At 73.3% G+C, this 111339-nt stretch carries 102 protein-coding genes and 1 tRNA gene (2 of these 103 cut by a window edge); 41 read left to right on the top strand and 62 right to left on the bottom strand.

Annotation, left to right across the window (positions count from 1 at the left end; translation table 11 throughout):
- On the top strand, positions 1 to 318 hold the final stretch of the coding sequence (locus ACZ7LE_RS05680; protein ID WP_470402345.1) for an XdhC family protein. It extends 855 nt beyond the left edge of the window; 318 of the gene's 1173 nt are visible here — the last part of the coding sequence; its start codon lies off the left edge, out of view; the stop codon is at positions 316 to 318.
- A gap of 21 nt (positions 319 to 339) precedes the next feature.
- Here the strand turns inward: ACZ7LE_RS05680 and ACZ7LE_RS05675 are convergent, their stop codons facing one another.
- The gene (locus ACZ7LE_RS05675; RefSeq protein ID WP_470402344.1) at positions 340 to 693 is read right to left on the bottom strand and encodes a VOC family protein; all 354 of its coding nucleotides are present in this window, start codon (positions 691 to 693) and stop codon (positions 340 to 342) included.
- A gap of 73 nt (positions 694 to 766) precedes the next feature.
- On the opposite strand from ACZ7LE_RS05675, the gene ACZ7LE_RS05670 reads away from it, so the two are divergent.
- Entirely contained in the window at positions 767 to 1765 is a 999-nt protein-coding gene (locus tag ACZ7LE_RS05670) for a S66 family peptidase (RefSeq protein WP_470402343.1), read from the top strand.
- 104 nt (positions 1766 to 1869) lie between these two features.
- Complete coding sequence (locus ACZ7LE_RS05665; protein ID WP_470402342.1) at positions 1870 to 2289, top strand: Hsp20/alpha crystallin family protein; 420 nt, start codon at positions 1870 to 1872, stop codon at positions 2287 to 2289.
- Positions 2290 to 2392: 103 nt separating this feature from the next.
- Here ACZ7LE_RS05665 and ACZ7LE_RS05660 read toward each other — a convergent pair whose 3' ends face one another.
- The 5 genes from ACZ7LE_RS05660 to ACZ7LE_RS05640 are packed head-to-tail and all read right to left on the bottom strand — an operon-like array spanning position 2393 to position 8870.
- Positions 2393 to 3388, bottom strand: coding sequence for an ROK family protein (locus tag ACZ7LE_RS05660; RefSeq protein WP_470402341.1), 996 nt, complete (start codon positions 3386 to 3388; stop codon positions 2393 to 2395).
- Positions 3385 to 5193 carry a dipeptide ABC transporter ATP-binding protein gene (locus tag ACZ7LE_RS05655; protein WP_470402340.1) on the bottom strand — a complete coding sequence of 603 codons (1809 nt, stop codon included), beginning with the start codon at positions 5191 to 5193 and terminating at the stop codon, positions 3385 to 3387. Before ACZ7LE_RS05655 ends, ACZ7LE_RS05660 begins: the two co-directional genes overlap by 4 nt.
- Positions 5190 to 6026: an ABC transporter permease gene (locus tag ACZ7LE_RS05650; protein WP_470402339.1), complete on the bottom strand. Its 837-nt coding sequence runs from the start codon at positions 6024 to 6026 to the stop codon at positions 5190 to 5192. Before ACZ7LE_RS05650 ends, ACZ7LE_RS05655 begins: the two co-directional genes overlap by 4 nt.
- On the bottom strand, positions 6023 to 7060 hold the full coding sequence (locus ACZ7LE_RS05645) for an ABC transporter permease (protein ID WP_470402338.1): 1038 nt from the start codon (positions 7058 to 7060) through the stop codon (positions 6023 to 6025). The genes ACZ7LE_RS05650 and ACZ7LE_RS05645 overlap by 4 nt, the downstream gene beginning before the upstream one ends.
- A 1-nt stretch (position 7061) precedes the next feature.
- A complete protein-coding gene (locus tag ACZ7LE_RS05640; protein WP_470402337.1) occupies positions 7062 to 8870 on the bottom strand; it encodes a peptide ABC transporter substrate-binding protein in 1809 nt (602 codons plus the stop codon).
- Between the two features lie 253 nt (positions 8871 to 9123).
- On the opposite strand from ACZ7LE_RS05640, the gene ACZ7LE_RS05635 reads away from it, so the two are divergent.
- Together ACZ7LE_RS05635 and ACZ7LE_RS05630 are read left to right on the top strand one after the other, a co-directional pair.
- Complete coding sequence (locus ACZ7LE_RS05635; protein WP_470402336.1) at positions 9124 to 10347, top strand: ROK family transcriptional regulator; 1224 nt, start codon at positions 9124 to 9126, stop codon at positions 10345 to 10347.
- Positions 10344 to 11846: a M81 family metallopeptidase gene (locus ACZ7LE_RS05630; protein ID WP_470402335.1), complete on the top strand. Its 1503-nt coding sequence runs from the start codon at positions 10344 to 10346 to the stop codon at positions 11844 to 11846. Before ACZ7LE_RS05635 ends, ACZ7LE_RS05630 begins: the two co-directional genes overlap by 4 nt.
- A 94-nt stretch (positions 11847 to 11940) precedes the next feature.
- Here the strand turns inward: ACZ7LE_RS05630 and ACZ7LE_RS05625 are convergent, their stop codons facing one another.
- Positions 11941 to 12969 carry an ornithine cyclodeaminase gene (locus ACZ7LE_RS05625; protein ID WP_470402334.1) on the bottom strand — a complete coding sequence of 343 codons (1029 nt, stop codon included), beginning with the start codon at positions 12967 to 12969 and terminating at the stop codon, positions 11941 to 11943.
- On the bottom strand, positions 12966 to 13853 hold the full coding sequence (ddaH, locus tag ACZ7LE_RS05620) for a dimethylargininase (RefSeq protein ID WP_470402333.1): 888 nt from the start codon (positions 13851 to 13853) through the stop codon (positions 12966 to 12968). Before ddaH ends, ACZ7LE_RS05625 begins: the two co-directional genes overlap by 4 nt.
- A 102-nt stretch (positions 13854 to 13955) precedes the next feature.
- On the opposite strand from ddaH, the gene ACZ7LE_RS05615 reads away from it, so the two are divergent.
- The 3 genes from ACZ7LE_RS05615 (at position 13956) to ACZ7LE_RS05605 (ending at position 16370) form a co-directional block, all read left to right on the top strand.
- Positions 13956 to 14393 (top strand): Lrp/AsnC family transcriptional regulator, encoded by a 438-nt coding sequence (locus tag ACZ7LE_RS05615; protein ID WP_285102503.1) that lies wholly within the window; start codon positions 13956 to 13958, stop codon positions 14391 to 14393.
- 75 nt (positions 14394 to 14468) lie between these two features.
- Positions 14469 to 15113 carry a DedA family protein gene (locus tag ACZ7LE_RS05610; protein ID WP_470402332.1) on the top strand — a complete coding sequence of 215 codons (645 nt, stop codon included), beginning with the start codon at positions 14469 to 14471 and terminating at the stop codon, positions 15111 to 15113.
- Positions 15114 to 15185: 72 nt separating this feature from the next.
- Complete coding sequence (locus tag ACZ7LE_RS05605) at positions 15186 to 16370, top strand: MFS transporter (protein ID WP_470402331.1); 1185 nt, start codon at positions 15186 to 15188, stop codon at positions 16368 to 16370.
- Here ACZ7LE_RS05605 and ACZ7LE_RS05600 read toward each other — a convergent pair.
- Positions 16269 to 17216 (bottom strand): helix-turn-helix domain-containing protein, encoded by a 948-nt coding sequence (locus ACZ7LE_RS05600; RefSeq protein ID WP_470402330.1) that lies wholly within the window; start codon positions 17214 to 17216, stop codon positions 16269 to 16271. The genes ACZ7LE_RS05605 and ACZ7LE_RS05600 overlap by 102 nt on opposite strands.
- A gap of 157 nt (positions 17217 to 17373) precedes the next feature.
- Between ACZ7LE_RS05600 and ACZ7LE_RS05595 the strand changes: the two genes are divergently transcribed.
- On the top strand, positions 17374 to 17760 hold the full coding sequence (locus ACZ7LE_RS05595) for a DUF1304 domain-containing protein (protein ID WP_470402329.1): 387 nt from the start codon (positions 17374 to 17376) through the stop codon (positions 17758 to 17760).
- A 28-nt stretch (positions 17761 to 17788) separates the two neighbouring features.
- Here the strand turns inward: ACZ7LE_RS05595 and ACZ7LE_RS05590 are convergent, their stop codons facing one another.
- Positions 17789 to 18640 (bottom strand): helix-turn-helix transcriptional regulator, encoded by an 852-nt coding sequence (locus ACZ7LE_RS05590; RefSeq protein WP_470402328.1) that lies wholly within the window; start codon positions 18638 to 18640, stop codon positions 17789 to 17791.
- A gap of 86 nt (positions 18641 to 18726) precedes the next feature.
- On the opposite strand from ACZ7LE_RS05590, the gene ACZ7LE_RS05585 reads away from it, so the two are divergent.
- Positions 18727 to 19527 carry an SDR family NAD(P)-dependent oxidoreductase gene (locus ACZ7LE_RS05585; RefSeq protein ID WP_470402327.1) on the top strand — a complete coding sequence of 267 codons (801 nt, stop codon included), beginning with the start codon at positions 18727 to 18729 and terminating at the stop codon, positions 19525 to 19527.
- 8 nt (positions 19528 to 19535) lie between these two features.
- On the opposite strand, the gene ACZ7LE_RS05580 is transcribed toward ACZ7LE_RS05585, so the two are convergent.
- Together ACZ7LE_RS05580 and ACZ7LE_RS05575 are read right to left on the bottom strand one after the other, a co-directional pair.
- Complete coding sequence (locus tag ACZ7LE_RS05580; RefSeq protein ID WP_470402326.1) at positions 19536 to 20579, bottom strand: GlxA family transcriptional regulator; 1044 nt, start codon at positions 20577 to 20579, stop codon at positions 19536 to 19538.
- A complete protein-coding gene (locus tag ACZ7LE_RS05575; protein WP_470402325.1) occupies positions 20576 to 21181 on the bottom strand; it encodes a cysteine hydrolase family protein in 606 nt (201 codons plus the stop codon). Before ACZ7LE_RS05575 ends, ACZ7LE_RS05580 begins: the two co-directional genes overlap by 4 nt.
- Positions 21182 to 21529: 348 nt before the next feature.
- On the opposite strand from ACZ7LE_RS05575, the gene ACZ7LE_RS05570 reads away from it, so the two are divergent.
- Positions 21530 to 23236, top strand: a complete 1707-nt coding sequence (locus tag ACZ7LE_RS05570) for an HNH endonuclease signature motif containing protein (protein ID WP_470402324.1) — start codon at positions 21530 to 21532, stop codon at positions 23234 to 23236.
- Between the two features lie 251 nt (positions 23237 to 23487).
- On the opposite strand, the gene ACZ7LE_RS05565 is transcribed toward ACZ7LE_RS05570, so the two are convergent.
- Positions 23488 to 24330 (bottom strand): SDR family oxidoreductase, encoded by an 843-nt coding sequence (locus ACZ7LE_RS05565; RefSeq protein ID WP_470402323.1) that lies wholly within the window; start codon positions 24328 to 24330, stop codon positions 23488 to 23490.
- A 123-nt stretch (positions 24331 to 24453) separates the two neighbouring features.
- On the opposite strand from ACZ7LE_RS05565, the gene ACZ7LE_RS05560 reads away from it, so the two are divergent.
- The gene (locus tag ACZ7LE_RS05560) at positions 24454 to 25020 is read left to right on the top strand and encodes a winged helix-turn-helix transcriptional regulator (protein ID WP_470402322.1); all 567 of its coding nucleotides are present in this window, start codon (positions 24454 to 24456) and stop codon (positions 25018 to 25020) included.
- Here the strand turns inward: ACZ7LE_RS05560 and ACZ7LE_RS05555 are convergent.
- Positions 24986 to 25828 (bottom strand): alpha/beta fold hydrolase, encoded by an 843-nt coding sequence (locus tag ACZ7LE_RS05555; RefSeq protein WP_470402321.1) that lies wholly within the window; start codon positions 25826 to 25828, stop codon positions 24986 to 24988. The genes ACZ7LE_RS05560 and ACZ7LE_RS05555 overlap by 35 nt on opposite strands.
- A 117-nt stretch (positions 25829 to 25945) precedes the next feature.
- Here ACZ7LE_RS05555 and ACZ7LE_RS05550 point away from each other — a divergent pair, with 117 nt between their 5' ends.
- From ACZ7LE_RS05550 to ACZ7LE_RS05540, 3 genes are all read left to right on the top strand, one after another.
- Positions 25946 to 26530: a TetR/AcrR family transcriptional regulator gene (locus ACZ7LE_RS05550; protein WP_470402320.1), complete on the top strand. Its 585-nt coding sequence runs from the start codon at positions 25946 to 25948 to the stop codon at positions 26528 to 26530.
- Entirely contained in the window at positions 26527 to 27123 is a 597-nt protein-coding gene (locus ACZ7LE_RS05545; protein ID WP_470402319.1) for a DsbA family protein, read from the top strand. The genes ACZ7LE_RS05550 and ACZ7LE_RS05545 overlap by 4 nt, the downstream gene beginning before the upstream one ends.
- A 113-nt stretch (positions 27124 to 27236) precedes the next feature.
- Positions 27237 to 28103 carry a slipin family protein gene (locus ACZ7LE_RS05540; protein ID WP_470402318.1) on the top strand — a complete coding sequence of 289 codons (867 nt, stop codon included), beginning with the start codon at positions 27237 to 27239 and terminating at the stop codon, positions 28101 to 28103.
- A 5-nt stretch (positions 28104 to 28108) separates the two neighbouring features.
- Here the strand turns inward: ACZ7LE_RS05540 and nhaA are convergent, their stop codons facing one another.
- Both nhaA and ACZ7LE_RS05530 read right to left on the bottom strand, forming a co-directional pair.
- On the bottom strand, positions 28109 to 29509 hold the full coding sequence (gene nhaA, locus ACZ7LE_RS05535) for a Na+/H+ antiporter NhaA (protein WP_470402317.1): 1401 nt from the start codon (positions 29507 to 29509) through the stop codon (positions 28109 to 28111).
- A gap of 28 nt (positions 29510 to 29537) precedes the next feature.
- Positions 29538 to 30365, bottom strand: coding sequence for a helix-turn-helix transcriptional regulator (locus ACZ7LE_RS05530; protein WP_470402316.1), 828 nt, complete (start codon positions 30363 to 30365; stop codon positions 29538 to 29540).
- 101 nt (positions 30366 to 30466) lie between these two features.
- Between ACZ7LE_RS05530 and ACZ7LE_RS05525 the strand changes: the two genes are divergently transcribed.
- Positions 30467 to 31204, top strand: coding sequence for an SDR family oxidoreductase (locus ACZ7LE_RS05525; RefSeq protein WP_470402315.1), 738 nt, complete (start codon positions 30467 to 30469; stop codon positions 31202 to 31204).
- 15 nt (positions 31205 to 31219) lie between these two features.
- On the opposite strand, the gene ACZ7LE_RS05520 is transcribed toward ACZ7LE_RS05525, so the two are convergent.
- The 21 genes from ACZ7LE_RS05520 to ACZ7LE_RS05420 all read right to left on the bottom strand — a co-directional run bounded on the left by ACZ7LE_RS05520 (position 31220) and on the right by ACZ7LE_RS05420 (position 52138).
- The gene (locus ACZ7LE_RS05520; RefSeq protein ID WP_470402314.1) at positions 31220 to 32332 is read right to left on the bottom strand and encodes an FAD-dependent monooxygenase; all 1113 of its coding nucleotides are present in this window, start codon (positions 32330 to 32332) and stop codon (positions 31220 to 31222) included.
- Positions 32329 to 32937, bottom strand: coding sequence for a TetR/AcrR family transcriptional regulator (locus tag ACZ7LE_RS05515; protein WP_470402313.1), 609 nt, complete (start codon positions 32935 to 32937; stop codon positions 32329 to 32331). The genes ACZ7LE_RS05520 and ACZ7LE_RS05515 overlap by 4 nt, the downstream gene beginning before the upstream one ends.
- 51 nt (positions 32938 to 32988) lie before the next feature.
- Complete coding sequence (locus ACZ7LE_RS05510; protein ID WP_470402312.1) at positions 32989 to 34239, bottom strand: epoxide hydrolase family protein; 1251 nt, start codon at positions 34237 to 34239, stop codon at positions 32989 to 32991.
- Positions 34240 to 34277: 38 nt separating this feature from the next.
- Positions 34278 to 34748, bottom strand: coding sequence for a nuclear transport factor 2 family protein (locus ACZ7LE_RS05505; protein ID WP_470402311.1), 471 nt, complete (start codon positions 34746 to 34748; stop codon positions 34278 to 34280).
- Between the two features lie 23 nt (positions 34749 to 34771).
- Positions 34772 to 35188 carry a nuclear transport factor 2 family protein gene (locus ACZ7LE_RS05500; protein ID WP_470402310.1) on the bottom strand — a complete coding sequence of 139 codons (417 nt, stop codon included), beginning with the start codon at positions 35186 to 35188 and terminating at the stop codon, positions 34772 to 34774.
- Positions 35189 to 35411: 223 nt separating this feature from the next.
- Entirely contained in the window at positions 35412 to 37592 is a 2181-nt protein-coding gene (locus ACZ7LE_RS05495; RefSeq protein WP_470402309.1) for an RICIN domain-containing protein, read from the bottom strand.
- Between the two features lie 93 nt (positions 37593 to 37685).
- Positions 37686 to 38192 carry a hypothetical protein gene (locus ACZ7LE_RS05490; protein ID WP_470402308.1) on the bottom strand — a complete coding sequence of 169 codons (507 nt, stop codon included), beginning with the start codon at positions 38190 to 38192 and terminating at the stop codon, positions 37686 to 37688.
- A 43-nt stretch (positions 38193 to 38235) separates the two neighbouring features.
- Positions 38236 to 39369: an N-methyl-L-tryptophan oxidase gene (gene solA, locus ACZ7LE_RS05485; RefSeq protein WP_470402307.1), complete on the bottom strand. Its 1134-nt coding sequence runs from the start codon at positions 39367 to 39369 to the stop codon at positions 38236 to 38238.
- A gap of 65 nt (positions 39370 to 39434) precedes the next feature.
- The gene (locus ACZ7LE_RS05480) at positions 39435 to 40184 is read right to left on the bottom strand and encodes an SDR family NAD(P)-dependent oxidoreductase (protein ID WP_470402306.1); all 750 of its coding nucleotides are present in this window, start codon (positions 40182 to 40184) and stop codon (positions 39435 to 39437) included.
- A complete protein-coding gene (locus ACZ7LE_RS05475) occupies positions 40181 to 41095 on the bottom strand; it encodes a fumarylacetoacetate hydrolase family protein (protein ID WP_470402305.1) in 915 nt (304 codons plus the stop codon). The genes ACZ7LE_RS05480 and ACZ7LE_RS05475 overlap by 4 nt, the downstream gene beginning before the upstream one ends.
- Complete coding sequence (locus tag ACZ7LE_RS05470) at positions 41092 to 42015, bottom strand: amidohydrolase family protein (RefSeq protein WP_470402304.1); 924 nt, start codon at positions 42013 to 42015, stop codon at positions 41092 to 41094. The genes ACZ7LE_RS05475 and ACZ7LE_RS05470 overlap by 4 nt, the downstream gene beginning before the upstream one ends.
- A 42-nt stretch (positions 42016 to 42057) precedes the next feature.
- Positions 42058 to 42555, bottom strand: a complete 498-nt coding sequence (locus tag ACZ7LE_RS05465; protein ID WP_470402303.1) for an RbsD/FucU domain-containing protein — start codon at positions 42553 to 42555, stop codon at positions 42058 to 42060.
- Positions 42552 to 43553 (bottom strand): ribokinase, encoded by a 1002-nt coding sequence (locus ACZ7LE_RS05460; RefSeq protein WP_470402302.1) that lies wholly within the window; start codon positions 43551 to 43553, stop codon positions 42552 to 42554. The genes ACZ7LE_RS05465 and ACZ7LE_RS05460 overlap by 4 nt, the downstream gene beginning before the upstream one ends.
- Positions 43543 to 44247, bottom strand: a complete 705-nt coding sequence (deoC, locus tag ACZ7LE_RS05455; protein WP_470402301.1) for a deoxyribose-phosphate aldolase — start codon at positions 44245 to 44247, stop codon at positions 43543 to 43545. The genes ACZ7LE_RS05460 and deoC overlap by 11 nt, the downstream gene beginning before the upstream one ends.
- Before the next feature lie 94 nt (positions 44248 to 44341).
- Positions 44342 to 45184: a carbohydrate ABC transporter permease gene (locus ACZ7LE_RS05450; RefSeq protein ID WP_470402300.1), complete on the bottom strand. Its 843-nt coding sequence runs from the start codon at positions 45182 to 45184 to the stop codon at positions 44342 to 44344.
- Positions 45181 to 46095: a carbohydrate ABC transporter permease gene (locus ACZ7LE_RS05445; protein ID WP_470402299.1), complete on the bottom strand. Its 915-nt coding sequence runs from the start codon at positions 46093 to 46095 to the stop codon at positions 45181 to 45183. Before ACZ7LE_RS05445 ends, ACZ7LE_RS05450 begins: the two co-directional genes overlap by 4 nt.
- A gap of 1 nt (position 46096) precedes the next feature.
- Positions 46097 to 47374: an ABC transporter substrate-binding protein gene (locus ACZ7LE_RS05440; protein WP_470402298.1), complete on the bottom strand. Its 1278-nt coding sequence runs from the start codon at positions 47372 to 47374 to the stop codon at positions 46097 to 46099.
- 98 nt (positions 47375 to 47472) lie between these two features.
- Entirely contained in the window at positions 47473 to 48942 is a 1470-nt protein-coding gene (locus ACZ7LE_RS05435) for a hypothetical protein (protein ID WP_470402297.1), read from the bottom strand.
- Positions 48939 to 49952 carry an aldo/keto reductase gene (locus tag ACZ7LE_RS05430; RefSeq protein ID WP_470402296.1) on the bottom strand — a complete coding sequence of 338 codons (1014 nt, stop codon included), beginning with the start codon at positions 49950 to 49952 and terminating at the stop codon, positions 48939 to 48941. The genes ACZ7LE_RS05435 and ACZ7LE_RS05430 overlap by 4 nt, the downstream gene beginning before the upstream one ends.
- Positions 49945 to 50949: a hydroxyacid dehydrogenase gene (locus ACZ7LE_RS05425; protein WP_470402295.1), complete on the bottom strand. Its 1005-nt coding sequence runs from the start codon at positions 50947 to 50949 to the stop codon at positions 49945 to 49947. The genes ACZ7LE_RS05430 and ACZ7LE_RS05425 overlap by 8 nt, the downstream gene beginning before the upstream one ends.
- Before the next feature lie 46 nt (positions 50950 to 50995).
- On the bottom strand, positions 50996 to 52138 hold the full coding sequence (locus tag ACZ7LE_RS05420) for a mandelate racemase/muconate lactonizing enzyme family protein (protein ID WP_470402294.1): 1143 nt from the start codon (positions 52136 to 52138) through the stop codon (positions 50996 to 50998).
- 110 nt (positions 52139 to 52248) lie between these two features.
- Here ACZ7LE_RS05420 and ACZ7LE_RS05415 point away from each other — a divergent pair, with 110 nt between their 5' ends.
- Positions 52249 to 52986, top strand: a complete 738-nt coding sequence (locus ACZ7LE_RS05415) for a FadR/GntR family transcriptional regulator (RefSeq protein WP_470402293.1) — start codon at positions 52249 to 52251, stop codon at positions 52984 to 52986.
- An 85-nt stretch (positions 52987 to 53071) separates the two neighbouring features.
- Here ACZ7LE_RS05415 and ACZ7LE_RS05410 read toward each other — a convergent pair whose 3' ends face one another.
- The 7 genes from ACZ7LE_RS05410 to sigJ (ACZ7LE_RS05380) form a co-directional block, all read right to left on the bottom strand.
- Positions 53072 to 55717, bottom strand: a complete 2646-nt coding sequence (locus ACZ7LE_RS05410; protein WP_470402292.1) for a right-handed parallel beta-helix repeat-containing protein — start codon at positions 55715 to 55717, stop codon at positions 53072 to 53074.
- Between the two features lie 83 nt (positions 55718 to 55800).
- Positions 55801 to 58098, bottom strand: coding sequence for an MSCRAMM family protein (locus ACZ7LE_RS05405; protein WP_470402291.1), 2298 nt, complete (start codon positions 58096 to 58098; stop codon positions 55801 to 55803).
- Between the two features lie 72 nt (positions 58099 to 58170).
- On the bottom strand, positions 58171 to 59859 hold the full coding sequence (locus tag ACZ7LE_RS05400) for an NAD(P)/FAD-dependent oxidoreductase (RefSeq protein WP_470402290.1): 1689 nt from the start codon (positions 59857 to 59859) through the stop codon (positions 58171 to 58173).
- Between the two features lie 73 nt (positions 59860 to 59932).
- Positions 59933 to 62848 (bottom strand): M4 family metallopeptidase, encoded by a 2916-nt coding sequence (locus ACZ7LE_RS05395; protein WP_470402289.1) that lies wholly within the window; start codon positions 62846 to 62848, stop codon positions 59933 to 59935.
- 182 nt (positions 62849 to 63030) lie between these two features.
- A complete protein-coding gene (locus ACZ7LE_RS05390) occupies positions 63031 to 64104 on the bottom strand; it encodes a LuxR C-terminal-related transcriptional regulator (RefSeq protein ID WP_470402288.1) in 1074 nt (357 codons plus the stop codon).
- Between the two features lie 86 nt (positions 64105 to 64190).
- Complete coding sequence (locus tag ACZ7LE_RS05385) at positions 64191 to 65399, bottom strand: NAD(P)/FAD-dependent oxidoreductase (RefSeq protein WP_470402287.1); 1209 nt, start codon at positions 65397 to 65399, stop codon at positions 64191 to 64193.
- Between the two features lie 122 nt (positions 65400 to 65521).
- The gene (gene sigJ / locus ACZ7LE_RS05380; RefSeq protein WP_470402286.1) at positions 65522 to 66475 is read right to left on the bottom strand and encodes an RNA polymerase sigma factor SigJ; all 954 of its coding nucleotides are present in this window, start codon (positions 66473 to 66475) and stop codon (positions 65522 to 65524) included.
- 136 nt (positions 66476 to 66611) lie between these two features.
- Here sigJ (ACZ7LE_RS05380) and ACZ7LE_RS05375 point away from each other — a divergent pair, with 136 nt between their 5' ends.
- From ACZ7LE_RS05375 to ACZ7LE_RS05360, 4 genes are all read left to right on the top strand, one after another.
- Positions 66612 to 67205, top strand: coding sequence for a sulfite oxidase-like oxidoreductase (locus ACZ7LE_RS05375; RefSeq protein WP_470402285.1), 594 nt, complete (start codon positions 66612 to 66614; stop codon positions 67203 to 67205).
- The gene (locus ACZ7LE_RS05370) at positions 67202 to 67960 is read left to right on the top strand and encodes an FAD-binding oxidoreductase (protein WP_470402284.1); all 759 of its coding nucleotides are present in this window, start codon (positions 67202 to 67204) and stop codon (positions 67958 to 67960) included. Before ACZ7LE_RS05375 ends, ACZ7LE_RS05370 begins: the two co-directional genes overlap by 4 nt.
- Positions 67960 to 68217: a DUF6510 family protein gene (locus ACZ7LE_RS05365; protein WP_470402283.1), complete on the top strand. Its 258-nt coding sequence runs from the start codon at positions 67960 to 67962 to the stop codon at positions 68215 to 68217. Before ACZ7LE_RS05370 ends, ACZ7LE_RS05365 begins: the two co-directional genes overlap by 1 nt.
- 115 nt (positions 68218 to 68332) lie before the next feature.
- A complete protein-coding gene (locus ACZ7LE_RS05360; RefSeq protein WP_470402282.1) occupies positions 68333 to 68959 on the top strand; it encodes a hypothetical protein in 627 nt (208 codons plus the stop codon).
- An 18-nt stretch (positions 68960 to 68977) separates the two neighbouring features.
- Here ACZ7LE_RS05360 and ACZ7LE_RS05355 read toward each other — a convergent pair whose 3' ends face one another.
- The 5 genes from ACZ7LE_RS05355 to ACZ7LE_RS05335 form a co-directional block, all read right to left on the bottom strand.
- A complete protein-coding gene (locus tag ACZ7LE_RS05355) occupies positions 68978 to 69433 on the bottom strand; it encodes a YybH family protein (protein WP_470402281.1) in 456 nt (151 codons plus the stop codon).
- Between the two features lie 85 nt (positions 69434 to 69518).
- Positions 69519 to 71618: a phenylacetic acid degradation bifunctional protein PaaZ gene (gene paaZ, locus ACZ7LE_RS05350; RefSeq protein ID WP_470402280.1), complete on the bottom strand. Its 2100-nt coding sequence runs from the start codon at positions 71616 to 71618 to the stop codon at positions 69519 to 69521.
- Positions 71619 to 71655: 37 nt separating this feature from the next.
- Positions 71656 to 72507 (bottom strand): 3-hydroxyacyl-CoA dehydrogenase family protein, encoded by an 852-nt coding sequence (locus tag ACZ7LE_RS05345; RefSeq protein ID WP_470402279.1) that lies wholly within the window; start codon positions 72505 to 72507, stop codon positions 71656 to 71658.
- Positions 72504 to 73244 (bottom strand): enoyl-CoA hydratase/isomerase family protein, encoded by a 741-nt coding sequence (locus tag ACZ7LE_RS05340; RefSeq protein ID WP_470402278.1) that lies wholly within the window; start codon positions 73242 to 73244, stop codon positions 72504 to 72506. The genes ACZ7LE_RS05345 and ACZ7LE_RS05340 overlap by 4 nt, the downstream gene beginning before the upstream one ends.
- Before the next feature lie 110 nt (positions 73245 to 73354).
- Positions 73355 to 74035 carry a TetR family transcriptional regulator gene (locus tag ACZ7LE_RS05335; RefSeq protein WP_470402277.1) on the bottom strand — a complete coding sequence of 227 codons (681 nt, stop codon included), beginning with the start codon at positions 74033 to 74035 and terminating at the stop codon, positions 73355 to 73357.
- Positions 74036 to 74136: 101 nt separating this feature from the next.
- Here ACZ7LE_RS05335 and paaA point away from each other — a divergent pair, with 101 nt between their 5' ends.
- From paaA to ACZ7LE_RS05305, 6 genes are read left to right on the top strand one after another with little or no spacing between them, the layout of a single operon-like run.
- Entirely contained in the window at positions 74137 to 75126 is a 990-nt protein-coding gene (gene paaA, locus ACZ7LE_RS05330; RefSeq protein WP_470402276.1) for a 1,2-phenylacetyl-CoA epoxidase subunit PaaA, read from the top strand.
- Complete coding sequence (paaB, locus tag ACZ7LE_RS05325; RefSeq protein ID WP_285103358.1) at positions 75123 to 75422, top strand: 1,2-phenylacetyl-CoA epoxidase subunit PaaB; 300 nt, start codon at positions 75123 to 75125, stop codon at positions 75420 to 75422. The genes paaA and paaB overlap by 4 nt, the downstream gene beginning before the upstream one ends.
- 50 nt (positions 75423 to 75472) lie before the next feature.
- A complete protein-coding gene (paaC, locus tag ACZ7LE_RS05320; protein WP_470402275.1) occupies positions 75473 to 76300 on the top strand; it encodes a 1,2-phenylacetyl-CoA epoxidase subunit PaaC in 828 nt (275 codons plus the stop codon).
- On the top strand, positions 76300 to 76833 hold the full coding sequence (gene paaD, locus ACZ7LE_RS05315; RefSeq protein ID WP_470402274.1) for a 1,2-phenylacetyl-CoA epoxidase subunit PaaD: 534 nt from the start codon (positions 76300 to 76302) through the stop codon (positions 76831 to 76833). Before paaC ends, paaD begins: the two co-directional genes overlap by 1 nt.
- Positions 76833 to 77966 (top strand): 1,2-phenylacetyl-CoA epoxidase subunit PaaE, encoded by a 1134-nt coding sequence (paaE, locus tag ACZ7LE_RS05310; protein WP_470402273.1) that lies wholly within the window; start codon positions 76833 to 76835, stop codon positions 77964 to 77966. Before paaD ends, paaE begins: the two co-directional genes overlap by 1 nt.
- Positions 77963 to 78733, top strand: a complete 771-nt coding sequence (locus ACZ7LE_RS05305; protein WP_470402272.1) for an enoyl-CoA hydratase/isomerase family protein — start codon at positions 77963 to 77965, stop codon at positions 78731 to 78733. Before paaE ends, ACZ7LE_RS05305 begins: the two co-directional genes overlap by 4 nt.
- 11 nt (positions 78734 to 78744) lie before the next feature.
- Here ACZ7LE_RS05305 and ACZ7LE_RS05300 read toward each other — a convergent pair whose 3' ends face one another.
- Genes ACZ7LE_RS05300 through ACZ7LE_RS05290 form a run of 3 tightly spaced genes read right to left on the bottom strand, consistent with a single transcriptional unit; the run spans position 78745 to position 82228 of the window.
- The gene (locus ACZ7LE_RS05300) at positions 78745 to 80121 is read right to left on the bottom strand and encodes a dihydrolipoamide acetyltransferase family protein (RefSeq protein ID WP_470402271.1); all 1377 of its coding nucleotides are present in this window, start codon (positions 80119 to 80121) and stop codon (positions 78745 to 78747) included.
- Positions 80118 to 81122, bottom strand: coding sequence for an alpha-ketoacid dehydrogenase subunit beta (locus ACZ7LE_RS05295; RefSeq protein ID WP_470402270.1), 1005 nt, complete (start codon positions 81120 to 81122; stop codon positions 80118 to 80120). Before ACZ7LE_RS05295 ends, ACZ7LE_RS05300 begins: the two co-directional genes overlap by 4 nt.
- On the bottom strand, positions 81122 to 82228 hold the full coding sequence (locus ACZ7LE_RS05290) for a thiamine pyrophosphate-dependent dehydrogenase E1 component subunit alpha (protein WP_470402269.1): 1107 nt from the start codon (positions 82226 to 82228) through the stop codon (positions 81122 to 81124). The genes ACZ7LE_RS05295 and ACZ7LE_RS05290 overlap by 1 nt, the downstream gene beginning before the upstream one ends.
- A 119-nt stretch (positions 82229 to 82347) precedes the next feature.
- Between ACZ7LE_RS05290 and ACZ7LE_RS05285 the strand changes: the two genes are divergently transcribed.
- The 7 genes from ACZ7LE_RS05285 (at position 82348) to ACZ7LE_RS05255 (ending at position 88570) form a co-directional block, all read left to right on the top strand.
- Positions 82348 to 82827, top strand: coding sequence for an Lrp/AsnC family transcriptional regulator (locus ACZ7LE_RS05285; protein WP_470402268.1), 480 nt, complete (start codon positions 82348 to 82350; stop codon positions 82825 to 82827).
- 35 nt (positions 82828 to 82862) lie between these two features.
- Entirely contained in the window at positions 82863 to 83870 is a 1008-nt protein-coding gene (locus ACZ7LE_RS05280) for a LacI family DNA-binding transcriptional regulator (RefSeq protein WP_470402267.1), read from the top strand.
- A 136-nt stretch (positions 83871 to 84006) separates the two neighbouring features.
- Positions 84007 to 85173: a Gfo/Idh/MocA family protein gene (locus ACZ7LE_RS05275; protein ID WP_470402266.1), complete on the top strand. Its 1167-nt coding sequence runs from the start codon at positions 84007 to 84009 to the stop codon at positions 85171 to 85173.
- Positions 85173 to 86267, top strand: coding sequence for a Gfo/Idh/MocA family protein (locus tag ACZ7LE_RS05270; RefSeq protein ID WP_470402265.1), 1095 nt, complete (start codon positions 85173 to 85175; stop codon positions 86265 to 86267). The genes ACZ7LE_RS05275 and ACZ7LE_RS05270 overlap by 1 nt, the downstream gene beginning before the upstream one ends.
- A gap of 314 nt (positions 86268 to 86581) precedes the next feature.
- Entirely contained in the window at positions 86582 to 87472 is an 891-nt protein-coding gene (gene sigJ, locus ACZ7LE_RS05265; protein ID WP_470402264.1) for an RNA polymerase sigma factor SigJ, read from the top strand.
- A 105-nt stretch (positions 87473 to 87577) separates the two neighbouring features.
- Entirely contained in the window at positions 87578 to 88033 is a 456-nt protein-coding gene (locus tag ACZ7LE_RS05260) for a carboxymuconolactone decarboxylase family protein (RefSeq protein ID WP_470402263.1), read from the top strand.
- A 69-nt stretch (positions 88034 to 88102) separates the two neighbouring features.
- Positions 88103 to 88570 (top strand): hypothetical protein, encoded by a 468-nt coding sequence (locus ACZ7LE_RS05255; protein WP_470402262.1) that lies wholly within the window; start codon positions 88103 to 88105, stop codon positions 88568 to 88570.
- A gap of 188 nt (positions 88571 to 88758) precedes the next feature.
- On the opposite strand, the gene ACZ7LE_RS05250 is transcribed toward ACZ7LE_RS05255, so the two are convergent.
- Positions 88759 to 88832 (bottom strand) — tRNA-Met (locus tag ACZ7LE_RS05250).
- 111 nt (positions 88833 to 88943) lie between these two features.
- On the opposite strand from ACZ7LE_RS05250, the gene ACZ7LE_RS05245 reads away from it, so the two are divergent.
- A complete protein-coding gene (locus ACZ7LE_RS05245; protein ID WP_470402261.1) occupies positions 88944 to 89762 on the top strand; it encodes a nicotianamine synthase family protein in 819 nt (272 codons plus the stop codon).
- A 61-nt stretch (positions 89763 to 89823) separates the two neighbouring features.
- On the opposite strand, the gene ACZ7LE_RS05240 is transcribed toward ACZ7LE_RS05245, so the two are convergent.
- Together ACZ7LE_RS05240 and ACZ7LE_RS05235 are read right to left on the bottom strand one after the other, a co-directional pair.
- Complete coding sequence (locus tag ACZ7LE_RS05240) at positions 89824 to 92838, bottom strand: UPF0182 family membrane protein (RefSeq protein ID WP_470402260.1); 3015 nt, start codon at positions 92836 to 92838, stop codon at positions 89824 to 89826.
- 141 nt (positions 92839 to 92979) lie between these two features.
- Positions 92980 to 94080 carry a YlbL family protein gene (locus ACZ7LE_RS05235; RefSeq protein ID WP_470403277.1) on the bottom strand — a complete coding sequence of 367 codons (1101 nt, stop codon included), beginning with the start codon at positions 94078 to 94080 and terminating at the stop codon, positions 92980 to 92982.
- A gap of 139 nt (positions 94081 to 94219) precedes the next feature.
- Between ACZ7LE_RS05235 and ACZ7LE_RS05230 the strand changes: the two genes are divergently transcribed.
- On the top strand, positions 94220 to 94762 hold the full coding sequence (locus ACZ7LE_RS05230; RefSeq protein WP_470402259.1) for a SprT-like domain-containing protein: 543 nt from the start codon (positions 94220 to 94222) through the stop codon (positions 94760 to 94762).
- A 1-nt stretch (position 94763) separates the two neighbouring features.
- On the opposite strand, the gene ACZ7LE_RS05225 is transcribed toward ACZ7LE_RS05230, so the two are convergent.
- Entirely contained in the window at positions 94764 to 96182 is a 1419-nt protein-coding gene (locus ACZ7LE_RS05225; RefSeq protein ID WP_470402258.1) for a zinc-dependent metalloprotease, read from the bottom strand.
- A 150-nt stretch (positions 96183 to 96332) separates the two neighbouring features.
- Between ACZ7LE_RS05225 and ACZ7LE_RS05220 the strand changes: the two genes are divergently transcribed.
- On the top strand, positions 96333 to 97397 hold the full coding sequence (locus ACZ7LE_RS05220) for a ThiF family adenylyltransferase (protein ID WP_470402257.1): 1065 nt from the start codon (positions 96333 to 96335) through the stop codon (positions 97395 to 97397).
- A gap of 8 nt (positions 97398 to 97405) precedes the next feature.
- On the opposite strand, the gene ACZ7LE_RS05215 is transcribed toward ACZ7LE_RS05220, so the two are convergent.
- Positions 97406 to 97771: a WhiB family transcriptional regulator gene (locus tag ACZ7LE_RS05215; protein WP_285103255.1), complete on the bottom strand. Its 366-nt coding sequence runs from the start codon at positions 97769 to 97771 to the stop codon at positions 97406 to 97408.
- A 500-nt stretch (positions 97772 to 98271) separates the two neighbouring features.
- Positions 98272 to 100335 carry an ATP-dependent helicase gene (locus tag ACZ7LE_RS05210; RefSeq protein WP_470402256.1) on the bottom strand — a complete coding sequence of 688 codons (2064 nt, stop codon included), beginning with the start codon at positions 100333 to 100335 and terminating at the stop codon, positions 98272 to 98274.
- 40 nt (positions 100336 to 100375) lie between these two features.
- Here ACZ7LE_RS05210 and ACZ7LE_RS05205 point away from each other — a divergent pair, with 40 nt between their 5' ends.
- The gene (locus tag ACZ7LE_RS05205) at positions 100376 to 100651 is read left to right on the top strand and encodes a mycoredoxin (RefSeq protein WP_470402255.1); all 276 of its coding nucleotides are present in this window, start codon (positions 100376 to 100378) and stop codon (positions 100649 to 100651) included.
- 6 nt (positions 100652 to 100657) lie between these two features.
- On the opposite strand, the gene ACZ7LE_RS05200 is transcribed toward ACZ7LE_RS05205, so the two are convergent.
- Positions 100658 to 101575 carry a phosphotransferase gene (locus ACZ7LE_RS05200; RefSeq protein WP_470402254.1) on the bottom strand — a complete coding sequence of 306 codons (918 nt, stop codon included), beginning with the start codon at positions 101573 to 101575 and terminating at the stop codon, positions 100658 to 100660.
- A 114-nt stretch (positions 101576 to 101689) separates the two neighbouring features.
- Here ACZ7LE_RS05200 and nudC point away from each other — a divergent pair, with 114 nt between their 5' ends.
- A complete protein-coding gene (nudC, locus tag ACZ7LE_RS05195; protein WP_470402253.1) occupies positions 101690 to 102601 on the top strand; it encodes an NAD(+) diphosphatase in 912 nt (303 codons plus the stop codon).
- A 6-nt stretch (positions 102602 to 102607) separates the two neighbouring features.
- Here the strand turns inward: nudC and ACZ7LE_RS05190 are convergent, their stop codons facing one another.
- The 3 genes from ACZ7LE_RS05190 to ACZ7LE_RS05180 form a co-directional block, all read right to left on the bottom strand.
- Positions 102608 to 105997: a UvrD-helicase domain-containing protein gene (locus ACZ7LE_RS05190; RefSeq protein WP_470402252.1), complete on the bottom strand. Its 3390-nt coding sequence runs from the start codon at positions 105995 to 105997 to the stop codon at positions 102608 to 102610.
- The gene (locus tag ACZ7LE_RS05185; protein ID WP_470402251.1) at positions 105994 to 109293 is read right to left on the bottom strand and encodes an ATP-dependent helicase; all 3300 of its coding nucleotides are present in this window, start codon (positions 109291 to 109293) and stop codon (positions 105994 to 105996) included. Before ACZ7LE_RS05185 ends, ACZ7LE_RS05190 begins: the two co-directional genes overlap by 4 nt.
- A gap of 101 nt (positions 109294 to 109394) precedes the next feature.
- The gene (locus ACZ7LE_RS05180; RefSeq protein WP_470402250.1) at positions 109395 to 110267 is read right to left on the bottom strand and encodes a DUF3152 domain-containing protein; all 873 of its coding nucleotides are present in this window, start codon (positions 110265 to 110267) and stop codon (positions 109395 to 109397) included.
- 178 nt (positions 110268 to 110445) lie between these two features.
- Between ACZ7LE_RS05180 and ACZ7LE_RS05175 the strand changes: the two genes are divergently transcribed.
- Positions 110446 to 110667 carry a DUF3107 domain-containing protein gene (locus ACZ7LE_RS05175; RefSeq protein WP_397391968.1) on the top strand — a complete coding sequence of 74 codons (222 nt, stop codon included), beginning with the start codon at positions 110446 to 110448 and terminating at the stop codon, positions 110665 to 110667.
- 313 nt (positions 110668 to 110980) lie between these two features.
- On the top strand, positions 110981 to 111339 hold the 5' end (the start) of the coding sequence (locus ACZ7LE_RS05170; RefSeq protein ID WP_470402249.1) for a DEAD/DEAH box helicase. 1309 nt of this gene lie beyond the right edge of the window; only the first 359 of its 1668 coding nucleotides appear in the window; its start codon is at positions 110981 to 110983; its stop codon lies beyond the right edge, outside the window.

Below are 111339 nucleotides of genomic sequence, written 5' to 3'. Positions count from 1 at the left end.
CGCGACGCCGTCTGCGTGCTGACCCACGACGCCAAGTTCGACGTACCCCTGCTGCACACGGCGCTCACCGACCTGCCGGCCGGCACCTACGTGGGCGCCATGGGCTCCCGCCGGGCGCACGCCGAGCGGACCGCCCGCCTGGTCGAGGACGGCGTACCGCCCGCCGCTCTGGCCCGGTTGCACAGCCCGATCGGGCTGGACCTGGGTGCACGCACGCCCGACGAGACCGCCGTGTCGATCGTCGCCGAGCTGATCGCGGCCCGGTCCGGTGCCACGGCCCGTCCCCTGAGCGAGACGGACGGCCCGATCCACCGGTGAGGCCATGAAACCGGCATGGCCTCAGTCCGGGTGGTGCACCACGTTGATCACGTTGCCGTCCGGCGCCCGGACGAGGAACCGGCGCACGCCCCACGACTCCGTGGTCAGCGGGTGCACGATCTCGTACCCGCGCTGCCGCGCCTCGGCGTACGCGCCCTCGACGTCCGGCGTGTGGATCGAGACGGCCGCGTCCTCCGCCGCTGTCTCGTCACGCGTCACGAGCTGGACCACCGCACCGGTGTCCGGCGAGGTGTAGCGGGCCACCCAGCCCAGGTTGAACTCCTCGGTGCTCAGCCCGAGGTAGCCGGCGTAGAAGTCCTTCGCCGCGTCGAGGTCGGCCACCTGCAGGTTGGCCATGATCCGGGTTGCGCGCATCGTTCCTCCTGGTCGGGAACTGGTCGGGAAAATCCGGGGGCCGACAGCGACGGCGTCGTCCTAGGCTGCGGTCATGTCAGCGCACGCAACCATCGTCCCGCCCCGGCTCCGCTCCGGCGACACCGTCCGCGTCGTCGCCCCCGCCCGGTCGCGGTCCCTGATCATGGAGCACGACAACACCCGCTGGATCGACGAGCGGTTCGCCGCGATGGGACTCACGCTCACGTTCGGCGAGCACGTGGACGAGGACGACCAGTTCCGCAGCGCCTCGATCGAGCACCGCGTGGCCGACCTGCACGCCGCGTTCGCCGACCCGGCCGTCGCCGGCATCCTCACGGTCATCGGCGGGTTCAACAGCAACGAGCTGCTGCCCCACCTCGACTTCGACCTGATCGCCGCGCACCCCAAGGTGTTCTGCGGGTACTCCGACATCACCGCGCTGCAGAACGCGATCCTCGCCCGCACGGGCCTGGTCACCTACTCCGGCCCGCACTGGTCGAGCTGGGGCATGCGCGACCACTTCGAGCCCACGGGCGACTGGTTCCGCGCCGCGGTGACCGGCGACGCCCCGATCGTCGTCGAGCCGTCGGGGGCCTGGACCGACGACCTGTGGTTCCTCGACCAGGACAGCCGCACCCCCGTGGCGAACGAGGGCTGGTGGCGGCTGCGGCCGGGGCAGGCGTCGGGCCGGATCGTGGGCGGCAACCTCTGCACGCTCAACCTGCTCCAGGGCACCGCGAACATGCCGTCGCTCGACGGCGCACTGCTCTTCCTGGAGGACGACTTCGAGTCGAACACGGTCGCCTTCGCCCGCAACCTCACCTCCCTGCTCCAGCTGCCCGACGCCGGCGGCGTGGCCGGGCTGGTGATCGGCCGGTTCCAGGCCGCCACGGGCATGACGCGTGCGGCGCTCGACGAGATCGTCGCGCGCCAGCCCGCGCTGGCTGGCAAGCCGGTGCTGGCGGGGGTCGACTTCGGGCACACCAGCCCGCTGCTCACGATCCCGGTCGGCGGCTCGGCGGAGGTCACCGTCGGCGCGGACGAGGCGGCGCTGACGATCACCCGGCACTGATCCCGGTGCGGGAGGGGGGCGGCGTCCGCCGTCGGCGAACCCGGAAATTGAGTCGGGTCGACTCAGGTTGTACCCGTCATCAGACCCGTCCGGAGGAGGACATCATGACCACCGTTCTTACCCGTTCCCCGTTCGCCAGCACCTGGCTCCGCGAGCCGTGGAGCCAGCAGCTCGGCGTCTCCGAGGGCGTCGTGCCCGCGGCCGACGTCTACCGTGAGGGCGAGGACCTCGTCGCCCGCCTCGACCTGCCGGGCGTGAACCCGGCCGACGACATCACCGTCGAGGTCGAGGGCCGCAAGCTCGTCGTCCGCGGCGAGCGCAAGGACCAGCGCTCGGAGGAGTCCGAGGGCCGCCGCATCTCGGAGGTCCGCTTCGGCTCCTTCCGTCGTGTCGTCACCCTGCCGAAGGCCGTGGACGGCGACGCCGTGACCGCGTCCTACGACGCGGGCGTGCTGACGGTCACCGTGCCGGGCGTCTTCGCCGGCACCACGCCGCAGCGCATCGAGGTCACCACGGCCGCCTGATCCCCTCAGGCAGCCAGTCCGATGGCGCCCGACCGCACACCGCGGCCGGGCGCCGTCCGTGTTCATGGGGCAGGCAAGGAACCGAACTCATCTGCGCCGCCCGCTAGGAGCGGGCCAGGGCCGCTGCTCCCACGACCGTCGCGTCGCCGCCCAGGACCGCCCGGCGCACCTCGATACCGTGACCCGAGACGGGCGGCTCGTCGTCCAGGCGGGCCCGGATCGCGGGTTCCAGCAGGTCCCAGGCGCGAGCCAGCCCGCCGCCCACCACCACGTGCCCGACGTCGAGCAGCGCCGCGAGCACCAGCACCGCCGAGCCGACGGCGCGGCCGGCGTCGGCGAGCACCCGGAGCGCCGCCTCGTCGCCGGCCCGCGCGCGGGCCTCGATCTCCGCGGCCCCGACGAGGTCCGGGCCGACGCCGTCCGCGCCACGGCGCGCCGCACCGCCACCCACCGCACCACCACCCGCCGCGTCGACGCCGCCGGGGCTCGTCCCGCCGGGGCCTGCGCCACCCAGGAGCTCCGCGTACCGCCGCTCCACCGAGCGCCCGGACGCGAGCGTCTCCAGGTGCCCGCGCTGCCCACAGGTGCACCGTGCGTCACCGAACCCGGGCATGTGCCCGATCTCCCCGGCCGCGCCCGCGCCGCGGTACAGCGCGCCGTCCAGCCACAGCGCTCCCCCGACGCCGGTCCCGAGCGCGATCCCCGCGGCCGAGCGGACGCCGCGGACGGCGCCCCAGGTCGCCTCGCCCACGAGGAACGAGTCCACGTCGTTGGCGACCGTCACCGGCAGCCCGGTCCGGGCGGCGAGCCCGGAGCGCAGGTTCGTACCCACCCAGTCGACGAAGGAGTCGCTGGCCGCGAGCACCTCGCCCGTCACCGGGTCGACGACGCCGGCCGCGCCGACCCCGACCCCGACCGCGCTCCGCCCCGCCGTCGCGGACGCCCGCGCGACCAGCTCTGCCGCGACGTCAAGCATGGCCTGGCCGCCCGACGGCGTGGGCGCGGTCGCCGAGGCGAGCACCGCGCCGTCGGGCGTCACCAGGGCGGCGCGGATCTTGGTGCCGCCGATGTCGACGCCCGCCGTGGGCGCGTCCGTCACCGGTCCTCGCCCGCGCTCACGGCCGAGCCCGCGGCCGCACCCGGCACGGCCTCGGCCAGCCGCAGCCGCGCCGCGCGCCGTTCGCGCTGCGCCACCGGGTCCGGCGTCGGCACCGAGGCCAGCAGCTCGGCCGTGTACAGCTCACGGGGCGCGCTGAACACCTCCGCCGTCGGGCCGCTCTCCACGAGACGGCCCGAGCGCAGCACGGCCACGCGGTCGGTCAGCTCGTGCACCACGCCCAGGTCGTGGCTGATGAACAGGCAGCCGAACCCCAGCTCGGCGTGCAGGTCGCGCAGCACCTGCAGCACCTCGGCCTGGACGGACACGTCCAGCGCGCTCGTCGGCTCGTCGGCCACGAGCAGGCGGGGGCGCAGCGCGAGCGCGCGGGCCAGCCCGATGCGCTGCCGCTGCCCGCCGGAGAACTCGTGCGGGTAGCGCCGCTCGGCGCCCGCCGGCAGCCGGACGGCGTCCAGCAGCTCGCGCACCCGCGCCCGCTTCTCGGCCGGGGACAGGCGCCGCCCGTCCCGGCCGTGGATCGCCAGCGGCTCGGCGATCGACTCACCCACCAGCCGGCGCGGGTCGAGCGACCCGCCCGGGTCCTGGAACACCACGCCGACGTCGGCCAGCAGACGCCGGCGCGCCCGGCCGCGCGCCCGCGCCACCGACGTGCCGAGCAGGAGCACCTCGCCCTCGGACGGCGCGAGCAGACCCAGGCAGGCCCGGCCCGCCGTCGACTTGCCCGAGCCGGACTCGCCCACCAGGCCCAGCATCTCGCCCGCACGCACGGTCAGGTCGAGACGCTCGACAGCCCGCACGTGGCGGCCCTGCACCCGGTAGTCGAGGCTGACGCCGCGCAGGTCGAGCACGACCTCGCGGTCGCCGCCGGACGACCGATCGCCGGTCGAGCCGACAACGCCGGTCGAGCCGACCCCGCCGGTCGAGCCTGCCGAGACCTCCGACACCTCCGCACGAGGTCTCGACAAGCTCGGCCCGCGATCGCTCGCCGGCGGCGGCGCCGGCACCGCGTCCAGCAGCGCCCGCGTGTACGCGTGCGCGGGCGCCAGCAGCACCTGTTCCACCGGCCCGTGCTCCACGATCCGGCCGCCGCTCATCACGGCCACCTCGTCGGCGAGGTCGGCCACCACGCCCATGTTGTGCGTGACCAGCAGCAGCGCCGTGTCGTGCTGCGCCACCAGCTCACGCAGCAGGTCGAGGATCCCGGCCTGCACCGTCACGTCGAGCGCCGTGGTCGGCTCGTCCGCGACGATCAGCCGCGGCTCGCACGCCAGGGCGATCGCGATGACCACGCGCTGCCGCTGCCCGCCGGACAGCTCGTGCGGGTACTGCCCTGCCCGCCGCTCCGGTTCGGGGATGCCCACCGACCGCAGCAGGTCCACGGCCCGCTCGCGGGCGACGGCGCGCGGCACCCGCTCGTGGTTCAGCACCGCCTCGGCGACCTGGTCGCCCAGGGTCATGGTCGGGTTGAGCGCCGTCATCGGCTCCTGGAACACCATGGACGCCACGCGGCCGCGCAGGTCCACGAGCTGCTCCTCGGGGGTGGTGACGACGTCGCGCAGACCGTCGCCGTCGGCCAGCTCGACCGAGCCCGACACCCGCGCCGTCCCGGGCAGGAGCCCCAGCACGGACAACGAGGTGACGCTCTTGCCGGAGCCGGACTCGCCCACCAGCGCCACCACCCGGCCGCGGCGGACCTCCAGGTCGATGCCGCGCACTGCCTCCACCGCCCCGGAGTCGGTGGTGAAGGTGACGTTCAGGTCCGCGATGCGCAGGACGACGTCGCTCATGCGGTCCTCCCCTTCACGTCGACGACGTCCCGCAGCCCGTCGCCCACGAAGTTCAGGGCGCAGACCACGATCACGATCGCGAGGCCCGGCGGCAGGATGAGCCACCACGCGCCCTGGTAGATGTAGTTGATGCCGTCGTTGAGCATGGCGCCCCAGTCGGTCGTGGGCGGCTGGACGCCCATCCCGAGGAAGCTGATGTAGGCGACCAGCAGGATGGCGTCGGCCACCTGGAAGGTCGCGTTGACGACCACGGTGCCCACGGTGTTGGGGATGACGTGCGTCAGCACCGTGCGGCGGTGCGTGGCACCCATCGCGCGGGCCGCCACCACGTAGTCGCGCGTGCGGACCGACAGGGCCTCGGCCCGGATCAGCCGGGCCGGGACCAGCCAGGACACCAGCCCCAGCACCACGATCATCATGCCGACCGTCGGCCGCACGATCGTGGAGAGCACGAGCAGCAGGAAGATCGCCGGGATGGCGATGCCGGCGTCGACCACGCGCATCATGACGGCGTCCACGACGCCGCCCACGTACCCGGCCACGGCGCCCCAAAGGGTGCCGACCACCGTCGCGAGCGCCCCGGCCAGCACCCCGACCAGGAGCGACACCCGGCCGGCCACCATCAGCCGGCCCAGGTTGTCATAACCGAGCGCGTCGGTGCCGAGCGGGTGCCCGTCGACGCCGGGCGGCAGGTTGGCGGCGCCCAGGTCGGTCGCCACCTGCTCCGTGGGGTACACCAGCGGGCCGACGAGCACGAACAGCACCAGCACGGCGAGCGCGACGGCGCCCACGACGGCCAGCCGGTTCCTCGTGAAACGACGCAGCCCCGTCATCGCAGGCCGCCTCGGGTGCGCGGGTCCAGGAGGGCCTGGAGCAGGTCGGCCAGCAACGAGCCGACGACGGTGGCCACCGAGATGACGAGCACGCAGCCCAGCAGCACCGGGAAGTCGCTGCTCTGCGCGGCGCTCCAGAACAGCAGACCCATGCCGGGGTAGTTGAAGAGCTGCTCCACCACGAGCGCGCCGCCGAACATGACGGGCAGGTAGTAGCCGAGCATCGCGACGACGGGCGTCAGCGAGTTGCGCAGCACGTGCCGCAGCACGACGCCGCGGTAGGCGGTGCCCTTGGCGCGGGCGGTGCGCACGTAGTCCTCGCCGAGGTTGTCGAGGGTCGAGGAGCGCATGTAGCGGCTGAACGTCGCCACGATCGGTACCGCACCCGTGAGCACGGGCAGCACGAGCCCGGCCGGCTGGGCCAGCACCTCGGCGATCCCGGTGCCCTGGGGCGCCGCCGCGGGGAACAGCCCGGCGTTCTGGCTGAGCAGCAGGATGAGGAGCATCCCGAGGAAGAACGTCGGCGTCGAGTAGGCGACGATCGCCAGCGTGGACAGCCAGTAGTCGACGGCGCGGTTGCGGCGCACGGCCTGGTAGACGCCGGCCGGCACGGCGACCAGCACCGCGACGACGAGCGAGAGCCCGGTCAGCAGCAGCGTCTTGGGCAGCCGCAGCGCGATGGCGTCGGAGACCGACTGGTTGAGCAGGTACGACTCGCCGAGGTCGCCCGTCAGCGAGCGCCCCAGGAACGACAGATACTGCAGCACCACGGGCTGGTCCAGGCCGTTGGCGGCCTCGAAGGCCGCGATCTGCTCGGGGGTGGCCTGCTGGCCGAGGACGCCGCGGGCGGGGCCGCCGGGCAGCGCGTGCAGCAGCGCGAACACGATGACGCTGACCACGAGGATCACGGCGAGCGCCTGGAGCACGCGCCGGATCAGGAAGCGGCCGAAGCCGCCGCGGGCTGCCCTGACGGGCGCGGGCGCGGCGGCTCCGGCTTCGACGGTCCCGCTCTGCGCGGGGACGGCTGTCGTCATGTCAGCCGGCCCAGCTCCAGCGCTGCGGGTGGAAGCTGGCGAGCGGGTCCTGCGTGGTGCCCTCCAGCCCGTCCTTGATCACGGAGACCTGGTAGACGGGGTTGGGCAGCCACATGACCGGCAGGTTCTCGGCGCCGAACTTCGAGTACTCCTGCATGACCGACGGGTCGGTGCTCTCGGTGGAGTCGTGCATGAGGGTGTCGAGCTCCTCGTCCGAGTAGGAGCCGAAGTTCGACGCGGCGCCCGTGCCGAACACCCGCTCGCCGCTCGGGTACCCGCCGAAGTACCAGCTCCCGGCGGTGCCGAAGAACGGCAGCTCCCAGTCGCAGTCCGCCTGGTCGGCGGTGCACGGGGCGATCGAGGACAGCACCGTGTTCAGCGGCGCGCTCTCGATGGTCACACCCACGCCGGCCTGCTCGAAGGTGGACTTGATCTCGGCGAACATGTTGTCGGTCTCGGCCGAGCCGCTCTGCGTCAGGATCGTGATCGCGAGCTGCTGCCCCTTCTCGACGTCCTTGCCGCACTCGTCGTCGCCGTCGCCCGGGCTGGTGCACTCCAGCACGCCGTCGGACCCCGCGGTCCAGCCGTGGTCGGCCAGCAGCGCGGCCGCGGCCTCCGGGTCGAACGGGTACGGGTTGGTCTTCTGCTCCTCGGAGAGGAAGTCGCTCTCGGGGTTCTGCGGCACGGGGCCGTAGCCGGGCAGCGCGGCGCCCTTCCAGATGACGTCGGAGATCTGCTCCTGGTCCACCAGGTGCTGGAGCGCCTGGCGCACGTAGAGCTGGCGGTAGACCGGGCCGAGCTCGGGGTGGTTGAAGTTGTACGGCAGGTAGGTGATGGACCAGCCCGCCCACGGCTCGACGGCGTAGCCGAGCGACTCGTACTGCTCCGGCGCGTCCAGGCCGGTCGTGGGGATGTACCCGTAGTCGACGGCGCCGGAGCGCACCGCGTTCACCTCGGCGTCGGTCGAGGTGTACGGCAGCAGGTTGACGGTGTCGATCGAGGCGGCGTCGTCGCCGTCGTACTTCTCGTTCTTCGTCAGCTCGACCTGGCCACTGTCCGTGAACCCGGTCAGGGAGTACGGGCCGTTGATGGTCTGCCACAGCGGGTTGGACTCGTAGGTGCCCAGGTCCTCGCTCTGGGTGACGAGGTAGTCGAAGATCGCCTTCGCGCCGTCCTTCGTCTCGGCGAGCGCCGGGTCGGGCTCGTCCCCGTCGGCGGCCTTGGCCCAGGCGTGCGCGGGCAGCGGCACCACGAGCGTGAGCTGGGAGGCCTGCAGCCACTCCGGGTTGTAGACCTTGTCGAAGGTGAGCTCGACGGTCTTCTCGTCGGGCGTGGCCACCTCGGTGACGTTGTCGGGCATGCGCCCCTCGGAGTAGCTGGCCCAGACGTCCGTGTTGGCCTGGACGAGGTCGAACCAGAACTTCACGTCCGCCGAGGTGACGGGCTCGCCGTCGCTCCAGGTGCGGTCGTCGAGGGTGATCGTCACGGTGCGGGAGTCGTCGGAGAAGGTGATCTCGTCGGCGAGATCGGCGCTCGCCACGCGCCCCACCTCCCCCTCGGAGCCGTCGTAGGCCACCAGGGGCTCCCAGAGGGTGCGCATGATGGCGGAGTTGTGGGTCGCGAGCTTGCCCGCGATGCCCAGCGGCACGATCCAGTTGGGGGTCGCGTTGGCGGGCAGGGCGTAGTTCACGTCGGTACGGGCGGCGGACGCGTCCGCACCGGAGGACGTCGAGCATCCGGCGAGGAGGGCGACGGCGGCGGCCGCGCCGACGGCCAGCCGTGCGGCCCGTCCGGCATGCGTGGTGCGCATCTGGGTCTCCTTGGTCTGCGGGGCTGACGACGCCGGGGCCTGTGCGGCACGGGCACTTGTTTCGTCAGCCGAATAATGGAGCACCGTAGACGTACTAAGTTTCCCGGATCTATGCGAAAGCCGTAACAAGACTGTTAATTCGGCGCCGCAAAAAGGCCCGTCCGTCCGGAACAGCAGGAACGTGGTGCAGACTCTTGCCCAGCACTTGTTCCACCTATCGAAAAAAGTTCTGCACCACGTCTGGAGGAGGCCCGTGCCCCAGCCCACGCGTCCCCGGGCCGCCGCGCCGCGGCTCGAGCGGGAGATCCTCGTGCTCGTGTCCAGCGGCCGCGCCCGCTCGCGCAAGGAGATCGCCGAGTCGCTCGGCATCGCGCCGTCCACCGTCTCGCAGCGCGTGCAGGCGATGCTCGCCGCGGGCGCCCTGGAGGAGACGGGCGAGGGCGAGTCCAGCGGCGGACGGCGGCCGCGGGCGCTGCGCGTGCCCGGCAGCACCGGCTACCTCGGCGTGGTCGACGTGGGCGGCACGCACGCCCGGCTCGGCATCCTGCGGCACGGCGGCGAGCTGGCCACGACCACGGAGGTCGCCCTCGCGATCGCGGACGGACCCGAGCGGGTCCTGACGCAGGTCACGGCCGCGCTGCGCGAGCTGGCCGGCGCCGCGCCCGACGGCGGCCGCCTGCTCGGCGTCGGCATCTCCCTGCCGGGGCCCGTCGACGTCGCCCAGCGCGCCCTGGACAGCCCGTCGCGCATGCCCGGCTGGTCGGGGTTCGACGTCGGTTCCTGGCTGGAGGACGCGCTCGGCGTGCCCGCCGTGGTCGAGAACGACGCCAACGCGATGGCCGTCGGCGAGCACTTCGGGCACGCCCGCCGCACGCGGCACTCGGTCTCCGTCAAGGCCGGCAGCGCGATCGGGGCCGGGATCCTGGTCGACGACCGGCTCTACCGCGGGGCGGGCGGCGCGGCGGGCGACATCACGCACACCCGCATCCCCGCCGGCGGCGACACCCCGTGCACGTGCGGCAACCGCGGCTGCCTGGAGACGGTGGCCTCGGGCGCCGCGCTCGTGCGGCTGCTGAACGAGCAGGGGTACGACGTCGCCGCGACGGCCGACGTCCTCGCCCTGGTGCGCGACGCCGAACCCGTGGCGACCACGCTGACCCGGACCGCGGGCCGACACCTCGGTGCGGCGCTGTGCACGGTCGTCAACTTCTTCAACCCCGGCGCCGTGTACCTGGGCGGCGCGCTGTCCACGCTGGAGCCGTTCGTCTCGGCGATCCGCAGCCAGATCTACGAGGGCGCCCACCCGCTGATGACCCGCGACCTCGTGATCGCGCCGTCCGGGCTGGGCGCCGACGCGAACCTCGTCGGCGTGGGCCGCCTGCTGGAGGACGCGCTCGTCCCGCACGCCTTCGCCGTCACGCCGTCCCCCGTACCGTCCCCTGTCCCGTCCCCCACTGCGTCGGAAGGACCACGATGACCAATCCCCGCCCGCGGGTCGCGATCGCCGGCATGTCGATCGAGTCCAGCACGTTCTCCCCGCACCGCTCCGGGTGGGAGGCCTTCACCCTGCGCCGCGGCGACGAGCTCGTGCAGCACTACCCGTTCCTCGCCGACGGCGCGCCCCTGCGCGACGCCGCCGCGTGGACCGGCGTGCTGCACGCCCGGTCGCTGCCCGGCGGCGCCGTGCCCGCCGAGGTCTACGAGTCGGTGCGCGACGAGATCGTGGCGACGCTGCGCGACCAGCAGGCGCAGCACGGGCCGTACGACGGCCTGCTGCTCGACATCCACGGCGCCATGACGGTGGTGGGCCGGGACGACGCCGAGTCCGACCTCGCGGCGGCGGTGCGCGCCGTCGTCGGGCCCGGGACGCTGATCAGCACCACGATGGACCTGCACGGCAACGTGCCCCGCGAGCTGGCCCAGGCCAGCGACCTGATCACGTGCTACCGGATGGCCCCGCACGAGGACGCCTGGGAGACCCGCGAGCGGGCGGCCGCGAACCTGCTCGCGCGGCTGACGTCCGGCGGCGCGCCGAAGAAGGCGTGGCTGCAGGTCCCCGTGCTCCTGCCGGGCGAGAAGACCAGCACCCGTATCGAGCCGGCCGCCTCGATCTACGCCGACGTCGCGCGCGTGGCCGACCTGCCCGGCGTGCTCGACGCCGCGCTCTGGGTCGGGTACGCGTGGGCCGACGAGCCGAGCTGCCGGGCCGCCGTCGTCGTCACCGGTGACGACGAGGAGGTGATCGTGCGCGAGGCCGAGCAGCTCGCCCGGCAGTACTGGGACGCGCGCGACGACTTCGCGTTCGTCGCACCCGCCGCCCCGTACGAGCAGTGCGTCGCGACGGCGCTGGCGAGCACGGCCCGGCCGTACTTCCTCTCGGACTCGGGCGACAATCCGACCGCGGGCGGCGCGGGCGACGTCACCTGGACGCTTGCGCGGCTCCTCGCGGAGCCCGCGTTCGCGGCCGCGCCCGAGGAGGGCGGCCGCACCGCGATCTACGCCTCGCTGCCCGACGCCGCGGCCGCGCGCTCGGTGGCCGCGACGTTCGCGTCCCGCGGCGCGGGGGCGGAGGTCGACGTCGAGGCCGGCGCCCGGGTCGACGACGGCCCGCACGGGCCGGTCCGGCTGACCGGCGTGGTGGAGCACGTGAGTGAGGGCGACCCCGACGCCGGCATCGTCGCCGTCGTGCGCCTGGGCGGGCTGCGCGTGATCCTCACGGAGCGGCGCAAGCCGTACCACCTGGAGAGCGACTTCACGACGATCGGGCTGGACCCGCGCGGTACCGACGTCGTGGTGGTGAAGATCGGCTACCTGGAGCCCGAGCTGTACGACATGGCGGCCGACTGGATGCTCATGCTCACCCCGGGCGGCGTCGACCAGGACCTGCTCCGCCTGGGCCACCACCGCCTGACGACCCCGACCCACCCGTTCCACACCTTCGACGCCGAACCGGAGCTCCGCGCCGAGCTCCTCTGATCCGGCTGCTGGCCCTCCGCTGGTCGAGCTTGCCGAGACCTCACCCGGTCTCGACAAGCTCGACCAGCGATCGTGTAGCTCGACCAGCGGTTTCTCAGGCCTCCGCGACCAGGGAGTACAGGTCCTTCGGGTTCTCCGGCTCCGCGATGAGGTCCAGGTGCTGCAGCAGCTCCGGCGCGTTCGCCGTGACGTCCTCCAGCACGAACTTCAGCGCGGTCCAGTCCTCCACGGCGAAGCCGACAGAGTCCCACACGATCAGCTCGTCCTGGCTGGTGCGACCCTGTGCCGCGCCCGTGACGACCTGCCACAGCTCGGTCACCGGGAAGTCGGCAGCCTGGCGCTGGATCTCGCCCTCGATGCGGGTCTGCTCCGGCAGCTCGACGAACACGCCGGCCCGGGCGACGATCGCCGGGTCGAGCTCGGTCTTGCCCGGGCAGTCGCCGCCGATCGCGTTGATGAACACGCCGCCGGTCACGTCGGCGTCGTGCAGCACGGTCGCGTTCTGCTTGTCGGCGGTGCACGTCGTGATGACGTCGGCGCCGCGCACCGCGTCGGCGGCGTCGTCGGCCAGGACCACGTCGAAGCCGAGCGCCTTGGCGTGCTTCGCCAGCTTCTCCATCGCCTCGCGGTCGACGTCGAAGACGCGCAGCGTCTCGATGCCGAGCTCGGCGCGCATGCCGAGCGCCTGGAACTCGGCCTGCGAGCCGCAACCGATCAGGGCGAGCGTCCGCGAGTTCGCCGGCGCCAGGTAGCGGGCGGCCAGGGCCGACGTCGCGGCCGTACGCAGCGCCGTGAGCAGCGTCATCTCGGCGAGGAACGTCGGGTACCCGTTGCCGACGTCGGCCAGCATGCCGATCGCGGTGACCGTCTGGAAGCCGTTCGCGGGGTTGAGCGGGTGGCCGTTGACCAGCTTGAACCCGTAGGTCTCGGCGTCCGACGTGGGCATCAGCTCGATGACGCCCTCCGGGGAGTGCGACGCGATGCGCGGGCGCTTGTCGAGCTCAGGCCAGCGCGCGAAGTCGCGGTCCAGGGCGTCGGTCAGCGCGGCGATGGCTGCCTCGGGGCCGCGGCGGGCGACCCAGCGGGCGGTGGCGGCGACGTCGAGGTACGGGACGGTGGTCATCGGGTCTCCTCGGTGGTGGCGGGGCGCAGCTCGAGCGTGCAGCACTTGACCGAGCCGCCGCCCTTGAAGATCTCGGACAGGTCGATGCCCACGGGCACGAAGCCGCGCTCCTTCAGCGCGTCGGCGTAGTCGCGGGCGCGGTCGCTGAGGAACACGTTCAGCCCGTCGGACACGACGTTCAGGCCCAGGACGGCGGCGTCCTCGGCGCCGACCAGGATCGCGTCGGGGAACAGCGTGCGCAGCGTCTCCTGCGCGGCGGGGCTGAACGCCTCGGGGTGGTAGGCCACGACGGTCTCGCCCGAGACGGCGCCGTCGTCGAGCACGGAGAGCGCCGTGTCGAGGTGGTAGTAGCGCGGGTCCACGAGCTCCAGGGGGACCAGCTCCATGCCCTGCTCCGCGAGCTCCAGCCGCTCGGCCACCTCGGCGTGGCCGGCGGGCGTGGTGCGGAAGCCGGTGCCGGCGAGCAGCAGCCTGCCGATCGTCAGCAGGTCGCCCTCGCCCTCCATGATCTCGGTCGACTCGCCGAGGCGGCGGTAGCCCTCGGCGGCGGGCGTGCCGAACCAGCGGTCGTACGCGGGGCCCTCGGCGGCGCGCTCCGGGTAGGTGAAGCGGGCGGCGAGCGCCCGTCCGCCCACGACGATGCCGCCGTTGGCCGCGTAGACCATGTCGGGCAGGCCCGGCTCGGGCTCGATGACGTCGACCTTGTGACCGCGCGCCTCGTAGGCGTCACGCAGGGCCTCCCACTGGGCGAGGGCCTTGGCGGCGTCGACGGGAGAGGACGGGTCCATCCACGGGTTGATGGCGTAGACGACGTCGAAGTACGTGGGCGGGCACATGAGGTAGTGCCGCGGCGTGGCGGTCCGCTGCGCGGGGGTCTGCGTCATGGCGCGAGATTAAGGCCGCACCGATTCACAACAGCCGGGCATCCGTTGCGTATCCAGGCACGGATTCTTGCGCAATCGCAGCGAGTATTGAACGATTCGTTCATGGATGCCGTGAACCGGGCAATCGTCGGCGAGCTGCTGCGCGACGGGCGTGCCACGTACCAGGAGGTCGGCAGCGTGGTGGGCCTCTCGGCGCCCGCCGTGAAGCGCCGGGTCGACCTCATGCTCGCCCGCGGGGAGATCGCCGGCTTCACCGTGCGCGTGGACCCGCAGGCGATGGGCTGGATCCTGGAGGGCTACGTCGAGATCTTCTGCTCCGGGATTGTGTCACCCAAGGTGCTGGAGCGCGACTTCGCGCCCATCCCCGAGGTGGTGCGCGTCTCCACCGTGACCGGCGACGCCGACGCGATCGTGCACGTCATGGCCACCAGCATGGAGGAGATCGAGCGCACCGTGGAGCGCATCCGGACGGTCACCCACGTGGTCAAGACGCGCACGGCGCTGGTGATGTCCCGGGTGGTGGACCGGCCCGGGGCCTGACCTGACGGAGCACGGCCCGGGACGCCTTAGGCTGTCCTAACCAGCTTGTTCCCCCAGCCCCGGAGGACGCCCTCGATGGTCAGGACCGCGGTCTCGGACGACGTCGCCGGCTGGCTCGACGTGCTCGGGCCTCTCGCCTTCTACCTGGCCGTCTGGGGCCTGGTGTTCGTCGGCACGGCGTTCTTCGTCGGCGTCTTCATCCCGTTCCTCACCGGGGACGGGCTGCTGTTCGGCGCGGGGATCGTCGCCGGGAGCACCGACCGGATCGACATCTGGGTGCTCGCGATCGGCGTCGGCGTCGCCGCGGTGGCGGGCGACCAGGTCGCGTTCCTGCTGGGGCGCAGGTACGGGCGCCCGTACCTGAGCACGCGCAAGGGCCGCTGGGTGCAGGCGACCGTGGTGCGCACCGAGCGGTTCTACGAGCTGTTCGGCTGGTGGTCCGTGGTGATCGGCCGGTACATGCCCTGGGCGCGTGTGTTCGTGCCGGTCATCGCGGGTATCGGCGGCATGTCCTACCTGCGGTTCCTCACCGCGAACATCTTCGGCGCCGTGAGCTGGGGCGTGCTCATCACGGTGCTCGGCTACTACGCCGCGTCGGACCCGTCGGTGCGCCCCATCGCGTACGTGGTGGCGGGCGTGGTCATCGCCGCGTCGGTCGTCGCGGGCGTCCGGGCCTGGCGGCACGACCGCGCGGGCCGCCGCCCGGCCGAGGTCGAGTAGACCCGCCGTCCGGTCAACAGCACCCGCCGCACGATCAACCGGCGGGCGGCGCGGGCGGTCAGGGTTGTGCTCATGAGCACGAGCACAACCACCACCCCGCGGCGCGACGCCGTCGCGGCCCCGCCGTCCGGCAACCCGACCTGGACGCCCGTCGTGGCCCTCTCCTTCGGGATCGCGATGGTGGTCCTCAGCGAGTTCCTGCCGGCGAGCGTGCTGCCCGCGCTGGCGGCCGACGTCGGCGTGAGCGAGGGGACGGCCGGGCTGGCCGTGGCCGCCACGGCCGTCGCCGGGGCCTTCACCGCGCCGAGCATCGCGGTGCTGCTCCCCCGGGCCGACCGGCGCACCGTGCTGGTCGCGCTGCTCGTCGCCGCGGCGGTGTCGAACCTCGCGGTCGCCCTCGCACCGAGCTTCGCCGTGCTGCTGCTCGGCCGGCTCCTGCTCGGGATCGCGCTCGCCGGCTACTGGTCGTTCGCCTTCGGGGCCGGCACCCGAGCCGTGCCCGGCAGGGACCACGTGGTCTCGTCCGCGCTGGCGTTCGGCACCAGCATCGCGACGGTCGTCGGCATCCCGCTGGCCTCCGTGGTGGGTGACGCCGTCGGCTGGCGGACGACGTTCGGGGGCGTCGCCGTCCTCACCGCGCTCGGCGCCGTCGTGCTCGGCCTGAGCCTGCCCTCGGTGCCGCCGCACCCGACCGCGGGCCTGCGGATGCTCCGCGAGGCGCTGCGCAACGGGCGGCTCATGGCGGGCATCGGCTGCGTCGTGCTGGTGGCGTTCGCCAACTTCACCGCCTACCCGTACATCCGGATCGCCATCGAGCGGGTGGACCCCGCCGCCACCACGTGGATGCTGCTGGCCTGGGGCATCGGCGGCACGGTGGGCACCGTGCTCGCCGGGGTGCTCGCGCGGTGGCTGCGGCCGCTGGCCGCGGCGGCCCCGGTCGCGCTGGCCGTGGGCCTCGTGCTGACGGCGTTCGCCTCGTCGGTGCCGGTGCTGGCCGTCGCGGTGGTGCTGTGGGGCTTCTCGATCAGCATGGTGCCGGTGATCACCCAGCTCTGGGTCACCCGGGTGGAGCCGGAGCGGGCGGAGTCCGCGATGTCCCTGCAGGTCACCGCGTTCCAGATCGCCATCACCGCCGGGTCGTCGCTGGGCGGCGTGCTACTGGACGGGCACGGCGTCCGGCCGCTGATGCTGGTCGGGGCGGCCGCCGCGGTCGCGGCGGGGCTCGGCTGGGCTTTCCTGCGGGTACCCCGCACCTGACGGGCCGAGCGGGGCCGACGGGACCCAGGGCCGGGCCTGGCGGCGCGGGGCCGGGGGCCTGGTCCGCCACGCGAGCGGCGAGAGGCCGTGATCGGACGTGAACGCCCGGCTGAACGCCGCGACCGAGCCGTAGCCCACTTCGAACGCGACCCGCGTGACCGGCAGGCACTGGTCGATCAGGAGCGTGCGCGCCCGGTGCATCCGCACCTCCCGCAGCATCTGCATCGGACTGTGCCCCGTGGCACGGCGGAAGCGCTCGGTCAGCGCCGAGCGCGACAGGTGCACCAGCGCCGCCATCCGGTCGAGGGACCACTGCTCGCCGGGGCGGTCCGCGAGCGCCGTGACGACGTCGGCGACCTGGGCGTCGGCGGCGGCCACGGCACCGGGCGCGGTGGTCCCCGCGCCGACCCGCCCGCCGGCGCTCCCGTCGCTGCGGCCGGTGGCCGTCGCGGTCTCCTGCCACAGTGCCGTCATCGCCGCCCCGACCAGGCCCGCGTAGCTCGCGGCGAACGGGGCCGGGCTGGAGATCGCGTCGAGCGGGCAGGCGGTCACGAGGGCGACGACGCCGCGCTGGCGCTGGTCGAAACCGCGGACGACGAGCGGGCTGGGCAGCGCCGCGGACGGGACCGCGGGCCGCAGGTCGCCGTGCACCAGGTCGGTCTCGGCGTCCGCGACGAGCCGGTGCGCCGTCCGGGCGTCGACCAGCACCGCGTCGCCGGCCAGGACCCGGTGGCGGGCGCCGGCGGTCTCCAGCGTGGCCGCGCCGGTCAGCACGACGGCCCACAGGGAGCCCGGCCGGGTACGCACGTCACCCGCGGACAACCGCTCGCGCGTCAGCGCCGTCATCTCCCACTCCATACGAGACGGAGCCATCTGGACGCGCCGGCTATTCCCGGCGCTGTCCGGGCGGGGTGCTGACATACTTCCGATCACCCGGCCGCGCCCCGCGCCGGGACCCGAGCCGGGACCCGCACCGGGACCCAGGGAACGAAGGGCTCCACCCTTGCTGATCGCCGGACTTGTGCTCGCGGGCCTCGCAGCACTCATCCACGTCTACATCTTCTACCTGGAGTCCTTCGCCTGGACCGAGAAGCGCACCCTCGCGACGTTCGGGATGAGCGCCGAGGAGGCGGAGGTGACCAAGCCGCTCGCGCTGAACCAGGGCTACTACAACCTGTTCCTCGCGATCGTCACGGCGGTCGGCATCGTGCTGACGGCGGCGGGGTCGACGGCGGCGGGCAGCGCGCTCGTGCTGGCGGGTGCGGGCTCCATGGTGGCGGCGTCGCTGGTGCTGATCGTCTCGGACCCGAGCAAGGCGAGCGCGGCGCTCAAGCAGGGCGTGGTCCCGCTGCTGGGTGTGGTCGCGGTGGTCGTCGGCCTGCTGGTCTGACCCGGGCCCCCGGGCCGAGAGCGAGCGCTCAGGCCGTCACGTCCATCCGCTGCGTGCCGAGCACCGACAGCAGGCGGAGCGCCTCCTCGGACGACGACCCCGGGTCGGCCGTGTAGATCACCACGTGCTGGTCCCGGTCGGCGAGGTCGAGCGCGTCGCAGTTGACGGTGACCGGTCCGACGAGCGGGTGGTGGAACGTCTTGCGGAGCACCGGCGCTACCTGCACGTCTCCCGCGGCCCACAGCCGGGCGAACCGGTCGCTGCCGCTCAGGAGCTCCGCCAGCAGCGCGGCGAGCTCCGGGTCGTCGGGGTAGCGGGCCGTCACCGTGCGCAGCCGACGGGCCGAGGCCTGCTGGAACTCGTCCAGGTCCGAGACCCCGAACAGCCGTCGGCCGTCCGCGTCGACGGTCAGGAACGCCCGGCGCAGCAGGTTGCGCTCGCGCCGTGGCGTCGCCGAGAAGTCCTCCATGAGCGCCGCCGCGAGCGGGTTCCAGGCGAGCACCTCCTGCACGGCCGACGTCACGAACGCCGCCGAGAGGGGCAGCCGGTGCAGGAGGTCCAGGATGCTCTGCCGCACCTCGCGCGGCGGGCCGGGCGGCAGACCGGGCGCCACGTCCGCGAGGTCGTGCAGGTGGTCACGCTCGGCGTCGGACAGGCGCAGCGCCCGCACCAGCCCGGACAGCACCTCGCGCGACGGATGCGGGCCACGCGCCTGCTCGAGGCGCGTGTAGTACTCGGTCGAGATGAACGCGAGCTGGGCCACCTCCTCGCGGCGCAGTCCCGGCGTCCGACGCCGCTGCCCTGCGGGCAGCCCGACGTCGGCCGGCGAGATGCGCTCGCGCCTGGACCGCAGGAACGTCGCGAGCTCGGCTCTGTCCATACCCCGAGTATGGGCAGCCGGTGCGGGCGTAGCCAGGTACGCGCGCTGCCTGGATAGGCCTCCGGTGCCGGCGCAGGCTCGTCGGCATGAGCCAATCGACCACACCAGCAGTCACCACGACGACCGGGAGCGGGCTGCTCGCCGGCAAGATCGCCTTCATCACGGGTGCGGGCCGGGGTATCGGTGCCGCCGCGGCCCGCCTCTTCGCCCGAGAGGGCGCCGCGGTGTTCCTCACGGCGCGCACGGAGTCACAGCTGCGCGCCGTCGCCGACGAGGTCCGGGCCGCGGGCGGCACCGCTGACCACGCCGTCGCCGACCTGGCCGACGCCGGGAGCGTGCGCGCCGCCGTCGACCAGGCCGTGGAGCGGTACGGGCGGCTCGACGTCGCCTTCAACAACGGGGCCGCATTCACGGAGCCCGCGCCGCTGGACCAGGTCTCCGAGGCCGACTTCGACCACCTGTACGCGGTGAACCTCCGTGGGCCGTGGCTGTCGATGGTCGCCGAGATCGCGGCGATCAGGGCGACGGCCGGGACCGGCGCGATCGTCAACAACACGAGCGTCGGCAGCCTGCGCGCGAACCCTGTGCTGCCCGCGTACGGCGCCATGAAGCGGGGCGTGAACAGTCTCACCGAGTCGGCCGCGGTGACCTACGGGCCCGAGGGGATCCGGGTCAACGCCGTCTCCCCCGGCGGCACGCTGACCGAGATGATCCGCACCTGGGAGGAGTACACCCCCGGGCTCATGGAGCACCTCGCGCCCGGGATCCCGCTGCGGCGCGGGGCGCAGCCCGAGGAGATCGCCGAGGCCGCGGCCTGGCTGCTGAGCGATCGCGCGTCGTACGTCACGGGCGCCGTGCTCCAGGTCGACGGCGGCGCGGGGGCCTGACCCGCCGCTCAGCGGGGTTCGCGGAGGCGGCGCAGGGACCGGGGGTCCTCGAAGCCGACGGTGCGCGCGGCCGACTCCACGGTGGCGCCCTGCCCGATGAGGTGCTCGGCCCGCTCGCGCCGCAGCAGCTGCTGGTAGCGCAGCGGTGTCACCCCGGTGGCCCGGGTGAACGCCCTGGTCAGGGTGCGCTCGGCGACGCCGGCGTGCCCCGCGAGGGCGGTCAGAGGCAGGGTGCGCGTGAAGTGCGTGTCGATGTGGTCCTGGACGCGGTGCACCGTGTCGTCGACGTGCGACCGGTGCCGCAGCATCGCGCTGGCCTGCGGCTCCGTCCCATTGCGGCGCGCATACACGACCATCTCCCGGGCCACGCGGGCGGCCAGGGCCGGGCCGTGCCGCACGGCGAGCAGGTGCAGCGAGAGGTCGATGCCGCTGGCGATGCCCGCGGAGGTGACCACGCCGTCGTCCGTGGTGAACAGGACGTCGCGGACCACGTGCGCCCGCGGGTGCCGCGCTGCCAGCGCGTCCTGGACGGCGTGGTGCGTGGTGCAGCGGCGGCCGTCGAGCAGCCCGGCCTGGCCGAGGGCGTCGGAGCCCGCGCACACGCTCGCCACGGTGCCGCCCGCCGCGTGGTGCGCGCGGAGCCGCTCGCACGTCTCCGCGGTCAGGCGGGGCCAGGCCTGGGGGTTGTCGCCCACGCGCCAACCGGGCACGACGACGAGGTCGTCCGGGCCGAGCGCCGGCCACGCGGTGCCCGCGACCAGGGGGAGGCCCTGGGCGGAGGCGACCACGGCGGCGTCGGGCACCGGGGTGCCCTCGGTCCCGCTGCCGCCGGCCGGAGTGCCGGTGACGGCGGGCGCGCCGGTGACGGCGGGCGCGCCGGTGACGGCGGGCGCGCCGGTGACGGCGGGCGCGCCGGTGACGGCGGGCGCGCCGGTGACGTAGCGCAGGTCGTAGCAGTGGCCGAAGTCCCCGGCCGTGAAGAACGCCTGCGCGGGGCCCGCCAGGTCGAGCAGGTGGACCCCGGGCAGGAGCAGGAAGACGACGGTGGTCACGCCGTCGATGCTGCCACCTCGGTGTCCGGCGTGGCGCCTGTCCGGGCCTCGGACTGGGACTCGGACTGGGACTCGGACTCGAGCTCGGCGACGGTCGCGATACGGGCGAACCGGTCACGGAGCACGGTCTCGGTGCGCTCCAGGATGTCGGCGGCGGTGAACCGGCCCAACGGGTCGGTCGTGGTCGCGTCGCTGACGAACGTCACGTCGTAGCCGAGGTCGGAGGCGACGCGCGTGGTGGTCTCGACGCACTGCTCCGCCCGGATGCCGCAGATCCGCAGCTCGCGCACGCCGTGGGTGGTCAGGATCTGCTGGAGGTTGGTGGTGGTGAACGCGTTGTGCGAGGTCTTGTGCAGCAGCGGCTCGCCGGGCCGGGGCTCGCCCAACTCCTCGAACAGGCGGACGTGGCCGGTCGCGGGGTCGAACGGGTTGCCCGACCCGGGCTCGGTGTGCAGCACCCAGACGACGAGGTCGCCGGCCGCGCGGGCGAGGGCGACGAGGCGGTTGACGGGCTCCGCGACCCCGGGGTTGAGGGTTTCGGCCCACAGCGGGCGCACCCGGAAGGACTCCTGGACGTCGATGACGATCAGTGCTCTGCTCATGAACCCAGTCTGGTCCCTGCTGCGGCCCGCGCGTGAGGCTGGATCAGGTCGCGGGGCGGACGGATCCGGTCACCCGGGTGGGCTGCTCGGGTGCCGTCGCTCGGCGTTGTCCACAGATCTGGATCTGGAGATGCGACCGCATGATGTCGAACGTATATTCGATGCATTGACGTTTAGACCGAATGATTCGAAGCGGAAGGGGTGCGGATGGAGACAGCAGTCGCGGTCACCGCCGCCGTCGAGCGGGCCGTCCAGAACGCCTTCGCCACTCTGCCGGCGGCCCATCCGGGCGCGACGACGCCGTCTCGCACCCTCTGCTGGAGCGCGCAGCCCATGAACGGTGAGGGTGTGCTGCCGGCGGCGACCGTGACCTGGCGCGGTCACGGCCTCGTGACGCAGTCGACGACGAGCGGTCTGACCGGGCGGGCCGAGGAGGCCGAGCAGGCTGCACTGCCGGATCTGATCGGCCCGTCGGATCTGGCCGGCCCGCCGGTGGGTGCGGCGCTGGTCGCCGCCCTGGCACGGGTCGAGGTCGCGGACACCGACGACGCCGACCTGCTGGACGTCGCGGCCCGGTGGCAGGACATCATCTCCTGGGCCACCGCGATGCAGTCCCGCACCACCGGCGAGATCGCCCGCCGCCGCGGCTGGACCACCGAGCACAACGCCGCCGCCGCCGAGATCAGCGCCCGCCTGCACGTCCCACAGACCGAAGCAAACAAGCTGATGGCCCGCGGTGCCGGCCTGACCCAGCACCCCCAGGTCATGAACGCCCTCCACACCGGCACCATCGACACCGCCAAAGCCGACATCCTGCTGCACGCCGGCAACCCCCTCACCATCGCCGAACGCGACCAAGCCATCACCCGCTACCTCCCCCAAGCCCCCGACCACACCCGCCGCTGGCTGCGCGACAAAATGAACCAGCACGCCACCCACCTGCACGGCACCACCGAAGTCGCCCGGCACGCGATCACCCGCCGCGCCGTCTACCTCGACCCCGCCGACAACTCCATGGCCTGGATCACCGCCCACCTGCCCGCCACCGACGCGGCCGCCATCTGGGACGCCATCGAACAAGCCGCCCACACCCTGCGCCGCACCCCCGGCAACACCCGCACCCTCACCCAAGCCCGCGCCGACGCTCTCGTCGCCATCACCACCGGCCGCATCATCGTCCCACCCCGCCCCGAATGCGCACCCGACCCCGGTGCTGCACCGGGCACGAGCACCAACGACACGACCACAGGCACAGGCACAGGCACGGGCACGGGCACGCCTGCGCCGAGCTCGGCACCGGATCCCGCTCTGCCGCGCACCACCGCGCCCGCGACCGGCTGCACCTGCGGCGGCTGCCTGTGCGGCGGCACCAGCGTCCAGGTCATCACCACACGACCACAGATCAGAGTCACCGTCCCGGCCACCACGCTCCTCGACCTGGACAACACCCCCGGCCACCTGCACGGCTACGGCCCCATCCCCGCCGACACCGCCGCCCGCATCGCCACCGACGCCACCTGGCAACGCCTCATCACCGACCCGATCACCGGCATCCTGACCGACTACTCCACCACCACCTACCAACCCGGCAAGACCCTGCGCCAAGCCATCACCGCACGCGACCAGACCTGCCGCTTCCCCCACTGCGACCGACCAGCCCGCTGGACAGACCTCGACCACATCCACCCCTACGACCACCACCTCGACCACACCACCCAACCACCCGGCACCCCCGGACAAACCCGCGCCACCAACCTGCAACCCCTGTGCCGCGCCCACCACCTCGCCAAAACCCACCACGGCTGGAACATCACCCGCGACCCCCACACCGGAACCACAACCTGGACCGCACCCACCGGCCACACCTACACCCGACCCGCCACCCAGGTAGGCCACGTCAGCAACGACATCACCAGCCTCACCGACGACACCCGACACCTCCTCGGTCAGCACCCGACCACCGGCAAGGCCGCGAACTCCGCGCCCTCGCAGAAGCGCAGGGCCAGCCCGCCGCGCGACCCACGCACGCCCTTTCCGGTAGAACCGCCCTTCTGACGAGCCCCGGGTCAGGATCCGACCGAGGGAACCCGCACACGCCTCACCCGGGGCGACCCGAGGACCGCTCGCCGGTAGGACCGGCAAAAGGCACCGGCGAACTCGGCATACGGCCGGCCACCAGCGGAACGGGAGAACGGCCTCGCCGACCCGGCCGGGCAGACGGAGTCGCCGGCCCGCCCGACCGGCCGCGCCCGCCACCACCCCTGCCCCTGCACCGGCGCCCGCGCACTCACCGCGAGCGCCCCGGATCAGCCCCCGAACGCCGCCACGTTCCGACGTGCCCAGTCGGCGAACGTCCTTGCCGGCCGCCCCAGCACCGACTCGATGTCCGGGCTGACCGACTGCTCCTGCGGCGTCGGCTCGCCCAGGATCGCGAGCGTGCCGTCGACGACCGGCTCCGGGATGTACGCGAGCATCTCGGCACGCGCCTGCTCCCGGGTCTGCTCGGCGAAGGTCAGCGGAACACCCAGCGCCTCCGCGAGCGCCGCGGTCCGCGCGCGCGGCGAGACGGCAGCGGGACCCGTCAGCACGTAGGCGCGCCCCGCATGCCCGTCCTCCGCCAGGGCGGCGGCCGCGACCTCGGCGATGTCCAGGGGGTCGACGGCGGGCAGCGCGACGTCGCCGAAGGGTGCGTGGACGGTGCGCGCTGCCCGGACCGTCGGCACCCAGGCGAGCGCGTTGCTGGCGAAGTCGGCGGGCCGCAGGAGCGTCCACTCCAGGCCCGAACCCTGCACCCGCTTCTCCAGCTCGGCGAGCGGACCGTGCGAGACCGACCCCGCACGGGTGACAGCGCCCAGCGAGGACAGGAGGACGAGCCGCCGCACGCCGGCCTCGGCCGCGACGCCGATGATCCGCTCGGTATCGAGGTGGCCGCCCGAGCCCGGCACCAGCAGGAACAGGGCGTCCGCGCCGTCGACGGCGGCGCGCAGGCCCTCCGGTTCGGCCAGGTCGGCGCTCACCCCGCGGACCTGCGGGCTGTCGAGCGGGGCGGCCCCCGCGCGGGAGACGGCGGTGACGTCATGGCCCCGCCGGACGAGCTCGGCGACCAGCGGCCGGCCGATGTTCCCCGTGGCTCCGGTGACGACGATCATGGGTGCTCCTTGTCGGTACGACACGGCCCCGAAGAGGGGCCGGGCGGCCCGTGTGGCCGCCGCGCCGCCGACGTTACGAGCGTCAGTACAGTAGGTTCCCTCAGGAAAGTATTGGAGCCCACCATGCCGGACGCGACACCCGCCACGAAGCCCGGTACCAGCACCTGGTGCCCGCAGCCCGACGACGACCCGGCCACCGCGTGCCCCATCTCGCCGGTGGTCGACCTCGTGTTCAGCCGGTGGACGACGCCGATCCTGTGGGTGCTGCAGGCGCACGGGACCCAGCGCTTCGTCGAGCTGGAGCGCCGCATCGGGGTGACGCCGAAGGTGCTGACCCAGCGCCTGCGCCAGCTCGAACGCGACGGTCTGGTGCAACGCAGGATCTACGCGGAGGTCCCGCCGCGCGTCGAGTACGAGATCACGGAGCTCGGCAGCAGCCTGCAGCCCGTCTTCGCGGCGCTGGGCGAGTGGGGCGACGCGCACATGCCCGACGTCGAGCGCTCCCGCGCCACTTACGGGCCCGCTCCCCCGCTGAGCGGTGCCGACCCCGGGATCAGGGTGATCGGCAAAAGTCAGGTGATCGGCAGCACGAGCTACCGATCACCTGACCGCCTACCGATCACTTCGAGCCCCGGCGAGACGCCGGGGCCAGGACTCAGGCCCGCACGAACCGCAGCAGCACCTCGTTGACCTCGGCGGCGTGCGTCCAGAGCAGACCGTGCGGCGCGCCCTCGATCTCGACGTACTCCGCCTCCGGGAACGCGTCGTGGAACCGGCGGCCGGTCGCGTCGATCGGCAGGATGTTGTCCTTGGTCCCGTGCAGGATCAGGGACGGCTTGCCGGCGGCGCGGACGGCGGCGACGTCGGCCCGGAAGTCCTCGATCCAGGTCGGGACCACCGCGTACGCGGCGACCGGGGCGCTGCCCGTGGCCGTGTTCCAGCTCGCGGTGACGGCCTCCTGGCTGATCCGGGAGCCGAGGTTCTCATCCAGGTTGTAGAAGTCCTGGTAGAAGTTGGTGAACCAGGCGAAGCGGTCGGCCCGGGCCGCCTCGGCGATGCCGTCGAAGACGGACTGCGGGACGCCCTCGGGGTTGTCGTCGGCCGCGACGAGGAACGGCTCGAGCGAGGCCAGGAACGCGAGCTTGGCGATGCGCTCGTGGCCGTGGTTCTTGACGTAGCGGGCCAGCTCGCCGGTGCCCATCGAGAAGCCGACCAGGATGACGTCGCGCAGGTCGAGGGACGTCAGCACGGCGTCCAGGTCGGCGGCGAACGTGTCGTAGTCGTATCCGGCGCCGACCTTGCTGGACTTGCCGAACCCGCGCCGGTCATAGGTGATGACGCGGTAGCCGGCGGCGATCAGCTCACGCGACTGACGCTCCCAGCTGTTGCCGTCCAGCGGGTAGCCGTGGATGAGCACGACGGGCTGACCCGAGCCGTGGTCCTCGTAGTACAGCTCCGTGGAGGTGCTGTTCTCGGTGCCGACCGTGATGAAACCCATGATCCGTCTCCTTCTCGATCCCAGCGGAGAACGTTCGTTCTCCGCCCACGTCCGCTACAGTAGAGAACGAACGTTCTCCGCGCAACTCGTGCGGGACACAAGACGGGGTGAGATCGCATGATCGACGAGAAGACGGCGCGCGAGGACGTCGTCCGGGCAGCTGACGAGCTGTTCTACGCGCGCGGCGTCCAGGCCGTGGGCATGGACGCGGTGCGGACGGCGGCGGGAGTGTCCCTCAAGCGGATCTACTCGCTCTTCGCCTCGAAGGACGAGCTGATCGTCGCCGTCCTGCGCCACCGCACGCAGGTCTGGGACAGCGGGCTCGCCGCGGCGTCCGAGCCGGCCACGACGGCCCGCGAACGCATCCTGGCGATCTTCGACTTCCTCGACGCGTGGTTCCGCGAGCCCGACTTCCGCGGCTGCGCGTTCATCAACACCCACGGCGAGCTGGGCGCGTCGTCGGCGGCCGTCGCGGACGCCGTCCGCGAGCAGAAGCGCACCTTCCAGGAGTACGTCGCCCGGCTCGTGGCGGACGCCGGGGCGCCGCCCACGCTGGCCCCGCAGCTCGCCATCCTGGCCGAGGGGGCGCAGACGACGGCCGCCATCGCCGGCACCCCGGAGGCGGCGCACCACGCGCGGGCGGCCGCCGAGACCCTGCTGGACGCCGCGACCCGCCCTGCCGGTGAAAGGATGACGCCATGACCATCGACGAGTCCGACGGCAGCGCACGCGAGGCCGTGCCCCACGCCGCGCCGGTTGCCCCCCACGACGCCGACTTCGCGTTCCGCTGGGCCTACGGCAACCCGGAGGCGCCGTTCACGATCGTGGAGTTCGGCGACTTCGAGTGCCCGTACTGCGGCGCGGCCAAGCCCGTGCTGCACGAGCTCATCAAGAACTCGGACGGCCAGGTGCGCCTGGTCTGGCGCCACTTCCCGCTGTTCGAGCCGCACCCGTACGCGCTGACGGCGGCCCTGGCGGCGGAGGCCGCCGGCCACCAGGGCGCGTTCTGGCCGATGGCCGGCCTGCTCTTCAAGAACCAGGACAGCCTCGACGACGCGTCGATCGTCCGGTACGGCGACCAGCTCGGGCTGGACACCAGCACCCTGGTGGGAGACCCGGCGCAGAAGTTCGCCGACGCCGTCCGCACGGACTACCAGGACGGGATCGACTCCGGCGTGCACGGCACGCCCACCCTGTTCATCAACGACGAGCCCTACCTGGGCGACGTCACCGTGACGGACCTGCGCGACACGATGGGCCTGTCACGCAAGCGCACGTCCCGGTGGGGGCGGTAGGTGCTGTAGCGCACCCGCAGCACGGCGTCGTCGCCGGAGTATCGTGAGGAGTGGACGAGTCCAGGACACCTCCGCCTGGGACCGGTCCTGAACCTTCTTGAGAGGTAGGCGTCATGACGACGTCGGCCTGGATCCTGATCCTGATCGTTGCTCTCGTCCTGATCGGCCTCGCGATGGCCGTCAAGATCGTCAAGCAGTACGAGAAGGGTGTGCTCTTCCGGTTCGGCCGGCTCAAGGGCACCCGCGAGCCGGGCCTTCGGGTCATCGTCCCGGTGGTCGACGTGCTGCATCGGATCTCCCTGCGGATCGTCACGATGCCGATCCAGTCCCAGGGCATCATCACCAAGGACAACGTCAGCGTCGACGTGGCCGCCGTCGCCTACTTCCGGGTGGTCGACGCCGTGAAGTCCGTGATCGAGATCGAGAACGTCACCGCGGCCATCAACCAGATCGCCCAGACCACGCTGCGGAACGTCGTCGGGCAGCACGCGCTGGACGAGATCCTGGCGGAGACCGACCGGATCAACGACGCGATCCGCCTGATCCTCGATCGCACGACCACCGAGTGGGGCCTCCGGATCACACTGGTCGAGCTCAGGGACATCCAGCTGCCCGAGACCATGAAACGCGCCATGGCGCGTCAGGCCGAGGCCGAGCGGGAGAAGCGCGCGAAGATCATCAACGCCGAGGGCGAGCAGCTCGCCGCTTCGCGGCTGGGCGACGCCTCCGACATCATGATGGTGCATCCGCTGGCGTTGCAGCTGCGCAACCTGCAGACGCTGGTCGAGCTCGGCGTCGACAGGAACACCACGGTCGTGTTCCCGGCGCCGCTGATGAGCACCATCGGCGAGCTCGGCGCCTTCCTGGCCCGCGAAGAAGCGGCCGCAGCCGAGAAGGCACCGCCCGGCGGCGACGACACCACCACGGCGCAAGGGCAGGGCCAGGATCACGGGCACCACCCGAGGCCGACGGCGCCCTGAGGCCGTCAGGCCGGCGGGCGCCACGCCCCCTCGGGCAGCGGTGGCGGGCCCGAGGCCTCGTGGGGCGAGCAGAGCGGCAGCCGGTCGCCGAAGTACCGCAGGATCACGGCGCCGATGATGCCCGACAGGAGCGACCCCACGAGGATGCCGACCTTGGCCTCGTTGATCAGGGCCTCGTCGTCGAAGGCGAGCTCGCTGACGAACAGCGCGATGGTGAAGCCGATCCCGCACAGGAACGCGCCGCCGGCGAGATGCCCGTACCTGACCCGCCCCGGCAGGGTGCCCAGCCCGGTCACCAGCGCGATCATCGCGCCGAGGACCACACCGATCCCCTTGCCGAGCACCAGCCCGACGAGCACGCCGAGCGTGACGGGACTGGACATGGCGGCGTCGATGGACTCGCCGGAGAGCACCACGCCCGCGTTGGCCAGGCCGAACACCGGCACCACGACGTACGAGCTCAGCGGGTGCAGCGCGTCGAGCAGGCGGTCGCTGGTCGGCACGGCGGACTGCGCGGCGCGCACGGCGAGCCGGGACCGGGCAGGGTCCAGCTCCTCCATGAGCGCGCGGCCGTAGAAGCCGAAGTGCAGGCGCGCCTCGTCGTCGTTGCCGTGCCGCGCCGTCGGCACGGCGAGACCCACGACGACGCCCGCGAGCGTCGGGTGCAGCCCCGACTCCAGGACGACCACCCACAGGACGGCGCCCACGATCAGGTACGGCGCGATCTGCCAGATGCCGATCCAGCGCATCGCGAACAGCACGACGGCCAGGACGGCCGCGAGCACGAGCGCACCCATCATGAGCGCGTCGGAGTAGAAGATGCCGAGCAGCGCGATGGCGCCGATGTCGTCGAAGATCGCCAGCGTGAGCAGGAAGATGCGGAGCTGGTCCGGACAGCGCGGCCCCACCAGCGCCAGCACGCCGATGACGAACGCCGTGTCCGTGGACATCGGCAGGCCCCAGCCGGCGGCGTCCGGCCCGGACGGGTTGATCAGCAGGTAGATGCCGATCGGCACGGCCAGGCCGCCGATGGCGCCGAACAGCGGCACGGACGCGGCGCGGAAGCTGCGCAGCTCGCCGACCGTCAGCTCGCGGTTGACCTCGACGCCGACCACCAGGAAGAACACGGCCATGAGGAAGTCGTTGACCCAGTGGTGCAGCGAGAGGTGCAGCTCCCACGTGCCGACCGTGAGGTTGATCGGCGTGTCCCACATGGCCTCGTACGACCCGCCCGCGACGTTCGCCCAGACGAGCGCTACGGCCGACGCCGCCAGCAGGAGCGTCGCGCCCCCGCCCTCGGTCGCGAAGTAGCTGCGCAGTCCCGGGGAGAGGCGGGGATACGGGATGACGACCCGGGGCCGTGGTCCTGGGCGGGTAGGTACTCCCGTAGGGATCCGGTCTGCCACGGGTCAAGGATAGAAGACGGAGACGGCGTCAGCCGATCCCCCGCGTCGCCGCCAGCGTCCCCAGCAGCGCCAGCCCCTCCGCCGACGGCGACCCCGCGGGCGCGTGGTAGACCACCAGCTCCTGCCCCGGCGCGCCCCGCACCTCGAACACGTGCACCCGCAGCTCCAGCGGCCCCACCTCGGGGTGCCGGAACCGCTTCGTGTCCAGGCGCTTGCCTCGTGCGTCGTGCCGGTCCCAGAGCGCCACGAAGTCCGGGCTCTTCACGCGCAGCTCGTCCACCACGGCCCGGATCCGGGGATCGCCGGGCATGAGCCCGTCCGCGAGCCGGAGCCCCGCCACCGCGTTCTCCGCGACCAGGTGCCAGTCCGGGTACAGGGTGCGCGCGCCCGGGTCCAGGAACACGGTGCGCGTCAGGTTCCGCGAGAACGGGAAGCCGCCGAAGAGCGCCGCACCCAGCGGGTTGGCGGCCAGCACATCGTACGCCCGCCCGAGGACGAGCGCCGGGCTGGTGGGCCACGAGAGCATGAGCTCCAGCAGGGCGTCGTCCACCTCCTCCACGGGGGCGGGCGGCAGCGGGCGGGGGCTGAGGCCGGCGAGCCGGTACAGGTGCTGGCGGCCGTCGTCGTCCAGCCGCAGCACCTCCCCGAGCGAGTCGAGCACCTGCGGCGACGGGCTCACCTCGCGACCCTGCTCGAGCCGCACGTAGTAGTCCACGCTCACGCCGGTGAGCATGGCCACCTCCTCGCGGCGCAGCCCGACGACGCGGCGCCGGCCGTAGACGGGCAGCCCGAGCGCCTCCGGCGTCAGGCGGTCGCGGCGGCCGCGCAGGTAGTCGCCGAGCGGGGAGGAGGTCATGCCCCGACGGTACGCGCGCGCCGGGCCAGGTATCCAGGGTGCGTCGCACCCAGGAGGACGGCGTCCTTCCTGGCCGCCGGACGGCGCACCAGCCTGGAACCATGACAACGACAAGCACCCCCAAGGTCGTCCTCGTGACCGGCGCCAGCAGCGGCATCGGCGAGGCCACGGCCGTCCGCCTCGCCGCCGAGGGCCACGACGTCGTCCTCGGCGCCCGGCGCATCGACCGCCTGGACGCCGTCGCGCAGCAGATCCGGTCCGACGGCGGCCGGGCCGCCGCCCTCCGGCTCGACGTGACCGACGCCGACGCCGTGCGCACCGCGGTCGACGCCGTGGTCCAGGAGCACGGCCGGATCGACGTGATCGTGAACAACGCCGGGATCATGCCGCTGTCCCGGCTCGACGCCCTCCTGGTCCACGAGTGGGACCAGATGATCGACGTCAACGTGCGCGGCCTGCTGCACGGCATCGCCGCGGTGCTGCCGCACTTCCGGCGGCAGGGCGGCGGGCACGTCGTGACGGTCGCCTCGATCGGGGCGCACGAGGTGTACCCGACGTCGGCGGTGTACTCGGCCACGAAGTTCGCGGCCTGGGCGATCACCGAGGGGCTCCGCATGGAGTCCGACCCCGGCATCCGGGTCTCCACGATCACGCCGGGGACGGTCGAGAGCGAGCTCGCCGAGCACATCTCCGACCCGGACGCACGGACCTACATGACGTCGTTCCGCCGCAACCTGATCCCGGCGGACGCGATCGCCCGCGCCATCTCGTTCGCCCTGGACCAGCCCGCCGAGGTCGACGTGAACGAGATCATCGTGCGCCCGGCGGCCCAGCGATAGGGCCGCCCGAGCCCGTCAGGGCGCCGTGTGCAGGCCCCGGTAGTTCGCGTGGAACAACCGCCTCCCCGCCGCGCGCAGCAGCACGTCGCGCGCGGCGGGGTGCATGCCCCGGGTCTGGTCGCGCCGGCGGGTCTGCTGCTGGACCCGTTCCACGCGCGGTCGGCGGCGCTGCTCGTACTCCCGCAGGGCGTCGGGGACCGATGCGGCCGGGCCCAGGACGTCGGCCAGCACCAGGGCGTCCTCGAACGCCATGGCCGCGCCCTGTGCCATGTTCGGCGTCGTGGCGTGGGCCGCGTCGCCCACCAGCAGCACGGATCCCCGGGACCACGCGGGAAGCGACACCTCCTCGATCGGCCCGCTGTGCGCCACGGTGGCGGCGGCGACCAGGTCGGGAACGGGCGCCGCGAACCGGGAGACGAGCCCCGCCAGCCCGGCGTCGGCGTCGGCGGCCCCCACGTCCGCGTAGTGGTAGGCCAGGTCCGGGCCGACCGGGAAGGTCAGGAACGAGACCCCGCGGCCGAGCCGCACCGACCACACGGGCCCGGTGTCTCCCCGGGGGGCGAGCAGACGCCAGGCATGCAGCCCCGACGGCCGGAGCCCGGCGTCCCCGAACACCAGCCGGCGCACCGTCGAGTGCGCGCCGTCGGCCCCGACCACGAGGTCGTAGCGTCCGGTGGCGCCGTCGTCGAGCGTGACGTCCACGCCCGGCCCGTCCGGGACCACGGTGAGCGGGCTCGTCCCCCACCGGATCTTGACGTCCGGGACTCCGTCGAGCAGGGCCGCGTGGAGCGCGGCACGGTGGGTGGCGACCGTCGGCGCGATGCCCTGCCACAGGCTCTCCGTGCTCACCCGGTACAGCACCCGGCCGCGGTGGTCCGCGACCCGTTGCTCGTCGATGCGCACGGCCGAGTCCAGGACGGCGCCGTCGAGCCCGAGCAGGCGCAGCCCCCGCACCGCGTTCGCGGGCAGGAAGATGCCCGCGCCGCCCGTGGTCGGCGCGGGGCCACGCTCGACCACCTCGATCTCCGCGCCCCAGCCGCGCAGGGCGCGGACGACGGCGAGGCCGGCGACGCCGGCGCCGACGACGAGCACCCGCCCGCCGCCGGACGCCGGTCGGCGCGCGCTCACGCGGCGGCCTCCGGCGAGCCGAGCAGGGGCTCCAGCGTCGTGTCGAGCGTGGTCTCCAGATAGGAGAGCCGCCCGGTGGCCCGCAGCATCACCACACCGCCCTGGACGGCGGTGAGGATGCTGCGGGCCGTGTCGCGCACGGGCAGGTCGGACCGTGCCGTCCCGTGGACGATCAGCGCCTGGACACCGGCGATCAGCGCACCCTCCCAGCGGTCGTAGAGGTCGTTGAGGACGTGGCGCGCCTCGGGCGAGGAGCTGCCGAGCTCGGAGGTGAGCGCCCCCAGGGGGCACCGCTCGCCGAGCTCGGCGTAGTGCCGGAGCACCGCCTCCCGCCAGGCCCGCCAGCTCTCCGGCGTCGACAGGTCGTCGACGTGCGGGCGCTGCGCCGCCATGACCTGCTCCGCCTCGTAGGCCGTCACGGCCACGAGCAGGCCGGCCCGGCCGTCCGGGAAGTAGTGGAACAGCTGGCTCTTGCTCGTCGACGTCGCCTGCAGCACCTGGTCCAGGTTGGTCTCCGCGACGCCCTGCTCGCGCATCAGCAGCGCCGCGCCCGACACCAGCCGCAGCCGGGTCGCGGCGCCCCGGGCCGTCATCCGCATGGTCATCTCCTCAGGGTAGTGGTGACGGCACCGGAACTGGATGCCACGGTCCAGAGCTCAGCGGAGCGGGCGGAAGGTCGCGCGGATGTCCTCGACGACCGCCTCGGGGTTCTCCCACGGCGTGAAGTGCCCGCCGTGCTCGTGCGCGTTGAGATAGGTCGGGTTGTACCAGGGCTTCTCGGCGGGGTCGTCGAGGAACGCCTGGACCCGCTGCTCGGTGCTCACCCCGGGCGGGTTCTCGTTGCCGAGGAACGTGAGCCCGGTGGGCGCCTCGATGATCGGGGTGCGGTCGTGCGACGGCGTCCACGGGTACCGGTTGGCGTTGACGTACGAGCGGATCGAGCTGGTGATCGAGTTCGTGACCCACCAGATGGTCGCGTTCGTGATCAGGTGCTCCCGCGGGAACACGCTCTCGACGTCGCCGTTCGACTCGCTCCACTTGGTCCACCGGCGCAGGATCCAGGACAGCATCCCCACCGGTGAGTCCGCGAGGCCGTAGGCGAGGTTCTGGTTGTCGAGGATGTGCACGGCGACGTGCGACGCGTACCGGTCCTGGAAGGTCAGGATGCCGTCCCTGATCTCGTCGGACGCGCCGGGTGGCACCGTCGCGCCGCCGGTCAGGTCCCACGGCCGCTCACCCTGGAAGAGGTCCAGGTGGATGGCGTGGCCCAGCCAGATGCCGTACAGGTCCTTCGCGTACTTGTGGCCGAGCTGGCTCGTCACCAGGGCGCCGTAGTCCGCGCCCGCCGCGGCGTACCTCTCGTGGCCGAGGTGCTCGGTCATGAGCGTGTGCCAGAGCTCCGCCATCTTCCAGAAGTTCATGTCCGGGCGGCCGGCCGGCGTCGAGAAGCCGAAGCCCGCCAGCGACGGCACGATGACGTCGAACGCGTCGGCGGGGTCGCCACCGTGCGCTGCCGGGTCGGTCAGCGGCCCGATCACCTTGGACCACTCGCGGTAGCTCCACGGCCAGCCGTGGCTCATGATCAGCGGGATCGGCGCCGGCCCCACGCCGTCCTGCTGCACGAAGTGGATCGGCGTGCCGTCGACCGTGACCCGGTACTGGTTCGCCTCGTTCAGGGCGCGCTCGGCCGCCCGCCAGTCGTACTCGTCGAGCCAGTAGTCGACGAGCTCCTTCATGTAGGCCTGGCTGGTGCCGTAGTAGCCGTCGTTCTCGTCGATGTCGGCGGGCCAGCGGGTGTTGCGCAGGCGGTCCTTGAGGTCGTCGATCGCCTCCTGGGGGATCGCGACGGTGAAGCGGTGCTGCTCGAGGTCGGTCTTCTGGGCGCCGGTCTTCCGGGGGTCGGACATGGTGCTGCTCCTTCGGGGGTCGGGTACCGGCGAGCTCGTCATGCGAACTCCAGCCGGGTGCGGGTCTGGGTACGGGTGGCGATGCGCCACTCGCCGTCGACCCTGCGGTAGGTGACGTGGTAGTGGCCCCAACCGCGCATGGTGCGGAACGGCGGCAGGGTGTCGCCCGGGGCGGGCTCGGGGATCGCGCTGTCGCCCCGGAAGATCAGGTCGGACATCGCCCAGACCGCGGACGCGGTGTCGGCCGACTCGACGTCGATCTCGTGCGTGAACAGCTGGTGCAGGGGCTGCACGTCGCCGGAGTTGTGGGCGCCGAGCTGCTCCGCGATGTCCGCCGGACCCTCCATGTGGACGATCTCGTTGCCGTCCACGTCGAGCGAGCGGAACCAGCCGTCCTGCGTGAACAGCCCCGCGAGGTCCGCCCAGCGCTTGTGGTCGGCGTACCGGGCGTAGCGGGCCTCGACGCGGCGGATGTCCTCGATCGCGTTCAGGGTCTCCAGGTCTCTCATGGCTCTTCCCTTCCGTGTGCGGGTCAGAGGCCCAGGAGGCGCTTGGCCTCCAGCGGGTTGGTGTAGTCGCGCCAGGCGGCGATCTTCCCGTCACGGATCTCGTAGACCGCGAGGTTCTTGATCGGGGCCAGCGGCTTGCCGGCGAGGCCGAGACCGTGCACCTGCTCGGCGATCACGACGTCGCCGTCGACGGCCTGGTGGAGGGTCTCGAACCGGACCCCGGTGAACGTGCGGAACACGCCCGCCCACATCGCGACGAGGTCGGCACGGCCGTGCACCTCGGGGTCGCCGTAGTTCTCGAAGACGATGTCGTCGGCGAAGAACGACCCGAGCAGGGCGGCGTCCTTCTTCTCGAACGCGTCGACGAACGCACGCACGAGGGCGTCGTTGGACGCCTCGCGCTCGGTGGTGCTGGTGGCGGTACTGGTACTGGCGGACATGGGGCTTCTCTCCTCAGTTGGACTGTGCGGTCCACTGTGAGCCCCAAAAATTGGACCAGCAAGTCCAATCTTTGCGGTGGCCCCACGGACACCTTTGAGGCCCGGGTTTCTTCGCTTTGAGCCAGCTCAAAGCGAAGAAACCCGGGCCTCAAAGGTGATCGGGATCAGGACAATCGGGCTGATCAGGACGATCAGGCGGATCAGGCCAATCAGCCGGCGGAGGTCACGGCCCCGTCGTGAGGTACGTCACCTGGCGCGACGAGTTCACCGTCTCCCCCGTGTTGTTGATGACCCGCCGGATCGTGCCCACCCCGCCCAGCGACACGGTGACCATGTTGTGGAACCGCACGCCCGACCGGACCGGCACCTCGAAGGCCCGCGCGTTCGCCACCGCCGGGTTGACGTTGAAGAACGCGTAGCTGCCGAGCCCCCAGGCCTGATGGTCGGTCACGGCGTCGCCCACCTTGTAGGCGGCCCAGCCCTCGGTGGAGCCGTTCATGTACGCGGCCTGGTTCGGCGGGTCGTACGGCATCTCGTTCTGGTAGAAGTACGTGCGCCCGCGCTCGCCGTTCCAGATGGTCTGGTACTGCTGGTAGTGCTCGACGAACAGGCCGTACATCGTCACGTCGTCGCCGTTGACGATCAGGCCGTTGCGGCCGGTGTTGACGGTCCAGCCCACCGTGCCACTGTTGCCGTGGTCGGCGCGCCAGATCCAGGCGTGGTCGCCGATCACGTCGTCGCTGTTGACCTCCATGCTCACGACGGCCTTGCCGGCGACCGAGCCGCCCACCCGGATGAACACGTCGGACAGCACCGTCGGGTTGGCCGCGTGGTCGGCCGACGAGCCGGCCGGCCCCACCTGCAGCAGCACGTTCGAGCCGCCGGTCCCGGCGTCGAACATGATGCCGGCCAGCCGCACGCCGTCGACGTCGGCCACGCGCATGGCGTCGATGCCGCCCTGCGGCACGAAGGTGGCCAGGCCCAGCCCCAGCACCACCGTGTCCGCACGGTTGACCTGGAGCGTCTGGTTGATCGGGTAGGTGCCCGGCGTGACCAGCAGGTGCTTGCCGGCGGCGAGCGCCGTGTTCATGCTGGCGGCGGAGTCGCCCGGCCGCACCACGTGGAAGTCGCTGATCGGCAGCGACCGCCCGGCGGGGTTGCCGCCGCCCCAGGTGGTACCGACCGACCCGGAGCGCACGGCCGGGACGAAGACCCGGTAGGAGCCGTTGTCGTCGACGTAGAGGTACGGCTTCTCGGCGACCTTCGGGGTCGTGGCGATGGTCGTGTAGGGCGGGTTCGGGAAGCTGTTCGACGGCGTCCCGGTGCTGCCCACGAACACCTGGTTCCAGTTGGACCCGGTCCAGCTCCCCATGGCGGAGTTCCGCGTGAGGAACTGCTGCTGGGTGCCGGAGTTGATCTGGCCGTCGATCTTCGAGTCGGCGATGAACCCGCCGGACGACCAGCCGCCGTCGGACAGGGCGAGGCCGCCCCGCAGGTGCATGCGGCGGTAGGGCGCCGCCTGGGACACGGACCAGCGGTCGTTGCCGTCGGCGGGCGTGACGGACAGCCCTTCGGCGGAGCGCCAGAAGTTCTGCGTGGCGTTCTGCGAGCCGTCCGGCCACCAGTCGGCCTCGACGTGCACGTGGCCGTTGATGTTCACGTCGTCGGGCACCAGGCCGAGGCCCGCGACCTGCGTGAAGAAGCCGACGTTGGCGTCGACGTCGTAGGAGCCGGGGTAGAACAGCAGCGCCTGGCGCTGGGGGCCGAACTGGTTGGTCTCCTGCGCGTCGAAGACGCTGTTGAGCTTGGCCTGGACCGTGGCGTCGGACATGGACGTGTCGAAGACGGCCACGTTCGGGCCGAGGTCCGGGTTGGCCGGGTCCGGCAGGACGGGGTCGGGGTTCGGCTGCGGCACGGAGCCTCCGTCGTGCGTCCACTTCTGGTTGGCGGCGCCGGTGCAGGTCCAGAGCTGCACCTTGGTCCCGTTCGCCGTCGCGCCGCCCGTGACGTCCAGGCACTTGTTCGCGGCCTGGTTGACCAGGTCGCCCGCCGCGGTCAGGGTCCACCGCTGGCTCGCGAGCGAGGAGTAGCAGTCCCAGAGGTGGACGACGGCGCCGTTCGCCGTCGAGCCGTCCGCGACGTCGAGGCACTTGCCGCGCCCGCGCACGGAGCCGTCGTCGGCGAAGGTCCAGGTCTGGTTGGCGTTGTTCGCCGTGCAGTCCCAGATCTGCGGCCGGTTGCCGTTCGCCGTGGACCCGTCGGTCACGTCGAGGCACCGGCCACTGCCCGAACCGACGACCGTGCCCGTGGAGGCGGCGACCGCCCCGGGGGACGCGACCACCCCCAGCAGGCCCGCGAGCAGGACGGCGCTCAGTGCGCCGACCACCTTCCGAACACGTGACATGGCAGCCTCCGGCAGGGTAGGGCGCCGCATCGTCGCGGCGGCCCCTCACCCTACCGATCCACTTACTAACCTGTCAGTAGGTAAAACCCCGTATCAGCGCCGCCGGGGCAAGGGCTTGGGCTCGGCCGGGTCCGCACCCTCCCCGCCCGCCGGGACCGCCGCGGCCGGGGCCATGGCGGCGGCCAGCTCGCTCTCGTCGGCCGTCGCGCGGCAGTAGACCCGCTTGCCGGTGCCCTCGCACAGCTCGTGCAGGCCCGCGGCGAAGGCGTGCAGGTCCTCGGGCTCGGCGCGGCGGAACCGCCGGGAGAGCGACCAGTGCCGGACGACGTCGTCGAGCGTGGTGGGTCGCACCATGCCGAACAACGTGACCAGGTGGTTGGACAGCCGGATCAGCAGCCGGGCGCCGTCCGGGCTCTCGGCGACGAGCTGGGCGCTGCGCAGGCCGTCGTCGCCGGTAGGGCCGCCGAGCAGCCGCTCCAGCTGGCCCAGCACGGAAGCGGGATCGACCACGTGGGATGCCACGGCTCCGTCGATCTCGCCGCCGTCGATCGTCAGGGCAGCCGTCTCGTCGTCCGGGGCTGCAAAATACTCGAACCTCATGCGCGCATCTTTCCGCATGTCAGGGGGTGCTCGGCGCCATTCTTCACGCGAAGCGGTCCGGGTTCATGAAGCCGACGTCGCCGTAGGTCTGCTCGCCGACCGCGATCTGGGCCAGCAGCTCGCCCACGCCCGCGACGTGCTTGAACCCGTGACCGCTGTCGCCGCCCGCCATGACCAGGCGCGGGTCGCCGCCCGGGCGCCCCACGAGGAACTGCTCGTCCGGCGAGTTCGTGATCATGCACGGGATCGCCTTGACCGGCACCGGGTCGACCTGCGGGAACGCCGCCGCCACGGTCTCGGCCAGGCGGTCGACGTCGGTGCGCGGGTGGATGTACCGGTCGAGTTCGTCGGGGTCGGTGTCGTCGTGCCCGTGGTCGCTCAGCCCGATCTTGATGTGGAAGCCGTCGCCGCTGCCGTGGCCCCACAGCCCGCGCCCGTCGGCGAGCTCGTAGATGAACGACGGGAACGCCGACAGGTCGAACGGCTGCGTGGCGCCCGCCTTCGGCGCGAACCAGAACAGCGGCGTGCGCCGCGGCCGCAGCGGCAGGCCGGGCAGGAGCTTCGCGTTCCAGGCCCCGGCGGCCACGACGGCCTGTCCGGCCTCGAACACGGCGGTCGGCGTCGTCACGCGCACGCCGCCGTCCACGAGCTCGACCGCCGTCACGCGCGTGCCCGGGTACACCTGGGCGCCGGCCTCGACGGCCGCCCGGACCTGCGCGCGGACGTTGCGCTCGGGGAAGCACAGGCCGCCCTCGGGGTCGAGCACGGCGACCGTGCCGTCGTCGTACGCGGCGTACTGCGGGTACCGGCGGACCAGCTCGTCGTGCGTCAGGCGGTCCAGCTCGACGCCGGCCGCGGCGGCCGCCGCCGTCGTGCCCTCGATCACCCGCGAGCCCGGGGCGCCCACATTCAGGCAGCCGGTCTGCTCCACGTACGACTCGCCGTACCGCTCCCCCAGCTCGGTCCACAGGTCCAGCGACCGGCGGGCGACCGCGGCGAGCCCGGGGTGCTCCATGCAGGCGACCCGGAACAGCCGGGTCACGCCGTGCGAGGAGCCCAGGTTGTGCCCGACGTCGAAGCGGTCGATGCCGGCCACGGAGACGCCGCGCTCGGCGAGCCGCCAGAGCGCAGCGCTCCCGAACCCGCCCAACCCGACGACGACGACGTCTGAGGTCATGGTGTTCACCTTCGCACGCTAACCCGTGGCCGGACCGGGCGGGGTGGTCCGCCCGGCCGTCGAGATCAGGACACCGGGCGCACGCGGAGCGCGTGCATGCCGCCGTCCACCGCGATCGTCGTTCCCGTGGTGGACGCGGCCCGCGGGCTCGCCAGGTAGGCGACCGCCTCGGCCACCTCGTCCGCGGAGACCAGCCGGCCGTGCGGCTGCCGGGCCTCCAGGGCCGCGCGCTCGCCCGCCGGGTCGGCCGCGCTCGCCAGGAGCCGCCCGACCCATGGCGTGTCGACCGTTCCCGGGTTGACGGCGTTGACCCGGATGCCCTCGCGCACGTGGTCCGCGGCCATGGCCTGCGTCAGCGCGAGGACCGCGCCCTTGCTGGCGCTGTACAGCGCGCGCTGGGGCAGACCCGCCGTCGCGGCGATCGAGCAGGTGTTGACGATCGCGGCGGCGGGCGAGCGCCGGAGCAGCGGCAGCGCGGCCCGGGTGGTGCGCGCGATGCCGACGACGTTCAGGTCGAGCACCCGCAGCCACTCCTCGTCGGGGTTGTCCGCGACGGTGCCCTGCGCGCCGATGCCCGCGTTGTTGACCAGCACGTCGAGCCGCCCGAACTCCTTCTCGACGGCGGCCGTCGCGGCCTCCACCGAGGCGGCGTCGGTCACGTCGACCGGCAGCGCGAGGTCGGCGTCGGCCGCGTCAGGGTCCACGTCGAAGACCGCCACCCGGGCGCCGCCCGCGCGCAGCCGGCGCACGATCGCGGCGCCGATCCCGGAGGAACCGCCCGTGACGACGGCCACGAGCCCGTCGAAGGCGGTCATGCGTGCACCTCCGCGGTCTCCGTGGCGCCGGGGTCTCCCGTGGAACGGGACCACGCCACGTACTCCTGCCGCTGGCGGCCCAGCCCCTCGATCTCGACCTCCACGACGTCGCCCGGGGCCAGGTACGGGAACCGGCCCGACAGGGCCACGCCCTCGGGCGTGCCCGTGAGCAGCACGTCGCCCGGTTCGAGCGCGAGGTACTGGCTCAGGGTGTGCACCAGCACGTCGACGCCGAAGATCAGGTCCGACGTCGTCGAGTCCTGGCGGGGCTCGCCGTTGACCCAGGACCGCAGCCGCAGCCCGGCGCCGAAGGCGCGGTCCGGACCGTCCGCCTCGTCGGGCGTGACCAGCCACGGGCCCAGCGGCGTGAACCCGGGCGCGTTCTTGCCCTTGGACCACTGGCCGCCGGACTCCTCGATCTGCCACGCCCGCTCGGACAGGTCGTTGGCCACGGTGTACCCCGCGATCACGTCGCGGGCCTCCTCGGGCGAGTCGAGGTAGCTGGCGCGGCGGCCGATCACCACCGCGAGCTCCACCTCCCAGTCGGTCTTGCGGCTGCCCCGGGGGATGGTGACGACGTCGTCCGGCCCGGCCACGGTGTTCGGCGTCTTGAGGAAGATCACCGGCCGCTCCGGCGGGGCGGAGCCGGACTCCGCGGCGTGCGCGGCGTAGTTCATGCCCACGCAGACGACGGCGGACGGCCGGGCGACCGGGGCGCCGAACCGCGCACCCTCGACGTCCACCGGCTCCAGCGTCCCCACCGCGAGCGCCGCGCGCGTGCGCCCGACGCCGTCGGCCGCGAGGAACGACCCGTCGATGTCGGCCGTCAGCGGCCTCAGGTCGCGCCAGACCTCGCCGTCGTGCACCACGGGGCGCTCCTGGCCGGGGGTTCCGATCCGGGCGAGCTTCATCCTTGCTCCTCTTCTTCCTGGGGTTCTTCTGTCACAGGGACGGGCAGGCCGTACGCGCGCCGCGCCGTGCCGTGCCAGACGGCGTCCTGCTCGGCGGGCGTCAGCCCGGCCAGGAGGTCCGTCAGGGTGTCGACCCACTGGTCGTAGCGGGCGGCCAGGAGGCTGACCGGCCAGTCGGAGCCGAACATCAGCCGCCCGGGCCCGAAGGCGGCGACCGCGTGCTCGACGGCGGGGCGCAGGCCCTCGGCCGTCCAGTGCGCCCACGACGCCTCGGTGACCAGGCCGGACAGCTTGGCCGTCACGTTCGGCGCCGCCGCGATCGCGTCGATCGCCGCCGCCCAGTCCGCGAGGTCGCCCCTGGTGGTGGGGTCGTCGCCGGCGAGCGGCGGCTTGCCCAGGTGGTCCAGCACGAACGGCACCTCGGGTACCTCGCGCACCAGCCGCGCGACGGCGGGGAGCTGCTCGTGCCGGGTGACCAGGTCGAGGGCCAGGCCGGCGTCCGCGACCGCCCGCATGCCGCGGCGCAGGTCGGGGCGGTCGAGGTACCCGGGGTCGTGCTCCGCCTGGACCATCGACCGGACACCGACCAGGTGCGCGCCGCCCGGCCCGGACCGCAGCCGGGCCAGGGTGCCGGCGACATCGGGGGCGGTGAGGTCCACCCAGCCCACCACGCCCTGGACCACCGGGGTGCGGGCCGCGAGCTCCAGCAGGTCGACGGTCTCCGCCTCGACCTGCACCGACTGGACCACGACGGTCCCCGTCACGCCCTGGCCCGCGAGCGCACCGGCCAGGTCGTCCGGCGTGAAGTCGGCGTCGATGGCGCCCATCGTGCCGGGGTCGATCCAGGGCTGCGGCGTCCGCGCGCGGACCCAGAGGTGGTGGTGGGCGTCGATCTTCTCGGGCACGGCCTTGTGCGTCATGGCGTCATCCTTCCTGCCCCGTGCTTCCTGGCCCAGCCCGGCTCAGGCGAGGTCCGGGCGCACGGACTCGCTGATCAGCCGCCGTCGCTCCACGTACGCGGGCAGGATCGTCACCTCGTCGTCGTCGAACCACTCGAACGGGGCCGTCGAGGCGACCAGGGCGAAGTTGGCCCAGGGCTCGAACGAGCCGGACCGCACCACGACCTTGGCGCGCGGCGCCCACTCGGCGATGAGCGTCTCGTGCGTGGTCCCGTGGAACGTCGCCCCGGAGCCCGTGAAGATGTCCTGCACCTCGCCGTACAGGCGCGGGTGGTGGGTCTTGAGCTCGGTGGCGAAGTGCGCCTCCTCGAAGAACGTCGACTCCAGGAGCGCGCGCAGCACCGAGCGGACGTCGAGCTGCCCGCGGGTCAGGGCGAGGTCCACCCGGTTCGCCCCGTCCGGGATGGGGAAGCCCGCGTCGGTGACCAGCACCACGTCGGTGTGCCCCAGCGTGGCCAGGCTCCGGGCCAGCTCCGGGTGCAGGATCCGTCCAGCTCTCATCGTCGCGCCTCCGTGCTCGTCGTCGTGGTGGTCTCGTCGGAAGCCCCGGCGAGGAAGGCCTCGACCGTGGCCCGGTCCTGGTAGGACGGCACCGTCTCCCAGTGCTCGCAGCACAGCGCCGCGACCGTCCCGGCGAACCGCGCGGCGGAGGGCAGGTCCCGGCCCTCCCCGAGGGCCACGGCCAGGGCCGCGTTGAAGCTGTCGCCGGCGCCGTTGGAGTCGACGACGGCGACGCGTACCGGCGCCACCTCGGCCGCGCCGTCGGCGGTGACGACCAGCGCGCCGGCCTCGCCGAGCGTGATCACCACGGCCCGCGGGCCGAGGGCCAGCAGCCGCCGGGCCAGCTCGGCGGGCGGCGTCGCGTCGTCGGGCCCGAGGCCGAGCGCCACCTTGGCCTCGTGCTCGTTCGGGGTGAGCACGTCCACGCAGGTCAGGTCGGTACCGCGCAGGTCGACGGCGGGCGCGGGGTTGAGGATCGTGGTGACCCCCGCCGCCCGCGCCACGGTGAGCGCGTGCAGGGCGGTGGCGAGCGGGATCTCGAGCTGGGCCAACGCGACGTCGGCGGCGGTCAGGGCCCCGGCCGCCGCGTCGACGTCGGCCGGGGAGAAGCTGGTGTTCGCCCCGGGGTCGACGACGATCACGTTGGCACCCGCCGTGTCCTTGACGATGAACCCGACGCCCGTCGACTCGCCGTCCGCGACCCGCAGCCCGACCAGGTCCACGCCCTCCTGCTCCAGGAGGGCGCGGAACTCCGCGCCGTAGACGTCGTCGCCGATCACGCCGAGGTACGCCACCCCGGCCCCGAGCCGGGCCGCCTGGACCGCCATGTCGGAGCCCTTGCCGCCGAACGTCCCGCGGAAGTCCCGGCCGATCAGCGTCTCGCCGGGCGCGGGGATCCGGTCCGCCGTCATGACCAGGGCCTTGGCGTAGCTGCCGACGACGGCGACGGCGGCGCGCCCGGCAACTGCGGCCGGCCCCGCACCCGTCTCAGTAGGCATCGGGGTCACCCACGAGCCCGTCGACGATGGCCGGGCCCGAGCTGGTCCCGACCAGCTCCGCACCGGCCTCGAACAGCGACCGCATCTTCTCCAGCGAGTTGACCTTGCCGGACACCTTGACCCGGCACGGCGCCTCGATGTTCTCGGCGAGCAGGCGCACGTCGTGCTCCGTGGCCGCGAGGCCGCCCTTGCCCCAGCCCGAGGACTGCTTGACCCAGTCGACGCCCGCCTCGTAGGCGATCCGGGTGGCCTTGACCTTGAGCTCGTCCGTCTCCAGGAACCCGAACTCCAGCATCGCCTTGACCTTGACGCCCTCGGCGTGCGCGACGGCCACGATCTCGGTCACGTCGCGCGCGTACAGGTCCTCGTCGCCGCCGAGCAGGAGCCCCGGGTGCGGCGGGAAGTCGAACTCGTCAACGCCCTCGGCCACCAGGGCCCGCAGCGCGGCCAGGCGCATCGACAGGGTGTCGTTGGCCATCGGGAAGTTGAGGGTCGAGGCCACGCGCACGCCCGTCCCCGCCAGCACGTCCTTCGCGAGCGAGACCCAGTAGGGCGCGATCATCGCGGCGTCGAACCCGTACTCGACACAGGTCTCGAGGTGGGTGACGACGCCCGCCCGGGTGAGGTCCGGGTTGACGTTCGTGTACTGGATCGCCTGGGCGACCTGCTTGGAGTCGGTGAAGTCGACGGTCATCGGGGATCTCCTTGGGAAGGGTGGGTTGCGGGCGGGCAGGGCGGAGCCAGGCGGCCCGACGGCGGCGGGCCGTGACGACGGAGGAAGGGCGGGCTCAGCCCTTGACGGCCCCCGCGGAGAGGCCGCCCATGATGTGCCGCTGCATGACCACGAAGATCAGCAGGATCGGCACCACGGCGAGCAGCAGGGTGGGGAAGACGATCTCGTAGTTGGTCGTGTAGGTGGACACCGCGGCGTACACGCCGGTGGTGATCGTCCGGAACTGCGACCCGGGGCCGAGGATGAGCTGCGGGCTGACGAAGTCGTTCCAGGCGCTCAGCGCGTTGAGGATGAACGCGGTGGCGACGATGGGCCGCATGAGCGGGAACACGATGGTCCACAGGATGCGCTGGCGGCCCGCGCCGTCGATCGCCGCGGCCTCGTCGAGCGACCTCGGCAGCATCCGGATGTACCCGCTGAAGATGAACAGCGTGAACGGGATCATCGTGGACGACATGAACAGCACCAGCCCCGGCAGCGTGCCCATCAGCCCGAGGGCCTTGAGCACGAAGATGGCCGGGACCAGGATGATCTGCGCCGGCACGAACATGCCCGCGACGAAGAAGAACAGCAGGAACCGGAACAGCGGCGTGGGCGTGCGGGCGATCGTGTACGCGGCCGGGACCGACGCCCCGATGGCCACGACGTTGCACGCCACCACCAGGAACAGCGTGACGGCGTAGCCCTCGACCACGGGGAAGCTCGTGTTCTGCCACGCGGCCGCGATGTGGTCGGTGGTCAGGGTCGCCAGGTCGAACCCGAGCGGCGACAGCAGGATCTCCTGCTGCGGCTTGAACGCGTTGACGACCATGATGTACATCGGCACGAGCATGGCCGCCGAGAGCACGGCCACGACGGCGACCTGGACCGCCCTGCGGATCGGGCTGGTGCGCGTCATCCGACGGCCTCCGCTCCTTCTTCGGCCCGCCTGCGGAGCGCGATGATGGTGAATGACAGGATCCCGGCGACGACGACGAGCAGCACGGCCTGCGCGCACGCGAGACCCACCTTGTTGTTGGCGAACGAGACCGCGAGGATCTCGTACGCCCAGGTCTGCGTGGCGTCACCCGGCCCGCCGTTGGTCAGGCCCAGCACCACGTCGTAGACCTTGAGCAGCGACAGGATCGACGTGACGATCGTGACCGTCACGGTCGGCGCCAGCGCCGGCCAGGTCACGTGCCGGAACACCTGGGGGCCGCCCGCGCCGTCGAGCCGCGCGGCCTCCTGGAGCTCCGGCGAGACCGCCTGCAGGCCCGCCAGGTACAGGACGAGCTGCACGCCGAACTGCGCCCAGACGATCACCCCGATGAGGGTGACCAGCGCCCAGTCCGGGTCCGCCAGGAACGGCAGCGTGGACTGCCCGGCGTTCTCCAGCAGGTTGTTCACCGCACCCTGGGGGCCCAGGATCGCCTGCCACAGGAAGCCGACGATCAGCGCGGACAGCACGTGCGGGTAGAACATCACGGCGCGCGCGAACGTGTTGAACGGCGTCGTGCGGCGCAGCAGCAGCGCGAGGCCGAGGGCGGCGCCGTTCACGAGGAAGGCGCCGACCACGGCGATCACCAGCGTCACCCAGGCCGCCGGACGCAGGTCGCCGATCGGGTCGGCGATGATCCGCGCGTAGTTCTCCCAGCCCACCCAGGTGGGCGCCTGGCTCGGGATGCCGTTGTACTGCGTGAACGAGTAGTAGACGGCGTACCCGACCGGCACCACCGTCAGCCCGGTGTAGACGGCGGCGGCCGGAAGGGTCATCAGCCCGTTCGCGAGACCGCTGAGGACCCCTCGCCGGGTGGTCGTGGTGCGCGCCATGTCAGCCGAGCTTCTCCGCCTCGTACCAGGCGGTCAGGTCGCCGGCGACGTCGGCCGGGGAGCGGCCCTGCCACAGGCCCTGGACGAGCTCGGTGAACTTGGGGTTGAACCCCGCGACCGGCAGCGCGTAGTCGCCGACGGTCTGGTTGCCCGGCACCACGTACGACGGCGCGGCGTCGGACAGCTCCTGCACCATCCCCGCGTACTCGTTGCTGCTGGGCTCCAGGCCCTCGCGGCTGAAGCTGTCCATCTCCGCCTGGGCGGCGATGGCGGCCTCGTCCGTGGTCAGGTACTCGACCAGCGCGGTGGCGCCGTCCGGGTTCGCCGTGCCCTTCCAGACCATGTACGGGAAGGCCAGGGTGGCGCCCATCGGCCCGGGTGCGTCGGCGGCGTCGTCGACCGGCGGGGCGAACACGCCCACCTCGAACTCCGGCGGGGAGGCCGCGAGCGTGGTGCTGAACCAGGAGCCCATCGGGTAGATGCCGACGTCGCCCGCGATGAAGTTGGCCTCCTGGGTGCCACTGTCGGTCGCCACGTCGTCGGCGGTCGTATAGCCGGCGTCGATCCAGTCGGTGACGTGCTCGAACACCGGCTGGAACTGGTCGCCGAGGGCGGACGAGCCGTCTGCCACGCTCTGCTGCCAGCCCGGGGTGGTGACGTTCTGCTGGGGGTGCCAGATCTCCTGGACCTGGACGCCGGTGGCCCAGTCGGAGGCGAAGGCGATGGGGGTGGCCACGTCCTTGGCGGCGAGGGCGGCGAGGGCGTCGTCGAGCTCGTCCCAGGTGGTGGGCGGCTCGGTGATGCCGGCCTCCGCGAAGAGGTCCGCGTTGTAGTACATGAGCGACTGCGCCTGCATGCCGACGCCGACGACGTTGATCGTGCCGTCCGTCGAGTACAGGTCGGCCATCGGGGTGCCGGACGCCCAGTCGTACTCCGTGAGGTCGAGCACCTCCGGGGCGGTGTCGGGGCCGGGCACGATCGACTCGATGACGTCGGGGGCGGTGCCGGCCGCGAGGAGCGACGGGAAGGACTCGGCGACCGACTGGCCGCTGGGCCCCTCGATCTTCACGTCGATCCCGGTCTCGTCCTCGAACGGCTTGACGAGCTCCTCCCACTTGGCCTGCGTGAGGTTGTCCGTGATGTTCACGAGCATGCGCACGGAGCCGTCGGCGGCGGCGTCGCCGCTGCCGCCCTCCGAGCCGCAGGCCGCGAGCGCGAGGACCGGGGCCATGCCGAGCACCACGGCTCCGCGCGCTCGGCGCTGGAACGTAGTTGACATCTTTGTCTCCCTACCTTGGGGGTCCGAGCCGGGCCCGGTCGCGGGCCGCGGCTAGTTGTCATACATACTACATGTGCAAAGTTCGGTGCAAGGGTGCGCTACGCGTCGCGCAGGTGCCCCCGGTACGGCAGCTCGCCAAGCACCGACACGTCGGTCTCCCGGACCCCGTCGTCGAGGCGGTAGATGCCTTCGTCGGCCACGAAGAAGTGCGGCGCCCCGGGGAGCTCCAGCTCCCGCGGCAGCGGCTCCTTGTCGGTCCAGGCGAAGTACGAGCGCCCGAAGGTGTCGCGGTCCTTGCGCCCGTAGAGGCTGAGGTCGCCGGCCGTCTCGGGGCTGAGGACGGCCCAGTGCACGCCGTCCTCGACCCAGTACGCGCGGTCGGAGAGCAGCACGGACTGCCGGTCGGGATCCGCGAACACCTCGGCCCAGAACGAGTCGAGCGTGCTCACGTGCCGCACGAGGAACATGAGGTCGTGGGCGTGCCACGCCGTGCTCGGGGCGACGTCCGCCTCGTTGTGCCAGCCCGTGGCCGACGCGAAGTACCCCGCCGGGGTCTGGTACCGGGCGTAGGTGGCGAGGCACGCGTCGACGAACCGGCCGAGCTCGGGGTGGCTCACCTCGGCCAGGATCTCGTCGATGCCGTAGAGGCTCAGCCCCATGCCCGCGATCAGCATGGGCGTGGTGGTGCGCAGCACGGTCTCGCCGCGCACGTACCAGTAGCGGTGGAACCGGGTGCAGCCCCGTTCGTCCACCCAGGCCGAACGCGCGACGTGCAGGGCCAGGCGGACCGCCTCGTCGAGCAGGTCGCGACGGCCGAACCGGCGCGCGCCGAGCACCAGGGGCACCATCATCAGCCCGTAGTACTCGGCCGGCTCCAGGATGCCGCCGCCGGCCCGCTCGGTCGGCTGCCGGTAGGCCCCGGCGCTCTCCTCGTCCGGCACGCCCGGCGCGGCGCTCAGCCGCACCAGGGCGTCGAGGTCGTCCTCCAGCTCGTCCGCGTACCGGTCGTCGCCGGACAGCTCCGTGTACCGGAGCTTGGCCCAGACCCGCGCGTACTCCTGATTGACGGTGCCCTCCGGTGTCGGCCGGCCGCCGCCGTACACGCGGCAGGCCTCCAGGTTCGCGGCGACGGCGGCCAGCACCTCCTTGACCTCGGCGGGGTCCAGCAGGTGCCCGGCGTGCCGCAGCCCCTCCAGCAGGCCGATGCAGCCCGCCATGTTGTGGATGAGGCCAGCCGTGGCCGACTCCCCGACCTGGAACCCGATGTGCTGGAACTGGCCGTCGTCCTGGACGGTGCGGGCCTGGAACAGCATCATCCGGCGCCACAGGTCCAGCCCGCGGTCGTCGGGGTGCCGGGCCAGCGCCTCGGCGAACGCCGCCGTCGCGGGGGCGGAGAACGCCTGGTGCCCGCTGGTGAAGTCGATGAACGTGGCGGGGTTGGTGCCCCACACGCTGTGGTTGTGGAAGCCCCGGATCTGGCCCTCCGCACCCACCCAGGTGCGCATCCAGCGGGCGAGCGCGGTCACCTTCGGCGACGTCGCGGGCCCGGTGGCGTGATGGGTGGTCATGACGTGCTCCGTCCTGTGGATGGTTCGTGCGGCGCGAGGCCTTCTGCCGGCACCAGGCCGAGGCGGTCGAGCTCGGCCCAGAGCTCGCCGGGCACGTCGCGCGCGATCCGTTCGGCCGACGTCGTCACGTGCTCGGCGGTCCGCATGCCCATGACCACCGACGACACGGCGGGGTGCCGCAGCGCGTACCGGGCCGCGAGGTCGGGCACGGTCACGCCGTACGGCTCGGCGACGTCCGCGATGCGGTGCACCCGGGCGACCAGATCGCCGGGCGCCTCCGCGTAGTCGAAGCGCGCGCCGGGCCGCGGGCGCGGGTTCGCCAGCAGCCCCGAGTTGTAGACGGCGGCCGCGACCACCGCGACCTCGCGCTCGACGGCGGCGGGCAGCAGGTCCTCGACGGCGGCAGCGTCCACCAGGGTGAACCGCCCCGCGCACATGACGACGTCGACGTCGGTCTCCCGGACGAACCGGGCGAGCATCGCCGACTGGTTCATCCCGGCGCCGACCGCGGAGACCACACCCTGGTCGCGCAGCTCCACGAGGGCCTGGACGCCGCCCGTGGACGCCTGCCCCCAGTGGTCGTCGGGGTCGTGCAGGTAGACGACGTCGACGCGGTCCAGCCCGAGCCGGCCGAGGCTGGCCTCCAGCGACCGCAGCACGCCGTCGCGCGAGAAGTCCCACTCGCGCCGGTGCGCGGCCGGGACGGCGAACCCGCCGTCGTCGGACAGGTGCGCGCGCTCCGGCGTCGGCACCAGGGCTCGCCCCACCTTGGTGGAGACGACGAACTCGTCGCGCGGGCGCCCCGCGAGCGCCACGCCCAGGCGCCGCTCGGACAGGCCGAGCCCGTAGTGCGGCGCGGTGTCGAAGTACCGGATGCCGGCATCCCAGGCGGCGTCGACGGCGTCGCGTGCCTCCTGGTCGGTGGTCTCGCGGTAGAGGTTGCCGAGCTGCGCGGCGCCGAGGCCGAGCTCGGTCAGGCGGGTGCCGGTGCGCAGGGTGTGCTCACGCATGCGGTGCTCCCAGGTCGTCGGGGTGGGCGAACGGCTGGCCGGCGGCGTACCGCTCGGCCTCGGCCGCCACGAGGTCGCCGATGCGGTGCAGCTCGCCGCCCGCCGACCCGGCGACGTGCGGCGTGAGCACCACGTTCGGCAGGTCCCACAGCTCGCTGTCGGACGGCGGCGGCTCCTGCTCGGTGACGTCGAGCACGGCGTCGAGGCGGCCGGTGCGCAGCTCCGCGACCAGTGCCGCCTCGTCGACGACGGCGCCGCGCGCGGTGTTGATCAGCGTCGCGCCGTCGGGCAGCAGGGCAAGGATCCGGGCGTCGATCTGGCCGGCCGTCTCCGGGAGCAGCGGCTGGTGGAGCGAGAGCACGTCGCTCTGCGCCGCGACCTCCTCCAGGGTGCCGTACCGCGCGCCGAGCGCCGCGGCGTCCTCCGGGTTCAGCTCGGGGCTGTACACCACGACGTCGAGGTCGAACGGGCGCAGCAGCTCGATGACCCGTCGGCCCACCTGGGACGCGCCCACGATCCCGACGGTCCGGCGGTAGTTGCCGAGGTTCGGGGACTCGTGCTCGCGGTCGGGCAGGCGACGGGTGGCGCGGTAGTCCCGTTCGGCGGCCCGCGTGCGCTTGTTGGCCAGCAGGATGGTGGCGAGCGTGTACTCGGCGACGGGCAGGGCGTTGATCGCGCGCGCGTTCGCGGCGACCACCCCGCGCGCGGCGTGGGCCGCGGGTTCGTCGAGGCACGTGGCGGCCACGCCCCCGGCGTAGAGCACGGCGCGCAGGCGCGGGGCGTCGGCGACGCCGACCCGGGGCGCGCCCCAGCCCGCGAGCAGCACCTCGGCGGCGGCGAGCGCCTCACGGGCCGCGGCGGACCCGGTCTCGGTCACCACCTGGGCGACGTCGACGTCGAGCACCGCGGCGATCCGCTCGAGGGCGCCGGGCGTGAAGACCTGGCCCACGAGGGACGCGGGCCCGAACGCCAGGACGGCGCGGGGGCGCTGGGACATGGTGGTCATCTCTCTGTGCTGGGCCGGTGGGTCGGGCTGGGCCGGGTCACGGCCGGCGCGGGGCGAGCCGCAGGCCGGCGTCGGCGGGGCGGACGTGGGGCCCGGCCGGGACGGACCACGCCCCTGACTCGCGCTGCGCGGCGATGACCGCCTCGTCCACCTCGATGCCCAGACCGGGCGACCTGCCGAGAAGTATCCCGCCGTCGGTGAACTCCTGGTCCACGTTCAGCCCGACGGGGGCCTCCAGGTCCTGCACCTCGGTGACGAGGTGGTTGGGCACGGCCGCCGCAGCGTGCGCCACCGGGTTGGCGTCGTACGCGACCGGGCTCACGGGCAGGTCGCGGCCTAGGGCCAGCACGGATACCCGCAGGAAATGGGTGATGCCCCAGACGCTCCCGGCCTGCACCACACCCAGGGCGTCGGCGTCCAGCAGCTGGCGGTACTGCTCCAGGCCGGTGAGGTTCTCCCCGGTCGCGACAGCGGCCTGCACGCCGGACACGACGGCGCGGTGCCCCGCGACGTCCCAGCGCCGCACGGGCTCCTCGATCCAGGTGAGGTCGACCTGCTCCTCGACCCGGCGGGCGAGCCGGACCGCCTGGTGCCGGCCCCACGACTCGTTCACGTCGTACATGATGGCGGGCTGGTCGCTGTTGACGCGCAGGACGTCCCGCACGGCCGCCAGGCGCTTCACGTCGCGGTTGATGTCGAGGCCGCCCTTGACCTTCGCGCCGGTGTAGCCACGTTCGGCCCACCGTTCGTAGAGGCCGACCAGCTCGTCGTCGTCGAGCGCGTACTCCAGACCTGAGGCGTAACCCGGCACGAACCGGTCGCTCGCGCCGAGGGTCTGCCACAGCGGCTCCCCCGCCATCTTCGCCTTGAGGTCCCACAGGGCCATGTCGAGCGCGCCGATGGTGCCGAAGGTGCCGCCGTGGTGCCCGGACTTGAACACGAACGCGAGCATCCGGTCGTACAGCGCGGTGACGGCCCGCGGGTCCTGCCCGTCCAGGGCGGGGAACACGCGCTCGATGTCGGCGTGCGCGCCGAGGCCGACGCCGGTCAGGCCGCCGTCGGTCTCGACCAGCACGATCGGCACCTCGGTCACGCCGCTGGCCACCACGCCGTTGACGTCGCCCACGGGGCGACCCCAGCGATGGATCGTGGTCAGGCTCCGGTACCCGGTGATTCGCATCGTGCTCCACATCGTCGTCGAGACAGCACGCTCGCGACCCTGCGCCAGCATGTCATTCATAACTTATGATACGAGTGACGATAGTACAACACTCGACTACGCTCTCTCTGGTGAACTCGACACCCGCGGCCGGCGCAGCCGTACCCCGCCCCCAACGGCACCGGCCCCCGCTCGCCGCGGCTGTCGTCAAGAGCCTGGTCACGGCGATCGTCGTCGGCGACTACGCGCCCGGCTCCGCACTGCCGCCGGCCGGCGTGCTGTGCGAGCAGTACGAGGTCAGCCGCACGGTGATCCGCGAGGCGACCACCACCCTGGCCGAGAAGGGGCTCGTCGCCACGCGCCAGGGCTGGGGCACCGTCGTGCTCGACCAGGAGCAGTGGAGCCTGCTGGACCCGATGGTCCTCGACGCGCTGTTCCAGCGCGAGGACCGGCTGGTCTACCTGGACAACCTCGTCGAGGTGCGCGCCACCCTGGAGTGCGCCATGGCGGCGCGGGCCGCGAGCCGGCTGGACGCCGCGCAGCGCGCGGCGCTCACGGCGAAGGCTGAGGAGCTCGCGGGCCTGATGGACGACCCGACCGCCTACGCGGCGGCCGACGTCGAGTTCCACGAGCTGATCCACCGCGCCTCGCAGGACGCCTTCGGCCGGGCGATCGTGTCGAACATCCAGGGCAAGGCCCTGCACACGCCCCAGTACAGCGGGCACCCCACGCGCGAGGACATCGAGCTGACGCACCAGCAGCACACGCACATCCTGGACGCGCTGCTGACGGGCGACGCCGAGGCGGCGTCGGCCGCGATGCACGACCACATCACGGGCAGCTGGGCCCGCCGCCGCCCCACAGACTGACCCGCCCGCCCCGCCCGCCTCGTTGAGTGCTGGGTATTTGTGCTGTGGAACCGGTTCCACCCCACAAATACCCAGCACTCAACAATCAGGGGGTGGGGTGGAGGCGGTTCCACTCCGTGACCCAGGGTTCGCCGAAGGCCTTGGCCACCGCACCCGTGGTCGAGAAGCGGAGGGTTTCCGGGTCCAGGCCTGCGTCCTCGAGCGATGCCGGGCGGACGACGTTCGTGCCGACCTTGGCGCTCCACCTCGACAGGTCGTACGTCTCAGCCGGGGCCGAGAAGCTCGCCGAGCCGGCCGCGTAGTCGCCGCCGCCGATCACGACGGAGTGGTCGAGCTCGATCCGCGCGGGCGCGTACAGCGAGTTCGCGCTGTTCCACACCGTGGCGCGGTCGCACCCGTTCGCGGCGTCGGTCGCGTAGTCGGCCGCCGTGCAGGCCAGCCCGGTCGCGGTGACCCGGGGCACGTACCAGTCGGCGATCTCCGGGTACACGATCGGGGTGCCGTCCGAGTAGGTGTGCTCGCCGCTCGTGTAGTGCTCGCGCCAGGTCGCCACCGTCTCCGGCGTCGCGCTGTACTTCTCGCCCGGCCGGACATCGAGGAACGTGTTGAACCGGCTGTGCACCACCCAGGCGTTGGACACCGGCAGCGACTTCTCGCCCTTCTGGTGATACATCATGTCGTGGCCGGTGCGGTCGACGTCGATGAAGACGTTGTCGTTCGCGGAGTTGCTGTGCCCCGACTGGAAGAACACGCCGGAGTGCGCGCCCTGCACCACGTTGTGGTGGAACCGCATGCCGGACGCGCCGTCGTCCATGTAGAACGCGTCGTTCGAGCCGCCGATCTTCTCGAAGTGGTTGTACGCCACCTCGTTGCCGAGGAACGTGTAGTCGCGCCCCGTGTAGACCACACCCTGGTCGCCCGCGTTCTTCACCAGGTCGTAGAAGTGGTTGTGGTTGACCCGCATGTCGTTGCCCATGATCTGCACGGCCATGTGCGGGGCGTCGTGCACGTAGTTGTGCTCGAATGTATTGCCGACACCGTACAGGTACCCGGCCGGCGTGTACGTGGCGAGCTTGGAGAACCGCGCGATCTCGTTGTGCCGCGCCACGTTGTCGCCGCGTTCCAGGGTGCTGCGGTCGCCGCCACCGAGCAGCACGCCGCCCCCACCCAGGTCGTGCAGGTACGAGCCCTGCACCACGTTGTCGCGGCCGCCCTGGAAGGTCTGGTAGTCGGGCATCGCGGTGATGGTGTCGGCGGGCCGGCCGATCCGGACGGCGTCCATGCTCACGTTCGAGATCTCGACGTCGTCGATCAGCGTGCCGACGGCGTCCAGGAGCTGCACACCGCTGACGAGCGAGCCGGTCATGCCGAGCCCGCGCAGCGTGACGCCGGTGGTGCCCTCCAGGTGGAAGAAGTTCTTGTCGAAGGACATCAGGGAGATGTCCTTGCCCTCGACGGTGCCGCCGTCAGGCCGGTAGTAGAGCACGTCGTGGCCGTCGTACCGGTCGATGTAGTACTCCCCGGCCGCGTCCATCTCGGACAGCACGTTGACCACCTTGACCTTGGTCCACTCGTCCTGCGGGATGTACATCGAGGGGTACTTGGCGTAGAGCCGGTCGTCGTTCCAGGACAGGAGCCGGACCATGTCGTTGGCGTAGTTGTTGCCGAGGTAGCCCGACAGCCACGCCTCGGTCTCGTACCGCGAGCTGTCGACGTCCTCGATCCACCGCGGGTCGAGCTGCACCGGCACGTCGGCGTACTCACCCAGCCCGCGGCCGCCGAGGTCGTCCACCACCGGCTCGGCCTGCGGCGCCCAGCGCTGGTAGCGGTCGCCCTCGGCGGCCCGGCCGCCGACCGTGAAGATCGACGGCGTCATGGTGCGCATCCGCTCTGACGACCACGAGCCGCGCTCGTCCGGGTCGGCCAGGGTCTGCTTCTTGTCCTCGAACTGGCCGCGCGGCGTGGTCCCGCTGCGCTCCCAGGCACCCTGGGCGCCGAACCGGCCGAGCAGGTCCACGTTCATCAGGTCCTGCGGCCCGGGCGCGCCCCACTTGCTCCCGGTGCCCCACAGGTGGCACGCGGTGTCCTTGGTCTCGCAGGCGTTCCCGTTCGGGTACTCCGCGAGCGTCTGGGTGGCGCCGTCGACCACGAGCTCGGGCGCGAACGGCTGCTGCACCCAGTTGAAGCCGTTCTTGTACAGCGTGCCGGGGTCGATCCCCTGCGCGCCCAGGTCGTAGACCCAGACGCCGTCGCGCAGCGCCTGGGTGTCCAGCCGGGTGTTCGCCGTGTACTGCGGCTGCGTCAGCTCGTCCGCGCCGAGCTCGTCGAGCCGCTGCCAGCCGTCGGCGGGCAGCTCGTGCGTGCCCGTGATCGTCACCTCCTCGCCGCGGTACGCGGTGTAGGTGACCCACGAGTGCGCGGCGCCGCTCAGCGCGACGGTGTCGTCCAGCACGTACTCGCCGCCGCGGAGGTTGACCGTGCCGCGGTGCCGCTCCGAGGTACGCCCCGCCAGCGCGTCGCGCGCGGCGGCGATCGTGCGGAACGGGGCCTGCTTCGTGCCCGGGTTCGTGTCGTCGCCCGTGGGGGCGACGTACACGACCAGCTGGTCGTGGGCGGACGGCGGCGGCAGCGCCGACGCCGGGGCGCCGGCGCCGACCGCCGCCACCGTCGTGAGCGCCAGGCCGGCGGCGATCGTGCGCAGCCGCGCGCCCGGGTGGATCCTTCTCGCCATCGAGAGACTCCCTCGTCGTGTGCCATGCAGGGAACATGTATGACATGTGCACACTAGAGGGCGGGCGGTGGACGCCGCAAGGCTCAGCTCCGGCGGCGTGACCCCCGGACCATGGCGACGCCCACGGCCACCAGCACCCCGGCGGCCAGCGCCACCGAGCCGACGGTCGCGCCGGTCGCGGCCAGGTCACCCGGCTCGGCCGGGTCCGGGTCCGGGTCCGCCGACGGGTCGGTGCCGGGCGCCGGGCTCGGCGCCTGCGCGGCGTTCGTCAGCACGAAGTCGAGCCCCGTGACCTCCTCGTCCGCGACCTCGAAGGTGATGCTGTCCTCGCCGTCCACCACGTACCCGTCCCCGGGGTGCACGACGGCGGTGTACGAGCCCGGGGGCAGCTCGGTACGCCAGGCGCCGTCGGAGTCCGTGGTCGCGGTGCCGGCCCGCGCGCCGTCGGCGTCCGTCACCGTCACCGTGGTGTCCGGCACGGGCGCGCCCTCGGCATGAATGACCGTGCCGCCCACCGGCTGCTCCTGCGGCTCGGCGGACTCGGCGACCAGCGCGAAGTCCTCCTGGAGCAGGTCCTCGCCGGCTCGGGTCAGGGTGACGGACCGCTCGGTGACGTCGGCGGTGTAGCCGTCCGGCACGGTGAGGGCGATCGTGTAGTCGCCCGGCGGCAGGTCGCCGACGAAGTACCCGCCCACGTCGTCCGTGACCAGCGTGACGGGGCCGTCCGGGCCGGTCACCGTGACGGTCGCGCCGGCCACGGGCTCCCCCGCGTCGTCGGTCACGGTGCCGCCGACCGCCCCCGGGTGGGACAGGCCGAAGTCGACGCCGGCCACGTCGTCCGCGCCGACCGTGACGTCCCGGCTGTCGGGGCCGTCGGCCCGGTACCCGTCGGGCACGGTGACACGCACGGTGTGGTCGCCCGCCGGCACGCCCTCGAAGAGGTAGGTGCCGTCGGCGCCCGTCGTCGTGCTGACCGTCCCGTCCGGACCCTCCCGCGTCACGACGACCCCCGCGACGGGCTCGCCGCCGACGGTCACCGTGCCGGAGAGCGACGCCGGAGCCGTCACGACGAAGTCGTTGCCCGTGCTGGCCTCCTCCTGGCCGACCTCGACCGTGACGTCGTCGGGCACGGTCGCGACGGTGAATCCCTCGGGCACGTCGCTCAGCGTGAACGTGTACTGCTGCGGCCGGTCGTTCGCGGCGTCCCAGCCGACATGGTCGATCAGGTACTCGCCCGTGGAGCTGGTCACGGCCGTGAGTGGCGCGCCGCCGCCGACCGGCGTGAGGGTGACCCTCGCGCCCGGCACGGGCGTGCCGTCGTCGGTCAGGACCGTGCCGCTCACGGCGACGGGGACGACGTCGCGCGCGGCGAGGTCGACGCCGGTGGCGTCCGCGTCGGTGAGGTCCACGTCCGTGACCAGCCGGTCGCCGTACGGCACGAGGCCGAACGGATGCTCGTCGTCGGCCTCCGGCAGGGTGGTCAGCTCCACGCCGTACCCCGCCGCGGCCGTGTACCCGGGGAACGCGTACTGGCCGCTCTCGTCCGAGGTGGTCGTGGCGAGCTCGGCGCCGTCCGGGCCGAACAGCGTGAGGGTCGCGCCGGCCAGCACGCCCTGGGGCGCGCCGGTGTCGTCGACCAGGTTGACCGTGCCGGAGATGTCCCGCGCCAGGGACGCGAACCACGTCTGGTACACGGGGAACCCGCTGCGCTGGAAGAACTCGACCGTCAGGGTCTTGATCGGCGTCGTCGGCTGGAACCAGCCCGCGGCGCCCGAGGTGTCGGTGGCGGCCGGGTTGCCGATCAGCTCGCCGGTGGCCGGGTCCCACGCCGGCACGTCGGCCGGGTCGCCCGTGCACGACGGTCCCCCGGGGACCGGGCAGTAGTTGAAGCCGTCCTGGAAGCCCAGCTCGGCGCCGGCGAGCTGCCGGCCGTCGGCACCCAGCGCGGTGACGACCGCGCGGTCCGCGTCGATGTCGCCGAGCACGAACGCCCAGCCGCTCGCCGGGGTCGGGCGCTCGAACGTGTAGGTCGTGGCCGACGGCGACGTGGGCCGGTCGGCCTGCGGGCGCAGGTTGAGGTACTGCTGGTCCCGGCTCGACCCGTAGGCCGTGCCGGGCGGCGTGGCCGCGCTCAGCCAGGACGACGCCCCGGAGATGACGCCGACGCCGCCGCGTGAGTCGGAGGTCACGGTCGCCTCCGGGAAGCCCGCGGCCGGGAGCCGGACGCTCGTCGACCAGTCGCCGGCCGAGCCGGTCAACGGGTCCCACTCGGCCCATCCGGCGGTGGTCTCCGCCGACGCCGACATCGTCGGAATGACAGCGCTGATCGCGACCAGAACCACCGTCGCGAGCGCGCCCAAGCCCCCTGCAGTGCGCTTCACGCTCGACACGTTATGAGACAACCGGTCTCACCGCGCGAGGAACGATGCGCACGCATCGGGTTCCGGGAGGAGTCAGGCGCCGAACTCCCGAGCCCGCAGCCGCGCCAGGTGGGCGTGCACCAGCGGGAGCACCGAGGCGCCCTCGCCGCTCGCCGAGGCGACCCGCTTCATGGACCCGGCGCGCACGTCGCCGACCGCGAAGACGCCGGGCACCGTGGTCTCCAGGCTCGCCGGCGGCTGGCCGTCGACCCAGGCCTCGCGCGGCACGTCCCGGCCGGTCAGCACGAACCCGCGCTCGTCGAGCGCCACGCCGTCGGGCAGCCACGTGCAGTCCGGCTCGGCGCCCAGCAGGCAGAACAGCCCGTCGGCGGAGGTCTTGGTGGACTCACCCGTGTCCAGGTCCTCCAGTCGCAGCCACTGCAGCCAGCCCTCACCGCCGCCGTCGGCCACGACGGTGCGCGTGCGCACCTGGATGGTCGGCGTCGCCTCGATCTCGCGGACCAGGTAGTCCGACATGGTCTCGGCGAGGCTCGCGCGGCGGACCAGGATGGTCACCCCGCCCGCGAACTTGGCGAGGTGGACGGCGGCCTGGCCCGCGGAGTTGCCGCCCCCGACCACGTAGACGTCGCGGTCCTGCAGCTCGCGCGCCATCGACGTGGCCGCGCCGTAGTACACGCCCGCGCCCACGAGGTCCTCGACCCCCGGCACGCCCAGGCGCCGGTAGCTCACCCCGGTCGCGAGCACCACGGTCCGGGCGCAGAGCTGCGCGCCGCGGACGTGCACGTGCTGGTGCTCCGGCTCGTTCGGCGGCCCCGGCTCGATCCGGGCCGCGGGACGCCCCGTGAAGAAGCGCGCGCCGAACCGGCTGGCCTGGATGCGGGACCGCTGCGCGAGCCGCATGCCCGAGATGCCGCGCGGGAAGCCGAGGTAGTTGCGGATCATCGAGCTCGACCCCGCCTGGCCGCCGATCGCGTCCCGTTCGAGCACGACCGTGGCCAGCCCCTCGGACGCCGCGTAGACGGCCGTGGCCAGGCCCGCGGGGCCGGCGCCGACGATCGCGACGTCGGCGATCACGCCGTCGGGGATCGAGTCGAAGCCGCCGTAGATCGCCTCGGTGACGGCCGCCGGGGTCGCCGCGGCCAGCGCCTGGCCCCGGAACGTGCTGACCACGGGCAGCTCGGCGCCCGGGCCGGCGGCCTCCAGGATCGCCTCCGCCTCCGCGTCGTCCGGCGCGAGGGAGCGGTACGGGAAGCCCAGCCGCTCCAGGAGGTCCCGGATGGCGGCCGCGTTGCGGTCGCCGGGCTCGGCCACCAGGTCCGTCACCGTCACGACGGGCCGCCCCACCGACCAGCCCCACTCGGAGAGCAGCTCGATCAGCGCGGTGTGGAACTCCTCGTCGCGCGGCCCGCGCGGAAGGATGACGTACGTGTCGAGGTCGCGGCGCGTCATCGCGTCCCGCAGCTCGTCCAGGCTGTCGTTGAAGTACTCGAACGGGACCAGCGACACGCGCCGCGCGGTGGCGACGACGGAGGGGAGCTGGTGCAGCAGCTCGATCGCGGTGCCGTCGGCCAGGTGGTGCTCGGCGGCGACCATCGCGACCTGCTCGCCGTCGCCGACGAGCGCGCGCGCCCGGTCCAGGCACGCGGCCACGCCGTCGGTCAGCTCGATCCGGTAGTCGCGGTCATACCGGGCGCGGAACTCCTGCTCGACGACGTCGGCGTGGTCGCCGCCCGCCAGCAGGATGACTGGCCTGTCGTCCATGGCGCCCAGCGTAGACGCTGACCGGCCCGGCGAACGCCGGACCGGTCAGCACCTGTCAGGTCAGCCCGTCAGGTCAGCAGCGCTTCGCGCCCGACGCGACCGCGAGGCCGGTCACCGACGTCGCCGTGGACTTGAAGACCACCGTGCGGCCCTCGCCCGCCGCGGCGAACATCTGCGCGCCCGGGCTGCACGAGGCGTCGCCCACGGAACGGCCGTCCAGCGTGTACTGCTTCAGGCGCGGCATGAGCGCGTCCGTGGGCATCGTGGCGGACTGCCACGCCTCCTTCGAGGCGTCCTCGGTGACCGTCAGCGTCGTGTCGGACGCCGTCAGCACCCACGCCCGCTTGGCGGTCGAGGAGTTCTCGTCGAACAGGATCTCGCTCTCTCCCGTGCGGAACGAGTACGCCCGCACCGAGTTGTGCCAGGCGCCCTGCTCGGTGTAGCCCGGGTCGCGGTCCGCCACCCAGTAGGCGCCCTTCGTGGTGAGCGCGGGGTAGCTGACGGTCTCGGCCCCGTTGTCCAGGCCGGCCAGGACGGTCCGGCCGGTGCGGGTGTCGAACACCTCGACGCCGAGCGCCCAGTCCCAGCTCCCGTCGTCGTGCTGGAACACCTCGTAGCGGACGTAGGCGATGCGGCCCGCCCGGACGGTCGGCGCGGTCGCTGGGCCCACCCAGTCGTGCTCCACGCTGTGGACCGTGCTCGACCGGCCCGTGAGGTAGTGCACCTCGTCGATCCAGGTCTCGGCGTCCCACTCCGACCAGGAGACGACGTCGCCGTCCATGCCCAGCCCGGTCACGCGGCCCGTCGTGGTGTACAGAGTCGTGGCCCGCCCGCCGGTCAGCGGCGCGGACATGATCCGGAAGTCCGTGTAGTCGGCCGCCATGGACAGCCACACCACCCGCTTGCCGTCGGTCTGGGCGAAGCTGTTGATCCGCCCGTCGGCCGCGGAGACGCGCCGGGGCTCGCCCCGGCCGTCGGTCCGGCCCACCCAGATCGACGTCGGCTCGGTGCCGTCCGCGCTGGACCGCGCCACGGCCCACCAGTCGCCGCCGGTCGAGGGCTGCATGTCGGTGTACAGCCCGGTGTCCAGCCGGTCCAGCAGCAGCGACGTGCCCCTGCCCGGCAGGCTCTTCTCCCAGGCCTCGGTGACGCCGCGTGAGTCGAACGCCCGCTCGACGACCTTGAGCTGCTTGCCCTTGAGCCCGTACGACCGCGCGGCGGCGACCACGGCCTCGCGGCCGTCCACGAAGTCGGACAGCGGCGTGAGGTACTCGGTCAGCGCCCGGTAGACGATCTTGTCGGCCAGCTCGCCGCCCAGCGCCTCGCGGACGTCCCACAGCGCGCCGGAGACGATGGTCGAGTTCAGGTGCACACCGCCGTAGTCGAAGCGCGCGTCGGTGTCGATGAGGTGGTTGAAGTCCGCCGTCGTCATGCCGTCGTCGAGGTCCCGCAGCGCGCAGTCGACCGGGGCCGTGGTGCGGCACAGGTCGCCGCCCAGGAGGCTGGCCTCCGGGTCGCTCATGGGGATCCCGGACACGTCGACGTCGATCGCGTTGCCGAAGTAGTCGGCGATCGCCTCGTTCAGCGCGCCCTGCTGCCCGCTGTAGAGGAAGCCCGCGGTGTGCTCCACCACGCCGTGCGTCATCTCGTGGCCGACGACGTCGAGGTCGGCGGCGAGCGACTTGTACTCCGAGTCGCCGGTCCCGTAGACCATCTTGGTGCCGTCCCAGAACGCGTTCACGAACGGGTTGCCGCCGTAGGTGATGCCCACGAAGGAGTCGAGCGCCATGCCGGCGTCGTCCAGGCTGTCGCGCCCGTGCTCCACCTTGTAGTACTCGAACACCTGGGCCGCCGCCCAGTGCGCGTCGACGGCGCCGAGGTCCGTCAGGTCGGTGCCCAGCGTGCTCGACGGCGACGCGAAGGGCGCGATGCCCTCCGGCCACTGGCCCGCGGTGTCGTAGTAGTCGTTGCGGGTCGCGTCCCAGGTGGTGATGGGCACGGTCCGGCCGTCGGCCAGCGTGTGCGACAGGTCCGTCGTCAGGTAGGTGCCCGTGGCGTCCACCCGCTGCAGCCCGACGTCGACGGTGGTGCCGTCGGCCTTGGTGCCCGTGCCGGTCACCGGCGTCACGCCGGTGCCGGACGCCGGCGGCTCGACGCCGTCGGTCGTGGGCGCGCCGGCCACCTCCTGGCCGGCCCCCAGGGCCGCCACCTGCTGCGGCGCGGCGAGCGTGCGCAGCCGGCTGGAGCTGAGCAGCACGGCGCCCGAGGCGGCGTCGACGTACACGTCGGTGAGCACCGGCTCGCCCGTGACCGGTGCGGTACCGCGCACCAGCACGTGCCGGGCCAGGATGCCGGCGCCCGACGGGACGACCGCGAGGCCCTGGTCGGTACCGATGAGGTCCGGCGTGGCCGCCGACGGCGCCGTGCCGGGCCGCACCCCGCCCGCCACGACGGCCGCGCCGCCGGTCAGGCTCTTGCCGATCCCCTCGACGGCCCGCTCGACGGCCGTGGCCGCGGGCAGGGTCTGCGCCGTCGTGTCGACGTCGAGCTCGGTGAAGTAGGAGCCCGAGGTGCCGGTGACGGTCCGCTCGCCGCCCTGCTTCTCCATGCGGACCACGTACTGGCCGCCCAGCACGGGCAGCTTCTTGTACCGCTGGTCCAGCCGGACGGTCTCGCGGGTGCCCTCGCGCTGCACGTCGGCGGTGACCAGCGTGGCGTCGGGGTCGGCGATCCCGTAGCGGGAACGGTGGCCCTCGAGGTGGGTCCGCGCGGCGGCGGCCGGGGCGAGGGCGGCGTCGACGGGGTCGTCGAGCCCCTCGACCAGGGCGGGCGTGTCCGTCTCGGACAGCGGGGTGGCCGTAGCCGGCAGCTCGGCAGTCGCGCCGGCCGGCACCGCGGCGGGTGCCGCGTGGGCGGCGGGAACCGCTGCCCCGAGCAGGGCGGCCGCCGCCAGCACGGCGACCGCACGGTGGGGTCTCTGGATACGCATGGGCTTCTCCTACGACCCTCTCGGGCCGGACTGATCTGGTACCGGTCGCACCCTCGCGCCCGTCGGACGAGACAACTGTGCTGACCGACGACATACCGGACAAGGAGAAGATTGCGCACCTGCGCAGATGAGCAGCCCGGATGCCGCAGCGACGTACCGGGTCTGGGCTTCGGTGGGAGCCGTTACGCGCGCGTCCGGGCGAGCAGGCCCTGCTCGGCGGCGAACAGCCCGATCTGGAACCGGGTGCGCGCCCCCAGCTTCTCCGCGAGCGCCGTGACCTCGGCCTGGACCGTCCGCCGGCTGATGTCGAGCGTGCGCGCGATCGCCTCGTCAGTGAGCCCGCCGGCCATGAGGTCGAGGATGGACCGCGTGCGCTGCTCCAGCCGCACCCGGGGCAGCGGCGACCAGGTGGCGGCCGGGTCCGTCCCGGGGTCCGTCTCGCCGTCGGGCGCCATGCCGTCCGGCCCGGACCACATGGACTGCGGCATCGCCGCGTCCCAGACCCGCTCGAAGAGGTCGGTCAGCGCGCCCACCAGCGCGGGGGCGTGCACCACGAGCGAGGCCCTGCCGGCGTCGTCGCCGGCGGCGGGCAGCATGGCGATCTTCTGGTCCACGACGACGAGCTTGAGCGGGACCTGCGGCGACAGGCGCAGGCCGGCGCCGGTCGCCTGCCCGCCGAGCGCGGTCCCCAGCGAGACGGGGTCGATGAACGTGGCGCTCTCGTACACGCTGCGCAGCTCCACCGTGGGGCTCATCGTGGGCCGGTCCACCTCGTCGAGCAGCTCGGGGGTGGGCTGCAGGTACGGCGGCCGGGCGAGGTGCAGCACCTCGTGCGTGGCGGTCGCCATGAGGTGCCAGTACAGCGCGCCGACCTGTTCCGCCCCGACCACGACGTCCACGAGCGCCGTGTCCCCCGCCTGGCCGGTGGCCTCCTGGTAGGCCTTCTCGAGGTGGTCGGCGTGCAGCTCCCAGACGGCGATCTCCAGGCGGCGCCGGGCGAGCAGGGTGGTGAGCACCGAGCGCGGCGGCAGGGCCGACCAGTGCCGGGACCGGGACCGGCCCGGCGCGGGGACCCGCACCACGAGCCCGTCCGCGTCGAGCGCGGTCAGCGCGGCGCGGACGTCCGCGGCGTCGAGGCCCACCGCCGCGGCGATCCCCGCCTCCGGCACGGCGTCGCGCCCCACGAGGTGGTCGAGCACGCGGACCGTGGGGGGAGTCGCGACGTCCAGCGACCGGCGCACGTCGTCCGAGATCATGGCTTGCCTCCTTGGCACGGGTGATCGCGCCAAGTCACCCTTGCCTCGGCGGCGGGCGGACCCGCCCGCTCGTTTTTCCGGAGACCTTAGCCCTTCACGGCGGGCAGCTCGGCGACATTCACCCGCTCGCGGTCCGCACCGGACGGCGTCGTGACCCGGCGCCGGCGGGCCGGGTACGGGACCGGGTGGGCGACCATCCAGGCCGCCCCGGCGCAGACCAGCTCCTTGTACCGGGCGGCGAGGCGGCCGCCGGGAGCGGCGTCCTTGGCCTGGTCGTCGGGCGTGACGAGCTGGATGACGGCGTCGCGCCGGCCCAGGCTGATGCACTGGTGCACGTACCCGAGCGGCGTGTGCGGGAGCCTGCCCCCGGTCAGGCGCGCCGCGATCGAGTCGGCGGCCTGCCAGGCCATCGGGATGCCGGAGGCGCACGACATGCGCAGCACGTTGTCGACGGGGCCGTGCGCCAGTGCGGCGTCGCCCGTGGCGTAGACGTCGGGATGGGAGACGGAGCGCATGGTCCCGTCGACCACGATCCGCCCGTCCGCACCGACCCGCAGGCTCGTCGCGGCGGCGATCGGGTGCACGCCGAACCCGGTGGCCCACACGGCGACGTCCGCCGGGATCGTGGTGTCGCGGGTCTCGACGGCGGTGGCGTCCACGCCCGTGACGTCGGCGTGCTCATGGACCGTGACGCCCAGCCGGTCGAGGACGGCACGCAGGTGCCGCTGCCCGGCCGCGGAGAGCCAGTCGCCGAGCCCGCCGCGGACAGCGAGGGCCACGTCGAGGTCGGCGCGGGCCTCGGCGATCTCGGTGACGGCCTCGATGCCGGTCAGGCCGCCGCCGACCACGACCACGCGACCCCCGGGGGCGAGGCCCGCCAGCCGCTCGCGCAGGCGGAGCGCGCCCGGCCGGCTCGCCAGCTCGTGGGCGTGCTCGGCGACGCCCGGCACACCGTGGTCGGCGGCCGAGCTGCCCAGGGCGTAGACGAGCGTGTCGTAGGCGAGCTGCTCCGCGCCGTCCGCCCCGGTCAGGGAGACGGTCCGGCGGTCGACGTCGACGGCGGACACGCGGGCCACCCGCAGGCGCACGCCCGTGCCGGCGAGGAGGTCGCGCAGCGGCCGGGGACGCAGGTCCTGGCCCGTGGCCACCTGGTGCAGGCGCACCCGCTCGACGAAGTCCGGCTCGGCGTTGACCAGGGTGAGCTCGACGTCGTCGCGGTGCAGCCGGCGGGCCAGCCGGCCGGCGGCGGAGGCTCCGGCGTACCCGGCCCCGAGGATGACGATGCGGTGCTTCATGGGATCCCTCAGCTCGTGTCGGTGGGACGTTGTGCCTCCTGAACCGGACGGCCCGGCGATCCCTGACACCTCACCCCTGTGACGCCGCTCACAGGGGTCGGCCCGGCCTCCCCGGCCCGGCCTCACCAGCTCCGGATCAGCGGCTCCCCGTGCTCCGTGGCCGCCCACTGGCGGCCGGCCCGGCCGAGCTTGTCGGGGTTGACCTGGCTGAGCACGGCGGTGATCCCGTCGGCGGTCGCCTCCAGCGTCATCACGCCCACCAGCCGGTCGCCCACCACGACGACCAGCGCCGGGAGGCCGTTGGCCGTCCACGCGTAGACGTCGGGGCTGCCGCCCAGCATCGCGCGCTTGGCCTCGGCCGGGCGGAACAGGCCGCGCAGGAACTTGGCCACGGCCGTGGCCCCGAGCACCGCCGTCGCGCGCGCCGCGACCTTGCCGCCACCGTCGCCCACCCCGACGACGTCGGCCGTCAGCAGCTTGACCAGGGGTTCGAGCTGCCCGCTCGTCGCGGCCGCCAGGAACTCCTCCACGACCGGCCGCGCGACGGCAAGGTCGACCGCCGCGCGGGTCCGCTCCCCCGCCAGGTGCTGCCTGGCCCGGTGGAGCACCTGCTGGCTGCCGACCTCGGTGAGGTCGAGCATCTCGGCGATCTCCGCGTGCGAGAACGCGAACGCCTCGCGCAGCACGTAGACGGCCCGCTCGGTGGGCGTGAGGCGCTCCATCAGCACGAGCATCGCCGTGGACACCGAGTCGCGCTGCTCCGCCGTGTCCGCCGGGCCGAGCATCGGGTCGCCACCGAGGAGCGGCTCCGGCAGCCACTCGCCCACGTAGACCTCCCGCCGGGCCCGCGCCGACTTCAGCTGGGTCAGGCACAGGTTCGTCAGCACCCGGGTGAGCCAGGCCTCCGGCACGCGGATCTGCGAGCGGTCGGCCGCCTCCCAGCGTAGGAAGGTCTCCTGGGCGGCGTCCTCGGCCTCCGCGGCGGACCCGAGCAGGCGGTAGGCGATGGCCTCCAGCCGGCCCCGGAGGTTCTCGAAGAGCTCCAGCTCGTCCTGGCCCGGCGACTCGGTCGTCATGCCGCGACCCTACTGCCCGAACTCACCCGCTGGAACGGGCCGGTTCGCGCGCCGCCGGACGACACCGGCCCTACGCTGTTCCCACCATCGAACCGTGCCCGGCAGGCCCGGCACGGTCGCCGGGAGGAGACCCAGCATGTCCTTCGTCACCCGTGGATTCTCCGGCCGCCGCCGTGAGGCCGACACGCGCCTCCCGCCGGGCCAGACCCTGGTCCAGGACTGGCCCGTGCTCAGCGCCGGACCCACCCCGCACGTCGACACCGCGGACTGGGAGCTGACCGTCCAGGACGAGACCGGCACCGACCACCGCTGGAGCTGGGACGAGCTCCTCGCGCTCGGGGTCGAGGACGTGACCGTGGACATCCACTGCGTCACCCACTGGTCCCGGCTCGACATGGGCTGGCGCGGGGTGAGCCTCGACAAGATCTTCGAGAACGTGGAGTCCGAGCACGAGTACGTCATGGCGCACTCCTACGGCGGCTACACCACGAACGTGCCCCTGGAGGACCTGCTCGACGGCAAGGCCTGGATCGCCACGGAGGCCGACGGCGGGCCGCTCGACCCGGAGCACGGCGGACCGGCCCGGCTGCTCGTGCCCCACCTCTACTTCTGGAAGAGCGCCAAGTGGGTGCGGGGCCTGACGATGATGCCGGACAACGACCCGGGCTTCTGGGAGCAGTACGGCTACCACCTCTACGGCGACCCGTGGAAGGAGGAGCGCTACTGGTGAGCGCACCGTCCGTGACCCTGGGCCGGTCCCGGCCCCGCCCCGCGTGGCACGTCGCGACCGTCGTCGAGACGCGCCACGAGACGCCCACGGCCGCCCGGCTCGTGCTGGACGTGCCCACCTGGCCGGGCAGCGAGGCCGGCGCGCACCTCGACGTGCGCCTGACCGCCCCGGACGGCTACCAGGCGAGCCGGTCCTACTCGATCGCCGCGTCGACGCCCGCCGGGCAGGTGGTCCTCGCGGTCGACGAGCTGCCCGACGGCGAGGTCTCGCCCTTCCTGGTGCGCGAGCTGCAGCCCGGCGACCAGCTCGAGCTGCACGGCCCGCTGGGCGCCTTCTTCGTCTGGCGGCCCGGCACGGGCGACCGCCCGGTCCAGCTCGTGGCGGGCGGCTCCGGCGTCGTGCCGCTGTACGCGATGGCCGCGGCGCACGGCGCGGCCGCCGACGCCGCGCCGTTCCGCCTGCTGTACTCCGTGCGCACCCCGGACGACGTCTGGTTCGCGGACGAGCTCGCGGGGCTCGCCGGCCCGGCCTTCGAGCTGGACCTCGTCTACACGCGCGCGGCGCCCGCGGGCTGGCCCGACGCCGTCGGGCGGCTCACGCGGGAGGCCCTCGCCGCCCGGACGGTCCCGGCCGCGGACCGCCCGCACGTCTACGTCTGCGGCTCGACGGGTTTCGTCGAGACGGTGGCCCGCTGGCTGCAGGAGCTGGGCCACTCCGCGACGGACATCCACACCGAGCGCTTCGGAGGTCTCTGATGACACACCACCTCGACGGCAACGTGCTCGCGGGCGCGCTCTCCGAGGTCTTCACGACCGACGTGACGGCCGCGCGCGGCCGCTGCGGCGGTTGCGGGCACATGGCCGTGCTCGCCGAGGCCATGGTCTACACCGACGCCCCCGGGCTGGTGGCCCGGTGCGCCGGGTGCGACCAGGTGCTCGCGACGGTCGTGGACACCGGCGACCGCGTGATCCTGAGCCTCGCCGGCCTGAGCGCCGTCGAGCTCCGGCGCTGAGCCTTCCCCGGTCGAAATCAGACGCGCGGACCTTGACCTGTGCCACGCGGCGGCGGAGTGTGGAATGGACGGCAGCGCCGTCCGGACGCTGCCCCGAGCACAGGGAGAGTCCGTCATGTTCGTACGCACCACCGAGGTCCAGGGAGATCCCGCCGGGATCGACGACGGGCTGCGGATCGTCCGTGAGGAGGTCTTCCCGACCGTGACCGCGATGGACGGTTGCGTCGGGATGTCGATGCTGGTCAACCACGAGTCCGGGCGGTGCATCGCCACGACGGCGTGGCAGTCGCACGACGCGATGGTGATGAGCGCCGACGACGTCCGCCCGCTGCGCGAGCGCGCCGTGCAGGCGCTGGGGAGCACCGGCGGGGGCGACGTCCACGAGTGGGAGGCCGCCGTCGTCCACCGCGACCACGCCACGCCCGACGGCGCCTGCGCCCGCCTCACCTGGCTGAGCGGCGGCCAGGACATGGTCGACCGCTGTATCGACCTCTACCGCATGGTCATCCTGCCGCAGCTCCAGGAGATGGACGGCTTCTGCAGCGGCAGCCTCATGGTCGACCGCGCGGCAGGGCGCGCCGTCGGCACGACCGCCTTCGACAGCATGGGGGCCGTCGTGGCCGCCCGTGAGGCCACGGCCCGCATCCGCGAGCGCGTGGTCAGCGAGCTGGGCGCCACGGTCGACAACCTCGAGGAGATGGAGATCGCGTTCGCGCACCTCCACGTCCCCGAGATGGCCTGAGGTCAGGGTTCGGGCCGGTCAGGGCGTCAGGTCGGTCAGCCCCCGGCCGCTGCGCAGGTCGAGCGGCACCGAGACCTGGTCGTGCGCGATCAGCCAGGTGCCGCCCACCCTGCGGAGGCCGAACGTGGCCCGCACCCACATGCCGTCCGTCACGGACCCGTCCTGGAGCGTGCCGCTGAGCCGCCCGAAGGCGTGCCCGAACGCGACGGTCCCGTCCACGGCGAGCGCCAGGTCGCGGAGCTCGTAGCCCACCTCGGCGAACACCGCGAAGACGCGCGCCCAGTTCGCCAGCTTGGCGTCGACGCCGACGTGCTGCAGCGGCGGCTCGACGTCGAACGATACGACGTCGTCCGTGTAGAGCCGGCGCAGCGCGTCGAGGTCCTTGGCGCGCAGCCCGTCGACGATCCCGTCGAGCACCTGCCTGATCCGGGCCTCGTCCGTGACCCGTGCCTCGTCGTCCTGTCGTGTGGTCATCGTCGTCCGTGTGGTCATCACAGTCCGTCCCTTCCGTCCGGTGCTTCTCACAGGGGTGACGGACGGGAGGTGCGGAACGTGACCGTCACCGCCCGGCACTCTCGCCGTGGTCCTCCTTGGCGACCAGGGTCAGCACGTCGTACGTGGCCACCTGCTCGTCGCGCTGGTTGGTGAGCACGGCGTCCCAGCGCACCTCGCCGTAGTCCTCGTCCTCGCGCGGCGTGATCTGGGCGGCCGTCAGGCGCACCCGGATCGTGTCCCCGGGCGACACCGGCGTGAGGAAGCGCAGGTTCTCCAGGCCGTAGTTCGCGAGCACCGGCCCCGGCGCGGGGTCGACGAACAGCCCGGCCGCGAACGACACGAGCAGGTACCCGTGCGCCACGCGCCCGGGGAAGAACGGGTTGGCCGCCGCGGCCTCCTCGTCCGTGTGGGCGTAGAAGGTGTCGCCGGTGAAGTCGGCGAAGTGCGTGATGTCGTCGAGGGTCACCTCGCGCGGCGCGGACTCGACGGCGTCGCCGATCCGCAGGTCGGCCAGCGACCGGCGGAAGGGGTGGCCCGCGTCGGTGCGCGACGGCGCCCCCGCCCGCCACCGCCCGGTCAGGGCGGTCAGCGCCGCGGGGGTGCCCTGCACCGCCGTCCGCTGCATGTAGTGCTCCACGGCGCGGACGCCGCCGAGCTCCTCGCCGCCGCCCGCGCGGCCCGGGCCGCCGTGGACCAGGTGCGGCACCGGGGAGCCGTGGCCCGTCGACGACCGCGCGTCGTCCCGGTCGAGCACGAGCACGCGCCCGTGCATCGGCGCGATCCCGGTGACGAGGTGCCGCACCACGGCGGGGTCGGCGGACGCGACGGTGGCCACCAGCGACCCGCCGCCGAGGTTGGCCAGCCGGACGGCGTCGTCCAGGTCGCGGTAGCCGATCACCGAGGCGACCGGCCCGAAGGCCTCGACGTCGTGCACCGCGGGCGCCGCGGGGTCGGCGAACCGCAGCAGGAGGGGCGCGACGAACGCGCCGTCAGGCGCGGGTCCGCGGCTGCCGTCGGCGTGCACCACCTCGGGCTCCGCGAGGTCGCCGACCACGATCTGGCCGCCGCCGGCGACGAGCGCGCGGATGCTGCGCAGCACCTCCTCCTTCTGTCCCGCGCTCGCCAGGGCGCCCATCGTGACGCCGTCGGCCCGCGGGTCGCCGACCACGACGCGCTGCGCGATCCGGTCGCGGACGGCCTCGATCACGGCGTCCTCGCGGTCGGCCGGGACGATCACCCGCCGGATCGCCGTGCACTTCTGCCCGGCCTTGACGGTCATCTCGGTAACCACCGAGGCGACGAACGCCGTGAACTCCGGGCTCCCCGGCTCCACGTCCGAGCCGAGCACCGCCGCGTTGAGCGAGTCCGTCTCCGCGGTCAGCAGCACGCCCCGGCGGATCACGGCGTCGTCGACCGCGAGCACCCGCGCCGTGGACGCGGAGCCGGTGAAGCTCACGGCGTCGCGCACGTCGAGCACGTCGAGGAACCCGCGGGCCGGCCCGCTGACGAGCTGCAGCGCGCCGTCGGGCAGGAGGCCGGAGTCGACGATCGCCCGCACCGCGGCCTCGGCGAGGTAGGCGGTGGCCGAGGCCGGCTTGACGATCGTCGGCACGCCCGCGAGGAAGGCGGGCGCGAACTTCTCCAGCATGCCCCACACCGGGAAGTTGAAGGCGTTGACCTGGAAGGCGACGCCCTGCCGCCGCACGCGGACGTGCTGGCCGCCGAACGACCCGTCGCGGGACAGGTTCTCCGGCGGCCCGTCGACCAGGAGCTGCGCGTTGGGCAGCTCCCGGCGGCCCTTCGACCCGTAGGTGAACAGCACGCCGATGCCGCCGTCGATGTCGACCAGGGCGTCGCGCCGGGTGCCGCCGGTGCGCAGGCTCACCTCGTAGAGGTCCTCCTTGACGCCGGTGAGGTGCTGGGCGAGCCGCTTGAGCAGCAGGGCGCGCTGGTGGAACGTGAGCGCGCCGAGCGCGTCCTGGCCCACGGTCCGGCCGTACTCGGCGACGGCCCGCAGGTCGACCGGGCTGCCCGAGACCGCCGCGACCGGCTCGCCGGTCGAGGCGTCCCGCACGACCTGGGCCTCGGCGTCCGACGGCGGGCGCTGCCACGCCCCCAGGACGTAGCTGTCGAGGGTGCGTACCGGGGTCTCCGTCGCGGTCATGGCGTCTTCCTCTCGTCCGTTCCGACGTCTCTGCAGGTCACTCGTCCCACGTGAAGAACCCCTCGCCGCTCTTGCGGCCCAGCCGGCCCGCCTCGACCATCGCCCGCAGCAGGCGCGGGACGGCGAACCGCTCCCCCAGCTCACGCTCCAGGTGCTCGGCGATGCCGAGCCGCACGTCGAGGCCCACCAGGTCGGTCAGGCGCAGCGGCCCGACGGGGAACCGGTAGCCGCGCACCATCGCGGTGTCGATGTCGGCGGGCGAGGCGACGCCCTCCTCGACCATGCGGATCGCCTCGAGCGCGATCACCACGCCCAGGCGGGAGCTCGCGAAGCCCGGGGTGTCGGACACGACGATCGAGGCCTTGCCGAGCGCGGTGACCCAGGCGCCGGCCTCCTCGACGAGCGCCGGCACCGTCGCCCGGCCGCGCACGATCTCCACGAGCGCCGACGAGGGAACCGGGTTGAAGAAGTGCAGCCCCACGAAGCGCTCGGGGCGCTCCAGGTGCCCCGCCAGGGTGTCGATCGAGAGCGACGACGTGTTGCTGGCCAGCCAGGCGACCGGCGACAGCACCCGTTCGACGCGCGCCAGGACCCCGACCTTGGCCCCGAGGTCCTCGGGCACCGCCTCGACGACCAGACCCGCCGGGCCGACGTCCGCGACATCGGTGGTCACGCGCGCCCGCTCCGTCAGCTCGGCGACGGTGCGCGGGGTGGTGCCCCGCTCCACGCTGGCGGTCACCGCGCGCTCCAGCCCCGCCCGCGCCCGGGCCGCCGACTCCCCGTCGCGCTCGACGACCACGACGTGGGTCCCCGCCAGCAGGAAGGCATGGGCGATCCCGACGCCCATCCGGCCGCCGCCCACCACGCCGATGCTCCGGGGCAGCGTCATCGCTTCCTCCGTTCCAGGAACGCGGTCATCCGCTCGCGCTTGGCGGGCGACTCGAACAGCACGGACTGCGCGAGGTCGTCGACGTCCGGGTGCGCCGCGCGTGGTGCTCGGAAGACCTGCTTGGTGTAGCGGACCGCCGTCGGGTCCTGCTCGGCGATCCGGTCCGCGAGCGCGTCGGCCGCGGCGACCAGGTCGGACGACGCGTGGACCGCGCTCACCAGCCCCGCCGCCAGCGCCTCGGAGGCGTCGAGCACGCGGCCGGCGAGCAGGATCTCCAGCGCGAGCGTCTCGCCGACGAGCTCCTTGAGCCGCCAGGACGCACCCGCCGCGGCGATGATGCCGAGCCCCACCTCGGGGTTGCCGAACCGGGCGTTCTCGCCGGCGAGCCGGAAGTCGGCCGCGTAGGCGAGCTCCGCACCGCCCCCGAGGGCCCAGCCGTCGACGGCGGCGATCACCGGCATCGGCAGGCGGGTGATCCGCTCGAACAGCCGCGAGTTGATCCCGGCGAGCGCGTCGTCGCGGCCGCGCTCGCGCAGCTCGGCGATGTCGGCGCCGGAGGCGAAGACCCGCTCGGAGCCGGACAGGACGAGGAGGCGCGGCCGGGCCTCCAGCTCGGCGCAGACCTCGTGCAGCTCGCCGACCATCGCCCGGTCGATCGCGTTGCGCACCTCGGGCCGGTCGAGCCGGACGTGGAGGCGGTCCGCGCGGTCGTCGACGCGCCGCAACGCTGCTGCCATGGCCTCATCACCTGGGGGTCGCACCGGCGTAGCGTCGTCGCGCTACTTACTGACCGTTCGTTCTGTGCAGCATGGCATGCGGGACGGCCGGGTTCAAGAGCGCGGCTCGGTCAGGGGCGGCGGCCGGGCTGGGCGCGCAGCCCCTCGAACGCCATGGCGACGACGGCGTCGGCGAGCTGGTCGGCCGTGAGCCCGCCGCCGGGGCGGTACCACTCGACCAGCGAGTTGACCATGCCGAAGAGCAGGCGCGTGGCGGTGCGGGCGTCGACGTCCGACCGGAGGGCGCCGTCCGCGACCGCCTCCTCGACCAGGCGGGCCACGGCGTGGTCGAACTCGCGGCGCCGCGCGAGCGCCTCGCGCTCGACGTCGGTGTTGCCGCGCAGGCGCAGCAGGAGCGTGACGAAGGGCAGCTCCTCCACGAGCACCCGCACGGCGCCGCGGAGCACGCGTTCGAGCCGGTCGAGCGCGGTCGGCGCGGCGGCGTCGGGCTGCCCGGCCGGCTCCTGGTCCGGCCCCTCGCCCGGCTCCTGGAGCAGCGCCTCGAGGTTGCCGAGCGCCCGCTCCAGCGCCAGCCGCAGCAGCTCCTGCTTGCCGCTGACGTGGTAGTAGATCGCGGACTTGCTGGTCCCGAGGCGCTCGGCCAGCTCGCCCATCGACGTCGCGTCGTACCCGCGCTCGTTGAACGCCTGGACGGCGACGGCCAGCACCGCGTCCAGGTCGTAGGCCACGCGCCCCGCGCGCCCGTTCCCGCCCCGTCGAGCGGGTGCGGGGGCGGCGTCGGACTGATCCATGCGAGCCAACCTAACCGACGCCGAGGGCGTTGCCGCCGCCCCCACCCCGGTGCTAGCCTGACTGAACGATCGGTAAGTAGGGCTCCAGCACAGGAGACGGCATGCCTGCACACGACCCGGCCACGACCGCTTCCCCCGAGGCCGACCCCCGGGAGGACGCGCGGCTCGCGGCGTTCGACGCCCTCATCGCCGCCGACCAGCGGATCGAGCCCACGGACTGGATGCCGCCGGCGTACCGGAAGGCGCTGGTGCGGCAGATGTCGCAGCACGCGCACTCCGAGATCATCGGCATGCAGCCGGAAGGCAACTGGATCACGCGCGCGCCGAGCCTCAAGCGCAAGGCGATCCTCATGGCCAAGGTGCAGGACGAGGCCGGCCACGGGCTCTACCTCTACTCGGCCGCCGAGACGCTGGGCACCACCCGGGACGAGATGCTGGACGCGCTGCACTCCGGCAAGGCCAAGTACTCCTCGATCTTCAACTACCTCGCGCCGTCGTGGGCCGACATGGGCTCGATCGGCTGGCTCGTGGACGGCGCCGCCATCGCGAACCAGGTGCCGCTGTGCCGCGCCTCCTACGGCCCGTACGGGCGCGCGATGGTGCGCATCTGCAAGGAGGAGTCGTTCCACCAGCGGCAGGGCTTCGAGATCCTGCTGGCGCTGATGAACGGCACCGACGAGCAGCGGGCGATGGCGCAGGAGTCGGTGAACCGCTGGTACGCGCCGGCCCTGATGATGTTCGGCCCGCCCGACGCCGACTCGCCCAACTCGCGGCAGAGCATGGCCTGGAAGGTCAAGCGCTTCTCGAACGACGAGCTGCGCCAGCGGTTCGTGGACATGATCGTGCCCCAGGCCGAGATCCTCGGCATCACGCTGCCCGACCCCGACCTGCGCTGGAACGAGGACCGCGGCCACCACGACTTCGGCGAGCTCGACTGGGCCGAGTTCCACGCCGTCCTGCACGGGAACGGGCAGGCGAACGCGCTGCGCCTGGCCAAGCGCCGCGCCGCGCACGCCGAGGGCGCGTGGGTGCGCGAGGCCGCTCGGGCGTACGCCGAGCGCACCGCGACGAGCGAACGGATGGCGTCATGACCGAGGAACCCCGCCGGGAGACCTGGCCCCTGTGGGAGGTGTTCGTGCGCTCGGCGCGCGGCCTCTCGCACGTGCACGCCGGCTCGCTGCACGCGCCGGACGCCGAGCTGGCGGTGCGCAACGCCCGCGACCTCTACACCCGCCGCAGCGAGGGGGTCTCGATCTGGGTGGTGCCCGCCGCCGCGATCACGGCGTCGGACCCCGACGCGAAGGACGCGTGGTTCGAGTCCCCGCGCGGCAAGGACTTCCGGCACGCGACGTACTACACGGCGTCGCAGGCCGTGCCGCACCTCTGACCCGTACCGCCGGCCACCGGCCGGACGGCCCGACGCTCGATGGAGAGCCCATGCAGAACCAGCACCAGTCCTCGTCCGCGGTGCTCACGCCCGAGGCGATCGCCGCCCGGGTCGCCCCGCAGGACAGTCCCGTCCGGGCCGCCGACGACGTCGCGCGGTACGCGCTCGGCCTGGGCGACGACGCCCTGGTCCTCGCGCAGCGGCTGGGCTCGTGGATCGCGGCGGCGCCCGAGCTGGAGGAGGACGTCGCGCTCGGCAACATCGCGCTCGACACCCTGGGGCACGCGCGCGGCCTGCTGACCTACGCGGGTTCCGCCTGGGACCAGACCGAGGACGACCTCGCGTACTTCCGGGACGAGGCGGACTTCCGGTGCCGGCAGATCTTCGAGCGGCCCAACGGTGACTTCGCCTGCACGATCGCCCGGCAGCTCGTCGTCTCGGCCTACTTCACCGTGCTCTACCGCGGTCTGGCCGGCAGCGCAGACCCCACGCTGGCGGCCATCGCCGCCAAGGCGGTCAAGGAGGTCGACTACCACCTGGACCACGCCACGCTCTGGACCGTGCGCCTGGCGCTCGGCACCGACGAGTCGCGGCGGCGGATGACCGCCGGGCTGGAGGCGACCTGGCCGTTCGTGGACGAGCTGTTCGCCGACGACCCCGCCGCCGACGCCGTCCCGGACGCCGCGGTGCCGCCCGCCGGCCTGCGCGAGCCGTTCGACGCGCTGCTGCTGCCGGTGCTCGACCGGGCGGAGCTGCCGGTCCCGACGGTCGCGGCCGTCCGCGGCGGCGGCCGGACCGGGGTGCACTCCGAGGCGCTGGGCCCGCTGCTCGCGGAGATGCAGGTGCTGGCCCGGCGGCACCCGGGGGCGGTGTGGTGATGAGCGCCGTCGACAGTGCGGTCGAGCGCGAGCGGGTCGCCCGCCCCCGCCCGGGGACGGAGCCGGAGCGCGCCGTGTGGGACGCGGCGGCGGCCGTCACCGACCCCGAGGTTCCGGTCCTGACCATCGAGGACCTGGGCGTGCTGCGCGGCGTGCGGATCGTGGACGGGTCGCCCGTCGTGGACATCACGCCCACCTACTCGGGCTGCCCCGCCGTGGACGCGATCCGTGCCGACATCGTCGCCGTGCTCGGCGAGCACGGCTTCCCCGGGGCGCGCGTGGACGTGGTGCTCTCCCCCGCGTGGACGACCGACTGGATGAGCGACGCCGGCCGCCGCAAGCTCCTGGAGCACGGGATCGCCCCGCCCGGCCGCCGGGCCGGCGGCGTCGTCGCGCTGGGCCTGGGCGTGCGGTGCCCCCGGTGCGGCTCGCTGCACACGCGCGAGCTCGCGCGGTTCGGTTCGACGTCGTGCAAGGCGCTGTACGTCTGCCAGCGCTGCCGGGAGCCCTTCGACCACTTCAAGGAGCACTGATGCCGGTCGTCGACGGCGGTGTCCCGGCCGCGCCCGGCACGCGCCGTCGTGCCCGCTTCCACCCGCTCACGGTCGCGGCCGTCCGCACCCTGACGGCGGACGCCGTCGAGGTGACGTTCGACGTGCCGGACGACCTCGCCGACGCCTACTCCTACGCGCCCGGCCAGTACGTCGCGCTGCGCGCGCGGGTCGACGGCGAGGAGGTGCGCCGCACCTACTCGATCTGCCAGGCGCCCGTGCCCGGCCTGCTGAAGGTGGGCATCAAGCGCGACATGGGCGGGCTGTTCTCGCCCTGGGCCATCGACCACCTCGCCCCGGGGATGACGCTCGACGTGATGAGCCCCGAGGGCCTGTTCGTCTCGCACCGCCCGCCCGGCCAGGGCGGGCGGGTGGTCGGGGTCGCGGCGGGCAGCGGCATCACGCCGATGATGTCGCTCGTGGAGCACACGCTCGCCGCGGCGGCCGACAGCACGTTCGACCTGGTCTACTCCAACCGGACCACGACGGACACGATGTTCGTGGACGAGCTCGCGGACCTCAAGGACCGCTACCCCGCCCGCCTGGCCCTGCACCACGTGCTGACCCGCGAGCGCCGGGGCGCCGAGCTGCTGTCGGGCCGGCTCGACGCCGACCGGCTGCGTCGTATCGTGACCGCCCTGATCGGGCCGGACGACGTGGACGAGTGGTTCCTGTGCGGGCCGTTCGAGATGGTGCAGACCTGCCAGGCCGTGCTGGAGGAGCTGGGCGTGCCGCCGGAGCGGGTGCGGCACGAGCTGTTCACCACCGGCCGGCCCGAGCGTCCGACGGCGCCGCGCGGGGCCCCGCCGGCATCCGGCGCCTCGGACGGCGAGTCGCACGCGATCTCGTTCCGGCTCGACGCCGCGACGTCGACCGTGACCAGCCCGGCCGGGGCGCGCGAGAGCGTGCTGAACGCCGCCCTCCGGGTGCGCGGCGACGTGCCGTTCGCCTGCGCGGGTGGCGTGTGCGGCACGTGCCGGGCAAAACTGGTCTCGGGCACGGTGGAGATGGCGGAGAACTACGCGCTGGAGCCCGAGGAGCTGGCGCGCGGCTACGTCCTGACCTGCCAGGCGATCCCCACCAGCGAGGAGATCTTCGTGGACTACGACTCATGATCACGCTCACGATCGACGACGACATCGCCGAGGTGGTGCTCGACGCGCCCGGCCGCCTGAACGCCCTGGACGAGACCGGCCTGGCCGAGCTGGACGACGCCTACCGGCAGGCGGAGGCCGCGGGCGTGCGCGCGCTGCTGCTGCGGGGCGAGGGCCGGGCGTTCTGCGCCGGCCGGGACATCTCGGGGGTCGACCCGGCCACCGACGACGCGGTGGGGTACCTCCGCAACCGGGTGACCCCGCTACTGTGGCGCATGGCCGCGTTCCCGGCGCCGACGTTCGCCGCGGCCCATGGCGCCTGCCTGGGCGTGGGCCTCGGCCTGCTCATCGCCACCGACGTCGTCTACGTCGCCGACGACGCGAAGGTCGGCTCGCCGTTCGCGAACCTCGGGGCGACGCTCGACTCGGGTGGGCACGCGCTCTTCGTCGAGCGCCTGGGCGCGCACCGCACGCTCGACCTGGTCTACACGGGTGAGCTCATGAGCGGGGCCGAGGCGGTCGCCGCCGGGCTGTTCTCGCGGGCGGTACCGGGGCCGGAGCTGCTCTCCTTCACCCGGTCCCGGGTCGAACGTGTGGCGCAGGGGGCGACCAGCGCGTTCCTCGCCTCCAAGCGCCTGGTCGCCGAGCTGCGCGACGAACGGGTCGCGTTCTGGGCCTCCGTGGCCCACGAGAGCGAGGCGCAGGGCAACCTCAGCCTCACCGACGACTACCGGGAGGGCTTCGCCGCCTTCCAGGAGAAGCGCAGGCCGAAGTTCACGGGTACCTGATCAGGACGAGGTCACAGGCGGACTATTGCCGGGAGCGGGTTCTCGATGGCGTCCGCGACGGTGCGCATGAAGCCCGCCGCCGTGCCGCCGTCGCAGACCCGGTGGTCGAAGACGAAGGACATCTGGGTGATCTTGCGCGGCACGATCTGACCGTCGACCACCCAGGGCCGGTCGATGATCCGGCCGAAGCCCAGGATCGCGACCTGTGGGTGGTTGATGATCGCTGCGCTGCCGTCGACCCCGAGGCTGCCGTAGTTGTTCAGCGTGAACGTGCCGGCGGTGAGCTCCTCGGGCGTGGCCTTCCCGACCCGGGCGCGCGCGGTGAGGTCGCGGAGGGCGGCGTCGAGCTCGCGCGTGGTCATCGCGCCGGCACCGAGCACGGCCGGCGCGACGAGCCCGGCCTCGCCCTGGACGGCGATGCCGAGGTTGACCGTGTCGCACACGACGATCTCGTCGCGCTCGGCGTCGAACCGCGCGTTGAGCACCGGGTAGGCGGCCAGGCCGGCGACGACGAACCGGGCGATGTGGGCCAGCAGCCCGGGCCCGGGGTCGTCCGGGGTGCGGGTGGCCTCGCGCAGCTCCCAGAGCGCGGTGGCGTCGACGTCGACCCAGACGGTCGCCTCCGGGATCTCCGCGCGGCTGCGCGAGAGCACCCGGGACGCCGACCGCCGGAAGCCGCTGAGCGGGATGTGGTGCTCGCCGGGGGCCGGCGGTACGACGGCGGGAGCGGCGGCGGGGCTCGGCGCCGAGGTGGCCCGTGCCCGCTCGGCCGCCGCGCGCACGTCCGACCGGGTGACGGTCCCGCCCGCGCCCGTCGGCGGGATGGCGGCCAGGTCCAGGCCGGCCTCGCGGGCCAGCCGCCGGACGATCGGGGAGATCACGCGGACGGGGCTGCTGTCGTGCGCAGGTTCGGGGTGCGGGACGCCGTCGTCGTCCGGGGCCGCGACAGCGGCAGGCACGGCGAGCGCAGCGGGCCGCGTCCCGCGCGGCCTGCGCCGCCGCCCCGTGCCGGGGTGCGCGGACGTGCCGTACCCGACCAGCACGTTGCCGGAGCCGGCCTGCTCCTCGGTGCGATAGGCCTCGGCGGCGGGATCGGGCTGCGGGTCAGGCTCCGGGTCCGGTTCGGCCTCGGGGGCATCGGCCGTGATCGTGATGAGCGGCCGGCCCACCTCGACGCACTCCCCCTCGGCAGCGTGCAGCACGCCCACCCGGCCGGCGTACGGGCACGGCACCTCGACCACGGACTTGGCGGTCTCGACCTCCACCACCGGCTGGTCCATGGCCACGACGTCGCCCGGCGCGACCAGCCACTGCACCACCTCGGCCTCGGTGAGACCCTCGCCGAGGTCGGGCAGCAGGAACGTCTGCTCGGTCGTGGTGCTGGTCATGCGTCCTCCCACTGCAGGTCGTCGACGGCGTCGAGGATCCGGTCGACGGACGGGAGCTGGAGGTGCTCGAGCTTCGGCGGCGGGTACGGGATGTCGAAGCCCGTGACACGCCGGACCGGCGCCGCCAGCGAGTGGAAGCACCGCTCGCTCACCCGGGCCGCGATCTCGGAGGCGACGCTCGCGAACCCGGCCGCCTCGGCGATCACGACAGCGCGGCCGGTCGACTCCACGGCCGCGCAGACCCCGGCGTCGTCGAACGGGACGATCGAGCGCACGTCGACGACCTGGAGGCTGCGGCCGTCGCGCGCGGCCGCCTCGGCGGCCTCCAGCGCGACCGGCACGGACGGGCCGTAGGCGATCAGCGTGGCGTCGGTACCCGGACGGCGGACGACGGCCGTGCCGATGCCCGGCCCACCGCCGGTCTCGAACGAGACCTCGCCCTTGGCCCAGTACAGCTTCTTCGGTTCGAGGAAGACCACGGGGTCGGGCGAGGCGATCGCCTCGCGCAGGAGCCGGTAGGCGTCCGCGGGGTTCGACGGCGCGACGACGTGCAGGCCGGGCGTGTGCGCGTAGTAGGCCTCCGACGAGTCGCTGTGGTGCTCGACACCGCCCACGCCGCCGGCGTACGGGACCCGGATGACCAGGGGCAGCTCGACGCGGCCGCGCGTCCGGTTCCGCATCTTCGCGATGTGGCTGACCACCTGCTCGAACGCGGGGTAGGCGAAGGCGTCGAACTGCATCTCGATCACGGGCCGCATGCCGTTCATCGCGAGGCCGACGGCGAAGCCCGCGATGCCGGCCTCGGCGAGCGGGGTGTCGAAGCAGCGGTCCTCGCCGAACTCGGCGGTGAGCCCGTCGGTCACCCGGAAGACGCCGCCGAGCGGGCCGACGTCCTCGCCCAGCACGAGCACCGTGGGGTCCTCGGCCAGGGCGTCGCGCAGCGCCCGGTTGATCGCCTGGGCCGTGCTGAGCGTCTCGCGCTCCACCGTGGTGCTGGTCATCAGGGGGCCTCCTCACGGCTCGGCTCTTCACGGCTGATCTCGTCCTTCACCAGGGCGAGCTGCTCCACGAGCTGCGGCGTCGGTGTGGAGTAGACGAAGCGGAACAGGTCCTCGGGGTCCGGCACGACGTCCACGGAGATCCCGTCCCGGGTGTGCCGGGCGAGCCGCTCGGCGGCATCGGCGTGGGCCGCGGCGCGCGCGTCGTCGAGCAGCCCGGCCCCGCGCAGATAGGCGTCCAGGCGGCGGATCGGGTCCTTGGCCGCCCAGCCGGCGACCTCGTCGTCGCTGCGGTAGCGGGTCGCGTCGTCGGCGTTGGTGTGGGCCTGCATGCGGTAGGTGCGGCCCTCGACGAGCTGGGGCCCCTCCCCGGCCCGGGCGCGGCCGACCGCCCCGGACAGGACGTGCAGCAGGGCCGCGAGGTCGTTGCCGTCCACCTGCTCACCCGGCACGCCGTAGCCCACGCCCTTGTGGGCCAGCGACGGCGCGACGGTCTGCCGGGACAGCGGCACCGAGATCGCGTACTGGTTGTTCTGCACGAAGAAGACCACCGGCGCCCGGAAGACGGCGGCGAAGTTCAGCGCCTCGTGGAAGTCGCCCTCGCTCGTGGCGCCGTCGCCGCACATGGCCAGCACCACGGTGGACTCCCCGCGCAGCCGCGCCGCGTGCGCCACGCCCACGGCGTGCGGGAGCTGCGTGGCGAGCGGGGTCGCCAGCGGCGCTACGCGGCGCTCGTACGGGTCGTACCCCGAGTGCCAGTCGCCCTTGAGCAGGCCGAGCACCTCGACGGGGTCCACGCCGCGCGCCACGGCCGCGGCGGTGTCGCGGTAGGTCGGGAAGAGCCAGTCCCCGTCGCCGAGCACCTGCGCGGCCGCGACCTGGCAGGCCTCCTGCCCGTACGACGACGGGTAGACCGCGAGGCGCCCCTGCCGCACGAGGACCGAGGCCTGCTCGTTGAACCGGCGGGCCGTGACCATGCCCGCGAGGCCGCGGAGGAGGTCGTCGGCCGCGGGCAGCGCGGCCGGGCCATCGGCCGTCGGCCGGCCGTCCGGGTCGAGGAGCATGACCGGCTCCCGCGAGGGCAGCATGAGATCTTCGTCGATCGCCATGTAGATATACTGGTCAAAGTTCCATTCGGATTCCATCAACGGCGAGGATCCGAGAACCCGTCCAGTCATGACCGGGTCACACGAACCAAATGTCCAGCACAGAAGGGGCTGAGGGCGTGGTGGCGAGACAAGTGGCAGCGGGCCTGGACGAGGTCGACCGGCGCATCATCGACGAGCTGCGCCGGGACGGCCGGATGTCCATGCGGACGCTCGCCGAGACGCTGCACATCTCGCGGGCCAACGCGTACGTGCGTGTGCAGCGGCTGGAGTCCACCGGGGTGATCCGCGGCTACCGCGCGGAGATCGACCCGGTCCTGGCCGGGCTGGGCACGTCGGCCTACGTGACGGTGAACCTGGACCAGGCGCAGTGGCGCTCGGTCCGCGAGGAGCTGCGCACCCTGCGCGGCATCGAGCACATCGGCCTCGTCGGCGGGGAGTTCGACCTCGTCCTGCTCGTCCGCGCCCGCGACAACGCCGACCTGCGGCACCTGATCCTGGACCAGATCCAGGGCATGAACGGCATCGTGAACACCCACACGCTGCTGGTCTTCGAGGAGCCGGTGCCCGCCGGCCCGGCACCGGCGGCGCCGGCGAACTGATGCGGCCGGTCCCGGCGAGAGGGGACACTGTGTCGATGTCAGCCCGCCAGCCCACCAGCCACGACGTCGCGCGCGCCGCGGGGGTCTCGCAGTCGACGGTCAGCTACGCCCTGTCCGGCAAGGGCACCATCGCGCCCCGGACCCGCGAGCACGTGCTGGCGGTCGCGGCGTCGATGGGCTACCGGCCCAACCTCGCGGCACGGTCGATGCGCACCCAGCGCTCGGGCCGGCTCGCCGTGGTCACGGGCGTGACGGTGGACAACCGGCTGCGCATGCTCACCGGCGCCGCGGAGGTCGCGGCCGAGGCGGGCTACGCCGTGGACACCCACAGCGTCGACGGGACGGCCGAGGCCCGCACCGAGCGCGTCGTCGACCTGGCGCGGGGCGGCCAGGTCGAGGGCGTGCTGACGTTCCTGCCCGTGGTGCCGGACGCGCTCACCCTCGACGAGGACGCCGCGCCGGTCGTGGCCGAGACGGCCCTGGACGAGCAGCTCCGCACCACCGGCGAGCTCGCCGACGCGAGCCTGCTGGGCACGGTGATCTCGGCGCTGGCCGCGGCCGGCCACCGCCGGTTCCTGCACGTGGCCGGGCCCGAGCACTTCGCCTCGGCGCGCTCCCGGCGCGACGTCTACCTCGCGGAGGTCGAACGCCTCGGCGTCGAGTCGCTCGGCGTCGTCGGCAGCGCCTGGTCCCCCGAGTCGGGCCGCGCGGCCATGCTCGCCCTGCCCGACGACGCCCCGCCGCTCGCCGTGATCGCGGCCAACGACTACGTGGCGCTCGGCGTGCTGCGCGGGGCGGCGGAGCGCGGCTGGTCCGTCCCGGGCGACCTGGTCGTCACCGGCTGGGACGACGCCGACTTCAGCGCGTTCACGACACCCTCGCTCACCACGATCCCTGTGGACTTCGTCGAGGCAGGCCGGCGCGCGATGCGCCGGCTCGTCGCGGCGGTGCGGCACGAGGAGCCTCCGGCACACACCGCGCCGCTCCAGCGCGTGGTGTGGCGGGAGTCGACGGGGGCGCTCACGCCCGCCGTCGTCCCCTGACGACAGACCGGCCCTTGACATCCCGCGCACCGGACATGACGATGTTGAACCGTTGCATCATACGTATGATGCGATCCGCGACGTCGCACCGTTCCGCTGGTCGGCGTCGTGACGTCGTCGTCCAACCGGAGGAAGCATGCTCAAGATCGGCATCGTCGGGACCGGCGGTATCGCCGGTGCGCACGCCGAGGGATACCGCCGCTTCGCGCAGGAGTGCGAGGTCGTCGCCGTCTGCGACATCGTCCCGGGCAAGGCCGCGGAGCAGCGCGCGCGGCTCCAGGTGCCCGGCGCGCGGGCCTACGAGAGCATCGAGGAGCTGCTGGCCGCCGAACAGGACCTCGACCTGGTGAGCATCACGACGCCGCCGTCGACCCACGCGGAGCTGACGGTCACGGCCCTGCGGGCCGGCGTGGACGTGCTGGTCGAGAAGCCGATGGCGCCCTCGTTGGAGGAGTGCGACGCGATGATCGCGGCCGCCGCCGAGCACGGTCGTGTGCTGTCGGTCGTGGCGCAGAACCGCTTCCGCGACGACATGGCCACGCTCAAGGAGGTGCTGGACTCCGGCCTGGCCGGGCCGGTCTCGCACGTCCAGGTGAACTCGGCGTGGTGGCGCGGCACGGCCTACTACGACCTGTGGTGGCGCGGCACGTGGGAGTCCGAGGGCGGCGGCTGCACCCTGAACCACGCGATCCACCACCTCGACCTGACGCAGTGGATGCTGGGCGCGCCCCGCGCGGTCACCGCCGTGCTGACCAACGCCGCGCACGAGAACGCGGAGGTCGAGGACCTGTCCGTCGCCGTGCTCCAGTACGACCGGGCGCTGGCCGAGGTGACGAGCTCGGTGGTGCACCACGGCGAGGAGCAGGCGATCGTCGTGCAGGGCCGGGAGGCCCGCGTCTCGCAGCCGTGGAAGGTGGTGGCCTCGGCCGCCTCGCCCAACGGCTTCCCCGCGTCGGGGGGCAACCCCGAGCGCGTCGCGGAGATCGAGGCCCTGGCGGCGGCCCGGGAGCCCCTGGCGCACGTGGGCCACAACGGGCAGATCGGGGACACGCTCGCCGCCGTCCGCGAGCGCCGCGAGCCCGCCGTCACCGGCGCCGACGGCCGCCGCGCCGTCGAGCTGGTGACCGCGATCTACCAGGCCGGGATCGAGCGGCGCACGGTGGACCTGCCGCTGCGGCCCGACGACCCGTACTACCGCACGGGCACACTGGTGGCTCGCGCGCCCCACTTCTTCGAGAAGACCGCGTCGGTGGGCGACCTGCCCGGCGCGATCACCGTCGGCAGCAGCCAGGAGGCGATCTGATGAACGCGAGCAGCGGTGCCAACTACGCGCCCGAGCCGGTACCCGACCCCGTGGTGGGCGCGGGCGACTTCCCCTTCGCCGCGGTCCGGCTGGACCACGGCCACATCTACGGCATGGCCGAGGGCCTCCAGGCCGCGGGCGGCACCGTGAAGTGGGTGTACGACCCGGACCCGGCCAAGGTGGAGGCCTTCCGGAAGAAGTTCCCCGACGTGCGCGTCGCGCGCAGCGAGGACGAGGTGTTCGACGACGACGAGGTGCGGCTGGTCGCCGGCGCCGCCGTCACCTCCGAGCGCTGTGCCCTGGGCCTGCGCGCCATCGAGGCGGGCAAGGACTACTTCACGGACAAGGCTCCGCTGACCACGCTCGACCAGCTCGCGGCGGCCCGGGAGGCCACCGCGCGGACCGGCCGCAAGTACGCCGTCTACTACTCGGAGCGCATCCACGTCGAGGCGGCGGTCCTGGCCGACCAGCTCGTCGAGCGGGGCTCGATCGGGCGCGTGCTGCAGGTCATGGGCCTGGGCCCGCACCGCCTCGGCACCGGCCGGCCGGACTGGTTCTTCGAGAAGGAGAAGTACGGCGGCATCCTCTGCGACATCGGCAGCCACAACTTCGAGCAGATGCTGCACTACGCGGGCGCCAAGGACGCGCAGGTGACGCACGCCGCCATCGCCAACTACAACCACCCGGAGCACCCGGAGCTGGACGACTTCGGCGAGGCCAACATCGTGATGGACAACGGCGCGGCGGGCTATTGCCGGGTCGACTGGTTCACCCCCGACGGCCTGAGCACCTGGGGTGACGGACGCACGTTCATCCTCGGCACCGAGGGCTACATCGAGCTGCGCAAGTACGTGAACGTGGGCACCGACGAGGGCCCCGGGCACGTCTTCCTGGCCAACGGCGAGGGCGAGCACCACCTCGTCGCCAAGGGGAACGTGGGCTACCCGTACTTCGGCCGGCTCATCCTCGACTGCCTCGAGCGCACCGAGACCGCGATGACCCAGGAGCACGCGTTCAAGGCCGCCGAGCTGAGCGTCCAGGCCCAGCTCGCGGCCCGGGTGCTGACGGCCGACGCCGAGGGCGCTTCCGCCTGACCGTCGTCGCGCTCTGGCTGGGCCGCCGGCGCTTCTTGCCCGACCTGTCGGCGCTCCCTGCCCGACCCGTCGCCGCTCCCTGCCCGACCCGTCGGCGCTCCCTGCCCGACCCGTCGGTGCTCCCCTTTGAGGCCGGGGTTTCTTCGCTTTGAGCTGGCTCAAAGCGAAGAAACCCCGGCCTCAAGGAGGATCCGGATCGGCCTCGATCCGGGCCGACCTCCGTCCAGGAGCGGCCCGGGCTCTCTCTTCTGATCGGGCGCTGTGGCCGATCTATGCTGCTCCCGACACCGCTCACGGCGGAGAGGAGCGACCGCGTGGCAACAGAGCTGCCCGGGCAGGACCGGCTCCGTGCCGAGTGGGCCACGCACCGGCCCGCGGTGTTCGGCGCGGCGTACCGAATTCTCGGGAGCGTGGCGGACGCCGACGACGTCACCCAGGACGTCTGGCTGCGCGCCGTCGCCGCGAACCTGGACGAGGTGCGCAACCTCCGGGCCTGGCTGATCACCGTCGCTGCCCGGCGGGCGTACGACATCCTGAACAGCGCGCGGCGCCGCAGGGAGTCCTACGTGGGGCCGTGGCTGCCCGAACCCCTGCTGACCGGGCCGGACGCGGCCGAGCCGGTGCTCGTCGACGAGTCCGTCACCGCGGCGATGCTCCTGGTCATGGAGAAGCTCAGCCCGCCGGAGCGGGTCGCCTTCGTGCTGCACGACGTCTTCGACCTCGAGTTCGCGCGGATCGCCGAGATCCTCGACGTGACGGTGCCGGGTGCCCGGCAGCTCGCCTCCCGGGCCCGCCGTCGCGTGGCCGCCGGGAAGGACGTGATGCCCCGCACGTCGCGGGTGTCGCGGGCGGAGCGGGAGCGGGTGCTGGAGGCGTTCCGCGGGGCCTACGAGAGCGGGGACCTGGACGGACTGGTGCGGCTGCTGGACCCCGACGTCGTCTACGTCACCGACGGTGGGGGCACGGTCCACGCGGCCCGCAAGCCGATCCTCGGCGGGCAGCGGGTGGCGGAGGTCATGGTGCGCGTCGGGCGCCAGCTGCGCCCCGACCGCATCGACCTCGTGGAGGTCGGGGGCGAGCTCTCGCTGGTGTTCCACCGCGAGGGCCGGGTGTTCTCCGTGGACACGGTGCAGATCGCGGACGGGCGGATCACCGCGTACCGCCGGGTCGTCAACCCGGACAAGCTCACCCGCGTCCGGGTGTGACGTCTCCGACTGTCACGTCCCGGCGGGCCACGTCGTCTCCCTGGCGGCCCCGGTGCCGCTGCGGCGCGCGCCGGTCCCGGCCGCACGACGATCCCGAGGAGAACCATGACCACCACCCAGCGCGTCGACATGGGGAAGCAGCACCCGAACGCGTACAAGGCCCTGCTCACCCTGTCCGCGGAGGCCGAGCACGACGCCCTGGCGGCGGGCCTCGACCCGCTCCTGGTCGAGCTGCTGCGGATCCGCACCTCCCAGATCAACGGCTGCGCGTTCTGCCTGCGGATGCACACCCGCGACGCCCTGACGAAGGGCGAGAACCCCGACCGGATCGCCGTGCTGCCCGCCTGGCGGGAGACGGGCTACTTCTCCGCCGCCGACCGGGCGGCGCTCGGCCTCGCCGAGTCGATCACCCTGGTCGCCGACGGGCACGTGGCGGACGCCGACTACGCGTCCGCGGCCGCGGTGCTCCCGGACGAGCAGGTGGCGGCGGTCTCCTGGATCGTCACCGTGATGAACGCTCTCAACCGCGTGGCGATCACCAGCCGGTACACCGTCGCCTGAGCCTCGGGGCATCCGGCACGTCTGCAGGTTCCTGCAAGCTGCGTCCGTGCGCTGATGTTGACTACGGCCATGCGAAAGAACGGACAGATCAAGCGTCATCTCACGGCGGCACTCGGTGTCGCACTGGGGGCCACCATGCTCGCTGCCCCGGCGGCGGCAGCGGCAGAGCAGATCGCGCACACCTGCGTGGGCGAGCAGGTCGTCCGCTGTGCCAACGTGGAGATGTCGTCCGCCGGCGTGTTCAACGCCCACGCGAGGGTGACCGACAGCTCCGGCGGCGGTGACTACAGCGTCCAGGTCCGCGAGGTCCGCCTTGAGTACTTGCGCGACGGTCTCTGGTGGACCGTCGCGGAGGCTTACCCCGCCGAAGCCTGGGAGCCTGTCCAGGATGTCCACCGCACCGCGTCATGGTCGTGCGGTTCTTCCTCGCAGCGGCGTATGCGGGCGATCACGACCGTGGAGTGGCAGGACCAGAACGGCGTCGTCGGCAGAGACACGCTCACGTCGGGGAACGTCACGGTCTGCCCCCGTACCTGACCACATCGCCCGGGAAGCCCCGTGGACGCGACGTCCACGGGGCTCCACCTTGCCCACGATGGGCGAGGAACGACTGAGTACATCGGCACAACCCACCGGCCGCCCACCCGACCAGCCCAGAACAAAAACGGCCGGGCCTACGATTCCGTAGGCCCGGCCGTTCGTGATGTCCTGCGACACCACCTGTGTAGCGGGGGCAGGATTTGAACCTGCGACCTCTGGGTTATGAGCCCAGCGAGCTACCGAGCTGCTCCACCCCGCGTCGGTGATCCCTACTTTACGCACCCCGAGCGACGAAGCGCAAACCGGGTCGCCCGGTCGAGACGCAGGTCACAGCCGGTCGAACCGATCCGGCCGTGGAACCATCGTCCCCATGACGACGGAGCTGAGCGATACCACCCTGTCCGCCGACCGGATCGTCCACCTCACCGACCAGCTTGCCGCACTGCCCCACCTGCGCCCGGATCCCGGCACCAACGCTCTCTTCGGCGGCCTGGTCCAAGCGGTGCTCGCGACGCCCGACCGGCAGGCCCGGGACGTCCTGGCGCATCCCGAGGTCCACCGCCGCAAGGACGCCATCCGCGATCTCTCGGCGCGCGGCGAGACGGAGCTCGAGCACACGTGGGCGGAGCACATCGCCGACGCGCCCGACGCCCGGGCCGCGCTGGCCGCGTTCCCCTACCTCGACAACTACCGCCGGCTCATGGCGCTGGAGGCCCGGCTGATCGCCCACGCGGGCGTCGGCACGCCGTCGTCGGTCGCCGTCGTCGGGAGCGGACCGCTCCCCCTGAGCACCCTGGGCTACGCCGCCGCGCTCGACGCCCCCGTCGTCGGCCTGGACCGGGACGCCGCGGCGGTGGCGCTGGCGCGCCGGGTCGCCGCACGCCTCGGCGCGACCGCGGTCCGCTTCGAGCGGGCCGACGCGTCCGACGTGGGCCTCGCCGAGCACGACGTCGTGGTGCTCGCCGCGCTGGTGGGCGAGACGCCGTCGGCCAAGGCGGCCATCCTGCGCAGGATGGCCGACACCATGCGGCCCGGCTCGCTGCTGCTCGCACGCAGCGCGCGGGGCGCCCGCACCCTGCTGTACCCGCCCGTCGACCTGGGGGCCATGCCGGGGTTCGAGGTGCTGGAGGTGGTGCACCCCACCGACGACGTCATCAACTCGGTGGTGGTTGCCCGCCGCCTCGCATAAATGAGTCAGACCCGCAGGTCACCTTGAGTGACCTGCGGGTCTGACCGTGTGCGTCGGTGCGTCAGCCCTGCTGGGCCTCCTCCGCCGCGATCGCGTCCTCCAGCGCCTTCTGCAGCCGGTCCTGCGCCTCGCCGTAGGCGGCCCAGTCACCGTCGCGCTGGGCGGCGTTGGCGTCCTCCATGGCCTGGCGGGCGTCCTGCAGCGCGGCGTCCAGCTCGGACGACGGCGCCTCGGTGCTGTCCGGCGTGGACTCGCCGCTCGGCTCCTGGCTGGGCTCCTGCGTCGGCTCGGTGCCCGTGTCGCCCTCGCCCGTGGGCGGCGCGGTCGGCGCCTCGTCCTCGGCCGCCGCACCGGCGTCGCCGGCCTGCGCACCCGAGTCGCCGCCGAACACCTGGTCCAGCGCCTCGTCGAGCGTGTCGGCGAACCCGATGTCGTCACCGAAGGCGACGAGCACCTTGCGCAGCAGCGGGAACTGCGTGCCACCGGTCGACTGGATGTAGACCGGCTGCACGTACAGCAGACCGCCGCCGACCGGCAGCGTGAGCTGGTTGCCCCGGCGCACCGTGGACGCGCCGATCTGCAGGATGTTCAGCTGCTCGGAGATCGTCGGGTTCGAGTCGAAGTTGTTCTGCACCTGACCCGGTCCGGGGACAGTCGTGTCCCGTGGGAGCTCCAGCAGGCGTAGCTTGCCGTAGTCCTCGGCCTTGGCGCCCGCCTCGTTGCCCGCGTCGGCGTCCACCGCGAGGAACCCGGTGAGCACCTCACGGTCGGTGTTACCGCCCGGGATGAAGGTCGACGTCAGCGAGAACGTGGACTCGTCCTGGCCCGGCATCTGCAGCGTCAGGTAGTACGGCGGCTGCAGCGGGGCGGTGGTCGCCTCCGACGTCGGGTCGGTCGGGTTGTTCCAGAAGTCCTGGCCCGAGAAGAACTCGGCGGAGTCCGTCACGTGGTACTGGCTGAGCAGGGTGCGCTGCACCTTGAACAGGTCCTCCGGGTACCGCAGGTGGCTCATCAGGTCGCCGGAGATCTCGTCCATCGGCTTGACGGCGTTCGGGAAGACGTTGCTCCACGCCTTCAGGATCGGGTCGTCGGCGTCCCACGCGTACAGGTCGACCGAGCCGTCGTAGGCGTCGACCGTGGCCTTCACCGAGTTCCGGATGTAGTTGACCTCCTCCGGCAGCTCGACGGGGGCGCCGGTCTGCTGGGTGAGCGTGTCCGCCACCGCCTCGTCGAGCGGCGTCGAGGTCGAGTACGGAACGGCGTCGCTCGTGGTGTACGCGTCGACGATCCACTTCACGCGGCCGTCCACGACCGCCGGGTAGACCCGGTTGTCGAGCGTCAGCCACGGCGCGACCTTGCTGACGCGCTGCTGCGGGTCCCGGTCGTAGAGGATCTGCGACTCGCTCGTGACGCGGTCGGAGAACAGCAGCTGCTCCTCGCCGAACTTGAGCGCATACAGCAGCTTGCTGCCGAACGTGCCGACGTCGGGCCCGGCGTCACCGGTGAACGTGGTGTTGACCTGGCCGCCGTCGTCCGCGTCGTCGGCCTGGTAGTCGAGCTCCCACGCCTTGGTGCCCTCGGGCGCGCCCACGATCGAGTACGTGGTGGTGCTCGGGCTGAAGTAGATGCGCGGCTCGTACTCGCCCTCGAGGTCGCTGATCGCGCCCTGGGACGGGATGCCGCCCTCGAAGAAGGCCGGGCGCCCGTCCGGGCCCGGCTGGTTGCCGTACGCGGCGACGACGCCGTAGCCGTGCGTGTACACGGTGTGGTCGTTGACCCAGTTGCGCTGGTCCTGGCCCAGGCCGTCGAGGTTCAGCTCGCGCACCGCGATCACGGTGTCGCGGGACTCGCCGTCGATCTCGTACTTGTCGACCGAGAGCGAGTCGTTGAAGTTGTAGTACTGCTTGTTCTGCTGGAGCTGGCGGAACGACGGCGAGACGATCTGCGGGTCCAGCAGGCGGATCGACGCGGCGGTGTCCGCGTCCGAGCGCAGGGCGCCCTCCTCCGCCTCGGTCGTGGCGTCGTACGGTTCCTTCTCGACGTCGTCGATGCCGAAGGCCGACAGGGTCGCGTCGATGTTGCGCTGGATGTACTCGCTCTCCAGCTCCTGCGCGTTCGGGTTCACCTGGAAGCGCTGCACGACCGCGGGGTAGATGCCGCCGATCGCGATGGCGGACACGACCATGAGGCCGACGCCGATCGCGGGCAGGCGCCAGTCGCCACGGAACGCGGTGACGACGAACAGCGCGGCGACGAAGATCGCGACCACCGTGAGGATGCCCTTGGCCGGGATCACGGCGTGCACGTCCGAGTAGGAGGCGCCGTCGAACCGGTCGCCCGCGTTGGTCAGGATCGAGTACCGGTCCAGCCAGTAGTTGGCACCGATCAGCAGCAGCAGCACCGCGCCGATGACGGCCAGGTGGATGCGCGCCGCGGGTGTGGTGCGGGGGCCGCCGGCGGCAGCCGGGCCGATCCGGAGCCCGCCGTACAGGTAGTGCGTGATCACCCCGGCGATGCCGGCGATCACCACCACCGAGATGAGGAACCCGACGCCGAACCGCAGCGCGGGGAGCAGGAAGACGAAGAACCCGAGGTCCATGCCGAACTGCGGGTCCGTCTCGCCGAAGGGCTCGCTGTTGAACGCCAGGAGGACCGTGCGCCACTGCGCCGACGCCGCGACGCCCGCGAAGAAGCCGATCAGCACCGGGGCCGCGATCATCACGACCCGGCGGAGCGGCTCGACCGCCTCGCGGTACTGGTCGAGCGTGGCCTGCTCGGGGGTGCTCGGCGCGTACACGGGGCGGGAGCGGTAGGCCGCGGTGAACGACCAGAACACGGCTCCGGCCATGACCAGGAAGCCGACGGCGAACAGCGCGCCGCGCATCCCCCACTCGGTCCAGATCACCCGGGAGAACCCGAGCTGCCCGAACCACATGACCTCGGTCCAGAACTGCGCTAGGAGGAGCAGGGCCGCGACGACGACGGCGACCGCGACGACCGCCACCCCCAGGGGACTGCGTCGTCGGGCTCGGGGTGCGCCGCCGGATGGGCGACGAGGTGCTGCGGCGAAGGACACTTCTGCGTTACCTCACGTCATGAATGGTTGGGCCGTACGCAGGTGGAACGGCCAGGCTCTGGTCAAGGTTCCCACCACAAGGTTCCCACATCCTCCAGATGTGCAACACGCGGTCAACGCCCGGGATCCCGCCCGCGCGCGTCAGGAGCACGTCGGCAGGTCGGCCCCCTCGCCGCGCCCGATTTGCTCGACGGCGTCGCGCGCCTCCGCCAGCGTCGCCACCTTCACCACACGCAGCCCGTCGGGCACGTTGCCCACCACCTGGTCGCAGTTGTCGGCGGGCGCGAGGAACCACTCGGCGTCGTCCCGGACGGCGCCGTACAGCTTCTGCTCGATGCCGCCGATGGGACCCACGGTGCCCTCCGGGCTCATGGTCCCGGTGCCCGCGATGATCTCGCCGTTGGCCTCGTCCTCGGGGGTGAGCTTGTCGATGATGCCGAGCGCGAACATCGTGCCCGCGCTGGGTCCGCCGATGTCCTCGATCTCGATGGAGACGTCCACGGGGAAGTCGTAGTGCGGGTCGATGAAGACGCCGAGCACGGCCCGCTGACCGTTGTCGGCGGTCGTGATGGTCACGTCCATGGTGCGCTTGCCCCGCTGCACGCCGAGCGTCACGTCGTCGCCCGGGGTCGTCGCGGCCAGCCCGTCGATGAGGTCGGCGTAGGTGCCCACGGGTTCACCCTGGAACTCCGTGATGACGTCCCCCTCCTTGAGCTTGCCCTCGGCCCCGGACCCGGGTTCCGTGCCGGCGACGTCCAGCACGGCGGGCACGTCGTAGCCGAGCTCGGTGAGCGCCGCGGCCGTGGCCGACTCCTGCGACGAGACCATCTCCGCCTGGCTGACCTCCTGCTGCTCCTCCTTGGTGGTCGCCTCCGGGAAGATCGCCTCGACCGGGAGCACCGAGCGTCGCGGGTCCAGCCAGCCCTGGATCACCTGGCCCGCCATCATCGGATAGCCCGGCCCGCCGAGCACGGACACCGTGGTCAGGCGCAGCTGCCCCGTGGACTCGTAGGTGCGGGCGCCCTCGATCTGGATGAGGTTGCGCTCCAGGGTGTCCTCGGTGGGCCCGGGCGAGCGCATCGCGTAGGGCGTGGGCACGACCAGGGCCAGCGCGGCCAGAACGGCCGTGAGCAGCAAGGACACCCCGAGCGTGACCGTGCGGCGCGTGATCGGCGCCGGGCTGTCCACCACCTGGTCGAACGGTGACGGCTCGGGTTGCGGAGCGTGCTGGAGGTCGCGCATGTCGGTCACCGGCCCATCATTCCTCACTTGCCTGGGCGTTCCGTGAATCGCATCCGAGAACAGCACCGTAGGCAAAGTTTTTCCACTTGAACGGTGTGTTATACCCCACCTTGACGCCGATAACCGGTACGGTCGTGCCGTGGCCCACGACGCCCTGACGTCCGTGGAGGTGCGCCGGAGCCGCCGTCGCACCGCCACGGTGAGCGCATACCGCGACGGTGGACGGACCATCGTCGCCATTCCTGCGCGCTTCTCTCGGGCTCAGGAACGAGAGTGGGTGGCGAAGATGGTGGCCCGGCTCGAGGACAAGGAGCGGCGCCGCCGCCCGTCCGACCAGGAGCTCATGGACCGCGCCGGCGAGCTCTCCGCCAAGTACCTCGGCGGCAGGGCCCGGCCCTCCAGCGTCCGGTGGTCGGCCAACCAGGGCAGGCGCTGGGGATCCTGCACGCTGCTGGACGGCTCCATCCGGATCTCCACCCGGCTGCAGGGCATGCCGGGCTGGGTGCTCGACTACGTGCTGCTGCACGAGCTGGCGCACCTCCTGCATGCCGGCCACGGCCCCGAGTTCTGGAAGATCCTCGAGGTCTACCCCCGGACGGACCGCGCGCGCGGCTTCCTGGAGGGCGCGTCGTTCACGCAGGACGACAACGGCCAGGCCACTCCGGACGACGAGGAGGACTGACCTACTTCCCGGGGTCGGCTGCGTCGTCCGGGTCGCCCTCGCCGAAGATCTCCTTGAGCGCCGCATCCACGTCGGCGTGCTCGTTCTCCGCGGCCTCGCGGCGCACCAGGTAGCCCGACGGGTCGTCCAGGTCCTCGGTGCCGGGCAGCAGGTCCGGGTGGTCCCACACGGCGTCCCGCCCGGTGGTCCCCTGGGCACGTGCCACGATCGAGAACAGGGTCGCGGCGTCGCGCGACCGGCGCGGCCGCAGCTCCAGGCCGACCAGGGTGGAGAACGTCTGCTCGGCCGGGCCGCCGGCGGCACGGCGACGCCGGATCATCTCCCGCAACGGGATGGCGTGCGGCAGGTGGGGCAGCGCGGCCATGGCACTGACCTCGTCCACCCAGCCCTCGACCAGCGCGAGCGTGGTCTCCAGGTTCAGGAGCACGGCCTTCTGCTCGTCCGTGTTCTGGAGACCGAAGACCCCGCCCGACAACGCGCTGCGCAGGGCGTCGGAGTCGGCGAGGTCGATGTCGCGCACCTGGGCCTCGAGCGCGTCGAGGTCGATGGTGATGCCGCGCGCGTACCGCTCCACGATCGACAGCAGGTGCGAGCGGAGCCACGGGACGTGGGTGAACAGCCGCGCGTGGGCCGCCTCACGCACGGCGAGGAACTGCCGCACCTCCGCGAGCGGGGCGTCCAGGCCGTCGGCGAACTCGGCCACGTTGGTGGGCAGCAGCACGGTGTCGGGGCTGTCGAGCAGCGGCAGACCGACGTCGGTGGCGCCGAACACCTCGCGCGAGAGCGTGCCCGCGGCCTGACCCACCTGCATGCCGAACACGGCCGAGCCGAGGCGGCGCATCATCTGGGCCGGGTCGATCGATCCGCCCAGGCCGTGCAGCACACCGGCGGGCATGCCGGGCACGGCCTCGCCGTCGTCCACGCCGTCGGGGAGCTGGTCGCGCAGCACCGTGGCGAGCGCCTCCGAGACGGAGGACGCCACGGGCGCGGCGAGCTCGTTCCACACCGGGAGCGTGGCCTCGACCCACTCGGACCGGTTCCACGCGCGCCGCGTGCCGCCCGCGGGCGGCAGGTCGGTCACGGCGTCGAGCCAGAGCTCGGCCACCCCGAGCGCGTCGGTGGCGTCCTTGGCCTGCTTGCCGGTCAGGGACGGGTCGCCCTCGCTGACCGCGACCTGCCGCGCGACGTCGTGCGCGACGTCCGCGTTGACCGGCCCGGCGCCCTCGGCCGAGAGCATCTTCTGCACCTGGGCCAGGGCGTACTGCATCATCACCGGGTCGGGTGCGCCGCCGAGCGCGGTCGGGTCGATGCCGCGCTCGCGCATCTCCGCCATGACCTCGTCTGCGCCGTCGCCGAGCATGGAGCGCAGCATCTCCTCCCACGACTGGGGAGTTTCGCCGGGCTGGTGCTGGTCGCTCATAGTGTTCACCGTAACCGGGTCGGCAAGGGTTGCGCCGTCCATTTGGCTCTGGGCGCAGCCGGGAACTTCCGGACCGCTCGATGCTTTGGATATACCTCCGGGCCTGTGGACAACGGCCCCGGCACGCCGCCGTCGGGCATCGTGGTGGGCATGACACGCACCCCCGCCCTGCGGCTCCGGCCCGGCACACCCGTGCTCACCCGCGGCGGCGGGCAGGTGCAGTGCGGCTCCGACCCGCGCTGGTCGTTCGTGCTGTCCGGGCTCACGCCGGCCGAGGAGTCCTGGTTGGAGGAGATCGCGGGGCGCCGGCACGTGACGGTCGAGCAGTCGGCCGCCCGGTGCGGCGTGGGGGTCGAGCGGCGCGACGAGATCATGGCCGCCCTGTCACGGGCGGGGGTGCTCGTCCCGGTCCCGGGGGCGTTCGGCGTGGTGACCGCCCCCGCCGACGGGGCGGCGGACGCGACGGCGCTCGGCATGCTGCGGCTCGACGGCGCCGGGCTCGCCACGCTCGCGGAGCGCGCGGGACGGGTCGTCGGGATCGTCGGGCTCGGGCGGCTGGGCACGGCGGTCGCGCTGCACCTCGCGACGGCGGGGGTGGGCGGCCTCGTGCTGAGCGACCCGCTGCCGGTGCAGACCACCGACGTCGGGCTGGGCGGGTTACGGGTGGCCGACGTGGGCGAGGCGCGCGACCTGGCGGTCCAGGCCCTGCTCGCGGAACGCTCCCCGCGCGCCACGGTCCGGGTGGACGACGACGCCGGGGGTGGCGCGGGGCTGGACCCGGCGGCCCTCGACGTCGTCGTGGTCACCGAGCCGCACGCCGCGCACCCGGCGCGGTACCAGCGGCTGCTGGGCCTCGGGGTGCCGCACCTGCCGGTCGTGGTGCGTGAGGCCGACGTCGTGGTGGGCCCCCTGGTGCGGCCGGGCCGGTCGGCCTGCGTGAGCTGCGTGGACCTCGCCCACGCGGACGCCGACCGGGAGTGGCCGGCGCTGGCGGCCCAGCTCCGCAAGACGCCGGAGCCGACGCACGAGGCGACCCTCGCCGCCGTGGCAGCGGCGACGGCCGCAGGCCAGGTGCTCGCCCAGCTGGACGGGCACCGGCCGGCGGCCGTCGGTGCGTGCCTGGAGATCTCGCTCCCGGCAGGGATCCCCCGCGCCCGGCCGGCGGAGCCGCACCCGCGGTGCGGGTGCGTGGTCCTGCCGGTCCGGGCGGCCTGACCCGCGGGTCATGCGGCGGCGACGTTCTCCGACTTGCGGGGCCGGCCACGGCCGCGCTTGCGAGCCACGACGGCGCCGTCCACGAAGACCTCGCCGCCCCAGACGCCCCACGGCTCGTTGCGGTCGAGGGCGCCCGCGAGGCAGCCCTCGATGAGGGGGCACGTACGGCAGAGGGCCTTGGCCTGCTCCACCTGCGTGCTGTGCTCGGCGAACCACAGCTCCGGGTCGTTGGTACGGCACGGCAGCAGTGTGTCCATGAGCCGGTTGAACTCCGCCGAGTCCGAACCGGTCCCGCTCGTGGCGGGGTGTTGAGGCGGGTCCCAGGGGCCCGAGCCGCCCTGGGGAAGAGTGTCGAGGAGCGCAGTGAGGCGCACGGTTGTCTCCTGTGTCCTGAAGGAACGTCGTCGATGAACGTTGGTGGTGCAGGACCAGGGGCTAGATCCTTGCCGAGCCGGCCGAGGTGGGGCCGGATCTCCGGGCAAAGAATGAAGGCCGCGGGTCCTAGGTGGACTCCGCGGCCTGGAACTCTTCGGTCGTCAGACCGGTGAGTCTCCTGGAGATGCGGAGTCGGGTGCGAGAGCGGACGGCTTGACGCCTCCGCGGTGAGTGCGCGCGCGGAAAGACAGAGCTGCGCCAGTGGCCGGGACGGGCTCGTAGCCGAGCACGTGCTTGCACACCTGCAGATCCGTCTGCGGAATCATGTTCATCTCCAATGCACCCACCTCCTCACTCGAATCCGGGCCAAGCCTCTCGGCCTCGCCCACTGCTGTCAGGGACATGTGAACACTATGCCGGGCCGCCGTGGCGAGCCAACTCTTTTTCCAAACTTTCTTGAGAAGTTTTTCGGACCACCCCGGGAGGGGTCCGAAACCGCTCAAGAAGCCGGTGCGTTCGCCACGATCGCGAGGATCGTGGGGCCGTACCTGTCGATCTTCGCAGGACCGATGCCGTTCACGCGAGCAAGTTCGGCCGTGCCCGAAGGTCGGGTCTCCGCGATGGCCGCGAGGGTCGCGTCGGTGAGCACCGTGTAGGCGGGCTTGTCGGTCTCCTGGGCCACCTCCCGCCGCCACTCGCGCAGTGCGTCGAACAACGCTGTGTCGCGCTCGTCGGTGAGCAGGGCGCGGGCCTGGCCCTTCGGCGCCGTCCGGGCGCGGGGCGCGCGCGGCTCGTCCGGCCAGAGCCCGTCGAGGAACCGGGTGCGCTTGCGCGTGGCCCGCCCGCCCGGGTTGCGTGAGCGGGCGAACGACACCTCCAGGTGCTCCCGGGCGCGCGTGATCCCCACGTACAGCAGCCGGCGCTCCTCGTGCACCGCGTCGTCGGTCTCCGCCAGCGAGATGGGCATGAGGCCCTCGCTCATCCCGGCGAGGAACACCGCGTCCCACTCCAGGCCCTTCGCCGCGTGCAGCGAGGCGAGCGTGACGCCCTCGACCGTCGGCGCGTGCTGCGCGGCGGCCCGCTCGTCGAGCTCGGCCACGAGCGCGGAGACTGTCGCGGGGCTGTCCGGCGTCGCGGCCGCCGCGAGGTCGTCGGCCAGCGAGACGAGCGCCTGCATCGCATCCCAGCGCTCCCGGGCCGCGCCGCGGGCCGACGGCGGCTGGTCGGCCCACCCGGCGGCCGCGAGGATGTCGCGCACCTGGTCCGGCATGGATGCCGCCGGGTCGGCCGAGCGGGCCGCGCCGCGGAGCAGCACGAGCGCGTCCCGTACCTCCTTGCGCTGGAAGAACCGCTGGCCGCCGCGCACGAGGTAGCCCACACCGGCGTCGGCGAAAGCGGCCTCGAACGCCTCGGACTGCGCATTGGTGCGGTACAGCACGGCGATCTCGCTGGGCTTGACGCCCGACCCGACCAGGCGCGCGGCCCGGGCGGCGATGCCCTTCGCCTCGGCCTCGTCGTCGTCGTACGCCGTGAAGGCGACCGCCGGACCCGGCTCGCGCTGCGCGATGAGCTCCAGCGCCTGGTGCGCGCCGCCCGCCCGGCCCGCGCGCTTGAGCACCTCGTTGGCGAGGTTCACCACCTGGGGCGTGGAGCGGTAGTCGCGCACGAGGCGCACCTCCTGCGCCTCCGGGAAGGTGCGCCGGAAGTCGAGGAGGTGGCGCGGGGTGGCGCCGGTGAAGGAGTAGATGGTCTGCGACGGGTCGCCGACGACGCACAGCTCCCGGCGCCCGCCCAGCCACTGGTCCAGCAGGAACTGCTGCAGGGGCGAGACGTCCTGGTACTCGTCGACCACGAAGTGCCGGTACTGCGAGCGCACCTCGTCCGCCACGATCTTGTGGCTGTTGAGCATGTCCGCGAGCATCAGCAGGACGTCCTCGAAGTCGATGAGCTCGCGCTCCGTCTTCACGTCCTCGTACGCGGTGATGAGGCGGGCGACGGCCTGGGCGTCGTAGCCCGAGGGTGCCTCGCGGCCCGTCCGGTACGCCGCCTTCTCGTAGTCGTCCGCGGTGACCAGCGAGACCTTCGCCCACTCCACCTCGCTGCTCAGGTCGCGGACCGCGACGCGGTCGACGCTCAGGCCGACGCGCCGCGCGGCCTCGGCGATGATCGGCGCCTTGAACTCCTGCAGCCGCGGCGGCGCGCCGCCCACCACCCGCGGCCAGAAGTAGCCGAGCTGCCGCAGCGCCGCGGAGTGGAACGTCCGGGCCTGCACCCCCTGGACCCCGAGCCCCCGTAGCCGGGTGCGCATCTCCCCCGCGGCGCGGGCCGTGAACGTCACCGCCAGCACGCTGGTCGGCTTGTACGCGCCGATGCGGACACCGTACGCGATGCGGTGGGTGATGGCGCGGGTCTTGCCCGTACCCGCTCCGGCCAGCACGACCACGGGCCCGTTGAGCGCGAGCGCGACCTCACGCTGCTCGGGATCGAGGGCGGTCAGGATCGCGTCGGGGCTCATCGGTCCAGGATGATTCGAACCGTCGGCGGAGTTGGTCTGGGTGAGCATCGTCTGCGATTCTCGCAGCAACCACTGACAAGGAGAACAGATGTCCGAGACGACCACGCCGCTTCCCGAGGACGGCACCGTCCTCATGTACTCGACCACCTGGTGCGGGTACTGCCGGCGGCTGCGCACGCAGCTCGACTCCGAGGGCATCGGCTACACCGTCATCGACATCGAGGAGCAGCCCGAGGCGGCCGCCTACGTGGAGCAGGTCAACGGCGGCAACCAGACCGTGCCCACCGTGGTCTTCCCGGACGGCTCCGCCGCGACCAACCCGAGCCTCGCCCAGGTGAAGCAGGCCCTGGCCGCCGCCGCCTGAGGCCGGTCAGGCCTCGTCGAGGGTCGCCTCGTCCAGGTCCTCCAGCATCGACGTCGCGTCCTCGACCACCTCGGGCAGCCGGTGCCGCACGCCGTGCAGGAGCCAGCGCGCGAGCGCCAGCTCGCCCACGAGCATCGCGCGCTCGGCGAGGCGCGGGTCGCTCAGCTCGGTACGGCGCAGCTGGTAGGCCTCCATGATCGAGTCCACGGCCTCCATCGGCGCCGCCGCGATGAGCCACGCGAGGTCGTCCGCGGGGTCGGCGACGCGGGCCTCCGCCCAGCCGGAGACCGCCACGACGCGCTGCCGGTCCACGAGGAGCTGGTCGGGCGCGAGGTCGCCGTGCGTGACGACGGGCTTGAACCGCCACAGCGACACGTCCTCCAGGGCGGTCTCCCAGCGGCGCAGCAGGGTGGGCGGGATGCGGCCGGTCCTGGCCGCCTCGTCCACCTCGGTCAGCCGACGCTCGCGGTACTCGGACGCGGTGTAGCTGGGCAGCCCGCACGTCTCGACGACCGATGTCGGCAGCTCGTGGATGGCCGCGATGGCCCGGCCCAGGTCGGCGGCCAGCCCGGGACCCTGCTCCAGGACCTCGACGTCGAGGTTGTCGCCGATGATCCTGCGGTGCACGACGGCCCGGCCGCCCTCGGGCAGGAGGGCGTAGCCCGCGACCTGCGGCACCACGAACGGGAGCACGCCCGTGTCGATGTACAGCCGGAGGGCGTCGAGCAGCTCGATCTCGGCCTCCAGGGCGGCCCCGGCCACGGTGGTGCGGGGCGCGCGCACGACCCACTCCTGGTCGTCCGCGCCGGTCACGACGGCGACGTCGTAGTCGCCGGCGAGGTCTCCGACGCGCACCGACCGGGCGTCGAGACCCGGCACGGCGGCGGTGGAGAGGGCGGCGAGAGCGAGGGGCGTGCGGGACACGTGCTCACCCTAGAGCAGCGCCCGGCGCACGACGGGGCAGGACCGTGGCGTGTCCGGCGTCTCCGCCCGGGACGTCTGGCGTCGCGGGCTCCCGCGGACGACTAACGTCGTGCCGTGCGTTCTCTCGACCTCCCCTTCGCCCGCGCCGCCCACGACCGCGCCGCGCACCGGCGCGCCGAGCCCGGTCTCCTCGACGACCTGCTCAAGGAGCCCGCGACGCGCGTCATGGTGGTGCGCGGCACCCGCGTCGCCACGGTGGAGCAGCGGCTCGGCCTCTACGCGCCGGACGACGTCGCGCACCTGGCAGCACGCACGCTCCTCTTCCTCGGGGAGGCAGACGACGTCGCCTACCTCGCCGCGGTCCTCGACGACCCGGACCGCGGGGCCGAGCCGGGCCCGGAGCCCGACCTCGACGCCGCGTGGACGGGCATCCGCTCGCTCGACGCGTCCGACCTCGAGGTGGGGCTGGTGGTCGAGGCGGTCGCCCTCGCCCAGTGGCACGCGGTCTACACGCACTGCCCGCTGTGCGGCACCCGGACCGAGGTGCGGCAGGGCGGCTGGGTGCGGCACTGCCCGGCCGACGAGTCCAACCACTTCCCACGCACCGACCCCGCCGTGATCATGGCGATCACCGACGCGGACGACCGCCTGCTGCTGGCCCGCGGCCCGCAGTGGGACCTGGGCCGCCGTTCGGTGCTGGCCGGCTTCGTGGAACCCGGGGAAGGCCTGGAGCAGGCGGTGATCCGGGAGACCGTCGAGGAGGTCGGTGTCGCTCTCGACATCTCGACGATCGAGTACCGGGGCAGCCAGTCGTGGCCGTTCCCGGCCTCGCTCATGCTGGCCTTCCGGGCCCGCGCGACCACCACGGGGCTGGTGCGGCAGGAGGACGAGATCGCCGAGGCCGACTGGTTCACCCGCGACGAGGTCGCCACCGCGGTGGCCGACGGGCACCTGGGTCTGCCCGGGCGCAGCTCGATCGCGCGCTCGCTGATCGAGGAGTGGTTCGGCGGGCCCCTCGGGGCCTGACGGCGGTCAGGCGCCCCGGATCAGCGCCTCGAGCTCGGCCTCGTCGAGCAGCCGGTCCGGGCGCACCGTGGTGTCCGACCCCACGTAGTAGAAGGCAGCGCTCACCTGGTCCAGCGGCAGGCCCGTCCAGCGGGACCACGCCAGGCGGTACACGGCGAGCTGCACCTCGCGCGCGGCCCGGGCCGAGGCATCGAGCGGTTCGCGGCCCGTCTTCCAGTCGACCACCACGACGGCGTCCGGGCCGGTCGCCGGGTCCTTGAAGACGGCGTCCATGCGGCAGCGCAGCATGACGCCGGCGACCGGTGTCTCGACGTCGACCTCGACCGCGACGGGCATCCGCGCGGACCACTCCGAGCCCAGGAAGGTATCGCGCAGCTTGTCGAGGTCGGTGTCCTCCGGGAGGTCGTCGTCCTCGGCGCTCGGCAGGTCGTCGACGTCGAGCAGCGTGGCCGACGTGAAGAACTGCTCCACCCACTCGTGGAACCGGGTGCCGCGCCGGGCGTGCACCGTGGGCTGCACCGGCACGGGCCGGCGGAGCTGGAGGGCGAACGCGTCGCGGTCGGCGGCGAGCCGTACCAGGCCCGAGGCCGAGACGTGCGCCGGGAACGCGACCTCGCGGTCCGCGTGCCGGTTCCGCTCGGCGAGGAGCATCCGGGCGAGGTCGACCAGGTCGTGGCCGGCTGCGTCGGCGAGGACACCCTGCGGCGCGGTCAGCGCGTCCGCGGGCAGGCGCAGTGCGGCGAGCGCGACCAGGCGCTCGTCGGCCGCCTGGTCCACGAGCGTCGCCGTGTCGCGCAGGACGTCGCGGGCGGTTCGCTGCTGGTCCGGTTCCCCGGCCCGGCCGGACTCGTCCGGGGCCGGCCAGTGGGCCGTGACCTCCTCCGCGTTGCGGGGGTTCTCGGCGTCGGCCTCGGGCATGGGCGCCCACAGGTCGGCCTTGACCAGCTCGGCGTCCGCCAGCTCGGCGAGGAACGGGGAGACGCCGCGCGGGCGGCTCGCCGTGCCCCACCAGGAGGCGGTGAGGAAGAGCTCGCGCCGGGCCCGCGTGAACGCGACGTAGGCCAGCCGGCGCTCCTCGGCGAGGCGGTGCTCGCCGCACTCGGCCTTGAACTCGTCCCGCAGCGCGACGAGGTCCTTGGTGTCGGAGGCGTGCTCCCAGTCGAAGCGCGGCAGGTCGTCCGCGTCGCCGCGCAGGTGGTAGGGCAGCTCGCCGAGGTCGGACAGCCAGCCCGACGACGACTCGCCCGACCGGGAGCCACGGTCCCAGGTGGGGAACGCCCCGTCGGCGAGGCCCGCCACGGCCACGGCGTCCCACTCCAGCCCCTTCGCGGCGTGCGCGGTGATGACCTGGACGGCGTCCGGGTCGGGCTCGTGCACCGGCATGTCGAGCCCGCGCTCGCGCTCGCCGGCGACGCCGAGCCACGCCAGGAAGGCGCCGAGCGTCGCCGTGTCCGAGGACTGCGCGAACGAGGCCGCGACGTCCCGGAACGCGTCGAGGTGCTCGCGGCCGCGGTCGCTCACCGCGCCGCCCACCCCGGCGCCGGCCAGCGCGAGCGCGGTGGCCGCCTCGACGTCGAGGCCGAGCGCGCGCTCGGCCTGGACGACCAGCTCCGGGAGCGAGAGGTAGGTGAGGCCGCGCAGGTCGCGCAGCAGCCGGGCGAGCGCCGCAAGCCGGCGGTGCGCGTCCTCGGACAGGACGCGGCCGTCGCGGGCCGGCTCGCCCACCGGCGGGAGGTCGTCGAGCGCGTCCACGATCGAGCGGTGGTCGGAGATGTCGCCCTCGACCACGCGCAGGTCGTCGTCCGGCAGAGGCTCGGCCGGGGCGGCCGCAGCCCGGCGCGGGTCGTCCAGCCGGGCGAGGTCGGCCGCCCAGGAACCGAGCGCGTGCAGGTCGGCCGCGCCGAGGTTGAGACGCGGGCCGGTGAGCAGGCGCAGCAGGGAGTCGCCGCGCGACGGGTCGTGCGCGGCCTGCAGCAGCGCCACGACGTCGACCACCTCGGGCGTGGACAGCAGGCCGCCCAGGCCGACCACCTCGACCGGGAGGCCGCGGCGGCGCAGCGCCACCTCGATCGCGGGGAACTGGGCCCGTGCCCGGCAGAGCACGGCGGCCGTGGACCGGCCGTCCGGATGGGCGCCGGAGCGCCAGCGCTCCGCGACCCACTCGGCGACGGCCTCGGCCTCTTCCTCCAGGGTGGCCGCGACGTGCGCCGTCACGACGCCCTCGCCGGCGCCCGGCCGCAGGTCGAGCGGCGGCACCTCGACGGTCGCGGCCGCGCCGGTCCGCGAGCGCAGCGGCCCGGACACGATGTTCGCGGCGGTGAGGACGGCGGCGTCGTTGCGCCAGGACGTGGAGAGGTAGTGCACGGCGGCGGGGACGCCGTCGTCACGCTGGAAGCGGCCGGGGAAGCGGGCGAGGCCTGCGGCGGAGGCGCCGCGCCACCCGTAGATGGACTGGTGGGGGTCGCCGACGGCGGTGACCGGGTGCCCGCCGCCGAACAGGCCGGAGAGCAGCTCGACCTGGGCGAAGGAGGTGTCCTGGTACTCGTCGAGCAGCACCACCTCGAACCGGGCCCGCTCGGCGGCGCCCACCATGGGCACCTCGCGGGCGAGCTGCGCGGCGAACGAGACCTGGTCGCCGAAGTCGAGCGCCTCGGCGATGCGCTTGCGGCGCCGGTACTCGACCACGAGGTCCACGAACCGGGCGCGCTCGGCGATCGAGCCGATGAGCTTGTCCACGTCCTTGGTGCGCTTCTTCTGCCGCGGGCCGAGCGGTACGGACTCGAGGTGCTCGGCCATGTCGGTGAGGCGGGCCCGCGCGTCCGCGGGGTCGACGAGGTGCTCGCCCAGGGCGTCGGACAGGGCCACGACGGCCGCGGTCACGGTGCTGACGGCGCGGTCGGTGGCGAGGTCCTCGTCCCAGGACTCCACCACCTGGGAGGCGAGCTGCCACTGCTCGGCCTGCCCGAGCAGGCGCGCGCTGGGCTCGACGCCGAGCCGCAGTCCGTGGTCGGCCACCAGGGAGGCGGCGTAGGCGTTGTAGGTCGCGACCGTGGGCCGGTCGAGGTCGAGGCCCGCGAGCGCCTCGCCCGACTCCTCGCCGAGCGCCCGGTTGAGCTGGGCGAGCCGGGTCTGGACGCGCTGCGTGAGCTCGCCCGCCGCCTTGCGCGTGAAGGTGAGGCCGAGCACCTGCTCGGGGTGCACCAGCTTGTTGGCGATCAGCCACACCACGCGCGCGGCCATGGTCTCCGTCTTGCCGGAGCCCGCGCCCGCGACCACGAGGGCGGGCTCCAGCGGGGACTCGATGACACGGACCTGCTCGTCGGTGGGCTCGTGCCGGCCGAGCAGCCGTGCGATGGCCCGGGCCGACAGGCGGATCTCCGGCTCGTGCCCGGTCACTCGACCACCTTCCGTCCCTCGGGCTGCAGCGGACAGGACCGCCGCACCGCGCACATCTCGCACAGGTCGTTGGTCCGGGCCGCGAACCGGGCGGCGGCCATGGTGTCGGCGGCGCCCTCGACGGTGTCGCGCGCCCAGCTCCTGCCCTCGTCGTCCGGGGCGAGCGCCGGCTGGTTCCGGACGCTCGCCGACACCGTGTCGGTACCGACGTAGACGAGGCTGGCGCCCTTGCTGACCGTGCCCTCGGGCAGGTCGAGCGCGCCCTCCTCGACGGCGAGCTGGTAGGCGCCGAGCTGCGGGTTCTCGGCCGCCTTGTCCTTGCTCGCGGCGGTCTTGCCGGTCTTGAGGTCGGCCACGGTCACCGCGCCGTCGCCGGCGTCCTCGACGCGGTCCACCTGGCCGCGCAGCCGGGCGCGGCCCACCCGCAGGTCGAAGTCGGCCTCGACCAGCAGCGGCTCCCCCGAGTCGCCCAGGTACTCCGCCAGCCGCTCCACCATGCGCTCCGCGCGCTTGCGGAACTGCAGCGACGGCCAGCCGTCGGGCAGCGCGAGCTCGGGCCAGCGACGGTCCAGCTCGGTCCTCAGGTCCGTGAGCGAACCCTTCGGGTGGCTCTGCGCGATCGAGTGCAGCAGCGTGCCCAGGGTCTGGTGGGTGGCGTCCGGCTTGGTGCCGCCCGCCGACTCGAACGCCCAGCGCAGGGCGCAGGTGGTCACGGTCTCGACCTTGGACGGCGACACCGTCACCGTGTCCCGCGCGCCCCACAGCGGAACCTCGCTCGAGACGCCGGCCACGCCGTACCAGGTGCTCGGGTCCGCCTCGGCGACGCCCGCGGCCGCGAGGTCCGCGAGCAGCGCAGCGGCAGGCTGTGCCGCGGCGGGCTGTGCGCCGGGTGCCGCCTCCCCTGCCGACGCCGACGTCCGCACCAGCTCCGAGCGCGCCGCGGCCACGACACCACGCAGGTCGAGCGGCGGGCCGACCGGGACCCGCCGCGGGTCCGGTCCGTCGCCGCCGTCGTCCCGGGGGGACACGAGGTCGCAGAACACGCTAGGGGACTCCTCGGTGTCCTCCACCGCGGTCACGAGCAGCCGCCGCCGGGGGCGGGAGACCGCCACCGCGAAGGCGCGCAGCTCGTCGGTGAGCACCTGGCGGCGGGCCTCGGCGCCCACCACCCGGCCGTCTTCGGACCGGCCGGCGATGAGCTCGACGAGCGCCTGGGAGCCGAGCAGGGAGTCACGCAGCCGCAGGTCGGGCCACACGCCGTCCTGCACGCCGGCGACGACCACCACGTCCCACTCGCGCCCCGCCGCGCCGGGGGGCGTGAGCGCCTCCACGGCGCCCGTGCCCTGGGCGGAGGCCGCCAGGGAGTCGGCCGGAAGGTCCTGCGACGCCAGGTAGTCGACGAAGGCGCCGACGGGCGCGCCCGGCATCCGGTCCACGAAGGTCTCGGCCGCGCGGAACAGCGCGAGCACGGCGTCGAGGTCGCGGTCGGCGCGGAGCCCCGCGGGGCCGCCGGCCAGGGCCGCGGCGCTCCACCGTTCGGCCAGGCCGGTCGCGGCCCAGGCCGCCCAGAGCACGGTCTGCGCCGTGGCACCCGGCTCCCCCGCCGCCTCGCGGCCCGCGGCGAGCACCCGGGCCACCGCGAGCGGGCCGCGCCGCACCTGCGTGGGCAGCAGGGCCGCGTGTGCCGGGTCCGCGAGCACCTCGACGAGCAGCGCGTCCGAGGTGCGGCCGCCGCCCGCCGACAGCTCCTCCGCCCGCAGTGCGCGCCGCAGGCGCCGGAGGGCCACGGCGTCGAGCCCGCCGATCGGCGAGACGAGCAGCAGCGCCGCCGTCTCCGGGTCCAGCACGGGCTCGTCGCCGTCGAGCTCCTCGGCGATCAGCGCCTCCAGGCTGCCGCGCGGCGCACCCGCGCACGTCTTCACGGCCGCCAGCAGCGGCGCCACCGCGGGCTCGTCGCGCAGCGGCAGGTCCGACCCGAGCAGCGCCACGGGCACCGACGCGGAGACCAGCTCGCGCCGGAGCGCGCCCAGCCGCGTGCCGCTGCGCGCGATCACCGCCATGCGCTCCCAGGGGGTGCCCCGCAGCAGGTGCTCCGCGCGCAGCTCGCGCGCGATCCACGCCGCCTCCTGGGCGGCGCCCGCGAGCACCGCGACCTGGACGGCGGGCGGCGAGTCCTCGCCGGCGGGCTCCTCGTCGGCACGCGCCGTCGCGCGGCGGTGCAGCGCGCTCGCCGACACCGGGATCCGGTTGGTCACCGCGCGGGTCACGGCGCGCAGCTCGGGCCGCTGCCGCCAGACCGTCGAGAGCACCACCGTCTCGGCGTCGAACGCGCCGAAGGCACGCCCCGGGCCGGCGGGCGCCGCCGCGCGACCGGTGAGGCCGGGCGCGGCGCCGCGGAACGTCTGGACGGCGGAGTCCGGGTCGGACAGCAGCACGAGCCGCGCCCCGTCGTCGTGCAGCACGCGCAGGAGGCGGACCGTCGCGGCCGTGGCCTCCTGGTAGTCGTCCACCACGACCAGGTCCCAGGTGGGCCGCGGCGCGCCAGGCACCTCGTCCTCCCAGGACCGCAGGGACTCCGCGGCCTCGTCGATCACGACGGCGGGGTCGTAGCGCGGCCCCGCGTCGGGCGTGGCCAGCCGCAGGGTCATGGTGTCGAGGTACTCCTCGTAGAGCTGCGCGGCCATGGTCCACTCGGGGCGGTCGTTGGCACGCCCCATCTCGTCGAGCTCGACCGGCCCGAGGCCGCGCTCGGCGGCCCGCATCAGCAGGTCCCGCAGCTCCTGGCGCAGGCCCCGCAGGCCCAGCGACTCCTCGGGCAGCCCGACCGGCAGCCGCAGCGGCCGCCCCTCGCCGGCGACGTGCCCGGCGAGCAGCTCGGCCAGCACCAGGTCCTGCTCCGGCCCGGAGACCAGGGTGGGCGCGGGTTGCCCCAGCGCCGCGGCGCGCGTGTGCAGCACCGCGAACGCGGCTGACGACGCCGTCCGCACCATCGGGGCGCCGACCGTGCGCCCGGCCTGGGCCGCCACCTCGTCCCGCAGCCGTGCCGCCGCACGACGTGAGGAGGCCAGGACCAGGACCCGCTCCGGCTGCACCCCGGACATCAGCGCCCGGACCGCGACCTCGCACGCCACCGTCGTCCGGCCCGACCCCGGGGCCCCCAGGACCAGCGTCGCGGGCCGGCTCAGCGCGGACTCGACGGCGGCCGCCTGGCTGTCGTCGAGCCGCACGGAGCCGGCGCCGTCGGGACGGGTCCCGGGCGGCGCCAGCCGAGGTGCGAGGGTGGGGGTCGGTGTCACGCGGACGATCGAACCACGAGCCACTGACACTCCCCGACGCCCCGCGCGGAGGTGTCGCGAATGTCTGGTTCACCACGCCGTGCGGCGCAGTGATCCCGGTCTCAGCCCGCGTCCGGGGCGGGCCACGGCTGCGGGATGCAGCCGCTCGTCGTGGTGGTCTGCTGCACCATCACGGTGGCGTGCCTGCCCTTGCCCCTGCACAGGTCGTGGTGGTACCCGATCACGTGCCCCACCTCGTGGTTCACCAGATAGTGCCGGTAGTTCCCGACGTCCTTCCACGCCTTCGACCCCGTGGCCCAGCGCCTGAAGTTGAGCACGGCGGTCTCCTCGATGCCGCACGAGAGCTTGCCGATCGTGTCCAGCGGGAGGCACAGCCGGTCGGTGGTGCCGGGGCTCGCGAGCACGACCCGCACGTCGTAGCGGTCCGAGTCGGTCCACGCGAAGGTCGATCCGTCCGCGCCGTTCCAGCCGCGTGGGTCGTTCAGCGTCGCCAGCACGGCCTCGGCGAAGACCTCCGGGTCCACCGGCAGCCCTTTCTCGACCGCGACCTGGACCCGCCAGACCTTGCCCTCGGCGGGTGCGGCGCGCGAGCCGCTCGCCACCACGAGCTTGCCGGACAGCTCCGGTTCCACGCTGACCCGGGTACCGAGCAGGCCGGAGCCGGGCTCCGGCGTCGGCTCCGGCTCCGCGGCCGGCGCCGGCGGGGCCGACTTGCCTGCGACCGCGCCGGCGGCCAGGGGGACGACCGGGGCCGGCGGTTCCGTGCGGACGCCCGACCGGGCCGCCTCGTACGCGTTCCGGATCGCGTCGCCCGCCTCGACACCGAGGTTGTCCTCGACCACGCCGGCGACGGCGGCCGCGGACGCCTCGGGTTCGGCGCCCATCGTCACCGCGACGCCCGCGCCGAGGCCCAGCATCAGGCAGAGACCGAGCGCGACCATGGCGCGCCGAGGGTCCTGCCGCGGGCTGCTCACGCCGACCATGGTGCCACGCACCGGCCCGCAGGCCCACGATGTCGTCCACAGGTTGTGGACGCGTATCGGCTCACGGCGAAACCGCAGGCCGACCGCCCCGGTGCGTGACTAGGATCGTCAGGCCGGGTCCCCGGTCCCCCGGGCACACGGCGCAATCCCCGACCGAACTGGAGTAAACGTGGACGTCACCATCGGTGTGCAGAACCTGCCGCGCGAGGTCGTGGTCGAGACGGACGAGAGCGCGGACGCCGTCGCGACGGCCGTCAAGAAGGCCCTGGCCGGTGGCCCCCTCGAGCTCACCGACTCCCGCGGCCGCCAGGTGATCATCCCTGGCAGCGCCATCGGCTACGTCGAGATCGGCTCCGAGGAGCAGCGCAAGGTCGGCTTCGGCGCCGTCTGATCCCTGCGGTACCCGACGCCGCGTGGCGGACGGCGCCCGTGAGGGCCCTCCGCCACGTGGCGTTCGTTACTAACGGGGTGCCGGGTGCGTTTCGCTAACCACACGGAAACATCCTGCGCGTACCATGAACGACGTACATCGGTTGCCCGGTCGTCACGTTCCGACCCCCGAGCCTGTGCTCCGACCTCCTCAGTGAGGCCGCCGACAGGACGCGCAGCCTGGGCCTCCCGCCCGGCGCGCGATGATTTTCACGATCGGCTGCCGCACGAAGGCGCGATCGCCGGGCCATGAGGGCCCACCGCGCCGCGAGAAGATGAAGGCGCCAGTGACTACCACCGACACCCCGGCCGCGAGCGCGGCCACCGTGACCGACCCCGAGCCCACCGTGGCCTCGGGGCCCGACTATTCCTCCCCGTCCGCCATCCAGGCGCAGAACGTGACGTTCGCGGACTTCGGCGTCCGCCCTGAGATCGTCGCCGCGCTGCTGGACTCGGGCATCACCCACCCGTTCCCCATCCAGGCCATGACGCTGCCCGTCGCGATGAGCGGGCACGACATCATCGGCCAGGCCAAGACCGGTACCGGCAAGACGCTCGGTTTCGGCGTCCCGCTGCTGCACCGCGTGGTGGCCCCGGGCGAGCCCGGCTACGACGAGCTCGTCGCCCCCGGCAA

It is taken from the genome of Promicromonospora sp. NPDC110617 (assembly GCF_055598465.1).
The sequence above is the reverse complement of the archived record's forward strand: the minus strand, read 5'-3'. Positions and strand labels throughout refer to the sequence as shown.

Coding starts and splice junctions, on each gene's coding strand:
- ACZ7LE_RS05425 (WP_470402295.1), bottom strand. CDS start 50,949: ATGTCCCAGCGCCCCCGCGCCGTCCTGGCGTTCGGGCCCGCGTCCCTC.
- ACZ7LE_RS05340 (WP_470402278.1), bottom strand. CDS start 73,244: ATGGCAGCAGCGTTGCGGCGCGTCGACGACCGCGCGGACCGCCTCCAC.
- ACZ7LE_RS05360 (WP_470402282.1), top strand. CDS start 68,333: ATGTTCGTACGCACCACCGAGGTCCAGGGAGATCCCGCCGGGATCGAC.
- ACZ7LE_RS05555 (WP_470402321.1), bottom strand. CDS start 25,828: ATGGGTTTCATCACGGTCGGCACCGAGAACAGCACCTCCACGGAGCTG.
- ACZ7LE_RS05475 (WP_470402305.1), bottom strand. CDS start 41,095: ATGAAGCTCGCCCGGATCGGAACCCCCGGCCAGGAGCGCCCCGTGGTG.
- ACZ7LE_RS05260 (WP_470402263.1), top strand. CDS start 87,578: ATGACCACCACCCAGCGCGTCGACATGGGGAAGCAGCACCCGAACGCG.
- ACZ7LE_RS05300 (WP_470402271.1), bottom strand. CDS start 80,121: ATGACCAGCACCACGACCGAGCAGACGTTCCTGCTGCCCGACCTCGGC.
- deoC (WP_470402301.1), bottom strand. CDS start 44,247: ATGACCGTCGACTTCACCGACTCCAAGCAGGTCGCCCAGGCGATCCAG.
- ACZ7LE_RS05640 (WP_470402337.1), bottom strand. CDS start 8,870: ATGCGCACCACGCATGCCGGACGGGCCGCACGGCTGGCCGTCGGCGCG.
- ACZ7LE_RS05650 (WP_470402339.1), bottom strand. CDS start 6,026: ATGACGGGGCTGCGTCGTTTCACGAGGAACCGGCTGGCCGTCGTGGGC.
- ACZ7LE_RS05530 (WP_470402316.1), bottom strand. CDS start 30,365: ATGACCTCCTCCCCGCTCGGCGACTACCTGCGCGGCCGCCGCGACCGC.
- paaZ (WP_470402280.1), bottom strand. CDS start 71,618: ATGACCGCGACGGAGACCCCGGTACGCACCCTCGACAGCTACGTCCTG.
- ACZ7LE_RS05235 (WP_470403277.1), bottom strand. CDS start 94,080: ATGCGCGACCTCCAGCACGCTCCGCAACCCGAGCCGTCACCGTTCGAC.
- ACZ7LE_RS05225 (WP_470402258.1), bottom strand. CDS start 96,182: ATGAGCGACCAGCACCAGCCCGGCGAAACTCCCCAGTCGTGGGAGGAG.
- ACZ7LE_RS05465 (WP_470402303.1), bottom strand. CDS start 42,555: ATGAGAGCTGGACGGATCCTGCACCCGGAGCTGGCCCGGAGCCTGGCC.
- ddaH (WP_470402333.1), bottom strand. CDS start 13,853: ATGACGCAGACCCCCGCGCAGCGGACCGCCACGCCGCGGCACTACCTC.
- ACZ7LE_RS05665 (WP_470402342.1), top strand. CDS start 1,870: ATGACCACCGTTCTTACCCGTTCCCCGTTCGCCAGCACCTGGCTCCGC.
- ACZ7LE_RS05435 (WP_470402297.1), bottom strand. CDS start 48,942: ATGACCACCCATCACGCCACCGGGCCCGCGACGTCGCCGAAGGTGACC.
- ACZ7LE_RS05385 (WP_470402287.1), bottom strand. CDS start 65,399: ATGAAGCACCGCATCGTCATCCTCGGGGCCGGGTACGCCGGAGCCTCC.
- ACZ7LE_RS05675 (WP_470402344.1), bottom strand. CDS start 693: ATGCGCGCAACCCGGATCATGGCCAACCTGCAGGTGGCCGACCTCGAC.
- ACZ7LE_RS05460 (WP_470402302.1), bottom strand. CDS start 43,553: ATGCCTACTGAGACGGGTGCGGGGCCGGCCGCAGTTGCCGGGCGCGCC.
- ACZ7LE_RS05510 (WP_470402312.1), bottom strand. CDS start 34,239: ATGTCCGACCCCCGGAAGACCGGCGCCCAGAAGACCGACCTCGAGCAG.
- ACZ7LE_RS05565 (WP_470402323.1), bottom strand. CDS start 24,330: ATGATCGTCGTCACCGGAGCCACGGGGAACATCGGCCGGCCGCTGGTC.
- ACZ7LE_RS05420 (WP_470402294.1), bottom strand. CDS start 52,138: ATGCGAATCACCGGGTACCGGAGCCTGACCACGATCCATCGCTGGGGT.
- ACZ7LE_RS05630 (WP_470402335.1), top strand. CDS start 10,344: ATGACCAATCCCCGCCCGCGGGTCGCGATCGCCGGCATGTCGATCGAG.
- sigJ (WP_470402286.1), bottom strand. CDS start 66,475: ATGACGACCGAGTCGCCGGGCCAGGACGAGCTGGAGCTCTTCGAGAAC.
- ACZ7LE_RS05305 (WP_470402272.1), top strand. CDS start 77,963: ATGATCACGCTCACGATCGACGACGACATCGCCGAGGTGGTGCTCGAC.
- ACZ7LE_RS05255 (WP_470402262.1), top strand. CDS start 88,103: ATGCGAAAGAACGGACAGATCAAGCGTCATCTCACGGCGGCACTCGGT.
- ACZ7LE_RS05670 (WP_470402343.1), top strand. CDS start 767: ATGTCAGCGCACGCAACCATCGTCCCGCCCCGGCTCCGCTCCGGCGAC.
- ACZ7LE_RS05615 (WP_285102503.1), top strand. CDS start 13,956: ATGGATGCCGTGAACCGGGCAATCGTCGGCGAGCTGCTGCGCGACGGG.
- ACZ7LE_RS05490 (WP_470402308.1), bottom strand. CDS start 38,192: ATGAGGTTCGAGTATTTTGCAGCCCCGGACGACGAGACGGCTGCCCTG.
- ACZ7LE_RS05450 (WP_470402300.1), bottom strand. CDS start 45,184: ATGACGCGCACCAGCCCGATCCGCAGGGCGGTCCAGGTCGCCGTCGTG.
- ACZ7LE_RS05560 (WP_470402322.1), top strand. CDS start 24,454: ATGCCGGACGCGACACCCGCCACGAAGCCCGGTACCAGCACCTGGTGC.
- ACZ7LE_RS05445 (WP_470402299.1), bottom strand. CDS start 46,095: ATGGCGCGCACCACGACCACCCGGCGAGGGGTCCTCAGCGGTCTCGCG.
- ACZ7LE_RS05525 (WP_470402315.1), top strand. CDS start 30,467: ATGACAACGACAAGCACCCCCAAGGTCGTCCTCGTGACCGGCGCCAGC.
- ACZ7LE_RS05275 (WP_470402266.1), top strand. CDS start 84,007: ATGCTCAAGATCGGCATCGTCGGGACCGGCGGTATCGCCGGTGCGCAC.
- ACZ7LE_RS05205 (WP_470402255.1), top strand. CDS start 100,376: ATGTCCGAGACGACCACGCCGCTTCCCGAGGACGGCACCGTCCTCATG.
- ACZ7LE_RS05585 (WP_470402327.1), top strand. CDS start 18,727: ATGAGCCAATCGACCACACCAGCAGTCACCACGACGACCGGGAGCGGG.
- ACZ7LE_RS05645 (WP_470402338.1), bottom strand. CDS start 7,060: ATGACGACAGCCGTCCCCGCGCAGAGCGGGACCGTCGAAGCCGGAGCC.
- ACZ7LE_RS05600 (WP_470402330.1), bottom strand. CDS start 17,216: ATGACGGCGCTGACGCGCGAGCGGTTGTCCGCGGGTGACGTGCGTACC.
- paaB (WP_285103358.1), top strand. CDS start 75,123: ATGACCGAGGAACCCCGCCGGGAGACCTGGCCCCTGTGGGAGGTGTTC.
- paaD (WP_470402274.1), top strand. CDS start 76,300: ATGAGCGCCGTCGACAGTGCGGTCGAGCGCGAGCGGGTCGCCCGCCCC.
- ACZ7LE_RS05270 (WP_470402265.1), top strand. CDS start 85,173: ATGAACGCGAGCAGCGGTGCCAACTACGCGCCCGAGCCGGTACCCGAC.
- ACZ7LE_RS05295 (WP_470402270.1), bottom strand. CDS start 81,122: ATGACCAGCACCACGGTGGAGCGCGAGACGCTCAGCACGGCCCAGGCG.
- ACZ7LE_RS05655 (WP_470402340.1), bottom strand. CDS start 5,193: ATGAGCGACGTCGTCCTGCGCATCGCGGACCTGAACGTCACCTTCACC.
- ACZ7LE_RS05335 (WP_470402277.1), bottom strand. CDS start 74,035: ATGGATCAGTCCGACGCCGCCCCCGCACCCGCTCGACGGGGCGGGAAC.
- ACZ7LE_RS05590 (WP_470402328.1), bottom strand. CDS start 18,640: ATGGACAGAGCCGAGCTCGCGACGTTCCTGCGGTCCAGGCGCGAGCGC.
- ACZ7LE_RS05575 (WP_470402325.1), bottom strand. CDS start 21,181: ATGAGCAGAGCACTGATCGTCATCGACGTCCAGGAGTCCTTCCGGGTG.
- ACZ7LE_RS05280 (WP_470402267.1), top strand. CDS start 82,863: ATGTCAGCCCGCCAGCCCACCAGCCACGACGTCGCGCGCGCCGCGGGG.
- ACZ7LE_RS05375 (WP_470402285.1), top strand. CDS start 66,612: ATGTCCTTCGTCACCCGTGGATTCTCCGGCCGCCGCCGTGAGGCCGAC.
- ACZ7LE_RS05290 (WP_470402269.1), bottom strand. CDS start 82,228: ATGGCGATCGACGAAGATCTCATGCTGCCCTCGCGGGAGCCGGTCATG.
- paaA (WP_470402276.1), top strand. CDS start 74,137: ATGCCTGCACACGACCCGGCCACGACCGCTTCCCCCGAGGCCGACCCC.
- ACZ7LE_RS05355 (WP_470402281.1), bottom strand. CDS start 69,433: ATGACCACACGACAGGACGACGAGGCACGGGTCACGGACGAGGCCCGG.
- ACZ7LE_RS05440 (WP_470402298.1), bottom strand. CDS start 47,374: ATGTCAACTACGTTCCAGCGCCGAGCGCGCGGAGCCGTGGTGCTCGGC.
- ACZ7LE_RS05400 (WP_470402290.1), bottom strand. CDS start 59,859: ATGGACGACAGGCCAGTCATCCTGCTGGCGGGCGGCGACCACGCCGAC.
- ACZ7LE_RS05500 (WP_470402310.1), bottom strand. CDS start 35,188: ATGTCCGCCAGTACCAGTACCGCCACCAGCACCACCGAGCGCGAGGCG.
- ACZ7LE_RS05540 (WP_470402318.1), top strand. CDS start 27,237: ATGACGACGTCGGCCTGGATCCTGATCCTGATCGTTGCTCTCGTCCTG.
- ACZ7LE_RS05610 (WP_470402332.1), top strand. CDS start 14,469: ATGGTCAGGACCGCGGTCTCGGACGACGTCGCCGGCTGGCTCGACGTG.
- ACZ7LE_RS05470 (WP_470402304.1), bottom strand. CDS start 42,015: ATGACGCACAAGGCCGTGCCCGAGAAGATCGACGCCCACCACCACCTC.
- ACZ7LE_RS05430 (WP_470402296.1), bottom strand. CDS start 49,952: ATGCGTGAGCACACCCTGCGCACCGGCACCCGCCTGACCGAGCTCGGC.
- ACZ7LE_RS05495 (WP_470402309.1), bottom strand. CDS start 37,592: ATGTCACGTGTTCGGAAGGTGGTCGGCGCACTGAGCGCCGTCCTGCTC.
- ACZ7LE_RS05395 (WP_470402289.1), bottom strand. CDS start 62,848: ATGCGTATCCAGAGACCCCACCGTGCGGTCGCCGTGCTGGCGGCGGCC.
- paaE (WP_470402273.1), top strand. CDS start 76,833: ATGCCGGTCGTCGACGGCGGTGTCCCGGCCGCGCCCGGCACGCGCCGT.
- ACZ7LE_RS05605 (WP_470402331.1), top strand. CDS start 15,186: ATGAGCACGAGCACAACCACCACCCCGCGGCGCGACGCCGTCGCGGCC.
- ACZ7LE_RS05390 (WP_470402288.1), bottom strand. CDS start 64,104: ATGATCTCGGACGACGTGCGCCGGTCGCTGGACGTCGCGACTCCCCCC.
- ACZ7LE_RS05220 (WP_470402257.1), top strand. CDS start 96,333: ATGACACGCACCCCCGCCCTGCGGCTCCGGCCCGGCACACCCGTGCTC.
- ACZ7LE_RS05505 (WP_470402311.1), bottom strand. CDS start 34,748: ATGAGAGACCTGGAGACCCTGAACGCGATCGAGGACATCCGCCGCGTC.
- ACZ7LE_RS05550 (WP_470402320.1), top strand. CDS start 25,946: ATGATCGACGAGAAGACGGCGCGCGAGGACGTCGTCCGGGCAGCTGAC.
- ACZ7LE_RS05480 (WP_470402306.1), bottom strand. CDS start 40,184: ATGACCGCCTTCGACGGGCTCGTGGCCGTCGTCACGGGCGGTTCCTCC.
- ACZ7LE_RS05345 (WP_470402279.1), bottom strand. CDS start 72,507: ATGACGCTGCCCCGGAGCATCGGCGTGGTGGGCGGCGGCCGGATGGGC.
- ACZ7LE_RS05210 (WP_470402256.1), bottom strand. CDS start 100,335: ATGCTCACCCAGACCAACTCCGCCGACGGTTCGAATCATCCTGGACCG.
- ACZ7LE_RS05245 (WP_470402261.1), top strand. CDS start 88,944: ATGACGACGGAGCTGAGCGATACCACCCTGTCCGCCGACCGGATCGTC.
- ACZ7LE_RS05625 (WP_470402334.1), bottom strand. CDS start 12,969: ATGACCACCGTCCCGTACCTCGACGTCGCCGCCACCGCCCGCTGGGTC.
- ACZ7LE_RS05410 (WP_470402292.1), bottom strand. CDS start 55,717: ATGGCGAGAAGGATCCACCCGGGCGCGCGGCTGCGCACGATCGCCGCC.
- ACZ7LE_RS05365 (WP_470402283.1), top strand. CDS start 67,960: ATGACACACCACCTCGACGGCAACGTGCTCGCGGGCGCGCTCTCCGAG.
- ACZ7LE_RS05545 (WP_470402319.1), top strand. CDS start 26,527: ATGACCATCGACGAGTCCGACGGCAGCGCACGCGAGGCCGTGCCCCAC.
- ACZ7LE_RS05515 (WP_470402313.1), bottom strand. CDS start 32,937: ATGACCATGCGGATGACGGCCCGGGGCGCCGCGACCCGGCTGCGGCTG.
- paaC (WP_470402275.1), top strand. CDS start 75,473: ATGCAGAACCAGCACCAGTCCTCGTCCGCGGTGCTCACGCCCGAGGCG.
- solA (WP_470402307.1), bottom strand. CDS start 39,369: ATGACCTCAGACGTCGTCGTCGTCGGGTTGGGCGGGTTCGGGAGCGCT.